General features: G+C 43.5%; 99 protein-coding genes (2 of these 99 cut by a window edge). 48 read left to right on the top strand and 51 right to left on the bottom strand.

What is annotated here, in order from left to right:
- Window positions 1–49, bottom strand: partial view of an alkaline phosphatase PafA gene (gene pafA / locus BMX50_RS07495; protein ID WP_091209744.1) — the 5' end (the start) only. Its footprint begins 1,634 nt before the window's first position; the window shows 49 of its 1,683 coding nt (coding positions 1–49); the start codon lies at window positions 47–49; its stop codon lies off the left edge, out of view.
- A gap of 167 nt (window positions 50–216) precedes the next feature.
- On the opposite strand from pafA, the gene BMX50_RS07500 reads away from it, so the two are divergent.
- Together BMX50_RS07500 and BMX50_RS07505 are read left to right on the top strand one after the other, a co-directional pair.
- Window positions 217–1,752 carry a carboxylesterase/lipase family protein gene (locus BMX50_RS07500; RefSeq protein ID WP_091209746.1) on the top strand — a complete coding sequence of 512 codons (1,536 nt, stop codon included), beginning with the start codon at window positions 217–219 and terminating at the stop codon, window positions 1,750–1,752.
- A gap of 540 nt (window positions 1,753–2,292) precedes the next feature.
- Entirely contained in the window at window positions 2,293–3,366 is a 1,074-nt protein-coding gene (locus BMX50_RS07505; protein WP_208864662.1) for a serine hydrolase domain-containing protein, read from the top strand.
- 3 nt (window positions 3,367–3,369) lie between these two features.
- Here BMX50_RS07505 and BMX50_RS07510 read toward each other — a convergent pair whose 3' ends face one another.
- The 9 genes from BMX50_RS07510 to cphA form a co-directional block, all read right to left on the bottom strand.
- Window positions 3,370–4,839, bottom strand: coding sequence for an ArnT family glycosyltransferase (locus tag BMX50_RS07510; protein ID WP_091209748.1), 1,470 nt, complete (start codon window positions 4,837–4,839; stop codon window positions 3,370–3,372).
- 146 nt (window positions 4,840–4,985) lie between these two features.
- The gene (locus BMX50_RS07515; RefSeq protein WP_091209750.1) at window positions 4,986–6,263 is read right to left on the bottom strand and encodes a hypothetical protein; all 1,278 of its coding nucleotides are present in this window, start codon (window positions 6,261–6,263) and stop codon (window positions 4,986–4,988) included.
- 103 nt (window positions 6,264–6,366) lie between these two features.
- A complete protein-coding gene (gene prfH, locus BMX50_RS07520; RefSeq protein WP_244280891.1) occupies window positions 6,367–6,978 on the bottom strand; it encodes a peptide chain release factor H in 612 nt (203 codons plus the stop codon).
- Window positions 6,978–7,133, bottom strand: coding sequence for an RtcB family protein (locus BMX50_RS34870; protein ID WP_244280893.1), 156 nt, complete (start codon window positions 7,131–7,133; stop codon window positions 6,978–6,980). The genes prfH and BMX50_RS34870 overlap by 1 nt, the downstream gene beginning before the upstream one ends.
- The gene (locus BMX50_RS34875) at window positions 7,127–7,444 is read right to left on the bottom strand and encodes an RtcB family protein (RefSeq protein WP_244280895.1); all 318 of its coding nucleotides are present in this window, start codon (window positions 7,442–7,444) and stop codon (window positions 7,127–7,129) included. The genes BMX50_RS34870 and BMX50_RS34875 overlap by 7 nt, the downstream gene beginning before the upstream one ends.
- The gene (locus BMX50_RS34880) at window positions 7,425–7,895 is read right to left on the bottom strand and encodes an RtcB family protein (RefSeq protein ID WP_244280897.1); all 471 of its coding nucleotides are present in this window, start codon (window positions 7,893–7,895) and stop codon (window positions 7,425–7,427) included. The genes BMX50_RS34875 and BMX50_RS34880 overlap by 20 nt, the downstream gene beginning before the upstream one ends.
- A gap of 13 nt (window positions 7,896–7,908) precedes the next feature.
- Window positions 7,909–8,637, bottom strand: coding sequence for a hypothetical protein (locus BMX50_RS07530; RefSeq protein ID WP_091209754.1), 729 nt, complete (start codon window positions 8,635–8,637; stop codon window positions 7,909–7,911).
- Between the two features lie 552 nt (window positions 8,638–9,189).
- Window positions 9,190–10,815, bottom strand: coding sequence for an NADP-dependent glyceraldehyde-3-phosphate dehydrogenase (locus BMX50_RS07535; RefSeq protein WP_091209757.1), 1,626 nt, complete (start codon window positions 10,813–10,815; stop codon window positions 9,190–9,192).
- Between the two features lie 137 nt (window positions 10,816–10,952).
- Window positions 10,953–13,580 (bottom strand): cyanophycin synthetase, encoded by a 2,628-nt coding sequence (gene cphA / locus BMX50_RS07540; protein WP_091209759.1) that lies wholly within the window; start codon window positions 13,578–13,580, stop codon window positions 10,953–10,955.
- Window positions 13,581–13,751: 171 nt separating this feature from the next.
- On the opposite strand from cphA, the gene BMX50_RS07545 reads away from it, so the two are divergent.
- The 6 genes from BMX50_RS07545 (at window position 13,752) to BMX50_RS07570 (ending at window position 22,460) form a co-directional block, all read left to right on the top strand.
- The gene (locus BMX50_RS07545; RefSeq protein ID WP_091209761.1) at window positions 13,752–14,672 is read left to right on the top strand and encodes a cyanophycinase; all 921 of its coding nucleotides are present in this window, start codon (window positions 13,752–13,754) and stop codon (window positions 14,670–14,672) included.
- A 71-nt stretch (window positions 14,673–14,743) separates the two neighbouring features.
- Window positions 14,744–15,586, top strand: a complete 843-nt coding sequence (locus BMX50_RS07550; RefSeq protein WP_091209763.1) for an isoaspartyl peptidase/L-asparaginase — start codon at window positions 14,744–14,746, stop codon at window positions 15,584–15,586.
- A gap of 181 nt (window positions 15,587–15,767) precedes the next feature.
- Window positions 15,768–16,397 carry a tetratricopeptide repeat protein gene (locus BMX50_RS07555; RefSeq protein ID WP_091209766.1) on the top strand — a complete coding sequence of 210 codons (630 nt, stop codon included), beginning with the start codon at window positions 15,768–15,770 and terminating at the stop codon, window positions 16,395–16,397.
- A 189-nt stretch (window positions 16,398–16,586) separates the two neighbouring features.
- On the top strand, window positions 16,587–18,731 hold the full coding sequence (locus BMX50_RS07560; RefSeq protein ID WP_091210347.1) for a carboxy terminal-processing peptidase: 2,145 nt from the start codon (window positions 16,587–16,589) through the stop codon (window positions 18,729–18,731).
- A 266-nt stretch (window positions 18,732–18,997) separates the two neighbouring features.
- Window positions 18,998–19,927 carry an NAD(P)-dependent oxidoreductase gene (locus BMX50_RS07565; RefSeq protein WP_262494032.1) on the top strand — a complete coding sequence of 310 codons (930 nt, stop codon included), beginning with the start codon at window positions 18,998–19,000 and terminating at the stop codon, window positions 19,925–19,927.
- Between the two features lie 259 nt (window positions 19,928–20,186).
- Complete coding sequence (locus tag BMX50_RS07570; RefSeq protein ID WP_091209770.1) at window positions 20,187–22,460, top strand: Tex family protein; 2,274 nt, start codon at window positions 20,187–20,189, stop codon at window positions 22,458–22,460.
- A gap of 200 nt (window positions 22,461–22,660) precedes the next feature.
- Here the strand turns inward: BMX50_RS07570 and prfA are convergent, their stop codons facing one another.
- On the bottom strand, window positions 22,661–23,734 hold the full coding sequence (prfA, locus tag BMX50_RS07575) for a peptide chain release factor 1 (RefSeq protein WP_091209772.1): 1,074 nt from the start codon (window positions 23,732–23,734) through the stop codon (window positions 22,661–22,663).
- Between the two features lie 291 nt (window positions 23,735–24,025).
- On the opposite strand from prfA, the gene BMX50_RS07580 reads away from it, so the two are divergent.
- Window positions 24,026–24,361, top strand: coding sequence for an SHOCT domain-containing protein (locus tag BMX50_RS07580; protein ID WP_091209774.1), 336 nt, complete (start codon window positions 24,026–24,028; stop codon window positions 24,359–24,361).
- Window positions 24,362–24,364: 3 nt separating this feature from the next.
- On the opposite strand, the gene BMX50_RS07585 is transcribed toward BMX50_RS07580, so the two are convergent.
- Window positions 24,365–25,123 (bottom strand): UDP-2,3-diacylglucosamine diphosphatase, encoded by a 759-nt coding sequence (locus BMX50_RS07585; protein WP_091209776.1) that lies wholly within the window; start codon window positions 25,121–25,123, stop codon window positions 24,365–24,367.
- Between the two features lie 115 nt (window positions 25,124–25,238).
- Here BMX50_RS07585 and BMX50_RS07590 point away from each other — a divergent pair, with 115 nt between their 5' ends.
- Complete coding sequence (locus BMX50_RS07590) at window positions 25,239–25,481, top strand: hypothetical protein (RefSeq protein ID WP_091209778.1); 243 nt, start codon at window positions 25,239–25,241, stop codon at window positions 25,479–25,481.
- Window positions 25,482–25,492: 11 nt separating this feature from the next.
- Complete coding sequence (locus BMX50_RS07595) at window positions 25,493–25,840, top strand: hypothetical protein (protein ID WP_091209780.1); 348 nt, start codon at window positions 25,493–25,495, stop codon at window positions 25,838–25,840.
- Window positions 25,841–25,929: 89 nt separating this feature from the next.
- On the opposite strand, the gene BMX50_RS07600 is transcribed toward BMX50_RS07595, so the two are convergent.
- Window positions 25,930–26,685 carry an outer membrane beta-barrel protein gene (locus tag BMX50_RS07600; protein WP_143065121.1) on the bottom strand — a complete coding sequence of 252 codons (756 nt, stop codon included), beginning with the start codon at window positions 26,683–26,685 and terminating at the stop codon, window positions 25,930–25,932.
- A gap of 341 nt (window positions 26,686–27,026) precedes the next feature.
- Between BMX50_RS07600 and BMX50_RS07610 the strand changes: the two genes are divergently transcribed.
- The 3 genes from BMX50_RS07610 to BMX50_RS07620 all read left to right on the top strand — a co-directional run bounded on the left by BMX50_RS07610 (window position 27,027) and on the right by BMX50_RS07620 (window position 30,541).
- A complete protein-coding gene (locus BMX50_RS07610) occupies window positions 27,027–29,144 on the top strand; it encodes a prolyl oligopeptidase family serine peptidase (protein WP_091209786.1) in 2,118 nt (705 codons plus the stop codon).
- 32 nt (window positions 29,145–29,176) lie between these two features.
- On the top strand, window positions 29,177–29,953 hold the full coding sequence (locus tag BMX50_RS07615) for a GDSL-type esterase/lipase family protein (RefSeq protein WP_091209788.1): 777 nt from the start codon (window positions 29,177–29,179) through the stop codon (window positions 29,951–29,953).
- A 396-nt stretch (window positions 29,954–30,349) separates the two neighbouring features.
- Window positions 30,350–30,541 carry a hypothetical protein gene (locus BMX50_RS07620; RefSeq protein WP_091209790.1) on the top strand — a complete coding sequence of 64 codons (192 nt, stop codon included), beginning with the start codon at window positions 30,350–30,352 and terminating at the stop codon, window positions 30,539–30,541.
- Between the two features lie 16 nt (window positions 30,542–30,557).
- On the opposite strand, the gene BMX50_RS07625 is transcribed toward BMX50_RS07620, so the two are convergent.
- From BMX50_RS07625 to pdhA, 9 genes are all read right to left on the bottom strand, one after another.
- Entirely contained in the window at window positions 30,558–35,924 is a 5,367-nt protein-coding gene (locus BMX50_RS07625) for an Ig-like domain-containing protein (RefSeq protein WP_167667841.1), read from the bottom strand.
- Between the two features lie 272 nt (window positions 35,925–36,196).
- The gene (locus BMX50_RS07630) at window positions 36,197–36,592 is read right to left on the bottom strand and encodes a DUF1398 domain-containing protein (RefSeq protein WP_091209794.1); all 396 of its coding nucleotides are present in this window, start codon (window positions 36,590–36,592) and stop codon (window positions 36,197–36,199) included.
- Between the two features lie 73 nt (window positions 36,593–36,665).
- A complete protein-coding gene (locus tag BMX50_RS07635; protein WP_091209796.1) occupies window positions 36,666–37,436 on the bottom strand; it encodes an AraC family transcriptional regulator in 771 nt (256 codons plus the stop codon).
- Between the two features lie 45 nt (window positions 37,437–37,481).
- Complete coding sequence (trpC, locus tag BMX50_RS07640; RefSeq protein WP_091209798.1) at window positions 37,482–38,264, bottom strand: indole-3-glycerol phosphate synthase TrpC; 783 nt, start codon at window positions 38,262–38,264, stop codon at window positions 37,482–37,484.
- A gap of 185 nt (window positions 38,265–38,449) precedes the next feature.
- Window positions 38,450–39,067 carry an anthranilate synthase component II gene (locus BMX50_RS07645; protein WP_091209800.1) on the bottom strand — a complete coding sequence of 206 codons (618 nt, stop codon included), beginning with the start codon at window positions 39,065–39,067 and terminating at the stop codon, window positions 38,450–38,452.
- Window positions 39,068–39,140: 73 nt separating this feature from the next.
- The gene (locus tag BMX50_RS07650; RefSeq protein ID WP_091209802.1) at window positions 39,141–40,550 is read right to left on the bottom strand and encodes an anthranilate synthase component I family protein; all 1,410 of its coding nucleotides are present in this window, start codon (window positions 40,548–40,550) and stop codon (window positions 39,141–39,143) included.
- Window positions 40,551–40,798: 248 nt separating this feature from the next.
- Window positions 40,799–41,224 carry a cytochrome B gene (locus BMX50_RS07655; RefSeq protein ID WP_091209804.1) on the bottom strand — a complete coding sequence of 142 codons (426 nt, stop codon included), beginning with the start codon at window positions 41,222–41,224 and terminating at the stop codon, window positions 40,799–40,801.
- A 280-nt stretch (window positions 41,225–41,504) separates the two neighbouring features.
- The gene (locus BMX50_RS07660) at window positions 41,505–43,154 is read right to left on the bottom strand and encodes a dihydrolipoamide acetyltransferase family protein (RefSeq protein ID WP_091209806.1); all 1,650 of its coding nucleotides are present in this window, start codon (window positions 43,152–43,154) and stop codon (window positions 41,505–41,507) included.
- Window positions 43,155–43,268: 114 nt separating this feature from the next.
- On the bottom strand, window positions 43,269–44,264 hold the full coding sequence (pdhA, locus tag BMX50_RS07665; protein WP_091209808.1) for a pyruvate dehydrogenase (acetyl-transferring) E1 component subunit alpha: 996 nt from the start codon (window positions 44,262–44,264) through the stop codon (window positions 43,269–43,271).
- 467 nt (window positions 44,265–44,731) lie between these two features.
- Between pdhA and BMX50_RS07670 the strand changes: the two genes are divergently transcribed.
- Window positions 44,732–45,337, top strand: coding sequence for a C40 family peptidase (locus tag BMX50_RS07670; protein WP_091209810.1), 606 nt, complete (start codon window positions 44,732–44,734; stop codon window positions 45,335–45,337).
- Between the two features lie 63 nt (window positions 45,338–45,400).
- Window positions 45,401–46,549 (top strand): CapA family protein, encoded by a 1,149-nt coding sequence (locus BMX50_RS07675; protein WP_091209812.1) that lies wholly within the window; start codon window positions 45,401–45,403, stop codon window positions 46,547–46,549.
- Window positions 46,550–46,841: 292 nt separating this feature from the next.
- On the opposite strand, the gene BMX50_RS07680 is transcribed toward BMX50_RS07675, so the two are convergent.
- Window positions 46,842–47,030, bottom strand: coding sequence for a hypothetical protein (locus tag BMX50_RS07680; protein ID WP_091210348.1), 189 nt, complete (start codon window positions 47,028–47,030; stop codon window positions 46,842–46,844).
- Between the two features lie 94 nt (window positions 47,031–47,124).
- Here BMX50_RS07680 and BMX50_RS07685 point away from each other — a divergent pair, with 94 nt between their 5' ends.
- The 3 genes from BMX50_RS07685 to dinB all read left to right on the top strand — a co-directional run bounded on the left by BMX50_RS07685 (window position 47,125) and on the right by dinB (window position 50,170).
- Complete coding sequence (locus BMX50_RS07685) at window positions 47,125–48,072, top strand: SPFH domain-containing protein (RefSeq protein ID WP_091209814.1); 948 nt, start codon at window positions 47,125–47,127, stop codon at window positions 48,070–48,072.
- A 25-nt stretch (window positions 48,073–48,097) separates the two neighbouring features.
- Window positions 48,098–48,655 carry a DUF922 domain-containing protein gene (locus BMX50_RS07690; RefSeq protein WP_091209816.1) on the top strand — a complete coding sequence of 186 codons (558 nt, stop codon included), beginning with the start codon at window positions 48,098–48,100 and terminating at the stop codon, window positions 48,653–48,655.
- Between the two features lie 396 nt (window positions 48,656–49,051).
- Window positions 49,052–50,170, top strand: coding sequence for a DNA polymerase IV (dinB, locus tag BMX50_RS07695; protein ID WP_091209818.1), 1,119 nt, complete (start codon window positions 49,052–49,054; stop codon window positions 50,168–50,170).
- Window positions 50,171–50,309: 139 nt separating this feature from the next.
- Here dinB and BMX50_RS07700 read toward each other — a convergent pair whose 3' ends face one another.
- Window positions 50,310–52,139: an FAD-dependent oxidoreductase gene (locus tag BMX50_RS07700; protein ID WP_091209820.1), complete on the bottom strand. Its 1,830-nt coding sequence runs from the start codon at window positions 52,137–52,139 to the stop codon at window positions 50,310–50,312.
- Window positions 52,140–52,229: 90 nt separating this feature from the next.
- On the opposite strand from BMX50_RS07700, the gene BMX50_RS07705 reads away from it, so the two are divergent.
- Both BMX50_RS07705 and BMX50_RS07710 read left to right on the top strand, forming a co-directional pair.
- Window positions 52,230–52,769: a YfiT family bacillithiol transferase gene (locus tag BMX50_RS07705; RefSeq protein ID WP_091209822.1), complete on the top strand. Its 540-nt coding sequence runs from the start codon at window positions 52,230–52,232 to the stop codon at window positions 52,767–52,769.
- 205 nt (window positions 52,770–52,974) lie between these two features.
- Window positions 52,975–53,289 carry a low molecular weight protein tyrosine phosphatase family protein gene (locus BMX50_RS07710; RefSeq protein WP_091209828.1) on the top strand — a complete coding sequence of 105 codons (315 nt, stop codon included), beginning with the start codon at window positions 52,975–52,977 and terminating at the stop codon, window positions 53,287–53,289.
- A 20-nt stretch (window positions 53,290–53,309) separates the two neighbouring features.
- Here BMX50_RS07710 and BMX50_RS07715 read toward each other — a convergent pair whose 3' ends face one another.
- Genes BMX50_RS07715 through BMX50_RS07725 form a run of 3 tightly spaced genes read right to left on the bottom strand, consistent with a single transcriptional unit; the run spans window position 53,310 to window position 57,525 of the window.
- Window positions 53,310–54,395 carry an acyl-CoA dehydrogenase family protein gene (locus BMX50_RS07715; protein ID WP_091209830.1) on the bottom strand — a complete coding sequence of 362 codons (1,086 nt, stop codon included), beginning with the start codon at window positions 54,393–54,395 and terminating at the stop codon, window positions 53,310–53,312.
- Between the two features lie 34 nt (window positions 54,396–54,429).
- The gene (gene pnuC / locus BMX50_RS07720; protein WP_091209832.1) at window positions 54,430–55,062 is read right to left on the bottom strand and encodes a nicotinamide riboside transporter PnuC; all 633 of its coding nucleotides are present in this window, start codon (window positions 55,060–55,062) and stop codon (window positions 54,430–54,432) included.
- A gap of 9 nt (window positions 55,063–55,071) precedes the next feature.
- Window positions 55,072–57,525 carry a TonB-dependent receptor gene (locus tag BMX50_RS07725; protein WP_317040870.1) on the bottom strand — a complete coding sequence of 818 codons (2,454 nt, stop codon included), beginning with the start codon at window positions 57,523–57,525 and terminating at the stop codon, window positions 55,072–55,074.
- 615 nt (window positions 57,526–58,140) lie between these two features.
- Here BMX50_RS07725 and aspS point away from each other — a divergent pair.
- From aspS to BMX50_RS07765, 8 genes are all read left to right on the top strand, one after another.
- A complete protein-coding gene (aspS, locus tag BMX50_RS07730) occupies window positions 58,141–59,886 on the top strand; it encodes an aspartate--tRNA ligase (protein WP_091209834.1) in 1,746 nt (581 codons plus the stop codon).
- A 62-nt stretch (window positions 59,887–59,948) separates the two neighbouring features.
- Complete coding sequence (locus BMX50_RS07735) at window positions 59,949–60,413, top strand: FKBP-type peptidyl-prolyl cis-trans isomerase (protein ID WP_167667842.1); 465 nt, start codon at window positions 59,949–59,951, stop codon at window positions 60,411–60,413.
- Between the two features lie 83 nt (window positions 60,414–60,496).
- Window positions 60,497–60,955, top strand: coding sequence for an FKBP-type peptidyl-prolyl cis-trans isomerase (locus tag BMX50_RS07740; RefSeq protein ID WP_091209837.1), 459 nt, complete (start codon window positions 60,497–60,499; stop codon window positions 60,953–60,955).
- Between the two features lie 23 nt (window positions 60,956–60,978).
- Window positions 60,979–61,446, top strand: coding sequence for an FKBP-type peptidyl-prolyl cis-trans isomerase (locus BMX50_RS07745; RefSeq protein WP_091209840.1), 468 nt, complete (start codon window positions 60,979–60,981; stop codon window positions 61,444–61,446).
- 114 nt (window positions 61,447–61,560) lie between these two features.
- Window positions 61,561–62,160 carry a MiaE family protein gene (gene miaE, locus BMX50_RS07750; protein WP_208864663.1) on the top strand — a complete coding sequence of 200 codons (600 nt, stop codon included), beginning with the start codon at window positions 61,561–61,563 and terminating at the stop codon, window positions 62,158–62,160.
- 497 nt (window positions 62,161–62,657) lie between these two features.
- Window positions 62,658–63,842, top strand: coding sequence for a sensor histidine kinase (locus BMX50_RS07755; protein ID WP_091209842.1), 1,185 nt, complete (start codon window positions 62,658–62,660; stop codon window positions 63,840–63,842).
- A 3-nt stretch (window positions 63,843–63,845) separates the two neighbouring features.
- Window positions 63,846–64,547 carry a LytR/AlgR family response regulator transcription factor gene (locus tag BMX50_RS07760; RefSeq protein WP_091209844.1) on the top strand — a complete coding sequence of 234 codons (702 nt, stop codon included), beginning with the start codon at window positions 63,846–63,848 and terminating at the stop codon, window positions 64,545–64,547.
- 226 nt (window positions 64,548–64,773) lie between these two features.
- Complete coding sequence (locus BMX50_RS07765) at window positions 64,774–66,690, top strand: T9SS type B sorting domain-containing protein (RefSeq protein WP_091209846.1); 1,917 nt, start codon at window positions 64,774–64,776, stop codon at window positions 66,688–66,690.
- 105 nt (window positions 66,691–66,795) lie between these two features.
- Here BMX50_RS07765 and BMX50_RS07770 read toward each other — a convergent pair whose 3' ends face one another.
- Window positions 66,796–68,406 carry an FAD-dependent oxidoreductase gene (locus BMX50_RS07770; protein ID WP_091209848.1) on the bottom strand — a complete coding sequence of 537 codons (1,611 nt, stop codon included), beginning with the start codon at window positions 68,404–68,406 and terminating at the stop codon, window positions 66,796–66,798.
- Window positions 68,403–69,119, bottom strand: coding sequence for an SAM-dependent methyltransferase (locus BMX50_RS07775; protein ID WP_091209851.1), 717 nt, complete (start codon window positions 69,117–69,119; stop codon window positions 68,403–68,405). The genes BMX50_RS07770 and BMX50_RS07775 overlap by 4 nt, the downstream gene beginning before the upstream one ends.
- A gap of 54 nt (window positions 69,120–69,173) precedes the next feature.
- Between BMX50_RS07775 and BMX50_RS07780 the strand changes: the two genes are divergently transcribed.
- On the top strand, window positions 69,174–69,890 hold the full coding sequence (locus BMX50_RS07780; protein ID WP_091209853.1) for a hypothetical protein: 717 nt from the start codon (window positions 69,174–69,176) through the stop codon (window positions 69,888–69,890).
- Between the two features lie 24 nt (window positions 69,891–69,914).
- On the opposite strand, the gene BMX50_RS07785 is transcribed toward BMX50_RS07780, so the two are convergent.
- From BMX50_RS07785 to BMX50_RS07815, 7 genes are all read right to left on the bottom strand, one after another.
- Window positions 69,915–70,193, bottom strand: a complete 279-nt coding sequence (locus BMX50_RS07785; protein WP_091209855.1) for an Atu4866 domain-containing protein — start codon at window positions 70,191–70,193, stop codon at window positions 69,915–69,917.
- Window positions 70,154–70,999, bottom strand: a complete 846-nt coding sequence (locus BMX50_RS07790; RefSeq protein ID WP_091209857.1) for an oxidoreductase — start codon at window positions 70,997–70,999, stop codon at window positions 70,154–70,156. Before BMX50_RS07790 ends, BMX50_RS07785 begins: the two co-directional genes overlap by 40 nt.
- Before the next feature lie 100 nt (window positions 71,000–71,099).
- The gene (locus BMX50_RS07795; RefSeq protein ID WP_091209859.1) at window positions 71,100–71,831 is read right to left on the bottom strand and encodes an SDR family oxidoreductase; all 732 of its coding nucleotides are present in this window, start codon (window positions 71,829–71,831) and stop codon (window positions 71,100–71,102) included.
- 44 nt (window positions 71,832–71,875) lie between these two features.
- The gene (locus BMX50_RS07800) at window positions 71,876–72,709 is read right to left on the bottom strand and encodes an oxidoreductase (protein WP_091209861.1); all 834 of its coding nucleotides are present in this window, start codon (window positions 72,707–72,709) and stop codon (window positions 71,876–71,878) included.
- 93 nt (window positions 72,710–72,802) lie between these two features.
- A complete protein-coding gene (locus BMX50_RS07805) occupies window positions 72,803–73,705 on the bottom strand; it encodes a helix-turn-helix domain-containing protein (RefSeq protein WP_091209863.1) in 903 nt (300 codons plus the stop codon).
- A 334-nt stretch (window positions 73,706–74,039) separates the two neighbouring features.
- A complete protein-coding gene (locus BMX50_RS07810; protein ID WP_091209865.1) occupies window positions 74,040–74,543 on the bottom strand; it encodes an anti-sigma factor in 504 nt (167 codons plus the stop codon).
- Window positions 74,540–75,121 (bottom strand): RNA polymerase sigma factor, encoded by a 582-nt coding sequence (locus tag BMX50_RS07815; protein ID WP_091209867.1) that lies wholly within the window; start codon window positions 75,119–75,121, stop codon window positions 74,540–74,542. Before BMX50_RS07815 ends, BMX50_RS07810 begins: the two co-directional genes overlap by 4 nt.
- Before the next feature lie 564 nt (window positions 75,122–75,685).
- On the opposite strand from BMX50_RS07815, the gene BMX50_RS07820 reads away from it, so the two are divergent.
- The 10 genes from BMX50_RS07820 (at window position 75,686) to BMX50_RS07865 (ending at window position 84,024) form a co-directional block, all read left to right on the top strand.
- A complete protein-coding gene (locus tag BMX50_RS07820; protein WP_244280899.1) occupies window positions 75,686–76,606 on the top strand; it encodes a hypothetical protein in 921 nt (306 codons plus the stop codon).
- A gap of 3 nt (window positions 76,607–76,609) precedes the next feature.
- A complete protein-coding gene (locus BMX50_RS07825; protein ID WP_091209871.1) occupies window positions 76,610–77,431 on the top strand; it encodes a TerC family protein in 822 nt (273 codons plus the stop codon).
- 223 nt (window positions 77,432–77,654) lie between these two features.
- Window positions 77,655–78,122 carry a phosphatidylglycerophosphatase A family protein gene (locus BMX50_RS07830; RefSeq protein ID WP_091209873.1) on the top strand — a complete coding sequence of 156 codons (468 nt, stop codon included), beginning with the start codon at window positions 77,655–77,657 and terminating at the stop codon, window positions 78,120–78,122.
- Window positions 78,123–78,635: 513 nt separating this feature from the next.
- On the top strand, window positions 78,636–79,211 hold the full coding sequence (locus tag BMX50_RS07835; RefSeq protein WP_091209875.1) for a TerD family protein: 576 nt from the start codon (window positions 78,636–78,638) through the stop codon (window positions 79,209–79,211).
- Window positions 79,212–79,215: 4 nt separating this feature from the next.
- Window positions 79,216–79,881, top strand: coding sequence for a TerD family protein (locus BMX50_RS07840; RefSeq protein WP_091209877.1), 666 nt, complete (start codon window positions 79,216–79,218; stop codon window positions 79,879–79,881).
- 187 nt (window positions 79,882–80,068) lie between these two features.
- Window positions 80,069–80,764: an HAD family hydrolase gene (locus tag BMX50_RS07845; RefSeq protein WP_091209879.1), complete on the top strand. Its 696-nt coding sequence runs from the start codon at window positions 80,069–80,071 to the stop codon at window positions 80,762–80,764.
- Window positions 80,761–81,606, top strand: coding sequence for a phosphoribosyltransferase family protein (locus tag BMX50_RS07850; RefSeq protein WP_091209881.1), 846 nt, complete (start codon window positions 80,761–80,763; stop codon window positions 81,604–81,606). The genes BMX50_RS07845 and BMX50_RS07850 overlap by 4 nt, the downstream gene beginning before the upstream one ends.
- The gene (locus BMX50_RS07855) at window positions 81,596–82,150 is read left to right on the top strand and encodes a TerD family protein (protein ID WP_090531242.1); all 555 of its coding nucleotides are present in this window, start codon (window positions 81,596–81,598) and stop codon (window positions 82,148–82,150) included. Before BMX50_RS07850 ends, BMX50_RS07855 begins: the two co-directional genes overlap by 11 nt.
- Before the next feature lie 4 nt (window positions 82,151–82,154).
- Window positions 82,155–82,769, top strand: coding sequence for a TerD family protein (locus tag BMX50_RS07860; protein WP_091209883.1), 615 nt, complete (start codon window positions 82,155–82,157; stop codon window positions 82,767–82,769).
- A gap of 88 nt (window positions 82,770–82,857) precedes the next feature.
- Entirely contained in the window at window positions 82,858–84,024 is a 1,167-nt protein-coding gene (locus tag BMX50_RS07865) for a toxic anion resistance protein (protein WP_091209885.1), read from the top strand.
- Between the two features lie 143 nt (window positions 84,025–84,167).
- Here the strand turns inward: BMX50_RS07865 and BMX50_RS07870 are convergent, their stop codons facing one another.
- Window positions 84,168–84,800 (bottom strand): DUF2306 domain-containing protein, encoded by a 633-nt coding sequence (locus BMX50_RS07870; protein ID WP_091209887.1) that lies wholly within the window; start codon window positions 84,798–84,800, stop codon window positions 84,168–84,170.
- A complete protein-coding gene (locus BMX50_RS07875; protein ID WP_091209889.1) occupies window positions 84,797–86,698 on the bottom strand; it encodes a WG repeat-containing protein in 1,902 nt (633 codons plus the stop codon). Before BMX50_RS07875 ends, BMX50_RS07870 begins: the two co-directional genes overlap by 4 nt.
- A 186-nt stretch (window positions 86,699–86,884) precedes the next feature.
- Here BMX50_RS07875 and BMX50_RS07880 point away from each other — a divergent pair, with 186 nt between their 5' ends.
- Together BMX50_RS07880 and BMX50_RS07885 are read left to right on the top strand one after the other, a co-directional pair.
- The gene (locus BMX50_RS07880) at window positions 86,885–87,430 is read left to right on the top strand and encodes a peroxiredoxin (protein WP_091172945.1); all 546 of its coding nucleotides are present in this window, start codon (window positions 86,885–86,887) and stop codon (window positions 87,428–87,430) included.
- 197 nt (window positions 87,431–87,627) lie between these two features.
- Window positions 87,628–88,212 (top strand): carboxymuconolactone decarboxylase family protein, encoded by a 585-nt coding sequence (locus BMX50_RS07885; protein ID WP_091210351.1) that lies wholly within the window; start codon window positions 87,628–87,630, stop codon window positions 88,210–88,212.
- Window positions 88,213–88,467: 255 nt separating this feature from the next.
- Here the strand turns inward: BMX50_RS07885 and BMX50_RS07890 are convergent, their stop codons facing one another.
- The 4 genes from BMX50_RS07890 to BMX50_RS07905 are packed head-to-tail and all read right to left on the bottom strand — an operon-like array spanning window position 88,468 to window position 93,090.
- Window positions 88,468–90,012 (bottom strand): DHA2 family efflux MFS transporter permease subunit, encoded by a 1,545-nt coding sequence (locus BMX50_RS07890; protein WP_091209891.1) that lies wholly within the window; start codon window positions 90,010–90,012, stop codon window positions 88,468–88,470.
- Between the two features lie 4 nt (window positions 90,013–90,016).
- Window positions 90,017–91,072 (bottom strand): HlyD family secretion protein, encoded by a 1,056-nt coding sequence (locus BMX50_RS07895; protein ID WP_091210352.1) that lies wholly within the window; start codon window positions 91,070–91,072, stop codon window positions 90,017–90,019.
- Window positions 91,073–91,094: 22 nt separating this feature from the next.
- Entirely contained in the window at window positions 91,095–92,459 is a 1,365-nt protein-coding gene (locus tag BMX50_RS07900) for a TolC family protein (protein ID WP_091209893.1), read from the bottom strand.
- Entirely contained in the window at window positions 92,443–93,090 is a 648-nt protein-coding gene (locus BMX50_RS07905) for a TetR/AcrR family transcriptional regulator (RefSeq protein ID WP_091209895.1), read from the bottom strand. The genes BMX50_RS07900 and BMX50_RS07905 overlap by 17 nt, the downstream gene beginning before the upstream one ends.
- Before the next feature lie 263 nt (window positions 93,091–93,353).
- Here BMX50_RS07905 and BMX50_RS07910 point away from each other — a divergent pair, with 263 nt between their 5' ends.
- Window positions 93,354–95,807, top strand: coding sequence for a PIG-L family deacetylase (locus tag BMX50_RS07910; protein ID WP_091209897.1), 2,454 nt, complete (start codon window positions 93,354–93,356; stop codon window positions 95,805–95,807).
- A gap of 359 nt (window positions 95,808–96,166) precedes the next feature.
- Window positions 96,167–99,061 carry a DEAD/DEAH box helicase gene (locus BMX50_RS07915; protein ID WP_091209899.1) on the top strand — a complete coding sequence of 965 codons (2,895 nt, stop codon included), beginning with the start codon at window positions 96,167–96,169 and terminating at the stop codon, window positions 99,059–99,061.
- Between the two features lie 303 nt (window positions 99,062–99,364).
- Here the strand turns inward: BMX50_RS07915 and BMX50_RS07920 are convergent, their stop codons facing one another.
- The 5 genes from BMX50_RS07920 to BMX50_RS07940 form a co-directional block, all read right to left on the bottom strand.
- On the bottom strand, window positions 99,365–100,621 hold the full coding sequence (locus BMX50_RS07920) for a pyridoxal phosphate-dependent aminotransferase (RefSeq protein ID WP_091209902.1): 1,257 nt from the start codon (window positions 100,619–100,621) through the stop codon (window positions 99,365–99,367).
- A 171-nt stretch (window positions 100,622–100,792) separates the two neighbouring features.
- Window positions 100,793–101,527: an acyl-CoA desaturase gene (locus tag BMX50_RS07925; RefSeq protein ID WP_091209904.1), complete on the bottom strand. Its 735-nt coding sequence runs from the start codon at window positions 101,525–101,527 to the stop codon at window positions 100,793–100,795.
- 156 nt (window positions 101,528–101,683) lie between these two features.
- A complete protein-coding gene (locus BMX50_RS07930) occupies window positions 101,684–102,697 on the bottom strand; it encodes an LLM class flavin-dependent oxidoreductase (protein ID WP_091209906.1) in 1,014 nt (337 codons plus the stop codon).
- A gap of 154 nt (window positions 102,698–102,851) precedes the next feature.
- Entirely contained in the window at window positions 102,852–103,355 is a 504-nt protein-coding gene (locus tag BMX50_RS07935) for a DUF4440 domain-containing protein (protein ID WP_143065122.1), read from the bottom strand.
- Window positions 103,356–103,461: 106 nt separating this feature from the next.
- A complete protein-coding gene (locus tag BMX50_RS07940; protein WP_091209910.1) occupies window positions 103,462–104,769 on the bottom strand; it encodes an amidohydrolase in 1,308 nt (435 codons plus the stop codon).
- A gap of 114 nt (window positions 104,770–104,883) precedes the next feature.
- Between BMX50_RS07940 and BMX50_RS07945 the strand changes: the two genes are divergently transcribed.
- Complete coding sequence (locus tag BMX50_RS07945) at window positions 104,884–105,291, top strand: DoxX family protein (protein WP_091209913.1); 408 nt, start codon at window positions 104,884–104,886, stop codon at window positions 105,289–105,291.
- A gap of 131 nt (window positions 105,292–105,422) precedes the next feature.
- Window positions 105,423–106,292 carry a hypothetical protein gene (locus tag BMX50_RS07950; RefSeq protein WP_091209916.1) on the top strand — a complete coding sequence of 290 codons (870 nt, stop codon included), beginning with the start codon at window positions 105,423–105,425 and terminating at the stop codon, window positions 106,290–106,292.
- Between the two features lie 85 nt (window positions 106,293–106,377).
- On the opposite strand, the gene BMX50_RS07955 is transcribed toward BMX50_RS07950, so the two are convergent.
- From BMX50_RS07955 to BMX50_RS07970, 4 genes are all read right to left on the bottom strand, one after another.
- Window positions 106,378–107,346: a hypothetical protein gene (locus BMX50_RS07955; RefSeq protein ID WP_091209918.1), complete on the bottom strand. Its 969-nt coding sequence runs from the start codon at window positions 107,344–107,346 to the stop codon at window positions 106,378–106,380.
- Between the two features lie 131 nt (window positions 107,347–107,477).
- Entirely contained in the window at window positions 107,478–108,440 is a 963-nt protein-coding gene (locus BMX50_RS07960; RefSeq protein WP_091209920.1) for a DUF1735 domain-containing protein, read from the bottom strand.
- A gap of 13 nt (window positions 108,441–108,453) precedes the next feature.
- Window positions 108,454–109,980, bottom strand: a complete 1,527-nt coding sequence (locus BMX50_RS07965) for a SusD/RagB family nutrient-binding outer membrane lipoprotein (protein WP_091209922.1) — start codon at window positions 109,978–109,980, stop codon at window positions 108,454–108,456.
- A 12-nt stretch (window positions 109,981–109,992) separates the two neighbouring features.
- Window positions 109,993–113,157 carry a SusC/RagA family TonB-linked outer membrane protein gene (locus tag BMX50_RS07970; protein WP_091209924.1) on the bottom strand — a complete coding sequence of 1,055 codons (3,165 nt, stop codon included), beginning with the start codon at window positions 113,155–113,157 and terminating at the stop codon, window positions 109,993–109,995.
- Between the two features lie 183 nt (window positions 113,158–113,340).
- Between BMX50_RS07970 and BMX50_RS07975 the strand changes: the two genes are divergently transcribed.
- Together BMX50_RS07975 and BMX50_RS07980 are read left to right on the top strand one after the other, a co-directional pair.
- Complete coding sequence (locus BMX50_RS07975; RefSeq protein ID WP_091209926.1) at window positions 113,341–113,673, top strand: PadR family transcriptional regulator; 333 nt, start codon at window positions 113,341–113,343, stop codon at window positions 113,671–113,673.
- A gap of 25 nt (window positions 113,674–113,698) precedes the next feature.
- A protein-coding gene (locus BMX50_RS07980; RefSeq protein WP_091209928.1) for a PspC domain-containing protein crosses the window boundary here: on the top strand, window positions 113,699–115,343 show its 5' portion. The gene runs 38 nt beyond the window's last position; only the first 1,645 of its 1,683 coding nucleotides appear in the window; the start codon lies at window positions 113,699–113,701; its stop codon lies beyond the right edge, outside the window.

A 115,343-nucleotide genomic window follows, 5' to 3' on the forward strand; every position in this document is an offset into this window, starting at 1 on the left:
AAACGGTAGCGAAAGAGAGGGAAATAAGCAGCAGATGTTTAAACTTCATCGCGAAAAAAGATTTTTGATTTCGCCAAATATCAGCAAAGCATTTAAAATGCAATATGATGTTTTTGTTAAATATGGGGATTGTTACAAACGCGTTTATTGTTTAAAACGCGGCCTGTTCAGGAAAACTTTGTAAGTTTAGCAAACCAATCATTAAACCTAAAGTAAATGAAACGCATTCTTCTATTGCCGCTTTTGCTGCTGGCCTGCTCTGTCATCGCTCAAAATAAAAACCTTGATATTGTTGTTACCGATGCAGGGAAAGTATCAGGCTTCACCAACCAGGGTGGCGATGTTCATATTTATAAAGGTATCCCCTTTGCAGCTCCGCCAGTTGGAGATTTGCGCTGGAAAGAACCTCAGCCGGTAAAACCCTGGGACGGCGTAAAAAAATGCACTGAATTTGCAGCCAGCCCAATGCAGGGCAAGCCGGATGCTTTTGGGGTTTACACGCGCGAATTCCTGATCCCCTATGAGCCCATCAGCGAAGATTGCCTTTACCTGAATGTATGGACCGGTGCTAAAACATCGTCAGAAAAGCGACCTGTACTGGTTTACATTTATGGCGGAGGCTTTGTAAGCGGCGGTGCTGGCGTACCCATTTATGATGGAGAGGCCATGGCTAAAAAGGGGATCATATTTGTGGTTATTAACTATCGTGTAGGGATCTTCGGCTTTTTTGCCCACCCGGAATTAACTAAAGAGTCGCCGCATCACGCTTCCGGGAATTATGGTTTGATGGACCAGCTTGCTGCGTTGAAATGGGTAAAACAAAATATCGCTGCTTTTGGTGGTGACCCGGATAAGGTTACAATAGCCGGGCAGTCGGCCGGGTCAATGAGTGTAAATTGTTTGGTGGCGTCGCCATTAGGGAAGAACCTATTTAGTGGCGCAATTGCCGAAAGCGGGGCCAGCTTCATTAGTCCGCGGGGAAATGGTGCTTTGAAGGAAGCGGAGGAGAACGGCGTAAAAACAGCTACGGCGTTAGGCGCAAATTCCCTTGCCGAATTACGGAGCAAACCAGCTGCCGAATTGGTTGGCAAAGGCCAGAGCCGCCCGGTTATTGATGGTTATGTTTTACCCGAAGCCATAGCCGATATTTTTAATGAGCATAAACAAAACGATGTGCCGGTACTTACCGGCTGGAACGAGGACGATGCCTTTATTGGCACACTCAAAACCGCCGAAGATTATAAAAAGGCGATTGGCATTCAATATGGGGCCGACGCTGATGAGTTTTTGAAACTTTATCCCGCGGCATCGGATCAGGAGGCCGCCACATCGCAGATCAGGATCAGCAGGGATCAAACTTTCGGGATCCAGAACTATACCTGGGCCAATGTGCAGAGCGAAAAAGGGAAGTCGAAAATTTATGTTTACCGTTTTACCCGCCGCCTGCCGGCAACTGCCGATTTTGTTAAATACGGCGCTTTTCATACCGGTGAGGTTGCTTACGCCTACGATAACCTCAAATTTCTGAACCGCCCATGGGAGCCTGTTGATCAGCAGCTGGCTAATACCATGAGCACTTATTGGGTTAATTTTACCAAAACCGGCAACCCTAATGGAAAAGGTGTACCAATATGGCCGGCCTATACAACCAACGACAATAAAATAATGATCCTGGGCGAAAAGCCGGGAGCTAAGACTTTACCGGATAAGGCCGCTTTGGATTTTATGGTAAAGCGGGCGAGCGGGAAGTAATATAAGATTAATTTGTTTGAACTTAAGGGTAAACGCGTTTAAATCCATTAGTAACAGGGGCTCCTACGGAGCCAAAACAGACTGTTATTTTGGCTACAAACATGGTACTCCTACGGAGTTCTATTTTAATTGGTTTCTCTCATCCTAAAAAAGTTTAAAGACTTTGAGATAATCCTGTTATGTATTTACCGTGCAAACACAACTCCGTAGGAGTACCATGTTTGTAGCAGTGTTTTAAAATTTCAGATTGGCTCCGTAGGAGCCTCCTGCTTTAAGCATGATTTCCCAAATGTAATCTCCTTTACTATCCATCATGGCATAATTAAAATGGGGTCATGCTGAGCTTGTCGAAGCATGGTGAGTGGGCCCCTGCGCGCGAGTCTTCGACAGGCTCAAACTGACCGCCCCTTTTGTCATTTCAGCTTCGGAGTCCGCCGGATTTAAATACTCCATCTCCATACACTTCCCCGCCTAAAAATTACCGCAATTGTAAGTTAGTTTATTAATTTAATGCCTAATTTGTTGGTTTGCAAATCACAAATGAAAAAACATCTTTTAAACCTATGCCTTTCCTTAATTATAACTACTGCTTACGGTCAGCATAAGGCAGTTGATAAGGTGCTTGATTCCTGTATTAAAAAAAGAAACTTTAACGGGGTCGTTTTAATAGCCCAAAACGGCAAGCCCGATTATTTAAAATATACAGGCTTGGCAAACAGGCATTATAATATTAGCTTCTCCCCCAAAACAAGGTTCCAGATCTTTTCTGTTACAAAAACATTTACGGCGGTGCTCATTATGCAGCTATATGAGCAGGGCAGGATCAACCTTGATTCAACCATATCGGCATACTATCCCGAGTATCAAGGAGAAGCAGCGCATAAGGTAACCATCCGCAATTTGCTTACTTATAGCAGCGGCAGGTATTTAAAAGAAATGGACCCTAAATTTATTCCTGAAGCCTATGATCAGAATTTATGGCCTGTAGATACCTTCATTAACAGGTATTGCTCCGAAAAACTGATTGATACACCAGGAGCGAAATTCAATTACAGCAACGGCGACTTTATTTTGTTGGGCAGGATCATCGAAAAAATTTACAAACAGCCATTTGATGCTGTTTTGAAAGAAAAGATCCTGGCCCCGCTTAACATGGATAATACCAATTACCTGCACCACGAGGATATTGTTCCTAACCTTGATGAAGGTTATTACAACAAAGCAGGCAGTGTTGATTCTTTAATTATGCCTACCTATCACTATATCGATAATCATTTCTCGGCAGGGGCCATGTATTCAACACCGCAGGACCTGCTCACTTTTGATCAGGCCATATTTAACCATACACTATTGAAAAAGGCTACTGTAGATTTGATGCTGACATCCTATCCCAAACTTGGCGATGTTGCATTTGGCTTTTGGGTATACCCGCGAAAAATAGGGAAGTCGAATACCATTTTTGCCGAGCGGCAGGGGGCGGGATATGGAAACGAATCAAACTGGGTGCATTTAATAGATAAAGGGATAACCCTTATCCTGCTGTCGAACACAGAAACAGCCGATTTAAATAAGATGAGGTTAGATGTTCTGGATGCTTATTTAAATTATAAATAGAGCCTATTTATTGATTCTGAAAATTTGATAGTTGTACATGATCCTTTCCAGGTGATAATTACTTTTAACGAGATTGCTTACAAAGGCGCGCAAATCGGTATCAACCAGGTTTTGATATTCGGGAAACATAGGGACCAGGATCATGGCCGGTTTATTTTTTTGTAGATCCTGGTAAAAGCGAGCCTTTGCTATTGGCGTTTGAGTAATATTAAAATAAATGGTAGGTGATAATCTTTCCGAATAAACCTGTACCTGGGTACCAAAGCTGTGCACCAGCACCAAATCTGTACTATTAGTATGTGCTTTGATCCATTTCCCCAATGCTTTACGATCTCCCTCCGGTGGATTTACATATGGGGCTTTGCCGTAAATTATGGGAGGTTCGGTACTACCTAACAAAACTTTCACATTAGCTATAGGCACAGCCATCGACGGAAAGAAAATGATACCAACCGCTAAGGCCACTAAACCAGCAGGTAACTTGTATTTTTCAACAAGATATGTGGCTGCTATTGCATTGATAAGTGACAGGGACGGCAACAGATCTTTTAAATGCACCACATCATAAATCCCTATCATATTAATGGCAGTAAATGCCATCACGCACCATAAAACCGGGAGATCTATTTTCCTTTTAATAAAAACATAAAGCAATACTAATGGGTAGAAAAGCACAAGCGGCGAGTAAATAAACCGGTGGCAAAAGCTGTCAAATTTAAAGGCGGCTGTATGGTCAGTCGCACTGCCTTTGCCAAAGTTATCTAACAATCCGTTTATCAATAACTGATGGAGATCAATGCCCGACAATGCGCAGACTATTATCAAAACTAACAAGCCTGATACCACACCAAGGCAAAATATCAGGATATCAGTAAAGCGTTTCCGGAACAGTGCATGGATCAAAATCGCGACTATAACAAAAGCGGCCGAAAGCCTGAAATCAACAGCAATGCCGGCAAGCAGGCCTCCGATTAAAAGGGCTTGTTTATTTGAGGCATTAATGTACTTGTACACTGCAACTGTCATAAACATTACCTCGTAGGTTTCGGTAAATGCTACATATTGGCCTCCTGTAGCATGCCATAGTAACGACAGACCGTAGAACAATAACAGTAACAAACCCGCTGTGTTGCCTGCCAGCTTTTGGGCTATTTTATAAAGATAATAGATCCCTATAGTTTGGCATAGTGTTGCCAACACCCTCGGAAACCAATAATTTACACCAAAAAGAGTATCCGAAAGGCCAAAAATGGCAAAAATAAAAGGTGATTTATTGTCGGCCCCGCCGGTATAGGGAACAAGTCCATGCCTGAACCAATTACGGCCGATATAATGCCAGATAGATTCATCGAACGATAAAACAAACCCATTGCTGAGCAGGGTAACTATCAACTGTAAGGCAGTAAGAAAAACGAGAATGGTAAGCGGATTGATCTGATACCTGGTTCCTGTGCTTTTTAAAGTGATATGCATTGGATTTAAATTTCAGCACATTGAACCGGTTAGCCAAATTATGAATATACTCCCATAATTACCTTAACAACTGTGATACAGTTACTTTCCAGCTAAACTTACAAAGTTTTTGAAACTCTGTAAATTTAGTTAAAAAGGAAAGTTGTTTAAAAGCGATAATTCACACCGCCCTCAACGGTGGTAACAGATACGCCCAAAATATCAGCAGCCGATTGAATACTTATTGAGGGGCTGTAACCAAAATTGATATCCAGTTTTTTACCGATGATAAACCCGGCCTTTGCAATTGGCGCAAACCAGGTACCACCGCTTGATGGTACTTTTTCTTCTTGAACCGAATTATAACCAGCTACGGTAGCACTTGACACCTGTTTTTTTACATTAGCCCCGCTATACCGCGAAAAATTAATAGCAGCACCGCCACCCGCATAAAATTTCAAATTACTGCCGTTAAAAAAACTGTAGATAAGTTGTGGCCTTAATGACACGCTTGTTTGGGTAAATGAATAAGTATTAACTGTTAATGCGCTATACTCAGAATCATAATTGCTGATCCGGGCTTTGATCATCTCCAACACCAGCTCGGTCCTGAAAACCAAACGACCGGTATTGGGATTAAAGGGCGCATCGATACCAAAAACCAACTCGGGTAGGTACGAGGCTTTTTCCACATCAGTAGTCCCGGCAAATGGATTGCTTGATCGGGTTACCCTGCTGGCATTTAAACCGATACCTGCGTACAGATTATACGTCCGTGTTCCGTTTTTCTTGATGGGGGCTGTGGTATCATCATTATTGATGATATTAATTATCCTGAGCAATTCATCCTCATTGTAATTGAGCACTACAATGCGGTCAATAATTTTAGTGGCATCATCAGCGTGGTATTTATTAGCAAGTGCGATAAGTTGTGCATAATAAATGTTTTTCTTTTTTAATGCTGGCGAATCTTTGTCGAGATAAGGCTGATACTTCAGTTCCTGTGCAGCGGCACCTGTTTTATTATCAGTGACATAGAACCTCGTTTTAAGTGCATCAGTATATGATAGCAACGATACGTTGGTTCCCTTTTTTATGATCTTTAAAAACACCTGATCGGTTTTAGAGCTTGTGTCAATCTCATCTTTAATCGTCTGGATATTTGTTTTGCCCAAACTGATAGCTACCATAGCTGATTGATAAGCTTCAAAACCGGAGATTTCGAAATAGCCGAGATCTGTTGGGTGGTAAGTTTGCGCCTTATCATTAAGCGTCTTTTTAAAGCTGATGTTATTAGGATTGGAATACCACTCTCTATAATTAATAAAACCATTAATGGTTTCGCCGTTATTGGTGATAACATATCCTTGTTTGTAATTGGTTTGGGCAGAGACGAATGATGGAAGCAGAAAAATTGCAAGTACCAGTGTGTAAAATAGCTTCATGAAATAATGTGATCGGTATAAGTTTATCGAAGACCCTAAAATACATTAATTATTATTGATTTTAAGGCATAAACTTCACCACTGTTAAATAGTGTGTTGCGGATTACAGGGGTAATTTTATAACCTTAACCGCATTGCCCCGCTCAAGCGAATGATGCTCCAGCCACTGACTTTGTTGCTGATCTGTCAACTTACCGGCCTGTAGTGCGACTATCCTGGCTTCAAGTCTTGCCAGGCACAGCTTCTTATTTTGTAATTGCGACCGGCTATCCATTACGGTAACCTGTATGCCGGTAGGCTTGTGTACACCGCGCACTGCTGTTTCAACCTTATTTACATTTTGCCCGCCGGGGCCTGATGACCGGATGGTTTCAAATACCACATCAGCAGGATCAAAACGCGTTTGCTCCGGAACATCAAATACCTCAACACCTACAAACCAATTTTTACGCTTATGCGCCGGTCGATAGGGGCTTTGTGCCGTCCACTGTATAGTTCCCTGCCAATCTCTCAACAGGTTTTCCAATTGATCACCGTCTGCCAATAAAGTAGATGACAGGAGTGTACCACTTTCGTCGCCCGATTTATCTTCGGTTACGGAGATCGCTATATTTTGTGCCTTTGCCTGTTTCAGGATCATGTCCTTGACCTTAACAACAACGCGGCAGCACTCTGCAGGACCTTTGCCTGCCGTAATTTGTATGATCTTTTTCATTATTCTTTATCCATTTTTACTATGCGCGGGTAAAACTTACCCTGTACTTCAATTAATTGCTGCTGGGCAGCCATCACGGTTTCGATGTTTTTATAGGCGGATGGGTTTTCTTCCAAACTGCCGCCAATTAGGGTTACCCCGGCATCGGTCAGCATTTTTTCGACAGCAAAGCAAGATATTGTTGAGGTGGCAGATTAAGCTCATTATCCGCGTAAAGTTCTATCAGCCCAAACTCCACAAAATGATTGCCGCTGCCCGATGAGCCCAGTTGCTTTACGGCTTTGCCATGCAGTTTTTTAAGCAGTTGTGTTTGATTAAACACCGGGCTATCCAATACTTCGTGATATTGTGATTTACTTAACCCGCCATCAGCTCCAAAATGAGTGTGATCATTTATAGCCTGTTTTACCTTGTGGCTATAACGTTTCAGGAAACGCTCATCAGCATCAATAATGGATAAAGCCATCCTGCAGCCGATATCCATACCAACGCCGTAAGGGATCACCGCATTTAACGGCAAGTACCCCGCCAATGGGCAGGCCATAACCACTGTGCGCATCAGGCATCAAGGCCCCCTGCAAACTAACCGTAAGTTTTAGGGCAAGCTCCATCTGTTTTATAGCGGATAACTCAATGTGTTCTTCGCCATAAATATTTAATGGTGCATGTTGATCCTTTAACTCGTAAGATGCAGTTACAGGTTCATTTTTATTGTTAATGAATGTTTCGGCTATTTTGCCGGTTATATCATTGTTTAAATAAGCATAGGGTTGTTGCCTGATCTTACTTAACAGATCAATTACCTCAGCTTTGCTGTAATGCTTAAAGTACCTGCCTGTTATATTCACTGCCAGGCTGCGCTGTTTATTATCAGCGTAACCTATTTGTGTTAATTCTTTTGTTTTTAAATTGCCCATAAGGGTATATCCTTTAATAGTCGAGGTATGCTTCTTTCGAAGCGTACTTCGGTTTGTTTTTAAATTCGTTAATGTATTTAGGCTGCTCGAAAAAAATGGACTTCCAATATTTATAGGTATTACCGCGCTTTATCCGGTTGATATACGGCCAAAGATTATCCCGCCTAATGCGGTTATCAATTTCACCAATTTGTTGTTCCAGTAGTTCGTCTCCGAGTTTTACCTGATAAATAAAATGAGGCTTAATAGCCAGCTCAAACCGCCATGGTTCTGTGAACACAAATCGAACTGTCCAATATTTGTATGGCTCGTTCCATATGTCTTTCCGTTCAAACAAGGCCTTCTCTTCGTCGGTGAGCTGCATTTTATTCAGGCGCCAATTATAAGGGCTAAAATCCTGCAGAAATTGAGGCCGGTTCAAATACTCGTAAGTCATTCTCCTCTTTTTCTTTACCTCAAATGTTTCATCGTAATGGTAAACGGCAAAATTTATTTTATTCAGCAATTCTTCGTAAAATGCCGCCTTCGGGGCACGCTTTTCTTTTGCAGTTAGCACAAATACCCGCTTCCAACCCTTTTGATATGGTTTTTCGAGAGGAACCCACGGTAATGCATCTTTTTGTAACAGCAACTTACCCTGAAGTTTATCAAGCCTGATCAGCTTTTTGTCAAACGCTTCTTTGGCCAAGCGCTTTTTTCTCCGTGCCGATTTTAAACGGTACGGCAAATCATGTATGTCCATCGGACTTTACGTGTTTAATTCTTTAAAATCTGTTGTGATTTTTAAAAGTTCATCCCCGGGTTAGGGATATACCCATTTTGAAAAGCGCAAGCCAAACCTTCAACGCGTAAAAAATCCGCAGACAAACAAACCCTATCGCCGGTTAAAACAAACCGATCAAATCGTCTAAATAAAACAAAAGAATTGCTGTCCACCTGTTAAAGGTGATGCACTAATGGGATATGGATGAGATACTCTGTAGCATAGTCCTTAAAATATTAAAGGGTTAACAATTAAGGAATTGCTGCAAAGATGCAAATATTTTTTGATTAAGGAATAAGCGGATAAATAAAAAGCGTCTTTGCGAGGTACGAAGCAATCGCGAACTGTACAGGGCGGACCTGTAAGTCGGGGATTATTAATAATTATAATTTGATTTTATAGGTATTAATGAGCTCCCTCTGGTCGGTTGTCTTCGTACCTCGCAATGACGCGCGTTTGAAGGTTTCTGAATAGCGAAAATCAGACTTACGAAGTTTTAAAAACTTCGTAAGTCTTGCAGTGGTTTTAACTTTACAATATAAACTTCGTGCTCAGGAAATTGGAATCGTTATCATTCACAATTTCGTTGATGATGTTTTTATTGGTTTCGGTCATTTTGGTGGTAACCAATGAGCGGATAGAGAACGATCTCAAAGCATCATGTACCGAAAGTGTCCCTTCAGCACTGTCTTTACGCCCGGTGAAAGGGAACACATCCGGTCCGCGCTGACACTGGCTGTTGATGTTTACGCGGCTCACCAGGTTTACAAAGGGATCTATCAGCGATGAAATTTCTTTGGCATCATTACTGAAAATACTTACCTGCATACCATGCGGCGAGTCAATCTGGTAAGTGATCGGTTCCTCAATATCCTCAAACGGAATTACCGGGATCACCGGGCCAAACTGCTCTTCGCGGTATAGCTTCATATTTTCATTAACAGGGTAAACTATCGCCGGGAAAAAGAACGAAGCAGATGTTTCGCCGCCGTTTTCGTTAATGATTTTGGCACCGTTGGCTAAGGCATCGTTTACAATATCTGTTAAATACGCCGGCTTGTGCGGCTCGGGCAGTGGAGTAAGTTTTACATCCTTTTCCCATGGCAGGCCGAATTTAAGTTTGGCAACGGCTTCGCTCAATAGTTTTAAAAACTCATCGGCAACTGCTTTGTGCACAAATATTACTTTAATGGCAGTACAGCGCTGGCCATTAAATGACAGCGAACCTAAAATACACTCACTTACCGCCTGCTGCAGATCGGCATGCTTGGTTACAATGGCGGCATTCTTGGCATCCAGACTTAAAACAGCCCTTAAACGGTTAATTTTAGGGTGACGCTTTTTAAGGTCGTTTGCCACTTTACTCGAACCGATAAAGGCCAGCACATTCACCTTGCCCGATGCCATCAGTCCCGGGGTTACCACGGCACCGCGGCCATAAATGGTATTTACCACTCCTTTAGGAAACGATTCCTGGAAGGCTTTTAACAGTGGGTAATGCAGCAGTGTACCGTGTTTAGGTGGTTTAAATAAAATAGTATTCCCCATAATCAGTGCGGGGATGAGGGTAGTAAAAGTTTCGTTAAGCGGGTAGTTGAACGGCCCCATGCAAAGTACCACACCCAGTGGTGAACGACGGATCTGGGCTACCAGTCCTTCGGCCATTTCAAAGCGCGATGACTGACGGTCGATATCCTTGAGGGCATCAATAGTGGCATTGATGTACTCAATGGTACGGTCAAATTCTTTAGCCGAATCGGCGTATGATTTACCGATTTCCCACATCAGCAACTTTACCACCAGCGTACGTTGTTCGCTCATTTTGTAAATGAAGCGTTCCATACATTTAATGCGGTCGGCAATGCTCATGGTAGGCCATTCGCCGCGACCGTTGTCATACGCTTCAAGGGCGGCGTCCAAAGCTTCAAAAGCTTCCTTTTCGGTACAAACAGGGTATGTACCTATCAGCTTGCGGGTAAAAGTACCATCCTGTCCCCAAAAACCAACGGGCGAGTAAACCTCGCTTACTTCGCCGTTCCAGGGTTTCATTTCGCCACCGCTCAGGTATTCGCGCTGGTGTACTTCTTCAATCTGAAATTCGGGGGGAATATTATTTTCATCAACAAAAATTGAACTGAGCTGGGTTTTAAAACTCATATTTTTTCAAGGGTTTGATTTGCCCTAAGATAAAAAAAGCCTGCTTTAACAAGCAAGCTTTTATGCGTTAATAAATTGTTTACTGATTTATTGCGAAGCGATGGTCTTTTGTTGAAAATCTATTTGAAAAAGTGTCCTTAAACATTAAACAATCCGTTGCGTTCCTGTTCCTGGTAATCCTGCACCGTTTCAATAGCGTTATCAATTACATCGCTCAAAGCAGTTATAAATGTACCGGGTTGGGCAAGGCTCATGGCGTGCTTAATGGCATCAACCTCTTTAGGCACTACCTCAACCTGTTTGTTAGGATCAACTGATTCAATTCCCTCTCTGAGTAAACCAATGATATTTTCGGCGGTACGGCCACGCAGGTGTTTCTCCTGGCGCAGAATGATATAATCAAACATTTCGGCCGATAGCTTGCCCAGTTCACGGATGTCATCATCCCGCCTGTCGCCGGTACCTGCTATAATACCAATCTTAAGCGGCGAATCGATATGCTTCAAAAACTCTTTGATACCGGTATAACCATCAGGGTTGTGGGCAAAATCTATCATGAACCTAAAATCTTTAAATTCAAAGATATTCATACGGCCAGGCGTTTGAGATGCCGATGGAATGAAGGTTTCGAGCGAAATCTTAATATCCTCTGTTTTAAATCCCCATAAAAATGTAGCCAGTGTAGCGGCCAGTACGTTCTCGATCATAAACGGCACGGTACCACCAAACGTAAGCGGGATCAGGATGGTACGTTGTACGCGGATTTTCCAGTCGCCTTTTAAAATGGTGATAAATCCATTTTCGCAGATAGCGGCGATGCCCCCTTTTTTGCAATGCGACTTGATGATCGGGTTGTTTTCGTTACGACTGAAATAAGCGATGTTACATTCGGCTTTTTTGCCAATGCGTACGCAATATTCATTATCGGCATTTAAAACGCCCCAGCCATCCTTTTTAACCGAATTTAACACTACGCTTTTCACCCTTGAAAGGTCTTCAAGCGAATGAATATCCGACAAGCCAAGGTGATCCTCCTGGATGTTTGTAATAACCCCAATATCGCAAAAGCCAAAACCTAAGCCCGAGCGCAGAATGCCGCCGCGGGCAGTTTCCAGTACTGCGAAATCAACCGTTGGATCTTTCAATATAAACTCAGAGCTAACCGGGCCTGTAGTATCGCCCTTCAGCATCATGTTGTTTTGAACGTAAATGCCGTCAGATGTAGTAAAACCCACCCTATGCCCGTTGTTTTTTACAATGTGCGCTATCAAACGGGTGGTAGTGGTTTTACCGTTGGTACCTGTAATAGCGATGATAGGGATGCGGGCCGATTTTCCGGCCGGGTAAAGCATATCAATTACATGCCCGGCTACGTTGCGCGGCAGGCCTTCGCTTGGTGCAATGTGCATCCTGAAGCCAGGCGCTGCGTTAACCTCAAGGATCACACCACCAGTATCGGTAAGCGGCTCGGTAAGGTTTTGCGCCATAATATCGATACCACAAATATCCAGACCAATGATTTTAGAGATCCGCTCGCAAATAAAGATGTTTTGCGGGTGCACATGGTCGGTAACATCAACAGATGTACCGCCGGTGCTCAGGTTAGCGGTCGACTTAACGTAAACAACCTCATCCTTTTCCGGAACGGTTTCAAGCGTGTAGCCCTTTTTGGCCAGCAGGTCGAGCGTATCACGATCTACCGTTATTTCGGTAAGCACATTTTCATGCCCATAGCCACGGCGTGGGTCGGTGTTTTCCAGATCAATCAACTCCTGGATGTTCAGCCTTCCGTCGCCGGTAACATTAGCCGGTTTACGTAAGGCCGCTGCAACCATTTTATTATCGATAACCAGCACCCTGAAATCAAAGCCAGTAACATATCGCTCCACAATGACACGGCGCGAGATTTTTGCAGCGTGCTCATAGGCTTCAATAGCTTCTTCTTCTGTCTTGATATTGATAGAAATACCGCGACCATGGTTACCATCAAGCGGTTTAAATACCAGCGGGAAACCCACCTTGCGGATAGCATCCGGCACAGCCGATGCCGATGATATGGTTACGCCTTTGGCTACCGGAATAGCCTGTTCCTGCAGCAGGCGTTTGGTTTCTTCCTTATTGCTGGCTATATCAACGGCAATACTGCTGGTTTTTTCGGTCATGGTAGCGCGGAAACGCACCTGGTTTTTACCATAGCCCAATTGCACTAACGATTGATTGTTGAGCCTGATCCATGGGATATCCCTTGCAATAGCTTCTTCTACAATTGATCCGGTACTTGGCCCTAAGCGGGTGTTTTCCCTGATCTCGCGCATTTGTTGAATATCAGCATCCAGGTTGTAATCTTCACCTTTGATGAGTGCTTCTGTAATGCGCACGGCCGATTCGGCGGCGAAAACGCCAACCTTTTCTTCCAGGTAAGCAAATACCACATTGTATACACCTTTTGTTTTGGTTTCGCGGGTACGGCCAAAGCCGGTATCCATACCGGCAAGAGTTTGGATCTCAAGCGCTATATGCTCAATAACGTGGCCCATCCAGGTGCCTGCTATTACCCGCTGAAAAAATCCGCCGGGTACGCCTGGCGAGCAGCGGTGGCTGTATAACGATGGCAGCAGCTTTTCAAGCCGTTCATAAAAACCATCAATTTCGTTAGAGGGGCGGTGCTCCATCTCCTGCAGATCAAGCCGCATTTGTATTAATTTTTTGCGCCTGATGCTCCAAATGTTGGGTCCGCGTAGTACCTGAATATTTTCGATCTTCATGTATGTAGAATGCTATTTTTTGTCAGTCTAATTTCTCCTTAAAACTATAAAACATAACACGGGAATAAAATTTTTGATGTCAAAAAGCCATTATTTATTATTAGTTCCTGTGTTTGTGCAGGTTTTTATCGTAATTTGTATATAGTTGTATTAAGATAATGTGAAATAATCATGATTGTCCCGAAAGGTAAGCTAATAATTATAGGCGGCGCGGTTGATATGGGTAGTAATGTTACCCTCCAGGAGCATATTTTGCAGCCCGATTATATCAAATTTTTTGAACAAGGCATATTAAGGCGCATAATTAACGAATCTGCGAAGCACGAAGGCTCACAAATTGAGGTGATCACCACTGCCTCACAAATTCCGGAGCTTGTTGGTGAGGAGTATATCAAAGCCTTTGGCCAGCTTAACGTTACCAATGTTAACGTACTGCACATCAAGAGCCGTGAAGATGCAGCCAATAAAGTTTATCTCGACAGGATCCGTAAGGCCGATGTGGTGATGTTTAGCGGGGGCGACCAGCTCAGGCTAACAGCCATTTTTGGAGGTACCGAATTTTTGCAGATCCTGAAACAACGTTATCAGAAAGAAAACTTTGTAATAGCAGGGACTTCGGCAGGAGCAGCGGCTGCATCAACACATATGATTTACCGCGGGCAAAGTAACGAAGCCCTGGTTAAAGGCGAGGTGCAGATTACCGCCGGTCTTGGCTTTATCGACTCGGTTATTGTTGATACCCACTTTGTACAGCGCGGCCGTATTGGCAGGTTAATGTATGCAGTGGCAACCAACCCGGGCATTTTAGGGATAGGATTAGGCGAAGATACAGGCCTGCTCATTACCGAGGGGTATATGATGGAAGCGATAGGCTCGGGCCTGATTATTTTGGTTGACGGACGCAACATCGTGTCAACTAATATTTATGATGTAGAGCTTGGTTCGCCAATCTCTATCGAAAACTTAAGGGTGCACGTGATGTCGATATTTGACAAGTACGATTTGGTGCAGCACCGTTTAATCATAAAAAAGAGCATGAAGGTTGAAGAAGGCGTTTTTATAAATGCACCAGGCAGCAAACTTCTACAATAATTTAAACTGCATATAGTTCTTATAAATACCCTGGCCTTATTTATGCAGGTACATCTACTTAATTTATAATTATGAAAATAATTATTCACGGCGGTTTTTTTAGCGAATCGCTTACCAACCAGGAAGTAAAGCTGGCCAAACAGGAAGCCCTGAATGGTATAGTACAGTTAGGATATAACCATCTGCAACATCATACCGCGGCAGAAACTGTAGTATATACTGTACGGTTGCTTGAAGATTGCGAGCTTTTTAATGCCGGTACCGGATCGCAAATTCAGAGCGATGGTAAAATCCGCCTCAGCGCATCGCTCATGGATGGCAAAACCCAGCGCTTTTCGGGCGTTATCAACATTGAAGATGTTAAAAACCCTATCTGCGTAGCCGAAAAACTTCAGGCCTATGATGATCGTGTATTAAGCGGCAAAGGAGCGTGCGATTTTGCTATAGAAAACGGACATAAATACTATAATCCCGAAATACCACAGCGCCGTCATGAGTACGAGCAAAAACTAAGCGACTCCATCAGGCTCGGCACCGTAGGCTGCGTTGCGCTTGATGTACATGGCAACCTGGCTGCTGCTACCAGTACCGGGGGCAAAGGCTTTGAAATTCCTGGCCGTGTTAGTGATTCGGCCACTACTGCGGGTAATTATGCTAATGCATTTGCGGGCGTTTCATGTACCGGCGTAGGTGAAGATATTGTAAGCGGATCGGTAGCTGTTAAAATTGTTACACGCGTAACCGATGGCATGACCCTCATGGCCGCTACCGAAAAAACCCTTGACGAAATGAAGCCCTATGATGGCTTTGCAGGCGTGATAGGCATCACCACCGACGGGCAGATCTATCACTCCGATACCCACCCTTATATGGTTTGGGCACTGCACGATGGCGACATTGAAGTTTTTAACTAAAACCTAAATTTATTTTTTCCGTAGAAAGGTACAAATTCAATATTTGTAAAATAACAGTGGCATTTAAGCGTTTATGTGTTTGCTGCCTTTTATAGGTATTGTTTTCCCGTTAACAAATAATTACATTTGTTAAGCTGATTAATTTAAAATTACACAGTTTAAACCCAGGAAAAAAGATTAGATGAGATATTTCCTACTTATTATTTTATGCTCTGTTGGGTTCAATGCATCAGCGCAATGGTATTACAAACCGTTCAATAAGCGCACCAGGTCTCCGCAGATGGCATATGCGCAAAATCATTCCATTAAAAGGTTGCCGCCCCCTACAGTAGCTAAAGTAAAAATCCCGCCAACTATTATTGAGCATACGCCTTATGTAATGGCAATGATCGAGGAATCGGTGATGAGAACCGCTCAGCATAATATGCGTTTCCATGTATACAATGCTGCAAGCTATAACTTTAGCGACCTGGCGCAGATGTACATGAAGCAAAACCGCCTGGCCGAAGCTAAATGGTTCCTGCTGCAAAGCATTACCATATCGCGCCAGCAAAATGATGACAGGCACACCATAGCCAACCTGCTTGATCTGGCAGCTGTAAAAGCCGATTACGGCGATTATGCACAGGCTAAACAGGATTTAGCCGAAGCCCGCCAGTTAGCTATTTCACGCGGTTTAACATATGACCTGGCTACAGTAGAGAAAAAAACGCGCTATTTACAGGACAACAAATTTAAAACGCCACACAGCGAAACCCGCTTTGCAGAAACTGCCGATGCCGGTACAATTACCAAACCGGTTAATAAATAGTATTTTTTTGTAACAAAAGCGTAAAATGGTGCAGCTCGCATACTATTAGTAAAACATAATCGTATTATTGTTCTTAGTAATTAAGAGACAGCATTTTGACTGTCTCTTTTTTATTTTACATTAGCAAATTAATAATAGGCACAAGTATTGATGTTTTACACCAACCCCGATTTAACTACAGTAAAAGATATGTTTAAGAAAGTATATTTGTTATTGGTGCTGGGCGCAGCCCTCGCCTGTAAAGCATCGCCATCCAAACCTGTTAAAGTAGCAGGTTCAAATGATTTACAGCCCGATGAGCAACAAAGCGTTGTTTGTAAGCAGGTAGCATCATTAATTTCCAACTATAACTATAAAAAAGTTCCGCTGAACGATTCGGTATCAGCTATAATTTTTGATCGTTATATCAAATCGCTTGATGAAAACCACAGCTATTTTTTAGCATCAGATATCAAGGATTTTGAAAAATATAAAACCGTACTTGATGATGATATTAAAGCAGGCAACCTGGCCGATGCTTTTTACATCTTCAACGTTTTTCAAAAAAGGTACATCGAACACGTAAAATATTCAATTGAACAGATCAGCAAAAACTTCGATTTTAACAAAACCGAAACCTTTGTGTATGACCGTGACAAACTGCCCTGGATTGCTACACAGAGCGATATGGATGCCATGTGGACCAAGCGCGTTAAGTACGACCTGCTAAACCTTAAACTGGCCAATGCAGATATGGCTAAAAACAAGGAGACACTTAAAAAACGTTATGAAAACCTGTTGACTCAAACCAACAAGTTATCAAATCAGGACGTTTTCCAATACTTCATGGATGCCTTTACCGAGGCTATCGATCCGCATACTAACTACTTTAATCCATCAAACGCTGCCAATTTCAATATTGAAATGTCGCGCCAGGTTGAAGGGATAGGGGCTTCACTCCAGGTAGAAAACGAGTATGTAACTATCAAAACTATCGTAGCAGGCGGCCCGGCCGATAAAAGCCACCAGATAAGTGTTGATGACCGTATTGTTGCCGTGGCCCAAGGCAAAACCGGCGAATTTCAGAACGTGGTAGGCTGGCGCGTGGATAATGCCATCGCCATCATCCGTGGCACTAAAGGCACTACAGTTAGGCTTGAAATATTGCCTGCGGGTGTAAACGCATCTGCTAAACCAAAAGTGGTTGAAATGGTTCGCGAAAAGATCATCCTGAAAGATCAATCGGCCAAAAAAGAGATCCGCACTTACAACAGCAATGGTAAAACGGTTAGGATAGGGTTGATATCTATCCCGGCATTCTACATTGACTTTAACGATTATAAAGCAGGTAACCCTAACTACAAAAGTACTACCCACGATGTTAAGGCGATCCTTGACTCATTAAAGAAGGAAAATGTGGATGGCCTCGTGATCGACCTGCGTGAAAACGGCGGAGGTTCATTGATGGAAGCCATTGAGCTTACCGGCCTGTTCATTAAAACCGGCCCGGTAGTACAGGTACGTGACACCAAAGACCAGGTTGAAATTGATAAAGACGAAGATCCTGATATTAGCTACAGTGGCCCGATGGCCGTATTGGTTGATCGTTTCAGTGCTTCAGCCTCTGAAATCTTCTCAGGCGCAATACAGGATTACGGTCGCGGGTTGATATTGGGTACTCAAACTTATGGTAAGGGTTCGGTACAAAGCGCCATCGACCTTGACAGGGTGATCGGTTCTTCTCTTCGCGATAAAATTGCGGGCGTAGTTGGCGGCGGTAAAAAAACAACTTCTACCGGTAGCCAAAGCACTTATGGCCAGCTTAACCTTACTATAGCCAAGTTCTATCGCATCAGCGGTAATTCAACTCAGCATAAAGGTGTAACACCTGATATCTCTTTCCCTTCGGTTATTCCGTTGGATAAATACGGTGAAGATACCGAGCCATCAGCAATGCCTTTTGACATCATTGCCAAAACAGATTATACCAAAACAGGCGATTTCACCGGCGTATTGCCACAGCTTAAAAAACTGCATGACCAACGTATGGCCGGCAGCGACAGCTATAAATACCTGCTTGAAGATATCGCCGATTTCAAAAAACACGATGCTGATGACAGCGTATCACTGAAAGAGTCTGACTTGAAAAAACAGCGCGACGATGATGAAGCAAAAGCATTTGAACGCAACAACCTGCGCCGCGTAGCATTAGGTTTACCAGCCCTTAAAAAAGGACAAACCAAACCTAAAAACGAAGACCTTGACTTCGTAAAACGCGAAGCCGGCCAAATCATGACCGACTACATCAGTCTTGATAACAAGTTTACAAGTGTTGGCTCACAGCCAGCTAACTAAGTAGGTTTTAGATAACATTCAGCGCCCGGTATTGAAAGATGCCGGGCGTTTTTATTTCACCTAATTACTCTCTAACCCGTCATTGCGAGGTACGAAGCAATCCCTAACTCTACAGAGCGGTTTTACAAATCGGGGATTGCTTCGCAATGACGCTTTTATATTCAGTTTATATCCCCAACGTAAAAATCACTTATCATTATAAAACCCTGTCGGCTAATACCCTTGCATTTTGTAAATTTGGCCTCTTACAAAAAATAGATACTACGTTGAAGAATAATATCCTTATTGTTGATGATGTGCATGCCATATTTATGGAGCAGGCCGAAGCTAAAGGTTACACCTGCGATTATCGTCCGCTGATTAAGCTTGACGAAGCTATGCAGATTATAAGCAACTATGCCGGTTTGGTGATCCGCTCAAAATTCAGGGTGGATAAAGCCGTGCTTGACGCCGCCACCAACCTGCAGTTTATAGCCCGTGCCGGCGCCGGTATGGATAATATTGATGAAGATTATGCTGCTCAAAAAGGCATAAACCTCATTAATGCTCCCGAAGGTAATTCTGATGCCGTGGGTGAACACGCCATAGGTTTATTGCTATCATTAATGAATAACCTGAACCGTGGCGATGCTGAAATCCGCGACGGCAAATGGCAGCGTGAGGCCAATCGTGGTTATGAGCTAAAAGGCAAAACTGTGGGTATCATTGGCTACGGGCATATGGGTAGCAGTTTTGCACGCAAACTTTCGGGTTTCCAGGTAAACGTTATTGCTTATGATAAATACAAAACGGGTTTCAGCGATAAATATGCCCGCGAAGTAAGCATGGAAGAAATTGTTAAGCACAGCGATGTACTAAGCCTGCATATCCCGCTAACTACCGAAACTAACGGACTGGTTGACGATGAGTACCTGTTCCACTTCAAAAAACCTATATTTTTCCTGAACACATCCCGCGGTAAAACCGCTAAGGTAAGCGCTGTACTTAATGCTATACGCGAAGGCAAAATATTGGGCGCCGGATTAGATGTACTTGAGGTTGAAAAATTCCCTGCCCTCGCCGAGCAGCCGTGGTTTGAAGAATTAAGGCAAAGCGGTAAAGTGTTATTAAGCCCACACGTTGCCGGCTGGACATTTGATTCGTACCGGAAGATCAGCGAAGTGATGGCTGAGAAGTTGGTTGATTTGAAGGTTTGAACCTTGATTTATGGGATTTGAGGATTGCCATGAGTTATGCGTTGTCTGAACTCGAATTTTTTGAATTAAAGAATTAGCAGAACGCTAAGTAAATTCGATAAATTCTTAAAATTCGTTTAATTCGAGTTCAGACAAACATCCTGCTAATCCTCAAATCCCATAAATCAGGGTTCAGACAAAAAATCTTTCAACCCATTGTTAACAATCTTTTTTTGAATTGTAAGCCTATTCCCTCAACTTCGCAGTCCGAATTTTGATTATGAGTATTCATTATAAAATAATAGCTGCAGAGCTTTCTGTAGCCGAAAAACAGGTTACCGCTACGGTAGGCCTGCTTGATGAAGGAGCCACAGTTCCGTTCATTTCCCGTTACCGTAAAGAGCTTACCGGCAGTTTGGATGAGGTACAGGTTGCCGCCATCCGCGATCGCGTACAACAACTGCGCGAGCTGGATAAACGCCGGGAGGCTATCCTGAAATCGCTTACAGACCTGGGAAAGTTAACGCCCGAACTGGAAAAGCAGATCAACGAAGCCGAAACCATGGTTACGTTGGAAGATATCTATCTTCCTTATCGTCCTAAACGCAAAACCCGCGCTACAGCGGCCCGCGAAAAAGGCCTTCAGCCACTTGCCGACGTTTTATTAGAACAAAACAATATCGACCCGGAACTGATCGCCGCCGAATATATCAGCGATGAAAAAGGCGTTGCCAGCGTTGAGGAGGCCCTGGCCGGAGCAAGGGATATCATCGCCGAAACCGTTGCAGAGAATGCAGAAGTACGCACCAAGATCCGTGAGCTTTTTGTAGAGAAAGGCACTTTCGCATCGCGCGTAGTTGAAGGTAAAGAAGAAGCAGGCATTAAATACAAAGACTACTTTGAATGGACAGAGCCGGTTAAGACAGCTCCATCTCACCGCATACTGGCTATGCGCCGCGGTGAAAAAGAGGAGATTCTGTGGCTCGATCTGAAACCAGAAGAAGAAGATGCGTTGGAGATACTGGAAAATTCAGTTATCAAAGCCAACAACCAGGCATCGGGCCAGGTTCGCTTAGCGGTAACCGATGGCTACAAGCGCCTGCTAAAACCATCGATGGAAACGGAAGTACGCCTGCTTACCAAAAAGAAAGCCGACGAGGAAGCTATCCGTGTATTTGCTGAAAATGCCCGTCAATTATTACTTGCTGCACCACTTGGCCAAAAAAGGGTGTTGGCTCTTGACCCGGGCTTCCGTACAGGCTGTAAATTGGTTTGTTTGGATGAGCAGGGCAAACTGCTTGAAAATACTACCGTTTATCCGCATACAGGCGCAGGACAGGCGCGTGAAGCCGAAAAAACGGTACAGCACTTGTTCCAGAAGTATAATATCGAAGCTATCGCTATTGGTAATGGCACCGCAGGCCGCGAAACGGAAGTTTTTGTGCGCAACCTGAATCTATCAGGCGCAACCATTGTAATGGTAAATGAAAGCGGTGCTTCTATCTATTCTGCATCTGAAGTAGCAAGGGAAGAATTTCCTGACTATGACGTTACCGTAAGGGGAGCCGTATCTATCGGCCGCCGTTTAATGGATCCACTGGCCGAATTGGTAAAAATCGACCCAAAATCAATTGGGGTAGGTCAGTACCAGCATGACGTTGATCAGAATAAGCTTCAGACGTCCTTAGATGACACTGTGATCAGCGCAGTGAACGCGGTAGGTGTTGAGCTTAACACAGCCTCAAAACAGATCCTGGCTTATGTATCAGGCCTTGGCCCGCAGCTGGCACAAAACATTGTTGAGTACCGTAACCAAAACGGGGCTTTTAAACGCCGTGAGCAGTTGAAAAAAGTTCCGCGTTTGGGCGATAAGGCATTTGAGCAGGCAGCAGGCTTCCTTCGGATCCACAATGCAGAGAACCCGCTTGATACCAGCGCCGTTCACCCGGAGCGTTATGGTTTACTGGAACAGATGGCGACTGACATGAAATGTACTGTAAAGGATTTGATGGGCAACCCAACCCTGCGCAAAAGCATTCCGCTGCAAAAATATGTTTCCGAAACAGTTGGCTTACCAACTTTGAACGATATCATGGCCGAGCTTGCCAAACCGGGCCGCGACCCGCGTGAGCAATTCGAGGCATTCAGCTTTACCGATGGAATCAATGCCATTGGCGACTTGAAAGTGGGCATGAAACTACCGGGTATTGTCACCAACATCACTGCTTTCGGCGCTTTTGTTGATATCGGTGTTCACCAGGATGGCCTTGTTCACCTGAGCCAGATCACTAACCGTTACATTAAAGACCCTAACGAAGTACTTAAAGTACATCAAAAGGTTGAGGTAACCGTTACCGAGGTTGACGTGAACCGCAAACGCATTGCCCTATCCATGAAAGAAAACGACAAGAGCGAGCCAAACAACCAGCGCCGTAATGACGACCGTCGTCCACAGGGTAATAACAAACCGAACTTTAATAAAAGAGCCGAAAAAGAGCCTGAAACCGATATGGCTTTGAAACTGGCTGCTTTAAAGGGGAAGTTTAAGTTATAATTTAAAGTAGCATAATCTAAAAGACGTCATTGCGAGGTACGAAGCAATCCCAAACTATACAGGGCGGACTTGCAAATCGGGGATTGCTTCGTACCTCGCAATGACGCTTCTTTTTGTTACCTGTAAATTTTTATTCCCCATAAACAAAAAATCCCCAACCTGATGGCTGGGGATTTTTATTTATATCATCTAACAGATACTTATGCTACTGTACCCTCTTTCAGTTTCTCCGCATTCTCGGCAAACTGAAGCGATTCAAGAATCTCCTGTAAATCACCATTAAGAACGCCTGGCAGGTTGTAAATGGTCAAGCCAATACGGTGCTCAGTTAAACGTCCTTGCGGATAGTTATAAGTACGTACCTTGGCCGACCTGTCGCCAGTTGATACCATGGTTTTACGTTTTTTAGATGTTTCTTCCAGGTGCTTCTGTAACTCCATCTCGTACACCCTCGAACGCAATACCTGTAAAGCTTTATCGTAGTTTTTTAATTGTGATTTCTGATCCTGACACTGGGCAACAATGCCTGTAGGAAGGTGAGTTAACCTTACCGCAGAATAGGTAGTATTTACCGACTGACCGCCCGGCCCCGAAGCACAGAACAGATCCTTACGGATATCACTTACCTGCAGGTCAATGTCAAACTCATCAACCTCGGGTAATACTACTACAGATGCTGCTGAGGTATGTACACGGCCTTGTGTTTCGGTATCAGGCACACGTTGTACACGGTGTACGCCCGATTCATATTTAAGCGTTCCGTAAGCGTCTTCGGCGTTTACGTTGAATACAATCTCTTTGTAACCGCCGCTGGTACCTTCGGTATAGTCAACCAGTTCGGTACGCCAGCCGCGTTTTTCGCAGTAACGCATATACATGCGGTAAAGGTCGCCAGCAAAAAGGGCAGCTTCGTCACCACCTGTACCACCACGAATCTCGACGATAGCATTTTTTGAATCCTCAGGATCTTTAGGGATGAGCATCAAACGGATCTCCTCCTCTTTTACTTCCTGCTGGGCAAGCAGTTCGTCGAGTTCCATTTTAGCCATTTCGCGAAACTCCTCGTCCTTTTCGGTGGCCAGGATTTCTTTATTGGTATCGATATTGCTCATAATGTTGCGGTAGATATAATACTCATCAACAATTTTGGCAAGGTCTTTATATTCTTTGTTTAACTGGGCAAAACGCTTCATGTCCTGCATGGCGTCAGGACTGCTCAGCTCACCTTCAACATTTTTCCAGCGCTCGTATATCAGCTCTAATTTATCTAACATATTTTATAAATAATGATGCAGCTAAAACTGTTTGATATTGAACCGGCTTATGAAAGATTTGACGTTTCGGGGCGGCTTACAGGCTTGCTGCAAAAAAGTGCACAAAAGTACGTATTTTTTCTGTAAGAAAGATACCTTGTTTCGCTGTGCGGCTATCGCTAACACAGCTTATTACAATGAGCAAACAATGATGGCGACAACGCAAGAGTTGTATATTACATGTTTCAAGTTTATATTGAAAACTTATTTATATATTAGATTTTAATATACTAAACCTTAAATCTTAAAACTATGGGCGGATTAGGCGCACCTGAAATCATTTTAATTATTGTAGCTTTTGCAAGTCTTGGATCAATGATACTTTTCCCGATCTGGGGGTACAATGCCGGTGCTAAACGAACCATTGGTGCAGTTCCGGGCCTGCTTTTGGGACTATTTCTTAATTTTATCGGGATAATAATTGTTTATTGCACTCCAAAAGTCGCGGATAAAAACCTTTATAATTTCCCACCAAAATCATCAGCAGATGAATTGCAAAAATTTAAGCAACTGTTTGATAATGGCGCGATAACAGAGTCAGAGTATAATGCTCAAAAAAACAGGATCTTAAATCCCAATAACTATTGAAACTTATTCTTCACGCTTCTCAAAATATTCCAGCCTCAATTCCTTACCGTCAAAAACGGCATAAGAAAACTGAGTAATCCACTCGCCAAGATTAACGTAACGGCTTTGCGGGTTTAGCTGAATATCGAGCGGAATATGACGATGGCCAAAAACAAGATAATCGTAAAAGTTGTTTTTTAATTCTTCGCGGCAAAAATTTACCAGCCATTCCTGCTCTCCAGGTTTGGGGTTATCTTTCTTTTCATTGGTATCCCTGCTATGGCGGCTCCACTTATTGGCTATACCTACGCCAAGATTGGGATGGATACGTGCAAACAGCCATTGGCAAAACCCGCTCCTGAAAAATCCTTTTAAAAATTTATAAAAGCTATCTCCCGGACCAAGCCCATCGCCGTGGTGAATGAAGAATTTTTTGCCGCCGCGCTCAATTTTTAATTCATTGGTAATGATGGTTGCACCAAACTCATTTACAAAGTAATCAAACATCCACATATCGTGGTTGCCTTTAAACAGGTAAAGCTTTACCCCTGCATCGGCAAGTTCGGCAAGTTTGCCCAAAAAACGGATATAACCTTTAGGCACTACGGTTTTGTATTCGAACCAAAAGTCAAAAACATCGCCAACCAGGAATATTTCGGCCGCGTCATGCTTAATGCTATCAAGCCAGCGCACTATCTTATCTTCGCGTTGGCGGCTTGAGGCGTAAGTACCTGTACCTAAATGAAAATCAGAAGCAAAATAGAGTTTGTCGCGAACCGGCATATCCGGCAAAAATACGTTTTAACAGCCAAACAGAAAAGATAAAGATTGTTACACAATAGCTACAAAACAACGGCGTACCTTAGTGGTTATTCACAATACATTAAACATTAAAATTATGGCAATCCCCGAAAATCCAAATCTTGATGATGCACAGGAAAATAAAGATCCCGGCAATGAGTATGAACAAAACGAAGGCCAGGATACCGGCAACGAAATAATTGATAACAGCGAACCGGATGTAGCCGGATTGAATGCAGCCAGCCGGGCATCAGAATCATCATTTACCTTAAACTTTGAAGATGGCTATGCTCCTGCACCGGATAAAAAGGACGATGACCAGCAATCACCAAAACACTGATATACTGAACAATGAAAAAATTATTATTGCCGGCGTTGATCATGGTCGTTTTTGCCGGTAAGGTGTCGGCACAGTCAAAAGGCTTTTCCATGGTCGATTTCAGGGCTAATATAGGCAAAACGGGCACCTTATGTGATACCGTTTACTCATACAAAGCGGTAAGCGACACACTTACCCTGTTAAACATGGGCGCGGCCTACCCAAGGCAGAAATATACCATAGCAGTAAAGGGTAGCCAAATAAAGCTTGACCTATCTACCATAAAAGGGAAACATGTATGCGCAACCGGTACATTTGAACTTTTCAAAGGTCAGCCCGAAATTGTGGCCGACAAGCCGGAACAGATCACGGTTAACTGATCAATCCAAATGACTATAAAACAAAAAGAGAGCAGATCAATGATCTGCTCTCTTTTTGTTTTATTATGATAATAATATCAGCTTTTGGCTTAAAACGCCTTGTATAAGCCAAATACAATTTGTCCTTCGGTAATTGGCTGCTTGGTAACTAAACGGCCTACATTAAGCGTACGCCCGGTTGTTGTTACATCATATCCCGGCGATTTAACATAATTGCCTTTAAGCGATAGTCCCCAGCCGGCACCCATATCAAACCTGATTGCTGCGCTACCGCCATACGCAAAAGCGTAGCCTTTAGAACTTTCCTGGGTAATGCTGCCGGTTTGGGCGTCAACACCGGTAACAGATATGGTAAGCAATGGTGAGGTCTGGCTTTTTAAAGCTCCTGCAGATGCCCTTAGGTCAAACGATAAGCTGCGCCATACAAAAGTATATTGCGGGCCTAATAACAGGTTAAAGCTGCGGTAACGTTTGTCAGCGGTTACAGTTCCCTGGTCTGCTTTAAATGAGGTTGTATATCCCTGTGATAATATCAGGTCATCATCATATGAAAAATTGCTTTGATCCTGGTATGAAAAGGTATAGCCGATACCAAAGTTCCTATGCAGGTAATATGCACCGTCAAGCTGGAAAGTAACGCCCCTGTTTGCAAAACCCGATTTATTGTTGCTGTAATCAGCTTTTGCAAAATCTCCCAGCGCATAGGAAATACCCATACTTAAGCCCACATAAGGTTTAAGTTTCACTTTCGTTTCATCGTCTTTATCGTTAGTATCCTGAGCTTTTGTAGTAAATGCCAGCAGCATTAAAAGGCCTGCTGTAAAAAAAGTAAGGGTTTGTTTCATGTTTGTTATTATGTAACTGTATTACCGTAAGTTGCCACTGCATGCTTAGCTGCAAAGCAAACGTGTAAAAAAACGCATTATTATTGATACTTATATGATAACAAGCCTCCTCTTTAGGGCCAAAATCACATCGGTTATCATCTGCAAAAATCAAAGGAGTTAACTTTTAATAACTTGCCCTCATTTTACAGCAGTTTTTTCACGCCGCTAATATAGCCTGCAATGGGCAATTAAACAGCAACCGGGCGCAAAATTAACAACTTTTAACCTTTTGAACCGTTATTGCCTTGCAGCAATGTAGCCTGAATGGCTATCTTTAGTTGCCTGTAATTTAAACTACCATGACAAAAACGTTCTGTTTATTAGCATTAGCTGTTTTATTTTGCAGCTATACACACGCACAAATGACTATAAAAACGCTTCCATATCCCAAAACAAAAAAAATTGATGTTGTTGATACCTATTTTGGCACCCAGGTGCCCGATCCATACCGCTGGCTTGAGAACGATCATGCCGAGGATACCAAAGCCTGGGTACAGGACGAAAATAAGGTAACATTCAACTATCTCGACCAGATCCCTTACCGGGCCGAAATGCACAAACGCCTGGAATTTTTATGGAACTATGAAAAGTACAGCGCTCCCTTTAAGGAAGGCAAATACATATATTTTTATAAAAATGACGGTTTACAAAGTCAGAATGTACTATATCGCCAATTAGGTGATAACGGCACGCCTGATGTTTTCCTTGACCCTAACAAATTCTCGGCGGATGGCACTACCTCCTTACAGGGCATCGAATTTAGTAAAAACGGCGAACTGGCCGCTTATCAGATTTCCGAAGGCGGCTCGGACTGGCGTAAGGTTATCGTTGTTAACACCGAAGATAAAACTGTTGTTGGCGATACTTTAAAAGACGTGAAGTTTAGCGGGCTGGCATGGCACGGTACCGACGGCTTTTACTACAGCAGCTATGACAAGCCAACCCAAGGCAGCCAGCTTTCGGGTATGACACAGTTTCATAAGCTTTATTATCATAAACTTGGCACCCCCCAAAGCACAGATAAACTGGTATTTGGCGGCGATAAAACTCCTCGCCGGTATATAGGTGCTTACCTTACCGAAGATGAGCGTTTTTTGGTGATCACCGCCGCAACCTCAACAACCGGCAACGAGCTTTATATCCAGGATTTAAGCAAACCCGGCAGCCAGATCATCAATGTTGTAAATAACTTTGATAATCAGCACAGCGTTTTAGATAACGTGGGCAGCAAGCTTTATATCTTAACCAATATCTACTCGCCCAATTTTAAAATTGTTACTGTTGATGCTGCCGAACCGGGTATTACCCATTGGAAAAACCTAATCCCCGAAACCAAAAATGTATTAAGCGCCACCACCGGCGGAGGTAAAATTTTTGCCGAATACCTGCAGGACGCCACATCCCTGATACAGCAATACAATATGGATGGCAAACTCGAACGAACTATCCAGCTGCCGTCAATTGGCTCGGCTTCGGGTTTCGGTGCAAAAAAAGAAGAGAAAGTAACCTATTACACTTTTACCAATTACATATATCCGCCTACTATTTTTAAGCTGGATATTGAAAGCGGCGCCTCCACAGTCTATAAAAAATCGGGAGCGAAGTTTGATCCTGAGCAATATGAATCAAAGCAGGTGTTTTATACCTCAAAGGATAAAACAAAGATCCCGATGATTATCACCTATAAAAAAGGGACAGTGTTAAACGGGCAAAATCCAACTTTACTGTATGCCTATGGTGGGTTCGGCGTTAGCTTAACCCCAGCCTTTAGCACATCAAATATTATTTTGCTTGAGCACGGCGGCATTTATGCGGTACCCAACCTGCGCGGCGGGGGCGAGTATGGCGAAACCTGGCACCGGAAGGGCATCAAGTTAAAAAAACAGAATGTATTTGATGATTTTATTGCGGCAGCCGAATATCTTATCAAAAACAAATATACTTCCAAAGATTACCTCGCCGTTTCGGGAGGATCAAACGGAGGCCTGCTTATTGGCGCTATGTTAACCCAACGCCCCGATCTGTTTAAAGTAGCGTTTCCGGCCGTAGGTGTATTAGATATGCTCAGGTATAACAAATTCACCGCCGGCGCCGGCTGGAGCTATGATTACGGCACAGCCGAAGATTCGGAACAAATGTTTAAATATCTTTATAATTACTCGCCATATCATGCCCTTAAACCGGGCGTTTACCCTGCCACCATGGTAACCACTGCCGATCATGACGACCGTGTAGTACCTGCCCATTCATTCAAATTTGCTGCCCGTTTGCAGGAATACCAGCAGGGAGCTGCGCCAACACTTATCCGCATTGAAACCAATGCCGGCCACGGAGCAGGACAAAGCACAGCCCAATTGATAAACGGCCAGGTTGATAAATGGGCATTTATGTTTTGGAATATGGGTATTAAATGGTAATTATCTTTAAATCTTGATACACAATTTTATAAATGAAAAAATATCTGTTAGCGGTTGTACTGTTATTTATTACATCAACTATAAGTTTTGCACAGCATAAGAAACCAGCCCTCAACATCGTATTCATAGGCAATAGTATAACTCAGGGGGTACAGTTGGCCGATGCTGCTACTGAAGCTCCGCCGGCCACCGCTGTAGCTTATCTGCAAAAACAAAAGAACCTGGACACCGTGAGTTTCAGCAACCAGGGACATAGCGGCTACACCACGCTTGATTTTTTGCCCGGCACCGGTACATTTTCCAAAGTTGAAGATGCAGCCAACGCTTTTACCAATAAGGATGCATTGCTGATATTTTCGATAAAACTTGGTACAAATGACAGCGCCATACACGGGCCGCACGGCGCACCTGTATCGCCTGAAGATTATCAAAAAAATTTGAAGACCATAGTTGATAAATTATTGGCAGATTTCCCGAAAGCGGTTATCATTTTCCAGCATCCACTATGGTATAGCCCTAATACCTATAATGGTGCAAAATACTTACAGGAAGGCTTAAACAGGTTACAAAGCTATGTACCGATGATAGATGGGCTTGTAAAATCATATGCTACAACAAACCCCAAACAGGTATTTGTGGGCGATACTAAAGCTTTCGCCTACTTTGAAAAAAATCATTTAACTGATCTCATTCCCGAAAATGGTAAACAGGGCACGTTTTACCTTCATCCCAATAAAAAAGGGGCCGAAGCTTTAGGTAAGTTTTGGGGGATGGCTATTAATAAGGTTGTAAGGCGAAATTTTAAATGAGGATTGCCTATCGCTGGGAATGTTGATTTAAAAACCATGTCATTGCGAGGAGGAACGACGAAGCAATCTCGTGGCTATGCAGATCGGACACGCATTGGCAACGAGATTGCCACGCTACGCTCGCAATGACATAGTTTTTGTTTGTTTTTCTATGCAAATTTCATCTTCTCAACAATTGTCGTTCCCGCTGCGCGCGCGCTCAGGAGGGATTTTTTTTAAATCTCTTGTTAAGGAAATCGCTTAAGTTAACGGCTAAGAATTGCTCAATTCATTTCGTTAACAGTCAATAAAAAGGTGCGGAAAAGGTGGGGAATCGGAACAGGATTGTTTTGTTCATTCCGTTCAGTTTTCTTAATCATTAGCATAAAAATATGCGCTATGCTTAATTTTATGCTAATGAAATATTTACTCCTCTACATACCTTTAATCCTGTTTATCGTATCATACGGTTACAGCCGCAGATATTACCGTTTTATTGATAATGGCCGTGTGTCTGAAATTATCCAGGCAAACCAACGGTCAAAACAGTTCATGAATATGGCTGTATTTTCGTTTGTTGCACTCATGATAATATTAAAACTGCTTTAATAAAGTCGGCTTTCACTTACCGTAAAATCACTACATAGCCCGAAAGCACGATGTTATTCATCTTTGTATTTACTATATAGTAGTAAGTACCGGCTGGCAGTGCTTTGCCCTGGTAAGTGCCATCCCAGGGTTTAGGATATCCTACTGAGTGAAATAAAGCTTGTCCGTAACGATTATAAACGTCAACAGTGCTGCTTTCATACGCTACAAGACCTTTAATTTCCCAGTTATCATTTATCCCATCGCCATTAGGTGTAAAGGTGTTACTTACATTTATTACCGGCGAAACCTTAACGGCAACCTGGCTATAGTTAACACAACCATTTGATTTATCGGTGATTTTCAGTTGATACGTTATATCCTGATCGCCGGTTACTACAGGGTTTTTCACTGTAGTATTATCCAGTCCCGTAGCCGGGCTCCATTCATATGTTACGTTTTCGCTGCCTACCACCGGGTTTAAAGTGATGGTATGATCTTTTAAAACATACCTTGTATCACCGGCAGCATCTGCCTGCACTGTTGGCGGCGGAACAAAATTGATGGTGATATCATCGGTAGGTGTATGACAATCATCGGCCTGGGTTGCCCTAAGTGTTAATGTAACCGAGCCTTTGGCAATATCAATAGGATCGGGCTGAAATGTGGGGTTCTTAATATCATCTGAAGGAATAAATTTACCTAAGCCCGATGCTGAAGTCCACTTCATGGTGGTACCTGAATACACATCGCCACTTAATGCTACCATAGGGTTTTGGTTACAAACATTATCAATGCTTGGCGGCCCGGCATCGGCACCGGGGCTTGGCGCAAAAGTAAATGTAACCTTTTTGACTACCGCAGCACAATCAACACCGGTTGATGTAAGGGTTAAAGTAACCGATCCTGCGGCCCTGTCCGCGGCTGATGGAAAGTATTGTGTTGTGGGATCGTCAAGCTTAGCGAAAGTTCCTCCTGCGGGGGCACTCCAGATCGCTGTCCTGCTTGTACTACCCTCAAGTTGTATAAATGGTACGCTAATACATACGGGACGTGAGGGGCCTGCGTCAACCATTGGGATACTGTTTACCACAACTGGTATGGGGCTTGGTTCGCCCGGGCAGCCGTTTACCACCAAAGATAGATAATAGGTGCCCGCATTGGCGGCTGTAGCGTTTGGAATAGTTGTGTTTGGGCTTTGAGTTTCCGATCGGTAATTATTTGGCCCTGTCCACAAATATGTTACGGTGCCCGCTATGGGCTGGGTTAGCAGCACAATGTCACTGCCCTCACAAACGGGTGTGTTGCTATGTCCGTCTATCTTTAGTGTTTGGGGCCTTACAGTTACTGTATATTTAACAGGAGTACCCGGGCAGCCAAATGCAACAGGTGTTATGGTATAAGGAACCTGAATTGGATTTGTTGTGGTGTTAACCAATGCTTCATTGATAGGGTTTGCCGTTTGATCGGTAGCCGCTGCATTACTGATGCCGGGTACAACCGGCCGGCTCCATAAATAAGTGGCTGTAGATATATTGGATTCCAAAGTAATCCCCAACGGTGTGTTATTACATTTCGGATCCGAAGGTGGTGGACTGGTAATCGACACCCCCGGATTAACTGTCACCTTAAGCGGATACGGAACTCCCGGACAGTCGTTGGTTTTAAAATTAAATACGTAAGTAACCTCAATAGGATCATTGGTGGTATTATAAAGCACCTCTTTTATAGTAGACGCGGCCTGTCCCGTTACAGCCGCATTACTGATACCCGCAACTGCATCCCGGCTCCAGGTAAAACTTGTTGCCTGGGTATTAAACTTAACCTGGTAATTAGTACTTGAGCCATTGCAAACCGGACCGGGAGGGACACTTGTGACAACAGGTGTGGCATTTACAGTTACCGTGTATTGGAACATAGTACCCGGGCAACCATTTAAATAAGGGGTTATGTCGTAAGTTACATTAACGGGCAATCCCTTGGGGTCATTATTGATCAATGTTTCGGTAATTGAGCTTGTGGTTTGACCGGTTACCGCAGCGTTACTGATTCCGGGCACAGCCTTGCGATCCCATGAAAAAGTTGCACCGGGCTGGTCGGCAGTTATTGTATAATTTAATGCGGTGCCGCTACATATCGGATCACTTGTGGAATTGCTTGTTATCTGCGGAGCGGGGGTAACTGTTACCTCAACCTTAGTTCGCTCACTGATACAGTCATTAACTTTAGTCTCTACATAATAAGTCCTGTTGGTGGTTAACTGGGTGGTGGGGAAAGGATTGCCCTGATGTATTGGGGTACCCCCAACCGGTAGATTATACCATGTATAAGTACCAGTTGAGCCACTTGCAGTAAGTATTGCCGATTGCCCTTCACAAACTGTTGCCTTGTTATCAGTACCAACGGTTGGTGCCGCAGGGGGCGCCAATACATGAACTAATACAGGGGTACGTTTGCTGGTAATACCATTAACGGTTGTCTCAACGTAATAAGTAATATCACTTAGTATCGGCGGGGTAATAAATATCGGACCGGCTTTAAGTGCAGTTCCTCCGGTAGCGGTGTTGTACCAATGGTACGATCCGCCGGGCGCAGTAGCAATAAGGGTAGTGGTATTACCCGTACAAACAGATTTACCCTGAGCGGTGGGCGCTGCGGGTATTGGATTTATATCGATAGTAACTTTACTTGAAACAAAACTGCAAGGGCCGGCCGGATCATCAGAAGTTAATGTAAGTACTACATGTGTTTCGCCGGCAGCTGGAGTATAAATGGCATCCTTCTTTGTCGGATCGGAAAATGTACCTGCGCCGCCGGTCCATTTTCCTGATGAGGTTCCACCGCTAATATCCCCGGCCAAATGCACAGGAACGTCTTGGGGCACGGTTTGGTCGGGTCCAGCATATATTGCAACCTTCTTGTAAATAGTTACCGGACTTGTGGCGATACTTTGCGCACAGCCAGCACTTGCGGCTATGGTATTGGTTATGGTATAAGTCCCGGCATGACTGTTGTTCAGGTCTATTTCGCCTGTGCTGGGGTTTTTAAATACCACATTACCTGTTGACTCGCTGAAAATACCGGCGCTGGCCCCTGTACCAAAAACAGGCAGCGGATTTTTCATATCGGTACAAAATGGGGTATTATATGAAAAACGTGCATCGGGCGTTGTTACTATGGATATGCTTTGACTGGCCGCCCCTGCGCATGTGCCGCCGTAAGTAAAAATTACGGTATATTTTCCCAATGCGCTTGCAGCCACATTGATCTCGCCGGTGGTATTGCTTACAAAAACAAGCCCTGCAGGTGATGACGAGAAGACTCCTCCGGCCGGATTATAAATGGTTGGCGTAACATTGCTTCCCGAAGTACAAATAGTACCCGAAGGATACCGGAACTGAGGGTCAATAACAGGAGTTATCGATACCGTGAAGGCGGTACGCGGACTACTACATGATCCATTGCTCGCCCCGGCGTAAAAAATTGTTTGAGCAAATAAAGGATTAGTAGTATAAGTATTGCCCGTATACACCGGCGTACCGCCGGTTGCATCAGTATACCATTGAATGGTTCCGCCCGAAGCTGCAACATTTAAAGTCGCTGATTGGCCCGGGCATACCGTTGCTGTACCATTAACAGCAGGAGCGGCGGGCAGCGGATTTACCTGTACTGTTACTGCAATACGCGCGCTGGTACAGTCATTGATTTTACTTTGTACGTAATATGTTGTATTTGCCGTTAATTCTGGAGTAACATAGGTATCACCGGTTACTAAAAGATTACCGCCGGCAGCCTGATCATACCATTCATAATCATCGGGCGAACCTGTTGCCGTAAGCGTAGCCGATGTACCGGAGCATATCGCAGGAACCGGCTGCACTACGGGATTGGAGACAGGATCAAGCACGGTCACGGTAATTGCAGATCTGTCGCTAATACATGTCCCCACCGTTGTTTGAACATAATAAGTTGTGGTAGCTGTTAAAGCCGGGGTTGTAAAAGTAGCTCCGGAAAACAGGGCAGTGCCGCCGGTAGCTGTGGCAAACCATTGAAAAGTTCCGCCTTGTGTTGATGTTGCAGTTAATGGCGTTGATGACCCATTACAAACTACCGGACCGTCGGGTACAACCGGTGCATCCGGTGCAGGGGTAACAGTAACTGTTACCGGGGTACGGTCACTTGTGCAACTGCCGGTAGCATGTTCAACATAATAAGTTTTATTACTTGTTAAAACCGGGGTCGAAAAAGTATTGCCTGTAGCTACTGCAGTGCCACCGGTTGCTGATGTATACCAATTATAGGTACCAGTGGGCGATGGATCGGCGGTTAAAGTAATGCTTGTACCGTAACAGGTAGCCGGCGACTGCGAAGGCGGTGCTGCCGGTATGGGCGTTACAGATACCGGTACTGGTATACGATCGCTTGTACAATCGCCCACCCGTGTTTGTATATAATACGTTACCGGAGATGTAAGTACAGGGGTAGTATAATCCGGACTTGAAATTAGCGGGGTACCGCCAGATGGTACATCATACCATTCAACTACTCCCGAAGCGTCGGCATGTAAGTTGATAGACGAGCCTGAACAAACGCTGTTATTGGCAGGGGTTACCACCGGAACAGCAGGAGGCGCGTTTATCCTGGCAACTACGGGTATTGCAGCACTGGAACAACCGTTAGTTATGGTAAAAAGATAATAGGTTGTATTGGCAAATAAAGCGGGAGTAGTAAACGTAGCGTCAATACTTAAAGGCGTTCCGGTTCCTGAAGCATCGGCATACCATGCATAACTATTTGCGCCGGATGCCTTTAATGTTGCCGGCGAGCCGTAGCATACGGGATCTGACTGTATACTTGGGCCTCCTGTTACATAAACAATAACCGAGCTTCTGGTGCTGGTACAGCTACCTACAGTTGTTTCTACATAAAAAAGCGTAGCCTGAGTAATTGCAGGTGTTACATACGGATTACCTGTAAACAGGAAATTGCCGTTGGCGTCATACCATTGGTAAGTTCCGCCCGGAGCTGTTGCTGTTAATGTTGCCGATGTATTGGGACAAACATGCGGACTAGCAACAGTAGGCGGATTGGGAGAGGCCACTGCAGTTACCGCAAAATTGGCAGACTTTGGCTGGCAACCCGGGGTTTTATCACTTACTGTTACGGTATACGTTCCGGCTTTATTTACATCAATGGATGAAGTGCTTTCACCGGTACTCCACACATAGGTAAACGGGCCGGTACCACCGCTTATATTTGCGGTTAACGTTACATTTTTTCCCGAACAGATGGTACTTGATGGCGAGGATATTGTTACGTTCAGTGTACAAGTTTGACTATACCCGGCAAATGAAGTGAGGACCAGCAGGAATAGTACAAGTAACGGCTTATTAATGTTCTTCATAAGTCTCTTTATACTCAATAAATGTGGCTGCAAGCGGCTCATTTTAACGACTCCCCTTATTGAGCACAGTTTTAAGATTGGCAGATAATTGTGCTATCTTATACCAACCTGGCAATGATGTGTGCCTTTTTACGTAAAATACTAAAAATATGTTCCAAAAAACATGAACAAAATGAACAATGAACCACGGTGAAAGTATTTTTTCTACTGGTTAAAAAAATGCCCGATTAGGAAATAACCGGGCATTTTAAACTGCTTTTTAATCGTTTATTTTATATAATTTGCGGAATTGGCTCGGCAATCATTTCATTGCCTGCCGAATCGTAGTAGATACAAAGCATTTTTTGTGTGTCAATCACCCACTTTTCAACTCCTGCGGCAGCGGCCTCTTTGCAAAAAGTGAAAAAATCTGTTAAGCCTTGTTGGTGTATCGTAATAGTATGTTGTAATTGTGCCGGTGATGCGTTTTCGGCAATCTGTATCTGCGGGTATTTTGGATCGCTCTTCACTTTATGCCCATTATCGCCGTAGTAGATGACCCTGCCGTTGTCCACCCAAAACTCATATCTCAATAAACCAAGCTGCTTTATTTCGTTGACATATTTGGGAAAATCGGCCCCGGTCTTTACTTTGCCATGCGCTTCCTTCAGTTGTTGTTCTGTAAACATAATCTTGCTTTTTTATACAAGCAAAATTACCGGCGAAGCCAGGCCTGGTATTGTAAAAAATCGTTTATTTATCCTAACCACCCTGCTGTTCATCAATGTATTGCTGAGGCGTAATACCGGTATGGGATTTAAATTCTTTGATCAAATGCGCCTGGTCATAATAGCCAGCGGCGTAAACTGCCTTTTGCCAGCCATCGGTCTTCAACAATTGCAATGTGTTTTGAGCCCTTACAATAAGCGCAAACTTTTTAGGTGATGCCCCCACCACTTTTCTGAAACGTTTTTCGAGCGGACTTTGACTGGTATTAAGGTTGCGGGCCAAATCGGCAATCTGTATCGCCCCTTGATGTTGATAAATCCCTGCGATAGCAGCATTGACCAGCTTATCGTTATCCCGCTCAATCAGATGCCTGATAAGCAATTGCTCAACAATGGCAACGCGGCTGGCATCGTCAACAGCCATTGACAGCAGTTCTTCTGTTTCCCGAACAATATCCCGGTTAAAAAAATGATCTAACGAAAGGCTTTCGTCAAAAAGCTCATTTACCGGTTGCCTTAAAAAGTGCGAGGCACCGGTTTCATTAAAAACAACCAGCACCGTACCCACATTGGCCGTGTTGCTGAATGTACGATAGCCATCCATCAAGCCGGTTATTCCTGCTGTTGCAAGCTTTGTCTCAGTTCCGTTTTTAAAATAGGTTAGCCTGCCTGTATACTGAAAACCCATTACCAGCGAAGTGCCCGGCAACACTTTATAGGTTTGGGCGTCGCTATTTTCGGATACAACAAAGTGCTTAACATAAGGCGCAAGCCTTTGGCATGGCAAATAACTTTGAAATTTCATCCTTACCTATAAATATTACTTAAAGGTAAGGATTTACCTGCAGCGTTATAATAAAGCCACAAAATCGCGCATAGCCTGTCCCGGATCAGGTTGTTTCATGAAAGTTTCGCCAATAAGGAAACCATTAAAACCTTCCAACTTAAGATGGCGGATGGTTTCAGGATCGCTGATCGCGCTTTCTGAGATCTTCATAAACTCTGCCGGGATGTGTTTGGCCAGTTTGTATGAGGTTTCTACAGATACAGTAAAATCGGCCAGGTTGCGGTTATTTACACCTATAGCATCCAGGTTAGGGTTGATGCTGCGCTCAAGTTCTTCAAGATTATGAACCTCAAGCAACACGTTTAGGCCTAAACTTTTGGCAAGTTTGGCCAGGGTGTCAATTTCGGCCGGGGTAAGTATGGCAGCTATGAGCAGGATGATGTCGGCACCTAATGATTTGGCTTCTATCACCTGGTATTCATCTATCATAAAATCTTTGCGCAATACGGGGATGCTGTTTACTGAGCGTGCTTTCACCAGGTCGGCCTTGCGACCCATGAAAAAATTACGGTCGGTTAAAACGGAAAGTGCCGAAGCTCCGGCGGCAGCATAATCGGTAGTAACGGCACTAACCCTTACTTTGTCATTAATAATGCCCTTTGATGGCGACTTACGTTTAAACTCGGCTATAATGCCGGTGCGCGACGGATCAAGCAGAAACTCTTTAAATGAATAAGTATCGCGGTGAAAATGTTCCGACTCTTCAAGTACGGTATACGATGTACGTTTTTTAGCCGAAGCAACTTCTCTTTTTTTATTGGCAACTATTTTATCAAGTATGGTCATTGGATCAAAGTACTAATATTTATGTCATTGCGAGGTACGAAGCAATCTCGTAGCTATGTCTGTACAGCCGACTTGCATATTTGCTTTTCATGCTATGAGATTGCCACGCTATCGCTCGCAATGACATATTATAGATTTATTTCTTTAATAATCAAAGGAAGCAAAGTTATCATTATTCCTTAAAACTAAGCCTTTAGCCAGTTTTGCATCATTTCTTTACCATAATCGGTTAGGATAGACTCAGGATGAAACTGTACTCCCCTTACATCATATTGCTTATGTTTAAGTGCCATGATGGAGTTATCAGCCTCATCAATAGCAGTAACCTGTAATGAATCGGGCAGATCACTTCCGCTTACTACCCATGAGTGGTAACGGCCAACTTTAAAACTTTCGGGTAGTCCAACAAAAAGCTCCTCTTCGCCATCGGTAACTTTTATAGGCGTTGCTATACCATGCATCGGCTGATTGAGGTTGTACAAACTGCCGCCAAACGCTTCGGCAATGGCCTGCTGACCAAGGCACACACCAAATATGCTCTTAGTAGGCGCGTACTTTTCTATCACATCCAGCAACAAACCAGCTTCTGAAGGAATACCCGGCCCCGGCGAAAGGATGATCTTGTCAAAAGCCTCCACATCCTCAATGGCAAACTGATCATTCCTCCAAACTTCGCACTCCAGACCAAGTTCATTAACCAAATGCACCAGGTTATAGGTAAAGGAATCATAATTATCTATAATCAGAATCCCCCCCCGCCCCTTAAAGGGGGTGCTTTCCGGGATATTTGTATTTTCTTTCATTTTATTTTATATATCTTAAAATATTTGCCAAAATTATTATTCACCATTGTTCCCCCCTTCAGGGGGATAGGGGTTACAACTCCTCCGCCAGCTCAAAGGCCCTTCTTAAAGCCGAGATCTTGGTATCAACCTCCCGCAATTCGCTTTCGGGTATCGAACCGGCTACTATACCCGCACCGGCCTGGTAATGCAGCGTATTGTTTTTGCTTAAAAACGAACGGATCATAATGGCATGGTTAAAGTCGCCATTGAAACCGAGGAAGCCTATCGCACCGCTGTAAAAGCTGCGTTTAATATTTTCATTTTCGTCGATAATCTCCATAGCGCGGTATTTTGGTGCGCCGCTAAGGGTACCGGCCGGGTAAGTATCGGCCACAACTTTAAATGCTGATACGCCCGGCTTCAATTTGCCGCTTACATGCGATACCAGGTGGATAAGGTGCGAGTAATACTGAACCTCTTTAAAGGCCTTAACAGTTACATTTTCGCAATGGCGGCTCAGGTCGTTACGGGCCAGGTCAACTAACATCACATGTTCTGCCGATTCTTTGGGGTCATTTTCCAGATTACGGGCAATCTCTGCGTCCTTCTCATCATCGCCGCTGCGTTTAAAGGTACCGGCTATCGGGAAAATATTGGCGACGTTGTTTTTTATGGTGATCTGCGCCTCGGGCGATGAGCCGAAGATCCTGAAATCGCCAAAGTCAAAATAAAACAAATAAGGCGATGGGTTGATAGAACGCAGGGCACGGTAAACGTTAAATTCATCACCCAGGAAGGTGCGCGAAAATGCTCTTGAGGGCACTATCTGGAAAACATCACCACGGTAAATATGCTGCTTCATTTTCTCCACTATAGCAATGAACTCATCACCGGTAAGGTTTGATTTTTCATCGCCATTGCTTTTAAAGCTGTATTCGGGAAAGTTTTTGTTTTTGATGAGATATTCCAGCTTTTCGATACCGCCATTGGTTGGTGCTCCTTCGGGCTGGTTATGGAAGATGTAAAGCTCATTCTTAAAGTGGTCGATAGCGATGATGTATCGGTAGATGTGGTACTGCATTACCGGTATTTTACGGTCTGTATTATCGCTTTGCTTTAGTTTGATGGTTTCATAATGCTCAACGGCCTCGTGGGTAAAATAGCCGAACAATCCGTTGGTGATCATTTTCAGCGGCAGCGAGTCGGTTTCAAAACTACCGATGAAACTGTTGATCTGCTCTATCAGATCGAACGAGCCGGGCTCATGTGTTTCATGGCTGCCATCCGGGTATTGCTTTTTCAGTACGCCGTTGTTCAGTACAATCCCACTCAGCGGCTCGCAGCAAATGTAGCTGGTGCTATTCTCGCGGCTATGATAATCGGAGCTTTCCAGCAGCAGCGAGTTGGGAAATACATCGCGCAGGCGAAGGTAAATGCTAACCGGTGTCGTAGTATCGGCCAGCAGCTTTTTATAAGTAGTAGTAATTTTAAATGTGCTCATGTTTATTTTTCAAATATCTTAAAACAAAAAAACCCGGCGAATTGGGGTCGCCGGGTTTCCTATTTAGGTTCACAATTGATTAGGTTGTCTCTGATCAAAAAGCGCAAGCCGGCTGCCAATTTAATTGGTGCCACCAGCTGTTTTTATGTGTGTTTTTAATCATCGCGGTCACAAATTTATAAAGAAATTTGAATTGTCAAATTTTTTGTGAAATTATTTATTTGCTAAATCCTATTAGCTACGTAGAATTACTGTGGAATAAGCATTATACCCACTGCAATAAGCACAATCCCTATCAAATAAAAGATGGCGATAGCTTTATGCTTAGCTTCGGGCAGTGCTGCTTTTTTTGATTTGCTATGACCGATAGTGATCAGCGCGATGGCAATGATCATCATAACCCAATGCTCAACCGTCCAATAACGGGTGATAGGATTTTTCATGGTTTCTTTGCTGAACTGCACCATCGGGCTAATGAAAAATAAAATGATACCCAGCAAAAATTGGGTATGCACCGAGATCATAGCAAACAGATTCAGTTTGCGGTTCCCCTCGCCATAAGGTCTTTTACCCAGCCAACCCATAAACGCACGCACAAGGGCCAGCAATACCAGTACTATAACAATGTACCTGAAACCGGAATGGAATTCCTTAAAAAAGCTATAAAGTGTCATACATCAAAATTTTGCCGTGAATATACGCATATAGGTCATTGAAGTCATTAGGTCATTGTGTCATTTTTTTGTAGACAGAGAGGGCCCTTAATAAACAATGTCATTGCGAGGAGGAACGACGAAGCAATCTCTTAGCTATGCATATCAAACGCGCATTGGCTACGAGATTGCCAACGCTGCGCTCGCAATGACATGGTGTTAGTAATGAAGCCATAAAAAAAGCGATGAGCCTAAACCCATCGCTTTTCAAAATCCGAAATCGAAAATCCGATATCCGAAATTATATCAACAGCCTTACCGGCTCTTCTAATAATTGTTTTAATGTTTGCAGGAAGGCAGCAGCTGTAGCACCGTCAACCACTCGGTGGTCGGCACTCAGGGTTACCTTCATGATATTGCCAGGTACTACTGCACCATTTTTAACAACCGGAACCGCCTGGATACCGCTTACAGCAAGGATACAAGCGTTAGGTGTGTTAATGATAGCAGTAAACTCATCAACGCCAAACATACCAAGGTTTGAAATGGTGAAAGTTGAACCTTCCATTTCGTTTGGCTGCAGTTTTTTAGCTTTTGCTTTACCGGCAAACTCTTTCACTTCAACCGAAATGTGGCTTAATGATTTACCATCGGCAAATTTGATAACAGGTACCAATAAACCTTCGTCAACAGCAACGGCAACGCCAACGTGAACGTGTTCGTTAGTGCGGATCTTATCACCCAGGAATGAAGAGTTGATAGCCGGGTGTTGCCTTAAGGCTACAGCACAAGCTTTAACAACAAAATCATTAAATGAAATTTTAACCGGGGCAATCTCATTCATACGGGTACGGGCAACAATAGCCTGATCCATATCAATGGTCATGGTTACATAAAAATGCGGAGCAGTGAACAAGCTTTCGCTTAAGCGGCGGCTGATAGCTTTACGCATTTGGGTAACCGGTCTTTCGCTAAATTTCTCTTCGCCGGTAAAGGTTGGCAATACGATTGGTGCTTTTGCAGCAGGTGCAGATGCAGCAGCAGGTGCGCCCTCAGCAGCAGGAGCAGCAGCCGGTTTAGCAGATGGTGTATATTCTTCAATATCCTTTTTGATGATACGGCCACCTTCGGCACTACCTTTTACATCATTAAGGTTGATGCCTTTATCTTTAGCTATTTTACGTGCAAGCGGAGATGCTTTTACACGGCTATCATCAGATGATGCCTGCGCAGCAGGAGCAGCCTCAACAGTCTCGGTTTTAGTTTCAGCAGCAGGTGCAGCTTCAGCGGCAGGGGCCGAACCACCATCCTGTAATAAAGGAGTGATGTCGGTACCTTCTTTACCTACTATAGCGATAATGCCATTTACTTGTGCAGCTTCGCCTTCTTTAACACCTATATATAATAAGGTACCGGCTTCATAGCCCACAACTTCCATGGTAGCCTTATCGGTTGCCACATCAGCCAGTGAATCATCAGCTTTTACTTTATCGCCAACTTTAAAGTTCCATTTTTCGATGGTGCCTTCGGTCATGGTATCACTCAATAACGGCATGCGGATAACCGTAGCCGGAATGCTTGACAAATCAACCTTTGGAGCGGCTGGTGCCGGAGTAGCAGCAGGTGCCTTATCAGCAACAGGAGCAGGTTCTTCGGCCGGTTTAGCAGCAGCGCCGCTGCCAGCCTGGTCAAGTAAAGATTTGTAATCTTCGCCTTCTTTACCTAAAATGGCAATAACAGCATCAACCGGAGCAGCAGCACCTTCCTGTATACCGATATACAGCAATGTACCATCCTGGTACGATTCAAAATCCATGGTAGCTTTATCAGTTTCAATCTCGGCCAATACATCGCCAGATTTAACCTTATCGCCAACTTTTTTATGCCATTTAGCTAATACCCCTTCGGTCATGGTATCGCTCATCTTAGGCATTTTTACTACTTCGGCCATATACTATTTATATGTGTTTAATTTTTAGTAATTTTTTATTGTCCGAAAGTCTGGTGTCCGCAGTCCGAAAGTTTTTGATTAATGACTTTGGGCTTAACACTCCCGACTTAAAACTTAGTCCCTGATGTAAGGATAATCTTCCTGAACATATACATCGGTATACAATTCAGAAGCATCAGGCCATGGCGACTCTTCAGCAAATTGTACTGCTTCATCAACAATAGCTTTGATCTTAACATCCATTTCATCAAACCATGCTTCATCAGCATATTTTTCGGCAAGGATAGTTTGTTTAACGGCTTCAATAGGGTCTTTTGCTTTGTAGCTTTCCAACTCCTCTTTAGTACGATACTTTTGCGGATCGGACATAGAGTGACCTTTATAGCGGTAAGTACGCATTTCAAGGAAAGTTGGGCCTTCACCTGCACGTGCACGCTGAACAGCTTCGTCCATTGCTACGTGAACCGCAGCAGGATCCATGCCATCAACCGGCGACGAAGGGATACCATAAGGCAAACCTAATTTATAAATATCCGTTTGTGCGGTAGTACGCTCAACAGAAGTACCCATAGCGTAACCATTGTTTTCGCAAACAAAAATTACAGGTAACTTCCAAAGCGCTGCCATATTAAAGGTTTCGGTAAGTGCACCCTGACGTACAGCACCATCGCCCATATAAGCAATGTTTACAAACTCAGTACCTTTATATTTTTCGGCAAAAGCAATACCGGCACCAAGTGGTACCTGACCGCCCACAATACCGTGGCCACCATAAAAATTCTTTTCCTTATCAAACATGTGCATAGAACCACCTTTGCCTTTTGAGCATCCGGTAGCTTTACCATACATCTCGGCCATAATGGCTTTTGGAGTTACACCTTTAGCAAGCGCGTGAGCATGGTCGCGATATGCGGTGATCAAGCTGTCTTCAGGTTTAATTACAGACATAGCTCCGGCTAAAACAGCCTCCTGCCCAATATACAGATGGCAAAAGCCTCTGATTTTTTGTTGTCCGTATAACTGTCCTGTTTTTTCTTCGAACCTGCGCATCAATAGCATCTGTTCGTACCACATCAGGTAGGTGTCCTTGTTTATTTCGATTGAACTCATGTATTAAACAACCTTTTTGGAGTAAAGCGCAAATCTAATTATATCCTGCAAAATATCGAAACCTCAAGCAAATTGTTGCAAAATTTTATTTGGTGGCCTTAAAGCGTGCCTGTCACCGCTAAACCAGGGTTTTACAGGTTTGGCACAGCTAATCCGGCTAAAATAAAACTTAAAAAAACACACCTATGGGCAATAAATTATCGTTTTACGAAGTTTTAGATGATGTGTTTTTATCTAAATGCTCAAAAAAGCACTTAAATAATTACAACCAAATTACATTGGTTATCGTACAAGAGCCTGTTTATTAAAAGGATGTGCAATAAAAAGCACTTTTTTATATTTTTTGAAAAATAAGGAGCATTTATTTGCAATTTTAAAAAATATAAATAGTTTTGTAGAGCACGATAGACATAGTGTCTGATTTAATAAACAATTTGTTGCCCTAACTCAACAAACAAACTGATTAAATGAAGAAATTTGCCCTGGCTATTGCCTTACTTTTCAGCGTCGTAGCTTCACAAGCTCAAACAAAAAGTGCCCCGAGCACCAGTGATGACAACAAAGACGACCAGGAAAGTTTAGGTAAAGCATACTTTTCCCAAATTATGGGAGTTGCTTTATCTGCTACCTCAAACATGAAACTCTTTCACTTTGTATATGATTGGATTGGTACCCCTTACCACTTTGGCGGAAGCTCAAGAAGAGGTATCGACTGTTCGGCCTTTACAAAAGAATTATACAGCGAAGTTTTTAACCTTGATATCAAACGTAACTCACGTGATATTTTCAGCATGGTTAACCCTGTTGCTAAAGATGAGTTGAAAGAAGGCGATTTGGTTTTCTTTAAGATCCATAGTCGCAGCATTTCGCACGTAGGCATTTACTTAGGCAATAATAAATTTGCTCACGCCTCATCAAGAGGTGTAGCTATCAGCAGTCTTGACGATGCTTACTACAGCCGTTTCTTTTATAAAGGCGGCAGGCTGTTAGCTTCATTTAAGGACGAATTTAAAGGTTCGGCATCCACGGGTAACAACGATATGGGCGACGACGTAGACGAAAGCAAGAACTAAACGATTTTGAAATAAATAAACTAATTTAGTCCCCTCATCCTCAATGAGGGGATTTTTTTTATAATGAAATTTCATTTATTGCTTACAGCAGCCTGCCTGGCGCTGTTTTTACAGGCGTGTAACCACCCGCCCAGTAAAAAACAAGTGCTGGCCCCTGCTCCCAAACCTAAACCCGACACAGCAACAACAGCCACCGCCGCTGTTCAGCGTGATTCATCCATATCCATAGCCGCCGTTGGCGATATGATGCTCGGAACATCCTATCCCAATAATTACACCCTGCCCCCCGATAGCGCGAAAAACAGTTTTAATGTTATTGCCGGTGAATTGAGAAATGCCGATGTAACTTTCGGAAATCTTGAAGGCAGTCTGCTTGATGGCGGTAGTCCGGCTCATTATAAGTTGCACCAGCGAAGTAAAGCCTATTTGTTCAGGATGCCTACTGCCTATGCCGGCGTTTTTAAAGATGCCGGTTTTAATGTGCTTAGCCTGGCCAATAACCACATCGGTGATTTTGGTGATACCGGGCGCATGAGCACCACACGTGTGCTTGATAGCATAGGGATTAATTATGGTGGATTGCTTAGCCACCCTTCTACGGTATTTGAACGCAATGGCATCAAATATGGCTTTTGCGCCTTTGCCCCCAATGCCAATACTTTACCAATACTTGATCTTAAAAATGCTACCCGCATTATCAGCGAATTGAAACAGCGCTGTGATATCGTCATCGTATCTTTTCATGGCGGCGGCGAAGGCGTGGATTATGAACACGTGCCTTTTGCTATGGAATCCTTTATCAGCGAAAAAAGGGGCGATGTGCACGCCTTTGCCCATAATGCTATTGATGCCGGTGCAGATATCATATTGGGGAACGGCCCGCATGTAAACAGGGCAATGGAGGTTTATAAGAACCGTTTGATCGCTTACAGCCTGGGTAACTTTTGCACTTATAAAAGTGTGAGTGTAGCCGGTGTTTGCGGCCTTGCCCCCTTGCTAAAAGTAAAGCTGAACAAAAAGGGGGAGTTTTTGAATGGCCGCATTATATCCCTGAGGCAGGCCCATGACAAAGGCCTTGAGCTTGATTCGCTTAACCGGGCAGCCATCCGGATCAGGGAACTCACAGAAGCCGACTTTCCCGGTGCCGGCTTACTGATATCCGACGCGGGGGAGATCAGCCTTAATCCCGTTATTCAGAGCGAGAGCCTGTAGAAAAGTGGGGCGAGAATTGAACGCCGCATAGACTCACCCCGACATCACCTTAGCTGTTACTTAATGAAAAAAGCGAGGGCTTGTGCGATTCCCATCTTTAGAGGGGCGGAGGGGTGTGTTTCTGCTTTGATAAGCTTGCAGCAGAAACACACCCCCTGCTGTCGCTCGTGCCTCCGCGCCTCCTCTCAGGAGGTTTTTTTACCCTCTTTGCGGCGCAGCCGGAGAGAGGGTGGTCCAGCGTAGCGCAGACCGGGTGAATAAGCTATGCGATTTGCAAAGCATGCTAACCTATTTAAGCCGCTTCATCTTTAGTATTCCGCACCAGGCTTATACCCGTTGAAAAGAAGATCAGCGAAATAATGCCTATTACTACCATGGTGGTTACTTGCGCACTATGATTAATGATAGCTATACCGGTATAAATGAGGCCAACGATACCAAGCACGCTCAGTATCGTTCCGAAAGTTCGTTTTAAGTTCATGACAGGTGTGCTGTTTTTTATGAGCATTTTTTAAAAAACAAATAACACACCAATAATTAATACTACTTTTATTTTAAACATAATAAACCAAACCATGCCCGAATCATTTGGATCACTGATAACAATCGTCATTTTCGTTGTTATTCTTATTACCATTTTCACTTCGTTTGTGTCTGTAAAACAGGGCACAATAGTAGTAATAACCGTGTTTGGCAAATACCGCCGTATCCTTACACCGGGATTAAATTTCAAGATCCCGTTTATCGAAAACATCTATTCTAAGATCTCTATTCAAAACCGCTCTGTGGAGCTGGAGTTCCAGGCAGTAACTTACGATCAGGCCAATGTTTACTTCAAAGCCATGCTGCTGTACTCGGTACTGGATCAGCAGGAAGAAACCATCAAAAACGTAGCTTTTAAATTTGTTGATGAACGTAACCTGATGCAGGCGCTCATCCGTACAGTTGAAGGCTCGATCCGCGCTTTTGTGGCAACCAAACGCCAGAGCGAGGTACTGATATTACGCCGTGATATCGTTGAACACGTAAAAGAACAGCTGGATGTGATACTGGAAGGTTGGGGTTACCACCTCCAGGATCTGCAATTGAACGATATCACTTTTGATGATGTGATCATGAAATCAATGAGCCAGGTAGTGGCATCCAATAACTTAAAAGCTGCCGCCGAAAATGAAGGGCAGGCTCTGCTCATTACCAAAACCAAAGCTGCCGAAGCAGAAGGTAACGCCATTAAAATTTCTGCACAAGCCGAACGCGAAGCGGCACAATTACGCGGACAGGGTATAGCGTTGTTCCGCGAGGAAGTTGCCCGAGGTATGACCGTTGCCGCCAAAGAAATGGCCGAAGCAAACATGGATACCTCGGTGATATTATTCACCATGTGGACAGAATCCATCAAACACTTCTCCGAAAACTCAAAAGGGAATGTTATTTTCCTTGATGGCTCAACCGATCAGATGCAACATACGTTAAAAGAAATGATGGCCTTAAACCTTTTACATACCGACAACGTCAAAAAGTAAAAGTTTAAAACCGCCATTTTTTTAAATGAAAAGAAATATAGTGAATGGGATAGGCCTTACGGCCATGTGTTTTTTAGGGATGGTCACGTCGGCTTCGGCGCAATCATTTCATCAGCTTACCGCCAATGATTTTTGGGGAACGCCGCGGGCTAATGCCGGCGGCGTTGTAGCTTATACCAATTGCACCATCGATTACCGCTACCAGGCCCGGCGCGAGGGCGGAGGCTACCGGCTTAACTTCAACATCAGGCTTATCCTAAACAATAACAAATCGTGGCTTAACAGAAGTCAGGTTAGTACCCCACAACAAATGGCCGAGATATTAAAGCATGAACAGGGGCACTACACTATAGCCTTTTTAGAGCAGCAGGAATTATTGCGAATAGTGGGCCGCACCCGCTTCAGCAACAATTATAACTACGAGGCCATGGCTATCTTTAACCGCATTGATGCCAAATACAAGCAGCTCAATGCCGATTATGATGAAGATACAGTCCACATGACAGACCGCAAGCAACAGCACAGCTGGGATCTGTATTTTCAACAAAAGCTTAAGTTTTTGCCGGAGGATACGGAGAGTTAGTTTATTAAATCCCCTCTTGAGAGGGGGCGCGAAGGAAAGAGCGGTGGCAGGGGTGTGTTTCTGCAAGCGATAATAAAAGCAGAGACACACCCCTCCGCCCCCTAATCTTGCGCTCGTTTGCAACGAGCGCTTAATATGGTTGGGCGATTGTATCGCCCGTGCGTTATAAACGCAAACCCAGTTACGCACTCGTTAAAAACGAGCGCGAGTTAAGGCGGCGGATTTAGGGTTAACACTGTTTTTAATTCAATTAACTGATTGTAAATAATATAGATAAAAAAAACGATCGGATTTCTGTTAACCCCTGCTGTAGTCTCTATTGTCAAAACCTTACACTGCGCCTACCTCAACACTTTGCAGCAAGCCTGCAACGCGCCTATATTTGCTTTTATCGGCATGACTGAGCAATCACCCAATATTCATCGTAAAATTATCCATATTGATATGGATGCATTTTACGCGTCGGTTGAGCAGCGGGATTTTCCCGAATACAAGGGCAAACCTTTGGTGGTTGGTGGTTTGCCCGAAGGGCGGGGAGGTGTAGTCGCTACTGCCAGTTATGAGGCCAGGAAGTTTGGCATCCGTTCGGCAATGTCATCGAAAAAGGCCTTGCAGCTTTGTCCGCATGCTTTGTTTGTACGGCCCAGGTTTAATGTATACCGGGAGGTATCCCAGCATATCCGGGAAATTTTCAGCCGATATACCGACCTCATAGAACCGCTCTCACTTGATGAAGCTTTCCTTGATGTAACTAACGACAAGCAAGGTATCGGCTCGGCCATTGATATAGCCAAGCTCATTAAACAAGCCATTAAAGATGAATTGCAGCTCACTGCATCGGCGGGGGTATCTATCAATAAATTTGTAGCTAAAATAGCATCTGATATCAACAAACCCGATGGCCTTAAATTTATTGGTCCATCGAGCATCGAAAACTTTATGGAGCAACTGCCTGTCGAAAAGTTTTTTGGCGTGGGCAAGGTGACCGCTCAAAAAATGAAACAAATGGGCCTGCACACCGGTGCCGATTTGAAAAAGCTTGAAGAAAGTGAACTTACCCGGCACTTTGGCAAAGTGGGCAAATTTTACTACCAGATAGTGCGCGGTATAGATAACCGCGAAGTACAACCTCACCGGGAAACCAAATCCCTGGGTGCTGAAGATACTTTTGCTTACGATTTGACTACGCTGGAAGAGATGGAGGCTGAACTTGATAAAATAGCAGTCACCGTACACAATCGCTTGCTTAAATATGAGTTGAAAGGTCGCACCATTACCCTCAAGGTAAAATACCACGATTTTAAACAGATCACCAGAAACCAATCGTTCCAAAGCCCCGTAAACGACTTGGAAACGATCAGCAATACGGCCAAACAACTCATGGCTGCAACGGGTGTTGACGATGTAAAAGTGCGGTTGCTCGGTATTTCGCTTTCGAATTTCGGCGAGATAGCAATTAAACAACGGGATGATAAAGAGCTTGGGCCGGGGGATCAGTTGGAACTGGAGTTATAAGTCATTTCCCCGGGCCGTGTCCCCACGGCCCTTAAATTTATGTCATTGCGAGGAGGAACGACGAAGCAATCGCATACTATACAGGGCGGATTTGCTTCCGTGCGATTGCCGCGCTACGCTCGCAATGACATTTCTATCATTAATTCACCATCCGCCCCGCAATATCTACCGAGCGGGCAAAAGGATTGAAAAACCTGTTGGCTAATATGGCAAATTCCCGGCGGGTTACGGGGCGTTTCAGATCAAAAGGAGATGCAAACTTATATTGCTCTTTCCAAGCCTTCTGCATAGCGATTTCCAGTGTGTGCGGATCAGTTAAAGTGGTTTCGCTGATAAATGACAATAGATTGCCTACGGTGAATACCGGGCCAGGTTTTTCTTTATTGAACCACAAAAAACCGCGGGTATAAATTTCTTCCAGGGTCGGTTTTATTTCGGACGTTGCTACTAATGAATCAGGCTGAAACAACAAACGCGTGACATTGCCCTCTGTTTTATGCACTCCTTTTAATAATCCGGAAGCACCTATTTGCTGCATCGCCCTGAAATATGGGTCGGTTGGTTTAACGTCTGTAAAAGGCATGATCCAGGCTTTAAAATCGAGCAGTTCACCCTGAATGATCCGCACATTTAAGTTTTGGGTAGTAGTTTTAAAAAAAGCGCAGAAAGCTGCGGTTGCCCCGGCACCCTGCCCAATAGCCATTTGTACTGATGGGTACATGGTGCTGGCATTTACCAGGTGCGTTACCGACATGGCTTTTTCCGTTACCAGTAAATTATCCAGGTCTTTAAGCACAATGGCACCCAGCGGCACACCATAGGCAGGGAAAGGTGGATAATTAATTTTCGGAGCGTTTGCATCCGTATAGTGCTGGCCCGGAGAGGCATCGCCAACGGCAATCGCTGTACGGTAAAGCTTTGATTCCCGGTCGTACGGCTTGTATACATCATCCAGCATCATCCTCACCAATCCTTTTGTCGCGCGACCGGCCTCGCGCAGGTAGGGAATATATGGCAGGTGGTCGGGCGTAGTAAAACCGTCGTCCAAACCCAGGTTTTTGTAGCCCAGTTCGGTTTGCAAATAGTATATCAAACCCAAAGTATGCAAACGGGCTTTGGCATAAAAAGCTTCGCGGTTTTCGGGTTTTAAATTATCTGCGGTAACGGGGAACTGGTTTCCGCATTCGGCCCATTTAATCATGTATTTATCGTTGGGCAACCTGCCATCGTTAAGCATCTGCTTAATATTCTTCCCTTTAAGGCAGGCGTACGCCGTTGCATCATATCCTTCGGGCCTGGGAATAGTTTTGTCGGCCAAGGCGCCAAAGTCTTTCAAGATTGCTATCCAGGTAAGGTCTTGTAATTGCGACGATTCATTATCAGGTGCCAGGGCCTCGGCAGTTTGTTTTTTGCTGTCAAAGCCATAAACAAAAGTTTCGCCTGCTTTGGCTGCTACATCGCCGGTTTCGGTAGCGTCGATAACTACTTTGGCTTTTATAGTAGCTGTTTTTCCATCAAGGGAAACGCTTACATCCCAGCCGATGCCATCTTTTTTAATCCCTGTAAATGGTGTGTTTAATTTTACGGTGAGATTTTTTACCGTATCGGTTATTTTTTTGAGGATGGCAGCACCTGTATAGGGCTCAAACCTTAATGTAGCATTGTAAGCCGTATCATACCCGGGTGTTTTGCTATAAAAATCCCGTACCCTGCGCCGGAATTCGCCCCAGATGCCTGATGGTAAATTGCGGTTGCCGTCAATAATGCACATCCCGCCCGATATCATACTGCCGCCCAGCCAGGGACCCTGTTCAATCAGCATGGTTTTTAGTTTACTGCGTGCGCCCTGTATGGCTGCCGCTGTTCCGCTTGCGCCTCCGCCTATTACTAAAATGTCGGTTTTAATGGTTTGTGCGAAGGAGAGCGTACAGTTAAAAACAAAAAGTACGGCCAGTAACTTTTTTATCATCAGTTAAATTAACAATCTACAGAACGCTAAAATAGGTCAAAAGCTTGTGGTAGTATAAAATAATACCTAATTTAAATTTTTTTAACAGTTATGATGACAGACGAACAATTGCGATACCCAATCGGGAGATTTTCTCCACCGGCTTCATACACTACCGAAGATATGCGTGGCTGGATAGAAGATATCGCCACCCTCCCCGGGAAGTTGAGACATGCTATTACCGGTCTTAATTACCAGGAATTGGATACCCCATACCGCCCCGGCGGCTGGACATTACGCCAGGTGATCCACCATTTGGCCGATAGTCATATGAACTCCATCACCCGTTTTAAGCTTGCCCTTACCGAAAATAATCCAACCATAAAGCCATATGAGGAGGCCGATTGGGCACTGCTGCCAGATTACCGCCTGCCGGTTGAGCCGTCATTAAAAATGCTCGAAGGCATCCATCAGCACTTCGTGTCCCTGTTTGAAAGCTTTACCGAAAACGAGTGGGCGCGCACATTTGTACACCCCGCATCGGGCGAAACCATATCGCTGAAAAAAGGCCTTGCTACGTATGCCTGGCATAGTAATCACCATTTGGCGCATGTGACGGAGACGGTAAAGAGGATGGTGAAGGTAAGCTGAAAGCCGAAGGCTTAAAGCAAAAAGCGTTTGAACGATGTGGGCATTTTAATTGTCCTTTAGTAACCCATGTCATTGCGAGGAGCGAAACGGGATGAGCCCGAGGTGCGACGTGGCAATCGCATGCTATACAGGGCGAATATGCTTCCGTGCGATTGCTTCGTCGTTCCTCCTCGCAATGACATATTTTGTGTAACTAAGTTTTTCTATGCCCAACCTCCTTTTCATTTGCAGTAAAAACCAGTGGCGAAGCCCAACGGCCGAGGCTTTATTCAGGAACCATCCTGTGCACAAAGCTTCATCGGCAGGTACAAGTGATAAGGCGCGGATAAGGGTAAATCAAAAAATGATTGATCGTGCCGATGTTATCTTTGTTATGGAACAGAAGCATAAGGAGATACTGAAACAACGCTTCAGCATAAATGGCAAGCAGCTCATTGTGCTTGATATTGAAGATAACTACCAGTTCAATGATCCTGAACTGATAGCTATTTTAAGAAATGAGTTAAGCGAATATCTTTAAGCAGGACAGCAACTCGCTTTTTACCGCTCAAACGTAAGCAACGAGTGCAGACCTGCCGTATGAAGGTCCCGCCATACCTGGTTGATCTCCGTATCGGGGTTAGCTGCCGATAATCCACAATAAGTATAAAGTTTATCCACGCTTTCTCTTGACACTTTGGCCAGTTTACGGCTCATCAAACTCACTTCCTGCAAGCCATTTTCGCCGTCCAGTTCAAAGCTATTCCAGCTGTTATCTACAGTCTCATAAAATGCTGCGCGGGTTTTATTAAGTAGCGTAGTTTGTTCGGCCAGTAATTGTTTGATGTATTCTTTTTGAGGTTCGGTTAAGCGCGGATTCTTCATTCGCTCATCAAAAGCAGGCCCACACAGATCAAGAAAATGAACCGCCAGACCCGAAAGATTGGCCGCCAGTGTTGCTTCGGCCAATTGTAAAAACGGATAACGGTATAAAGGTTCATTCACAACCGTGTATTCGGGGTCTATCTTAAAGCACCGGTTTTTATCGACGTACAAATCTTTTACCTCGTAGGCATCGCTGCCGGTAGCCATCATCCCCACGTATTTCCAGGCTGGAAAAACCCGTACATCTTTCCCGTCGAAAACAAAAGGTAAAACCAGCGGCTCGCCATCATCATTTACAACCGTTTCATCACCGTTTTTAATGATGCAATTTGCGGTGATGTGGGTTGCATGATGCGCCCCGCTGGCATATTTCCAGGTACCGTTAATAATGTAGCCATCGCCGCTGATGGTAGCCGTACCTGTTGATGCACCGCTGCCTGCCAGGCACAATCGAGGATCGGTCATGATCTCTGTTGCCAAAGCGGCATCCAGAAAACCACCAAACCAGCCTGCGCCGCTGCATAGGGTAACAACCCAGCCCAAACTACCATTTGCCCAGGCCAGGCTTTCTTCCAACCGTACCATTTGTGGTAAAGCCAATTGCAAGCCCGAATAAACCTGCGGCACTAAAAATTTAAACCAACCCTGCTCATAAATAAGCGCCAGCTGAACAGGTTGTAATTTACCCTCCTGCTCAGCTGCCGGGGCTGCTTTACGGATGATATCAACCCATTCGGGTTTTAAGTTCTGTGATGGATGCATTGTAAATTCCTGTTTTAAGTAGATAGCCTAACCGCTAATCTCCAACCACTAATCTCTCTTGTTCTACCTGTTTCTTCCACTCAAAATATCCCCATATTGCTATAACGAACAGAAAAATGGTGAGCATGGCAAACATGGGCAGTTTTTTGTAAAACAGCAGCGGCACAGCAAAAAAGTTGGAAATGTTCAGAAAAATCCAATTCTCCATTTTACGGCGGGCCAATAGCCACATGCCTGCCCAGGCGGTTGACGATACCAGTGCATCCCAGCCCGGCACGTTGGATGGGGTGAAATATTTGGCAGGCAGGTTTTTGATCATGTAATAAAACACTACCCAACCAATAACGCTTATCGCCAAACTAATGATCCACTCATTTTTGGTGGAATAGGTGATTTTTACCGGGGGCTCGTTTCGTTTTTTTATCCAGTAAACCCACCCGTAAACACTCATGATTATATAGTACCCGTTCAATACCGATTCGGCATACAGGTGCACGTCCAATAACAGGTATATCGATATGGCTGTGCCTAAGATCCCGGCCGGGTACAACCATATATTATTTACACGGGCCAGTAATACTTCAGTAACACCCAGCGCAACGGCAAGCCATTGCGGCCAGGTGGTTTCCTTTATTTGTTCAATGAATAAGTCTACCCAATGATTCATACTGCATGATTAAAAGCCTAAACTTAGCGAAGCCATAAAGTTTCGCGGTGCCTGCGGGAAGTAATAGTTATAGTTAATTACGTGCCCGCCCTCAATATCCGGATAGGTAGCGCCGTTGTTCTCATATTTCTCGCTAAAGATATTATTAACCTGCAGGCCAACAGTTATGTTTTTAACCGAGCGAACACTGAAGCTGTACCTCAACCTTACATCATTCACAAAAAAGCTGTTTAGCTGGCGGTTGGCAGCATAAGGATTTTCAGCGTTATCAGGAGCAATACCAAAACCTTCGGGATTACGGTTCATGGTATTGTCCAGGTACTGTTTGCCAACATATTTGCTAATGAAGGCAATCTCCCCGCCTTTGATCGGGCTGTAACTGATCACGCTTGAACCCGTAAGCGATGGCGAATAGGCAATATCTGTTTTGGCAAAAGTTTCTTCAACAAGGGCCCCGTTGTCGTAATTTGAGAAAAACTGCTGATAGTTTTTGATCTTATTGGTGCTTAACGTAGCGGTAACGCCCCAGTTTAACTGGCTGGTGATTTTCACTTTTCCGCTAAACTCCAAACCTGCGCGATAGCTGTCCTTTACATTGGTACGTACCGGGCTGCCTACATCATTCAGCGAACCGGTTAATACCAATTGATTTTTATACAACATATAAAAACCGTTTAACTCTCCGCTGAAAACAGACGAGCCAAAACGATAGCCGGCTTCAAAATCTTTCAGGTTCTCGGCCTTCGGGCGGTTTTGCGGAGGCGAGTCAACATAATCATCACGATTAGGTTCGTGGTTGCCTACCGCAAAGGAAGCATACACATTGCTATGCTCGTTAAACTGATAGGTTACGCCTGCTTTAGGATTAAAGAAATTTAACTGCGCGGTTTGCTGGGCATTATTAAGGTTTTTGTCGATACCGTAAAACGAATAATTAATATGGCGGTATTGCATATCGGCATACAGTAAAAATTTGTCTACATGCCATTCGGCCCGACCAAAAATATTAAAGTCCTTCTTTTTGGCATCATCCCGATAGTATTGATAGTTAGGTCCAACACCTATGCTTTCTTCGGCAGAAATAATATTACCGTAATGCGCGCCTTTATATTCATTATAGGCGCCGCCAAGGTTAAAGTTCAATTTGGTAGTGGGCTGATATTTTAAGGCATAAGTAACACCATAAAAATCGTTATTAAGCCATTGCCGACGTACGAGGTTGGTGGTTTTAATGGTATCAGTGCCATAAATAACCGGCGTTAAACCGTAATTGCTTACGTCGTCGTCTTTTTTATATTCCTCGTAATAACCTTCGCCATGAGTATAGTGCAGTGCACCGCTAAATGAAAGTTTATCCGAAAACTTTTTATCGTACAATAACTGATAGTGGTTTTGCAGATAATCGTCAACCTCGTCTTTATAAAACGCATTGTTCCCCATGTATCCCAGCTCATTGTACGTGCGGTTATCGGGGCGGGTATTGTCGCCAATCACATAGTCGGCCACGCCGTTCCAGGCCTGGTAGGTGCGCTCATGGCCCGAGAACACGTTTAATCTTAAAGTACTGTTATCACCATAATAAGCGCCGCTCACAAAAAATGATTTTAACCGGGCCGAAGCACGGGCGATATACCCATCGGACCTGATACGAGACAAACGGCCATCAATGCTAAACCTGCCGCCAAGTAAGCCTGTACCCATACTTACTGTATTTTTTACCGAACCATATGAACCTGCCGAATTATCAAGCTGGGCATAAGCGGTGTCCCGGCGGGTTGCAGTTTGCACGTTAATACTACCACCAAAAGCACCCGCACCATTGGTTGAAGTACCTACACCGCGCTGAATTTGCAGGTTATTGATGGAAGAAGCAAAATCGGGCAGATCGACAAAGAATGCACCCTGGCTTTCAGCATCATTTAATGGGATGCCGTTAACCGTCACGTTAATCCGCGACGCGTCTGAACCCCGGATGCGGATACCTGTATAGCCAATACCTGTACCGGCATCAGAACTAACCACAACTGACGGTGTTTGATTTAACAAATAAGGCAGGTCCTGGCCAAAATTGTTCTTCTCCAGGTCTTTTTTACTCAGGTTGGTAAAGGCAGTCGGCGCGTTTTTACCTGCACGGGTTGCAATTACGGTTACTTCATCAGTAGTAAAAGTTCCCGATCCTAAAGTAAAATTGAGTGCTGTGTTTGCGTTGAGTGTACTGTTTTTTACCAGAGGCTGATAACCGATATAACTGGCTTTAAGCGTATAATTACCTCTCTTGAGGTCGTTGAAACTATATTTACCGGCAGCATCAGTAACCGTGCTAAGCTTGGGGTTTAAAATAGTAACAGTTGCGCCGGGCAGTGCTTCGCCGGATTGATTGGTCACTTTCCCTGTAATGGAAAGCTGGGCAGATGCCATAACAGGCAGCAGCAGGGCCATAACGGCCACAAATAAATTTTTCAAAATGCGTTAAACAAAAAATCTGAGTTAAACCATCTGCAAGCCAGGGAGAAACAGCAGTACACTTAACTTATTTACCTTTATCCCTACGCCGGCATTACCCGGATCAGGTGTGGGGGGAAGTCTTGAGTGGGAAGTCTTAAGCCGAAAGCCGTGATTGACTTTGAACTTAAAACTCAGTACTTATGACTAACCTCCTGGGTATGATCTCAGCCCGTCTTTCAGTTTGGTAAAACAAACAGCAGTTTGTTTTGCAACCAAAGCAAGGCACCCCTTGAGAATTGTATTGCGCAAAGATATGTTTTGATTTTGGATTTCGGATGTGGGATTTCGGATTTTTGAAGGATATCTCCTGTTTACAATAAACTTGCTACCAAAACGAGGCAAAATTTACAAGGCTCGCAAAGACGCTATAGCGAAAACCCGTATTCCTTTTTCTTCTTCTTTTAGTGTCTTTGCGCTAAATAATCCAATTGAAATTTCACCAATCCATCAACAGTAAATAACCTTTTTAGCCCCTTTATTGGCTTTTAAATTAACATGTTACTAAATTCGAAATCGAAAATCCGAAATCCGAAATCAAAACCCTACTTTAGCAAACTTTTATAAAACATTGCTATGCTTAGAACTCATACCTGCGGCGAATTAAATATCAGCCATTTAGGCCAAACCGTTACATTATGCGGTTGGGTACAAAAATCGCGCGATTTGGGCGGTACTACTTTTATCGACGTGCGCGACCGTTATGGTTTAACCCAATTGATATTCAACACAGATACAGATGCTACGCTGCGCGAAAAAAGCCGTGAACTTGGTCGCGAGTTTGTGATCAAAGTTACCGGTAATGTAATTGAGCGTGCCAGCAAAAACACCAAAATCCCTACCGGCGAAATTGAAATTGCTGTTACTGATATTGAAGTGCTTAACGCAGCAAAACTGCCTCCGTTCCTGATTGAGGACGAAACAGACGGCGGTGAGGAATTACGTGCTAAATACCGTTACCTTGATCTTCGTCGTAACCCTATACGCAATAACCTGGTGCTTCGCCACAAAATGGCGCAGGAAGTGCGTAAATATTTAGATAAGCTTGATTTTATCGAAGTTGAAACCCCGGTGCTGATCAAATCGACCCCGGAAGGCGCACGCGATTTTGTGGTGCCAAGCCGCATGAACGCAGGCGAGTTTTACGCCCTGCCGCAATCGCCTCAAACTTTTAAACAGTTACTGATGGTAAGCGGTTTTGACCGTTACTTCCAGATCGTAAAATGTTTCAGGGACGAGGATCTGCGTGCCGACCGTCAGCCGGAGTTTACCCAGATTGACTGCGAGCTTTCGTTTGTGAGCCAGGAAGATATCCTGAATATATTTGAAGGGCTTACCCGCCATCTGTTCAAAACTGTAAAAGGTATTGACCTGGGCGAGGTTCCGCGTATGCTGTATTCGGATGCTATGCGCTTATACGGATCAGACAAACCAGATGTACGTTTTGGGATGCAGTTTGTTGAGCTGAATGATATTGTTAAAGGCAAAGGTTTCAGCATTTTTGATAATGCCGAACTGGTTGTGGGCATCAATGCCAAAGGCTGTGCAAACTATACCCGCAAACAGGTTGATGAACTGACCGAATGGTTAAAACGCCCTCAAATTGGTGTAACCGGTATGATCTATTGCCGCTACAACGAAGACGGCACCCTGAAATCATCGGTTGATAAATTTTACAACGAGGACGAGCTAACCAACTGGGCAGCTGCATTTGGCGCTGAAAAAGGCGACTTAATGCTGATCCTGGCTGGTGGTGCCGATAAGGTACGTAAACAACTGAACGAATTACGTTTGGAAATGGGCTCCCGTTTAGGCCTGCGCGATAAAAACACTTTTGCACCACTGTGGGTGGTTGACTTCCCGCTGTTGGAGTGGGATGAAGAAAGCGGCCGTTACCATGCCATGCACCACCCGTTCACCTCACCAAAACCAGAGGATATTGCTTTGTTAGATACCGAGCCGGGCGCAGTACGTGCAAATGCTTATGATTTGGTAATCAATGGCACCGAAATAGGCGGTGGTTCTATCAGGATCCATGACCGTGGCCTGCAGTCATTGATGTTCAAGCATCTTGGTTTCTCGCCGGAAGAGGCACAAAAGCAATTCGGCTTCCTGATGGATGCTTTTGAATATGGTGCACCTCCTCATGGCGGTATAGCATTTGGTTTCGACCGTTTGGCGTCGATATTCGCAGGATTAGATTCTATCCGCGATGTGATCGCCTTCCCTAAAAACAATTCGGGCCGCGATGTGATGATCGATTCACCATCAACCATTGCCGAGGCACAAATGACCGAGCTAAAAATCAAAACAACGGTTTAATTAACCCAAACATACACTGAGCCCCCTTTACAGCAAAGGGGGCTTTTATTTGGATGTCCATCATGAAAAAATATCTTTTACTGCTAAGTGCAATTATCATTACGCTGATAATGTCATGTGATAACTCTGTGAAATTGAACCAGGCTAAACAGGCACGTATAGACGATTCCCTGATCCGTATTTATCTGAAAGCCAATCCGCAGATCAAGGCCCAAAAAGACCCATCGGGAATTTATTATCAGATCTTATCTGAAGGTAAAGGTGATCATCCAAAAGACAACTCCCTGGTTACTGTAAATTATACCGCGGCATTATTGAATGATATGGTTGTAGACAAAGGGAATGGCTATTCGAGTCCGCTTGATCACCTGATTAAAGGCTGGCAAATAGGCATTCCGTTGGTGAAAGAGGGAGGCTCCATATTACTCATTGTACCCTCGGGCCTCGCTTACGGTGCTAATGGGCCAGGCCGTATTCCCGAAAACTCGGTACTGGTGTTCTCCGTGGATTTAACAGAATTTAACTAATTCTGCCAAAATAAGTTCAATTGCCGTAGCGTTCTGTTGCTTTTTGCCCAACAAATTAATTTAACAACAGAACTACTAACGACATGAAGAAATTCTTATTATTCGTATTCGCTCCGCTGGTGCTCCTCGCCTCATGCTCAAAAGACAAATTTGACTCTGCAAAACAGGCCGCTACAGATGACGCCGCAATTAAAGCTTACATCGGTACCGATACGGCATTTCATGCTACTGCCGATGGCTCTGGCGTTTATTACAAAATTGTAACGCAGGGCACAGGAACAAAGCCGTCGGCCTCATCAACGGTTAAAGTAACTTATACGGGCATGTTATTAAACGGCACCAAATTCGCCTCAAACAGCACAGTAACCCAAAGCCTTAGCGGGTTTATTGCCGGCTGGCAATCGGGCCTGCTTTATTTGCAAACAGGCGGCCGCATCATTTTGGTTATTCCTTCAAGGGATGGCTATGGCAACACTGCCCAGGATAATATTCCTAAAAATTCGGTTTTGGTATTTACGATTGATCTGCTTAGTTTTAGCTGATTTACCAATCGCTAAAACCCAAAATGAGAAAAACCCTGTTGCTGCTATTGTTTGCGCCGCTATTGATCCTGTCTGCATGTTTTAAAGATAAGTCGCCCGATCCGCAGCAAAATGTCCTGAACGAGGATGGCAATATCAAAATTTATCTGGCAGCACACCCCGAAATCAGCGCTACAAAAGATACTTCAGGGCTTTATTACCAGGTTATCGCGCCAGGGACTGGTACTCATGCCGGCCCCAATGCAACAGTAACCATCGACTATTCGGGACAGTTGCTGAGCGGTGTAAGTATAAACGGACAAACCGATTACAGCAATAAGCTCAATGTTTTGTTAACCGGATGGCAGATAGCGATCCCAATGATTGCCGCAGGCGGAGAGATCCTGCTTATTGCACCTTCCCGGTTAGCTTACGGTGTTTATGGTACCAGCCAGATCCCGCCTAACTCGATAGTGATCTTCGATATCAAACTAAAAAAAATAGATCAGTAACAAAATAAACATAAAGGCCGTCCATAAAGATGGCCTTTATGTTTTAACCCATCATAAGGACAACCTTTTGCCTTTAACCTTTATCCTTTCGCCTTCAAAAACTATCTTTGCGCTGTGAGCGAGAAAACCATTTTAAAACTGCAGTTGCCTACCGATCCGCTTTGGGTTAAAAACGTGGTAGAGAGCAATATCGAAGAGATTTTGACCGACCATGCCTTTTGCGAACAAAAGGCCGCCAGTAATGCTATAACCCTTATTGTTCAAAATCCCAACCTGAGCGAACTGGTGCAGGAAATGGCCCTGTTGGTACAGGAGGAAATGGACCATTTTAAACGTGTACATGATATTATACTGGAGCGTGGTTATATTCTTGGCCGTGAGCGCAAGGATAATTATGTGAACGAACTCCGGAAATTTATCATCATTGGCGGTGGCCGCGAAGCCCAGCTGATTGACAGGCTACTGTTTTCGGCCATGATAGAGGCACGGAGCTGTGAGCGCTTCAAGGTACTATCTGAAAATATCAATGACGATCAGCTGGCTACTTTTTACCACGAACTGATGATCAGCGAAGCCACCCATTATTCCATGTTCATTCGCCTGGCAAAAAAATATGCCGAGGAAATTGATGTTGAGGCCCGCTGGAAACAGTTCCTGGAATATGAAGCCCAGGTAATTCAAAATTACGGTAAGGGTGAAACTATTCATGGGTAAGTCGTAGCTATTAAGAAGGGGGTTAAGAACAAATAAAAATAAGCTGTCATTGCGAGGCACGAAGCAATCGCGGACTATACAGGGCGGACATGCATTAGCTACGAGATTAACGTCCCCTCTGGGTCTCTCGTAGATACAAGTTTACCCACAAAATTGCTTTGTCGTTTAATCAGCCAAGCCTTTTGTTTTGCCCCTCTGGGGCAAAGGGTATTTCTATACTTTTTATGCTACAAACCTTTTGCACCTCTGGTGCATCTGTCCTTAAGCATCTCAATTAATACCTGATTATGTAGTAAAACCTTGCCGGCCCCAGCGGGGCCACGTGTTTATAGCATTAAAAGAGGGCTTTTTTGACTCCTTAGGTGCCTCCTATTGAAATTTCAGGTTGGTGAATTTTGTGGGTTAACTTGTATCTACGAGATACCCTGAGGGGACATGACTTTCCAACTTTCGGACTTTTACTTAAAACTTTCTAACATAATGCGTTATTTTACATCATGTCGCGTTTCAAAGTATTTTCGGTTGTTATACATATTGCCGGCTGGCTGCTGTTCATGGCTTTCCCGCTGGTTTTTTTAAATAGCCGGTCACTATACAATACTTCTGTTACTTCTTTTCTGGAAAAGCCGGCCTACTGGATATTTTGCCTCACTTATATAGTCCTTTTTTACAGTAACGCTTACCTGTTCATTCCGCAGTTCTTTTTAAAAAAGAAGTATTTAATTTACAGCATTATATGCGTTGTTTTATTGGGATGTGTTTACATGCTCCAACCGTTCGACAGACTTTTGCGAAGCACTGAAGGCTGGAGAATGCGTAACGGGATGGTGATTCCGCCCCCTCCGTCTTTTGATGGCCGCCGTTTTGGTCATCATAGGTTTGGTACTCTTTCTCCTGATACGCAGGGAGCGTTTGAACGGCCACCGTATTTCCATCCCGATTCCTTAGGGCAAAAAAACCGTTTCGGACATCCACGCAGATTCAGGAAACCGTTTGATAGTACCAGTCTGTTCATTTTCCTTATGATTATGGCGCTGAGCATGGCAATCAAAACCGTTCAGCAGTGGCAGCTTACCGAACAACGTGCAGCCCGGGCCGAGGCCGATAAAACCAATGCCGAGCTCTCATTCCTGAAAGCACAGATCAATCCGCACTTCCTGTTCAACACGTTAAATAATATTTATACGCTTGCTGCTATCAAAGATGATAATGCGGCAGATAGTATCATGAAGCTCTCGAACATTATGCGCTATGTTACCGACGATGTTGCCGAAGACTTTGTACCACTGCAAAGCGAAATTGATTGTATCAGCGATTATATTGAACTGCAACGCCTTCGCATAGGCAAAAATACCGCAGTTAATTTTGAGGTTAACGGGAATATTGGCATAAGAAAAATAGCTCCTCTGGTGATGATGACCTTCATCGAAAATGTTTTTAAATATGGAGTGAGCAAACATGAACCATCGGCTATAGATATCATGATCAATATCCATGAGCTTGATATTTCCTTTTATTGCAAAAACCGGATCTTTGGTTTACAGAAAAGCGATTACCAGCGCACAGGCATCGGCATAAAAAACACCAGGCAACGGCTGGAACATTTATATCCCGGCAAGCATTTGTTAAGCATAAGCAGTCTCAATAATGAGTATATTGTTCAACTTACTTTACAAGCTTAAATTATGGTGCTTAAATGTATAGCTATTGACGATGAACCGCTTGCCTTAAGGCTCATAAGTGATTATGTATCGCGTTTCCCTGCGTTACAAATGGTTAATACGTTTGAAGATGCCATTACCGGAGCCGAATTTTTAAAGACAACCCCCGTCGATCTGCTTTTTGTTGATATTAACATGCCCGATATTACCGGAATCGATCTTGTACGTTCTCTCCAGGTAAAGCCCATGGTAATATTTACCACAGCCTATAAAAACTTTGCATACGAAGGTTTTGAACTGGAGGCACTTGATTATATCTTAAAACCGATAGACATCAAGCGCTTTACCAAGGCTGTTGAAAAAGCTGTGGATTATTATAAATACAAAACCAAACCCACTGCCGAAGAGGCCGACGAAAGCCTGTACGTGTACTCCGAATATCGTATGGTTAAGATAGACCTGGGTACTATCGAATACATTGAAAGTATGGAGGATTATATCAAGATCCATATCACTAACGATAAAACAATCCTCACGCTAATGCCGATGAAAAAGGTATTGGAAAAACTGCCTTCTGCCAAATTCCAGCGCATACACCGCAGCTATATTGTACCTGTTAACAAGATCCGGTCTATCCAGAACCGTAAGGTTCAGCTTACCGACGTAGAATTGCCAGTAAGTGAAACTTATAATGATTTTGCCCGCAACTGGGCTAAATTGAAATAGAAGGCTCCCCGGGTGGTTAAACCAATCACTTCCATTACGTTCGCCTATACAAAACTGCTATTCATCGATACATAATTGATGAAGACCCGCTATGCCCCCATATTTATATCGTAAACCAATTATAACCCCATAAATGGTTTATATAATACCCCTTTTCATAATAGTTGCGATAGTAGCGTCTGTATGTTAGTAGTACATGCAGGCGCTTTTTTAAAACAGTATTCCGTTGGAAGCAAAAAAGTTACTCCCCCTAATCAGCTTTTTTCTCATTGTATTAGCCCGTAAAACAAATGCACAAAGCCTTGGCGACCCGGTGGTCAGCATTACTTTCGGCTCGGGAACATCCACGCACTCTGGCGCCTTGCCTGCCGACTCTGGGTCGACGAGCTATCCTTACAGCAGTGCCGATTTTCCGAGTGATGGTTATTATACCATTGAAAATACTACTGCTGGTGCGGGCAATGTTTGGTGGTCGGCAACAGACCATACAGGTAATACAGGAGGCTACATGATGGTAGTAAATGCCAGTAGATCCTTAACCGATTATTTTTATAAACGTACTATTACGGGTTTGTGCTCCAATACAACCTACCAGTTTTCGGCCTGGGTAGTGAACTTGTTAAGGAGCAATGATATCAGCCCGCCCAATATCACTTTCGCTATCGAAAAAACGGATGGCACAACCATTCAAAGTTTTAATACCGGTACTATTGCCCGTACCAGCGGCAGCTATAAATGGGTACAGGAATCATTTAATTTTACATTACCTGCGGGTGTTGGCGATGTGGTAATCAAGATGATCAACAACAGCGCGGGTGGTGCTCCTGCAAACGACCTTGCAATTGATGATATTGTTTTCAGGCCTTACGGCCCGGTTATAGCGGCAAGCTTCAGCAGTTCAAGCTCGACATTAACAGCCTCGGCTTGTTCGGATGTTCCGCAAACATATACGCTTAATACCACTATCCCCAGTGGCTACACGGTTTTATGGCAATACAAAAACGGCAGTGGTGCATGGACAGATCTTACCGGGGCGGGCAGCACCGGCTCAAGTTACCAGATTACCTCACCAACGGTGGCCGGCACTTATTATTACCGGGCCGTAACAGCACAGGCAGGTAACATCAATTCGGCACTTTGCCGGTCGGCATCAAATGTACTTACACTTACTGTTGGCGCACCTCCTTCATCAACGGCAACAGCCAATACGCCTGTTTGCGCCGGCACAACGTTAACGCTAAGTGCATCAACCGGGGTAAGTTATCAATGGACGGGCCCAAATGGTTTTACATCAGCCATTCAAAACCCAACCATCAGCAATGTAACTGCAGCGGCAGCAGGTACATATTCGGTTACGATTAAATCATCCTCCAACTGCGAGGTAGTAGTACCTTTGCAGGTTGTAGTAAATGCCCAGCCTGTTGCGGCAGTTGACGCCGTTGAACCCATTTGCGAGGGCAATTCAGTAACATTAAATGCCAGCGGAGGCTCAACCTATTCATGGTCGCCTACAACGGGCCTCTCAGATGCTAATATTGCCAATCCAGTTGCCAGTCCAACAGACACTACGCTTTATACCGTTACAGTAAGCAACGGCACCTGCACCTCAACGGCTAACGTACAAGTGAATGTGCTTAAAAAACCTGTTGCCAGCGCAGGGCCAGACAAGCATATTACCCAGGGGCAGTCAACTACGCTTAATGGCAGCACTAAAGGCACAAACGTAAGCTATTACTGGACCCCAACCGATTATCTGAGCAGCAGCCTTGAACTTAAACCAACCGCCTCACCAATGGAAGATATCACCTATACCCTGCATGTGGTATCAAACTCGGGCTGCGGTGACGAAGCTACCGACGAGGTGTTTGTGCGTGTTTATAAAAAAGTAGTTATCCCCAACACCTTTACGCCCAATGGCGACGGTGTTAACGACACCTGGGCTATTGAAGCACTTGATACTTACCCAACTTCAACCACCCAGGTATTTAACAGATATGGCGCGCTGGTATTTAAAAGCACCGGCTACCCCCAGGCCTGGGACGGCAAATATGGCGGCCGGGTTATTCCATCGGGTACGTATTATTATGTGATTGATTTGAAGAATGGAAATGTGATGAGTGGCTGGGTGATGGTGGCGAGGTGAGTTTTTAAGTCTTAAGTTCGAAGTCAGAAGTTTTAAGCCAGAAATGCCGAGTTTTCAAATTTTATGTTGACCTGGAACTGTGAACTTAAGATTTGCGACTTGAGACTAAAGACTTGAGACTTCCGATTTAAATCCCACCACATTCAGCAGATAATTATCCATCATATCAATATCCACCACATCATTCAAAAAGCCGATGTGCATATCCGGGCGGATGATGAGCGCTTTCTTTTGATTTTCTTTAATTTCGAAAGCATCAAAAATGTGTTGGTTTTTGGCCGATGGGGGCAAGTAAAAGAAGTTAAGATTGGCCCCATAGTTTTGAGTAATCCATTTGGCTACGGTGAACAGGTCAAGTTCCTTGAGTTTGCCTAAACAAATGAGTGTAAAGCCCGGTTTGCTGCACCATTCGTGCAGGTCAGTTTCCAGTTGCCGCTTTTCGTCGAAAACTTTGAGGTAGGGCAGCCTGTCGCCAGCTTTGATTAAGGTGGCGTGGCTCAGGTTAAGATTTATCGGGCTATGGCGATAGGCTATACCGGTTTGTGATACCCGTTTAAAAAAAGCTTCGCGCAAATTGGGTTTACGCCACACCCATTTTAAAGCAATGGGCAGCAAATACTTCTTTAGTAAATTAATGAACCAGTTACGCGACAGGATCATTTTAAAGATCCGGTCGGTAGTGTTGAGCAGGTCTTTGGCTACAGGCATCCGTTCCTGGGCGTAGCTACCCAACACCGATGCTTTAAGCCGATCATTAACCACACCTGCCAGCTTCCAGGCCAGGTTATAGGCATCTTGTAAACCGGTGTTCATGCCCTGCCCGCCAACCGGCGAGTGAATATGCGCGGCGTCGCCAATCAGAAAGCAACGTTGCTCCCTGAATTTATCGGCCATGCGATGGTGCAGGCGATAGGTGGTGAACCAGTTGGTATGTTCAACAATGATCTGCTGCTTGGTAACATCCCGCAAGTGCGGTAATACCTCTTCAATTTGCAGTTCGTCTTTTTTATCAAATTCATCGGGCAGGTTACCTACAACGCGGTAGCTCCGTTCATCGGGCATAGGGAAAAAACCAGCAAAACCTTTTTTTGACAGGAACAGGTTAACCTTGTCCCCGAAATCGGCATCTATTTTAATATCTGCCAAATAAAACTGGTGCTGGTAAGTATCGCCATTAAAAGGAATATTCAGTTGCTTGCGTACAGTGCTATGTGCGCCATCTGCACCAATCAGCCAATCGCAGGTGATGGTTTGTTTATCCTCGCCGCTTTGCAGTTGCAGGGTTACCTTATCGGCATCCTGGCTTAGTGACAGTAGCGAAGTATTCCAGTATACGGGGCAGCAATTCAGCGTAATAAAATCAAGCAATAACCGCTCGTTTTTACTTTGCGGGTACATCTGGATAAAGGGGAAAGCCGTTTGCGTTTCGCCAACATTTGCCAGCGAAAGGCTGGCTACTTCGGTGCCCTCCTGGTTAAATTGTACACCACCTCCGCGTTTGCCATCGTTGAGCACTTTATCGATGACTCCCATTTGCCTATAGATTTCCATAGACCGGGCCTGCACCGCCAATGCCTTTGAGTGTGAGGTTGGCCCCTGCTTGCTATCAATAATTACCGGCTGCACGCCATATCGTAAAAGCTGAGCTGCCATCATCAAACCCGATGGTCCGGCACCTACTATTACAACGGGGCTATGCTGCTGGCTTATGGTCATTTATTGCCGTGATAGAGTAAAAATATGGTAGGACGTTTATGCAGATCGGGCACCTTCTTTTGCCACTCGGCAATAGTTTTGGTTTGCACAAGTTCTGTAGCGGCAGTAAGGTCGCAAGCAATACAAAGCTTGGTTTTAGGGTTGCCTGTTTTCAGAATCTCCTCAAGCATTGGGTTATTGCGGAAGGGTGTTTCGATGAACATTTGGGTTTGATCGAGCTTTACAGCCGTATTTTCCAGTTCCTTGATCTTTTTAGCGCGAAGTGCTTTATCAATAGGCAGGTAGCCATGAAACGCAAAGCTTTGGCCGCTAAAGCCAGATGCCATCAGCGCCAGCAAAATAGAGCTTGGACCAACTAAAGGCACAACCTTAATACCCATGCGATGGGCCTTATCAACAATTTCGGCACCGGGATCAGCAACGCCGGGACAGCCGGCTTCGCTCATCAAGCCTACATCATTACCGGCCTGCAGGCCCTTAAAAAAATCGGCCTTGCCCATATCGCGGTTGTGTTTACCGTAGTCGTGGATCACCAGTTCGCTTTGCGGAGTTTTTAAACCGGCTTCTTTTAAAAAACGGCGTGCAGTTTTTTCATTTTCCACAATGTACTCTTTGATACTGTTGATAGTATCAACCAGGTAGGGCGTAAATGATTTTGCGGCCGCGTCATCGGCCAGCGGTACGGGAATTAAATAAAGGGTTCCATAGGGCATATTGCAAAGTTGGTGTTTTTTGTTTAATTTAAGCTATCAAAAGGAGGCTGAAAAATGAGACAATTAGGTGTAAACTGGTTTATAGAAGGCCATATTGACTTTGAATACAAAAAATATATCCTGCTAAGCTACCTGCAGGAAATTAACAGCCACTTTGACAACAGCCGGTTATACCCCAACCTGGCCGACCTTATTTTTCACTATAACAACCTCATCGATTTTAAAAAGAATAAAACGCTGCTGCAGCAAGCTTTCCCGCAACGTTTAACCCAGGCTGATATCGAAGCAGTAAAGCTTACCTATCAAAAAATCATTACAGATGATCAAAGGATGCTGGAGATAGAGCAGATCATTACCTATGCCCTCGGCAAAATGGACCCGGCTATAAAAACCGGCAGGGATATTTACGATTTTGTTGAAAGCCACGTTAATATTGATCCGGTTGGCATTATCCCTTTAATGCCTTATCATGGCTATTTTTCTTTACGAAACGGAAAAGAAAGTACCAACCGGATCTATGAATATCAGATCACTATTTTTGAGGACAAGAACGATAAATATCGCGGTATCAACGTGGCTTTTGTTGATACTTATGAGCAAAGCATTAGTAATACGCCCGAAAGTATAAAGCTGAACCTTATTAACCGTAATAAGTTTTTACCCAACCCTGCAGTTTACTATGTACACAGTGATATCACCTTCCCGCTTGAGCAAACGCTGTTGCCCGTAGCAAAAAGGAGTTTGGTTAAGTTTATCTCAAATGCGGCATAGTTACGCATGTTGTTCAATGTTTGCTTACGCCGATTCTTTATACAATACCATTCCAGCGTGATAGTATACACCATCTCTGAAATCGCCTTCGGCGGTAAAGCCGGTATCGTCAAGATATTCAACGTGATTGCCTAATACACTGTAGTAGCCTGTGTAGGCATTTTGTTTATCGCCGCGGGCTTCGGTATAACGGCCGTTGGGCAAAAATTCGTGACGGATCAACCCATCGCGGGTAACCCATACACCTATATAATAGTGTGCGTTTATTGTTGTATTGCTGTTGAAAGTGTTAAATCTTTCCATGCTTCTAATTCGTTTTGAACGAAGGCAAGCTTTTTCTCAACCAGGCCGTAAGCATCTTCGCCTAAAAATAAATTTAGCGGCGGGTTATCTTCTTTAGTTATGCTGATCATAGCCGCGGCTGCTTTTTCAGGATCGCCGGCTTGTTGCTTGTCCATGTCGTTTTGGTGAAAATTTACTGTATCGCGTACGTTTTGATAGTCGGCTATCTGGTTTTGAGGTACCGCTAAGGAACCGGCCGACAGGAAATTAGTCCTGAAATAACCCGGTTGTACGATGGTAACCTTTATACCAAACGGCGCAACTTCGGCCGATAAGGTTTCGGAGAAACCGTTAACGGCAAACTTGGTAGCGCAATAAATGCCGCCACCTGCAAATGCACCGGTAAAGCCTCCTATCGATGATACATTTAAAATATGCCCCGATTTCTGGGCGCGCAGATAAGGCAGCGCCTTTCGGATCACATTCAACGATCCAAATACGTTGATCTCAAAGTTATCACGGGCCTCACGGTCAGTCAGTTCTTCGATGCCGCCTAATAAGCCATAACCGGCATTATTAACAACAACATCAATTTTTCCGAAGGTTTTCACTGCAAGCTCAATGGCTTCCTGTACGCTGTCTTCGTTGGTTAAGTTAACGGCAAGCGGCAAAAACTGCCCGTTATGCGCATCAACCGCTTTATTCAGATCGCTTAAATTGCGCGATGTAGCGGCTACCTTGTAGCCCTCGCTTAATAGTTTTTTTACCAGGGCAAGTCCCAGGCCTTTTGAGGCGCCTGTTACAAACCACACTTTGTTGTTTTCCATAGTTTTATTTTGATAGATTTTGATTTTATTGATTTGTTACTGCTTTACCGGTAATATTTGATTTTCGCTTATTTTGATGGAAAAGATCGCCGGATTAACCTTATCGGGTTTGGCCGAGCGGGCGTACCACAACTTCGTTAACGGTAATATTGTCCGGCTGACTTATCGCGTAGATCACTGCGTTGGCAATAGCCTCTTCATCAAGCTTGGGCATATTGGTCAGATTACCATACAAGCCCTTGATTTTAGGGCTGGTAATATCATGCCCTAACTCCGACTTTGTAGCGCCGGGGTAAATAGTGGTTACTTTAATGGTTTGGGCAACCTCCTCGCGCAGGGTTTCCATAATGGCCTTAACAGCGAATTTGGTACCGCTGTACACCCCGATGCCTGGCGATGTTTTTAACCCGCCTACTGATGAGGTTGAAAGAATATGACCTTCACCACGCTCAATCATGTGGGGCAGTACGGCATTAATACCATACAATACACCTTTAATGTTAATGTCGATCATTTTGTCCCACTCGTCAACATGTCCTTCTTCAAAAAAAGAAATGGGCATGATGCCGGCATTATTCCACATTACATCAATATGGCCAAATTTGGTTATAGCCTGTTGTATAAGATTGCCCAGATCTGCACGTTTGGCAACATCGGTTACTACATACATGGCATTCCCGCCAATTTCTTCAACCAGGGCTTTCAGCTGATCTTCGCGACGGGCGGCCAAAACTACTTTTGCGCCAAGCTGAGCCAGTTTTCGGGCAGCCGATGCGCCGATGCCACTGCTGGCACCGGTTATCACAATCACTTTATCTTCGATACTTTGCATTTTATTGTTTTTATATAGGTAGATATAGGGTAACAGAATAAAATTTAGAAATCGGTTGAGCAGGTTACATCCTGCCACTGCCTGATTTCATTGTGTAAAGTGTCAAGCTTAGCCAAGGCTCGATTGTATGCATCGCCACCTAATAACAGGTACAATGGCGAGTTTTCTTCGTAAGCTGTGTTGATAATGGCAGTTGCAGCCTTTTCCGGGTCGCCGGCTTGCTTGCCATCCATTTTAAGGTATTTGTTGTGGATAGCGCGAACCTCGGTGTAATCATCTATTTTATTTTCGGTGATTGAAAGCGAGCCGGCAGTAAGGAAGCTGGTGCGGAAAGCACCCGGCGCAACCACTGTAACTTTAATGCCTAATTCTTTAACGTCGGCGGCAAGCACTTCAGAAATGCCGATCACTGCATATTTTGATCCGGCGTAAATTGCCCACCCGGCGTTGCCGGTAATACCCGCGATAGATGAAATGTTGATGATATGCCCCGAGCGTTGTTTACGCAGGTAAGGCATCACCGCACGGATTACGTTCAATGTACCAAATACGTTTACATCAAATGCCACGCGGGTTTCGGCATCGCTAAGCTCTTCAATAGCGCCGCCTATCCCATAACCGGCATTATTGATCACTACATCGATACGGCCAAAAACTTCATGAGTGTGCTGTAAAGCCAGCGATACGCTGCTTTCATTTGCCAGATCGACCTGTAGAGGTAAAAAGTTATTGCTTGTTGTATTAACCGCTGCGGTTAACTCCTGTAAATTTCTGGAAGTAGCGGCAACAAGCTGTCCTGCATCCAATAGTTGTTTTACCAGGCTAAGGCCAAAGCCTTTCGAAGCCCCGGTAATAAACCATACTTTGTTGTTGTCCATAAAAAGTGTTTGCTTTGTTTGTTTGAGATAAAACAAAGTTACAGCTACAACAAAGGGTGCGCATTACATTAATCAAACCAAAGGTTACAAAATTCAAACATTACGGAACGAACTTGGTGTTTGCCGGGTTTGTTTTTTGAAAAAGTTATTGAAATGAGTAGGCTCTTCAAAGCCCAGGCAGTAGCCAATTTCAGAAATATTCCAGTCGGTATGCCTTAATAATGATTTGGCTTCGCTCAGCAGCCTGTCGGCAATATGATCGGTAGTGGTTTTGCCGGTAGTTTCGCGGATGGCCCTGTTGAGGTGATTTACATGTACCGAAAGCCGCTGCGCAAAATCATTGGCAGAGCGCAGTGAAAACCGTTGCGACGGTGTTTCAATAGGAAACTGACGCTCCAGCAACTCGGTAAATACTGATGTTATCCGCGATTTAGCGTCAACGTGCTTGTAAACATTTTCAGACGGCTCCGTTTTAAGCGCATAATAAATTAGTTCGGTAACATAGTTGCGCAGCAAGTCATATTTAAAAGCATATTCGGTATTGATCTCGGTCAGCATTTTCTGAAAAAGAGCCGTTACATAGGCATCCTGCTCATCATTTAAGGCATACACAGGCTTGGCATTAAGACCAAACACCGGGAACTCACTTAAGCCGGTACGGAACTTTTCCAGGAAAAACTCTTCAGTAAATATGCAGAAGAAACCGGTGCGGTCATCAGACATATGTTCAAATGTATAAGGCACCATAGCGCTGAAAAACATCAGCGTTGTGCCCGAAAGCTTAATGCTTTTATCGGCATAGTGAATGATATTGTCGCCGCGCATCATACTAATCTTATAAAAGGTACGGCGGCTGTAGGTTACCTGCTTTGCATTAGGGCCAATACAATCCTCAATCCTGAATACATTAAAGTGCCCGATGTTTTGCTGCAGGTTATTGGGTAACCAGTTAACCTTCTTTTGATAAAAATCCTCAAGTGTTTCTGCTTTCGACATAAATCAAAGTTACAAAAATCAAACCGGGGTGTCAAGTATAGGCATTTCAGCGAAGTAAATGCAATAGGTTTGCTGTAAAAAATAAAAGCCTCCCAACCTTGCGTCGGGAGACTTTCAACCTAAACCTTATCACAATTAAACCGGTAAGTTTACCAGTTCGCTCTTGTTATTACAATCACTGTGCCAAAACCCGAAACTTTTTAAATTTTTTGTTAATGTATCCTTGTTGATACATTAACAATAGGTTAAAAGGGAATTTACTTTACAAAAAGTGTGTAGATAAGTGTCAAAAAGACACTGTGACATTATTTGGCATTACAGAAAAGTGAACACTTTATGCCTCTTTTGCAGCTTTTTTTCTACGCAAGTAACTATCGGTTAAAAATAGCGCCAAAATTACATCAAACACGAAAAAACTTTTCATTAAAGTACTATTGAAGATACTGCTTGCAGAAGGCAATTTTAAACTCGCCGGTAGCTTAACATCCAATCCGCTGAACAAATTGCCCGAAATTTTAACATTTGAGAGGATAACTATTAGCAGGGCCAAAATGCTCAGCACGAAAAAAGCCGCAATGCTTAATATTATCTTTTTATTGATTGTTGACTTTAATGGAACCAATTGCTCGGCCCTGATGGCCTCCATTACATTATAACTAAAAGCCATGGATGGCTCATCAAGCTCCATACTGGCAAATTCCTGGTTTAGCACAAGCAACTCGGTATACTTTTGTTTGTATACCTCATCTGTTTCAATAAGCCGCGCAATGGCTTCCTGCTCTGCCGGAGTGCAGGTACCATCAATATAGTTCCAAAGTTTTTCTTCGATGGTGTTCATATCAGTTCTTTGACCTCGTGTTTTAAATTGCGCTCCAGCTTTTCTTTCAAACGCTGGCGTGCCCTAAATAGTTTAACCTTAACGGTATTTGTTTCAATACCCATTGTTTGGGCAATTTCTTCTAACGATTGCTCGCCCTTATAAAACATGGTAATAATGGTAGCATCATCGGGCAATAACTGCTCAATAGCCTGGTTCAGGTAGTACGACCGCGATTTATTTTCTACATTATTGGTATCATATGCCGATTCGTGGCTTTCAACCTGCACAAATGTACCCTCATCATCAATCGAATCGGTATCTACCCGTTTCTTTCTTAAAAATGTCATAGCCGTAGTATAAACTATACTATAAAGCCATGTACTAAATTTCGACTGCCCCTGGAAAGATGCCAGTGAGCGGTATGCTTTTACAAAACAATCCTGTGCAATCTCCTCAGCATCTTCCCGACCTTTGGCAAAACGCATGGCCAGCGTAAAAACAAAACGTTGATGCCGCTTAACCAAATCGGCATACGCAAATTGGTTACCCGCCAGGGTTTGCTCAATAAGTTCGATATCTGAAAGCTTGCTTTGCATTATATAACCACTGTGACTACGCTTTGGCGTATGGGGTTACACCTATATGTAAATATAATTTATTTTGGTGGGAATGGTGTCGTGGTATGGCATTGCTTTTATGGCTCAAAGGCACAAGTCATCCATGCCTATACCAGCCACACAAGACTTGCGTCAGATGAGGGGCTTGTAACGAAAAACCCGGGTCCGAGTCAACGCCATTGTCTGAACTCGAATTAAACGAATTTTAAGAATTTCTTTAGCATTCTGTTAATTCTTTAATTCAAAAAATTCGAGTTCAGACAAACCACTAATCTCTACCATAGCGTTGCCTGCGGCCAGGCTTTACACTCATACGCCTGCAGGCATTACACTCATTGGCTGGTATCCGCTTCAATCCCTAACGCAAATTTGGGTTCATTTAAAGTTTTGTTGTCCAAACTCAAACTCCCAAATACACACCCTTTATTCGTAACATACGCTCAAACATTCAATCCTATAATTTTGTATTTTTACATTTAATATAAGGGGCACTGCACGTTGATGGATGATAACAGGTTAAATATTTTAAATGGGTCTAACAGGATGCTCAGCAAGCTTCAGCTGCTGTCAGTGTTTTTTGAAGATGAGCTCATTTACAAACTCTACCTGCGTACCCAGGTTATCCATAAACTTTTTGAAACCAATCCCGAGATCGACATCAACAAGCTGGAGCTTTTCCACGTACAATTTACCACCAGTCTGGTCGACCTGCTCCGGAAGATCAAAAAGAACAACGAGAACAATGTAAGCCTCGTGCTTGATGAGATCCAGCTTACCAAAGAGATGATTGATCAAATGGATGACAATGCACTCACCGAGCAGGATTTTAAAATTGACAGGCAAAGGCAGGCGCTGAAAGTGAACCTCTCCTTGCGGAAACTTTACCAGGTACTTTCCGATAATTCAAACGATTACCCTTTCTCTAAAAATATCAACGCTTTTAGTCTGCGGTATGGGTCCGACTTCTTTTATAATATAACGCCAGAGCTTTATAACGAACTGGTTCAGTATAATTATAACGACACCTATCATAATACCAATGCTATTATTCAGCGTAAACTGATGGGGATATTGTTAAAACGTGAGTTTCGTACCGAATTTTACTGCGGTTTAAAAGCCGGCAACCTCATACTGGAAGTATATAAATTTATGGATGAGGACAGGTACTTTTTATTTTCGCCTGCCAATAATTTATTCCTATTTTGCGACGTAACAAAGCTTTCGGGCGTAGAGAATAATAGTAATCTATCTAAAAAAGAAAAACTGGCGCATGAGCTGCAGGATAAAATTGACAAACAGCAAAGCGATGTGGTAACCATGAAATCATACATGCCACCCGAAATAAAATCCCTGTTAGCCGAAAACTACAAGAAAATAGCCGACATCAACTTTTTACAAAGCCTGAGCGATGTTGATGTGCAGGCCAATATTTTAAAAGCAATGCTTAATACCGATATCATATAATTTATGGAGTTTTTACACTACGTGCTTGGCCCCGACCTGAAGGCCGGCGTCCTGATCATTTTAAACCTGATTGTTATTGAGAGCCTGCTCTCTGTTGATAATGCCGCCGTACTGGCAACCATGGTGCTCGACCTGCCTCCGCACCAGCGTAAAAAAGCATTACGTTACGGTATCATCGGTGCCTACGTTTTACGCGGCGTTTGTTTGTTCTTAGCTGCATGGCTGGTATCTGTTTGGTGGTTAAAACCACTTGGCGGCTTGTACCTCATTTATTTATGCTTCAACTATTTTAAAGGTAAACTATCAGCAGGCGACGGTGATGGGGAAGAGGAATCTGTTGATAAAAACAAAAACTGGCTTTACCGCTCAACAGTAGGTTTGATAGGTAATTTATGGGCAACTATCGCCTTAGTTGAGCTGATGGACCTTGCCTTCTCTATCGATAACGTTTTTGCCGCGGTGGCTTTTACCGATCATAAAATGCTGATCTACATCGGCGTGTTCATCGGCATCCTGGCTATGCGTTTTGTAGCACAGGCTTTTGTGAAGTTAATGGAAAAATTCACCTTCCTGGAAACTGTAGCATTTATAGTGATCGGCGTGCTGGGGATTAAACTGTCCTCATCATTATACGTTCACTTTTTCCCGGAAGCCGGATTTTCAAAACTGATGGAGGGCGAAAGCGCTGATATTTTCACGTCAGTATTTACTGTGGCTATATTTATTATCCCGGTACTTACATCGCTACTGTTCAACTTCCCTAAAAGACATACTATTGAGCCCGAAGTTGCCGAAGCAGCAGAGGATGTATTGGATAAGCAGTAGTAAATCAGTTGGCAGTTTTGAGTTGGCAGCAGGCAGTAAAAAACGCAGGCCATGTGCGATTCCACTCTTGAGAGGGGCGGAGGGGGGCGTTTAACCAAGCGAAAACAACGCTGGAGAAACACACCCCTGCCATCACTCATTTCCATCGCGCCCCCTCTCAAGAGGGGAATAGGAACTTCGCTCTTTCAGATCAGTTGAAAATTGACTTAACGATATAAATTAAATGTTCTTAAATAAAACAATAGCATCCATCTTCGGCATCGGTTTTTTAAAAGGCGGGGGTACTTATGCGGCCATTGTTACCTGCGGCTTTATCTGGCTGCTGTGGCAAAGTCCTGCTTTGCAAAACCCGTGGTATCTGCTGGCTATTACCATATTTATTACTGCACTTGGTGTATTTGTAGGTAATAAAGTTGAACCTGATTGGGGCGAAGACAGTTCGCGCGTGGTCATTGACGAAGTTGCCGGGATGCTGATAGCCATGCTCTTTATTCCCGCTAATTTGTATTTCCTTTTAGCCGGGTTAATATTGTTCCGCTTTTTTGATATTGTGAAACCACTTGGTGTTCGCAAAATGGAAGACCTGGGCGGCGGTTTGGGTGTGATGATGGATGATGTACTGGCCGGTGTTTATTCCAATATCCTGCTTTGGGTAGGGTATTTTGTTTGGATGAAGTTTGGTGCACATTAATTAATAGAGCTTGCCGAGGCGGGCACGCATTTTAGCGCAAGTCTTGAGTAGGGGAAATGAGGAGTGGATGACTTGTGCTTTTGTATCGTCCTAAAAAAAGTTTACAGACATTTCGCATAGGCACAAGTGAGCATGCCCACATCCATCCACACAACACTTGCGCCATAGAGGTTAATTAATGCTTTTCCCTCTTTTAACTTCCCACTCCGTCGTCCCGAACTTGTTTCGGGATCCCACATACAGGGCAAACCATGCATGGCTGCTTAGCAAATGGGGTGCTGAAACAAGTACAGTGTGACCGTTATTATAGATAAAAATCCCCGCCCTCCCTGTAACAACCTCCCCCTGTCACCGTCTTATTTTTGTGTAGACAATTTTTACAATATCACCTCGATAAAACATCTACCTTAGATTAAATGTTTAATTGCCGGTTTGTCACCGGCCAGTACCTGCAATGCCGCGCAAAACCCAATAGGCAATACAGGTTTCACCTAAAAAATAACACATACTAAAATGGCTATTAACTTACAAAAAGGGCAGAAAATAGATATCGGCCTTTCAAAAATGACAGTTGGTTTGGGCTGGAACCCAAACGAAGGTACAGGTTATGATTTCGATCTTGACGTATCGGCCATCATGATCGATGCCAGCAGGCTGGTACCGCAGGATGAGTTTTTTGTGTTCTATAATAATGTCGATTCGCCCGAACAATCGGTTCACCATACCGGCGATGACCCTACAGGTGGTAACAGCGATGGCGGTGATGACGAGTCAATCACCGTTGATTTAACCAAAGTTGACAATCGGATCCAGGAGATCCTGTTTGTGGTTACCATTCACGAGGCACAGGCCCGCCGTCAAAATTTTGGTCAGGTGCGCGACTCATACATTCGCATATTAGATAACCAGACAGGTGCCGAAGTTTGTAAATACGAACTTGGCGAAGATTTTTCTATCGAAACAGCTATCGAATTTGGCAGGTTGTACAAGCGTGGTGGTGCATGGAAGTTTGAAGCATCGGGCGTAGGTTATAAAGAAGACCTGGCCTTCTTTTTAAGTAAATATTTTAAAGGGCAAATAATCAAATAAGGCAATGGCTATAAATTTGGTAAAGGGTCAAACAATTGACCTGCGTAAAAATGATAAAGGCGAAAGCTTCGACCTCTCGTCAGTAACTATTGGTTTAGGCTGGGATGTACGTAAAAGCAACGGCGGCTTTTTAGGCAAGCTGTTTGGCGGCGGCGAAGAGGCTGAATATGACCTTGATGCGATAGCATTTTTATTAGACAAGAACGGTAAAGTAGCCAATCGTGGTTATGCCAAGCAAACCGCCAATGGCCGCACCATTAATATGTTTGAGGGCGATGTGATCTACTTTAATTCTATGCGTCATCCGTCTGGTCACATTTGGTTAACCGGCGATAACCGTACCGGTGCGGGAGAAGGCGACGATGAGCAGATCATTGTTAAGCTTGATTCGCTTGATCCTAAGTATGACCGCATCCTGTTCCTGGTAGCCATTTACCAGGGGCGTAAAAACAACCAGCACTTTGGTATGGTGGAGAATGCTTTTATCCGTGCAGTAGATAGTCATGGTAAAGAAATAGCGAAATTCAGTTTATCCGGCGATTCAACTTATAACGGCATGTGCTCGATGACCTTTGCCGAAGTATACCGTAAGGACGGCACCTGGAAGTTCCGCGCCATCGGTGATCCGCATTCAACTGATAGCCTTTCTGAGTTGCTGAGGAACTATTAAGAGCAAAGAAACAAGACGTCAAGAAGCAAGAGCCAGGAATTGAAGAATCCCGACTTAGGATTCTTCGCCATGTCATTGCGAGGAACGAAGCAATCGCACGGAAGCAAAGCCGCTCTGTATAGCAAGCGATTGCCACGCTATCGCTCGCAGTGACATGGTGGTTAGTTATAATTCTACCTAAAAAACAATGTACCAGCACTATTCATTTGATCTTTGGCTTACGCTGATCAAATCAAACCCGTACTTTAAGATAGAACGTACCAAGATCTTTCACGGGGATTTTAATCTGGCGGGTAAAAGTATCGATGATGTGGCAAGGGCTTTCCGCCAGGTTGACCTGATGTGCAATGCAGTAAACGAGCGTACCGGGAAAAATATCGATGCAGATGAAATGTACCTCATGGTGATCAGCACGATCAATGATAATCAGTATCCGCTTGCCGATGTCAATATTGAAAAGTTATATGCTGATATGGAAAAGCTGCTGTTCTATTACCTGCCGGTGGTTTACTCGCCTGTAACAATTGAGGTGCTGCAGCATCTAAAACAAAAAGGCGATTGCTCATTGAGTATTTTAAGTAATACAGGTTTTATAAAGGGAGAAACGCTCCGCAAGGTGATGGTTAAGTTAGGGCTGGCAGACTTTTTTAACTTCCAGATCTATTCGGATGAGGAAGGGATGTCAAAACCCAACCGAGAGTTGTTCAACCTTATGGTGCAAAAAGCTAAAGATTGTAACAAACCGAAGCAGATAGGCCTCACAGAAATTATACATATAGGCGACAACCCGGCAGCAGATATAACAGGGGCTAATGACGCAGGTCTCAATAGCTTGCTCATCAATTCAAACAACTTATCCATTTTAACCTTATTAAGTTCATGAAAGCTACCTACTCGTTACATCACATCAACAGCGCAACTCATTTTGGTTTCGATGCCGATGATTACAGTCGTTTTAAGTTTGGCGATGGTGAAGTATCCAGCTATTTTGGCACCGACCTGGCCGATGGTTTTATCGCAAAGCATTTAAGCAAACAGCCGATAAAGCAACAGATAGTAGTGATCTCGAGCCCGTACTCGTTTATCCCTACGGCTACCTTCGCCATGAAAAATCATTTTGTTTGCAAGCTTAACCGCTGGCTGGCTAATCACGGTTACCCGGTGGTGCAGGAAACAAAGGTTCATCGCACCATAACTTATAAAGAAGATTATGGGGAGCTGGATGCCGAGCAAAGGATCAATTTAATTGGTAACGATTCATTTCATATTGATAAGGATTTCCTCACCGGTAAAACGCTCTTGTTTTTGGATGATATCAAAATAACCGGCAGCCACGAGCGCATGATCATGAAAATGGTAGATGAATATGGCTTACAGAACGATATTTACATGCTGTACTTTGCCGAACTGGTGAACAAAAACATCCACCCCAATATTGAGAATTACCTCAATTACCATCACGTCAAAAACATCTATCATTTAGATGATATCATTAAAGGCAATGATTTTTGCATCAATACCCGCATAGTAAAATATATTTTAAATTACGATCACGAAAGTTTTTGCATTTTTATACAGGATCAAGGCAGCAATTTCATAAACTTGTTGTACGATATGGCTTTAGGAAATGGTTATCATACCATTGAAGCCTATGCGCCTAACTTAAACTTTATTAAACAAAACCTATTAATAAACAATAATAAACTAATTCAGCATGGCAATTAACTTGCAAAAAGGCCAAAGGGAAACCATTGGTGCCCCTAAATTTACTATAGGCCTTGGTTGGGATACAAACAGCTCATCAACAGGCTCGGCTTTTGATTTGGATGCCTCGGTGTTCATCATGGGCGATAACAAAAAAATACTGGCCGACGAATTTTTCGTTTTCTATAATAATTCAAAATCTCCGGATGGTGCGGTTGAGCATACCGGCGATAACCTGACCGGTGCCGGCGACGGCGACGATGAGCAAATCATTGTCGACCTGTCAAAGATCGACCCGCGTGCTACCGAAATTTGCATTGTAGTAACCATTCACGAGGCCGAAAGCCGCCGCCAGAACTTTGGCCAGGTGCGCAACTCTTTCGTTCGCATTTTTGACTCGGCTACCAATGTCGATATTTTGAAATATGAGCTGGAAGAAGATTTTTCGATAGAAACCGCCGTTGAGTTTGGCCGGATCTACAAAAAAGACAATAACTGGAAATTTGAAGCTGTTGGTGCCGGCATGAAGGGTGGCCTGCAGGATTATTTAAACAAATACAACTAAAAATATGGCTATCAATCTTCAAAAGGGGCAAAGGATCAGCCTTGAAAAAAGTAACGGCAGCAAACTACAGAATGTATGTGTTGGAATAAACTGGGGCGCCATTGAAAAGAAAGGCCTGTTTGGTTTTGGTACCACAAAAGAGGCTGTTGACCTTGACGCCAGCTGCATTTTGTATAATGACAGCAAACAACTAATCGATGTGATCTATTTCGGTAACCTGCGGTCAAAAGATCACTCCGTAAGGCACAGTGGTGACGACCTTACCGGTGACATGGCCGGTAACGATGGCCTGGACAATGAAGTAATCACTGTTGACTTTGGTACGCTGAGCCCGGCCGTTAGCTATGTAGCTTTTGTTTTGAACAGTTTCCGCGGCCAGGATTTTGGTACTATCCCATTTGCGTCTATCCGCATTTATGAAGGTACGCCAACCCGTGTTAACGAGATCTTCGCTACCTATGACATTGCGCACAGCAAAGATTTTGCTGGCCACGTATCCATGGTTATGGGCGTATTTTACAAAAAGAACGGCGAGTGGAAATTTAACGCCATTGGCGAGCCAACCCGCGACCGCAAGCTGGAAGAAACAGTGAAAACTGTAACTGCAACCTATTTATAGAAGTTAAAAGTCATTGGTCTTAAGTATTAAGCCTGATGGCTTTTAACATGAACTAATTAAGTACTACTAAATCATTAACAATAAGATTATGGAAAGTGCACCAAACAATGATGAACTAAATCTGAATATACCACCGCTGATCACTCCAACCAACCTGGATATTCCAGCGGCAGCTTCACAGGCCAGCAATGTGCCGATGAAGGTAGATAAGCAGGGGAATGTAAACCTTGATGCTATACCAAGCCAGGATCTGCAAAAGTATGGTGACATGGGCAAGGATATCAATCCGGCCGATGTTAACTCGATATTAAACTACGGTGTTGAGGTACAAAACTCAATGGAGAAATACAGCAACAACTTTCTTACTTCGGTACGTACCTATAACTCGGGCGAAGTAGGCGGACTGATTAACGAGTTGCTTACCGAGCTTAACTATATTGACGTTGACGAGCTGAACCAAAACGCGTTCACCTCATTCATATCACATATCCCCTTCATGAAAAAGCTGGTTGTTGATACCAAAAAGCTTTTCCAGAAATACGATACAGTGGTTAACAATATTGATAAGATCACCAATAAGATCAAGGCTGGTCGCGTTAACTCTCTGAAGGATAACAGCTCGCTGCAAACCATGTTTGACAGCAACGTTACCTACATTAAGCAAATGGAAGACCTCATCATTGCCGGACAGCTCAAATACAATGAACTTAACGAAAAGCTGGCTGTGATGGACGGTAACCCAACAGGTTACCAGGATTATGAAATTGCCGATCTGCGCGATTTTGTAAACCGTTTGGATAAACGCCTTGCCGACCTGAAAGTAGTTCGTTTTATCATGCTGCAATCACTGGCCCAGATCCGTGTGGTGCAGAACAATAATACCACCATTGCCGAAAAAGCACAGTCTATCGTATCAACCACTATCCCGGTTTGGAAAAACCAGCTTACCATAGCTGTAGCGCTCAACCGTCAAAAGGAGAACGTGGAAATGCAGAAAAAAATCTCGGATACTACCAATACCATTTTACAAAAGAATGCCGAGATGCTGAAACAAAACAGCATTGACGTAGCCCGTGAAAATGAAAAAACGGTAGTGTCATTAGATACCCTGAAAAAGACTACCTCATCGCTCATTGAAACCCTTACCGAGGTTAAACGCATTCACGACGAAGGCACAGCCAACCGCCGTACCCTGAATACCGAGCTCCAAAACCTGGAAACAGAGTTGAAGAAAACGGTAACGAGTGTGAGTTAAATGGCCGCAAGGCAATAAATAACCGTCATTGCGAGGTACGAAGCAATCCCAAACTATACAGGGCGAACCTATAAAGTCGCTCTGCTAATCGGGGATTGCTTCGTACCTCGCAATGACGTTTTTATAAGAAACAAAATCTTCTCTCACCCAACCACAACCTGCCTCTTCCCATACCTGTTTATAACCTCGGCCAAAATCAAATTAGGCACCCAGCTAAAAAAGGCAATGATGAGGTAGTTATTATGAAAATTTACGCCGTTACCCAGTACGGTGAACAGCCAGATATAAAACCGTAAGGTAACCGCACCAAAGGCAAGGGCATAACTGCGGTTCATCATTTTAATGTGATCATCTATCCGGCCGTTTTTTACCAATAGGAATGCTGCTAATGTAAAAACTACCCAAAGCGTATTTTGCAGCAGGAACGATATAAACACACCCGTACCGCGGTTTATAAAAAGTGTCATCACGTAGGCACCCGGCGCGGCAAAAAACAAAACGCCGAACACATACAGCTTTCCTAATGCCCGGTGAAGCGCTTTGTTATTGTAAACCTTTTTTGAAAACTGAAAGAATCCGGCAAGCAGGATAACGCTGCTGCCTATAATATGGCAATAAAAAGCGGGCAGATACCACCCGGTTTTAACAGCCGCTTCCTTAATATGCAAAAAGTAGGAATCATGATTAAAATCCCAGTACTGAGCAAATGTACCGGCACACAATATCAACACCCAGAAAAAGGCAAAATATCTTAATATGCGACCGGTAATGCTCATTTAGCAGCAAGTACTTTGGGCGCTATCACCGGCAATCCCTTTAGTTTCTGGTCTATCCACTGGATGTTATATTTATCAATCTCAGTTAGCGAGTCCTGAACGCTGGCATTTTCCGGTTTGTACTGATCATAAAACTGCTGCGTGAAAACATCCGTCCAGCGCTTGTCTTTAAACTTGTAGTTATAGTCGGCGTAGATCTCGTTTTTCATATACCTTAATGTTTCGGATGAAATTGGCCCTCCACCTGAAGTTTTATATTTCTCGTCAACAACTTTACCGTAAACGTAACATCCATTGATAAAATGGTCGTCCATTTTTTGGTATTTTGTAAAAGCAAAAACTCTTTTAGTTTTTATCGCCTCTTTTACCTTGCCATTTCCAAGTTTAAGAAAATGAAATACAGGCAGCTCATCAATAAATGTATGATTATAGAGTTCGATATTAGCAGTGGTTGTAACTTTTACCTCCAGCAGCGAATCGCTGATTGCATTAATATTATACTCGTTGCAGCTTCCGCTTATTTCGTTGCCGCCTTCTTCGGTGTTAATATCAGTGTTGATTTCATAGCTATAAATCTTGTTGCTTTTGTCATCTATCAAGATTATGTTGTTGGTATCATAGAATTCGGCGCGGCCACCAATAAAGTAATCGCGAATAGAATAATAAGCAGTTTGCAACCAGCTATTATTTTCGGCAGATACTTTTACCGGCAACGCTTTCGCTTTTACCATATATTGCGAGCTTGTTGCTACAAAGTCAACATGCTTACGCAGTGGGTTTTTAAATTCATGCACTTTTCGAATCAACCCGAGATCAACAAGATATGAAGGAGGAAGATAAATACTGCCGTGCTGCTCGCGCGAGTTAAACTCGGTAATATCACCGGCCGGGCTCTTGGTTAATGTAAATGAGTTTGGTTGCTTAAGTTTTGAAAACAGCTCGCTGATTTTAATTTCGGCTTTTTCGGATACAGAATAATCGTTTTTTAACCAAAAGTATTCATCGCCTTTTCTTAATGCGGCAAGGTTTTCGGTATCATTAACCGGAAATATCTGGTCATATTCAACGGGAATTACAACTTTGCCACTAAGGTCATAAAAACCCCGCTTACGATCTTTTTCAACTTCAATAAGATCAGGGAACGTGCCGCTGATGTTATGAATAAGGTCATATTCAGCAGGGATTACTTCTTTATAATCGGGGCCGATTAATCCCATTTTATATGTTTTGGCAGTATCCTTCATTAAGTTATAATAATCCCACTTCCCCTTTACTACATAAAAATATGTCTGTTTCTTTAAATGGGTAAACCATATTACGCTATCATATTTAGCGAATAAGTTGCCTGCATCTAAGAATGCTTTCAGTGTTTCGGGGCTGTAAATCTCTTTATCTGTATATTTTTTCGCCCACGCGGTATTACGGTAAGCTATATAATCATTCATAAAATTACGGGCATCTGCCTGGTAGATGCTGAGTTTGTTTTGCTCGTTTTTTTGAATGGTAAAAGTTATGCCGGAATGCCTTGTATCCAGATGCTGCTCGCTAAAGGTAACAGGAACAACAGCTGTGGCGAGTTGAGGATTGATCTGCGTAATTTCGGCCTGCTCTACATTCAGCTCTATGTTAAAAGATACATCTTCTTCGTCGCTTTTTTGCTGTTTGTTGATTAGGGTTGTTATTAATTTATTTATAGGTTCAGATGTTTGCTTATCGGCAAAATAACTCATCAATGAATCGCGATTGCCTTTTATAACCTGAGCTTTGAATGCTTTTAAAAAGTTGCTTATTTCATTGCTGCTGGTTGACAATCTGGGTTTTCCTTTGAATAAAAAGTATCCGCCAACGGCTAAAATAACTACAGCCACAGCAATAACGAGGATAGGTTTGGTTTTCATACTACCAAGGTAACGTATTTTTTGAAATAGCAAAAGCAGGTTAAATCCCTTAAAAACAGACCAATAAATATTAATTATATCGCATTAAAATTATATAGTTAAAATCTATACAACATCAATTATTAGTATTCGGGCAGCGGCTTTTAATTTCTATATTTGCATAAACATTAAAAGAAATATCAAAATATGTTAACCATAGGACAAAAATTCCCCGAATTTTCTAAAACAGCAGTAGTAAGCCTTGAAAAAGGTAAAGAGTTTGAAACCCTTACTTCTGAGTATTTAACCAACGATGATAACGTTTGGACTGTAATGTTCTGGTGGCCAAAAGACTTCACTTTTGTTTGCCCTACTGAAATTGCTGAATTCAACAAAAACTTTGGCGAATTCCGCGACCGTGAAACCCGTTTGATCGGTGCTTCTACCGACTCTGAGTTTGTTCACGCTGCATGGAGAAGAGATCACGACGATCTGCGTGATTTGAAATTCCCTATGCTTGCTGATACTTCAAAATCATTGGCTGAAGACCTGGGTATTTTAGAGCCAACTGAAAAAATTGCTTACCGTGCTACTTTCATCGTTGACCCACAAGGTATCATCCGTTGGGTATCAGTTAACGACCTGAGCGTTGGCCGTAACGTGAAAGAAGTATTACGTGTACTTGATGGTTTACAAACTGACGAGCTTTGTCCTTGCAACTGGGAAAAAGGTCAGGAAACTTTAACTGTATAATCATATAACAGATAATTGTCCCCGTACTGGATTTCGGTGCGGGGATTTTTTACACCCTTTTTTAAGTGTTTTATATGTAGAGACGCATAATTGCGTCTCTCGTAGGACAAGCCGCCTGCAATATTCGCCTCCGTAATTTGCATGCGGGAGACGCAATTATGCGTCTCTACAGGAAAATAAAAAATAACCCAAAAAAAATGAACGAAAGTACCGAAGTGATCCAGGAGATACTTGAAAGTATCGGATTAGATAAAAGCTACCGCACCGCGAGCCTTACCCTTTTAGAAACAGGCGAATCACGCTACCTGCGTGATCTGAAGCTGAACTTTACCAGTACCCTTACCTCGGCACATCTAACCAACAAAGAATGCGCCCTGTTGGGTTTAGCTACTGCGGCTAACAACAATAACATACCGCTTATCAATTACTTCACCAAATACGCTAAAGAAAACGAGGCTACCGATGCCGAAATTGGCGAAGCTGTTGGCTGTGCATCATTACTGGCATCAAATAATATATTTTACCGTTTCAGGCATTTTACCCAAAAGGAAAAATACACCCAGATCCCTGCCCGTATCCGCATGCAGCTCATGATGAAACCTGTTACCGGTAAAGAGTTTTTTGAACTGGCCAGTTTAGCTGTATCAGCAATTAACGGCTGCGAGATGTGCGTGAATGCACACGAGGATTCGCTTATAAAATTAGGCACTACCGAAGAGCGTATTTTTGATGCCGTACGTATAGCATCGTTAATTACAGCTACCGGTAAAATTATATTTTAACAAGCATAACTTATTTTAGCAATGAAAAAGGCATGAAACTATAAAATTTCATGCCTTTTTCATAAATAGTATTTTATTGCCCAATAAAATTTGCGTTTTTTAATTAAAATCCAGTAAATTTATACCTTAAGATTAAACAAACCCTGTTCGCAATATTTAAATATGTTGTTTATGCAGGGCGAGTAACTTAAATTTTAATTGTTAATTTTTTTTGGGGAAAGCCGTTCCGGTAATAGTGGAACGGCTTTTATCATTTTAGTGCGAATCGGCAACAGCTTTGAGCTTTTTAAATGGCTGCAAATAAAGCAGCGGTATCGAAAACAACATCACCAACCCCGAAATCCAGTAAGCATCGTCATAAGTTAGCAACAGCGTTTGCCTTGTAACCATACCTTCTATAGCCTGGTAAGCCATGTGGGTAGCATCAATCATCGATTTACCTTTGGCCATAAACCCTTGCGTAAGCATATGCAAGCGATCATTGAAAGGATTATTGTACGGGTTGATGTTCACCAGCAGGTTGTTACGGTGTACGCCCTGGCGTATGTGGATTAGTGTGGTTAGTGTTGCTATCCCAAACGAACCGCCCAACTGACGCATCATGTTGTTCAAGCCCGACCCCTGACCTAATTCAGGGCCTTTCAAATCGGCCATAGCCAACGTAGTAAGCGGTACGAATAATAAAGCCATACCTACACCACGGATCAATAAAGGCACTAACACGTCTTTTTCGCCCGTAGCCAGCGTTGAATTACTGAGCATGTGTGTAAATACATAAAACAGGAACATGCCCGCTGTGGCCATAAATTGGGCCGGAATACCCTTATTAAGCATCTTACCTATAAATGGCATCATCACAATGGTACACAAACCACCCGGGAACAATAGCTCACCTGTTTGCTGGGCGTTAAAGCCAAGCAGGTTTTGACAAAACACAGGGAACACGAACACCGAGCCGTACAAACCAAACCCAAGTATAAACGACGTGAACATCCCCACGGCAAAACTTCGATGCCGCAAAATGCTGAAGTTTACTATCGGGTGCTCTGTACTCATTTCGCGCCAAATGAACAATATGGTTCCTAATACGGCCGATATAGTTAATACCAGGATGTACGGTTTAGCAAACCAGTCTTCGCTTTCGCCTTTTTCCAATACAGTTTGTAAACTGCCTACCGCAACAGCCAGCAGGATAATACCCCACCAGTCAACCGGTTTGCCTTTGGCATCCTTGGGCGTTTCCCGCACGAAGGTGTAAGTACAAAATGCGGCTAACGCACCCACAGGTATATTTACGTAAAAGATCCATGGCCATGAGTAGTTTTCAACAATCCAGCCACCAATAGTAGGGCCTACTGTTGGGCCTACAACCGCTCCCAAACCAAATAAAGCGGTTGCTGTGCCTATCTGCTCACGGGGCCAGGTTTCAAGCAATATAGCCTGGGCAGTTGAAATCAAACCACCACCGGCAATACCCTGAATAATCCTGAACAATACCAGCTCATCCATGCTGTGCGCGTTACCACATAAAAATGATACGATGGTAAACACAATGATAGATGCCATGAAATAATTTTTACGCCCAAAACGGCCGCCCAGCCAACCCGACATGGGCAATATGATCACGTTTGCTACCGCATACCCGGTAACTACCCAGGCCACATCCTCAAGGGTTGCGCCAAGGTTACCCTGTATGTGAGGCAACGCTACGTTAACGATAGTGGTATCAATCAGCTCCAGTAACGAAGCTGTGATCACCGTGATGGTGATGATCCACTTTTTAAAGCCAGTTTCAGCCATAATATTATTCTTTAATTACTGATACGTTTACGCTCATACCCGGGCGTAATTTTGCAAGCTCTTCTTTAGTGCCGTTAATTTTAATTTTCACAGGCACGCGTTGCACAACTTTCACGAAATTACCGGTAGCATTATCCGGAGGAAGCAATGAAAATTTAGCACCTGTAGCAGGCGAAAAATTATAAACCTGGCCTTCCAGTTTCATGTCAGGATATGCGTCAACTTCAATCTCTACTTTTAAACCGTTTTTGATGTTGGTAAGCTGAGTTTCTTTATAGTTGGCTGTAATGTAAAGGCTGTTGTCATTAACAATTGAGAACAAAGTTTGACCAGCCTGAACCAGCTGACCTAACTGCACATTCTTTTTAGATGCCAAACCACTTGCTGGTGATTTTACCAGGGTATAGCTCAACTGCAGTTTAGCGTAATCAATATCAACCTGCCTTTGTGATACACCAGTGTGGGTAACAGCTAACTGGCTGCGGGTAGTTCCAATTTGCTCAACAGCGGCTTTGTACTGATCCTGTGATGCTTTGTAATTTGCTTTAGCAACATCAAGGTCGGCTTTAGCCTGGTCAAATTGTTGCTGGGTTACTGATCCGTCTTTTACCAGGTTGGCATAACGGTCGTAATCTTTTTGCACTTTTTCTAAGTGAGCAGCATTTGATGCAACCTGAGCTTTAGCCCCTGCAGAATTTGCTTCGTTAGCGAAGATCTGTGATTGATTTACATTGATACCAGCGCTGGCGCCAACCTGTGCAGCCTGAGCCTGCTCTAATTTTACTTTATAGTCGCGGTCATCAATTTTAACCAGCGGCTGACCAACATTTACGTGGGTGTTTTCTTCAAAATAAATTGAATCAACATATCCGCCAACGCGGGCAACTACAGGGCTGATATCGCCGTCTATCTGCGCATCATCTGTATCGACGTGTTTGCTGAAATAGATGTATTCTTTTATACCGAAAATTACGCCGCCAATAAGTACAATGCCTAATATGATGGGGATAACTTTATTTTTCTTTTTCGGTTGTTCCGGTGTTTCTTGTTCCTTTGCCATTTTATTTAAAGGTTTGGTATTATTATTTGTTGATTTTTCCTGTTGATTTTTGTAGAGTATAGTAAGCAAGACCAGCATCGGCTTTAGCCAATTCTAAGTTGATCTGTGCCTGGTAAAGCAAGGTTTCTGCATCGGCCCTGTCTGTTGCTGATGCTATATTGCTTTTGTATTTTGATTCGAGGATCTTGTTATTTTCACCGGCCTGATCAATCGCTGTTTGTAAAAGTTTGATCTTCTCCAATGCCTGGGTATAGCTCTGGTAGCTTTGGTTAACCTCGTCTTTTACACGGTCGGTAGTGATACTTTTGTTGATATCAACCTGCTGGCTCTGTATCTGGGCTTCTTTTACTTTATTCTTGTTTGTCCACAATGAGCTGAAGTTCCATGACAGTGTTAAGCCAGCCGATAGTGGGGTGATGAAGTTACCGCTTTTAGGGATTGGGTTGGCGTTAACATCAACGTAGTAACCTGCAACTGACGCGCCTAAAGTTGGCAATTCATTAGCTTTAATGCTTTTGATATTGGTTTCGGCAACGCGGCTGCGTAACGCGAATTGCTTAAACTCAGGACGTGCAGCCATTGCAGTATCAAGGTAAGCGGTTAGCGGAGCTACCTGCCTGTCGGCTTCAACAATCTGATCAATATTTAACTGTGTACCTTCAGGTAAACCTAACAACACGTTAAGGTTATAGTTAATGATACGACGGTTAGTTTCCAGGTCTACACCGTTAACTTCAATGTTTGAGCGTTGTAATTGAAAGCGCAACACATCGTTTTTGGTAACCAGGCCCTGTTCAAAAAAACGTTGAGCCTGTTTAATTTGGCCATCAACAGTAGTTAAGTTTTGTGTTACTACTTTTTTGCTTTGCAACACTTTGTACAGGTTGTAATATGAGCTGATGATGTCGTAAACGATCTGGTCTTTATCATTTTCAATATCCAAACGGGCAACCTGTGTAAGCAGGTCAGTTGACTGGCGGGCATATTTCAATTTACCGCCGGCAAATATGGTTTGGTTTAAAGTAAGGATCCCTAAGTAAGCATCAGCGCGGTTAGGCAGGTTAAAGCTCGATTCGCCTAATGCAAGCCTGTTGGCCGGAATTTCGGCGTGGTTATAACCGTAGCTTACTTTACCTGTTGGCAGGGCTTCATCTTTAGCCTGATTATATTCTGAAACAGCCTGCTCAACTTTTGAATTTGAAAGTTTAAGCGTTTTACTGTTTTCGAGGCCAAGTTTAATAGCCTCATCAAGTGTGATTGTCCTGTCTTGTGCGCTGGCAGCAAAAGGCAGGCTTAAAACTATGAGGGCGATACTACCGCGTAAAACGGGCCGTAACACCTGCTTTAATAGCTTAAGGTGGTTGGTTTTGTTATTTTGAGTTGTCATGTTCTTTAACTAAATAAGCTTTTAAAAGTCTTTTCATGTATGTTTTAACCCGTGGTTTCAGTTCATTTTCCATAAACTTTTCATCACGAATATCATGTCCCAGTATTAATGATGATAGCTGCGGCATGTTAACTATATAATTTTTTGTACCAAAAAGGGTAGCTATTACCATTGGAATATCGGCATCTGCATGGAACAATCCGGTGTTTACACCCTCTTCCATAATCCTTTTTACCTCATATACATTTACCATCAATATTTCGATGATCTTATCGGTAAGGTCGCCACGTTTGTTCATGGATACTTCCCTGTTTATGAGTTTTTGAAAGCAGTTATTAGCGATGATGCGTTCAACATAATTGTCAATGCATTTATCCAGTTTATCCCAGGCGTTCATGCTGCCATCACTGCCAATATTTTGCAGCAGCGTACGGAACGAATTGATCTTGCGTTCAAAAACTGCCAGGAAAAGCCCTTCTTTTGATCCAAAATAGTAATTGAGCATAGCCATGTTTACACCGGCTTCGCCAGATATGGTACGGGTGGAGGCACCGTCATAACCAAGGTCTGCGAACACCTTTTCGGCTACGTCAAGGATATGTTCCTTTTTATCTATTTTATCTTTTTCCATTGTTTTAACGGCACAAAATTAATCAAACGATTGATTAAGCGTATCGGATTGAAGCAGAAAAAGTTAATCGGTTGATTAAGATTACCATCGAATGACAGATTTGTTTTACATGGGTTAAGAAAATTGTAAAAATTAAAAGTTGTTGTTGAAACATTTAATATGAATCGTTAAAAATCTTAACAGATTGATGGCCACAGTAATCGTTTTGTTATATTGTTGATACAGGAAATACAGAATATCTATCTTTCAATATATTTGTTGTTATGAAGCGTATCTACCTCATTGCAGTATCCCTGTTTACAGCCGTTTTTTCACAAGCCCAAACCAATCCGCCTACCGATCTTGGCACCATTCAGCAAAACCTTAAAAAGCTTGATGTGCTTGGCAGCGTATTGTATGTTGCGGCACATCCCGACGATGAAAACACCCGGTTGCTGGCCTACCTGGCACAGGAAAAGCATTATCGTACCGGCTACCTGTCGCTCACCCGCGGTGATGGCGGGCAAAATTTGATAGGCAATGAGCAGAGCGAGCTGCTTGGTTTGATCCGCACGCAGGAACTGCTGGCAGCCCGCAGAGTTGATGGAGCCGAACAGTTTTTTACCCGTGCTAATGATTTCGGGTTTTCAAAAGGGCCGGAAGAAACCCTGAAAATCTGGGACAAGGAAAAAGTATTGGGCGATGTAGTGTGGGTGATCCGTAAATTCAGGCCAGATGTAATCATTTGCCGTTTCCCAACAACCGGCGAAGGCGGCCATGGCCACCATACCTCATCGGCCATATTAGCTCAGGAAGCTTTTACTGCAGCAGCTGATCCAAGTCGCTATCCCGAACAATTAAAATATGTAAAGCCATGGCAGGCCAAACGCCTCCTGTGGAACACCTTCAGTTTTGGCAGTGTTAATACTACCGCTGCCGATCAGTTTAAAATTGATGTAGGAGTTTATAACCCTATCCTGGGCAAAAGCTATGGCGAAATAGCTGCCGAAAGCCGCAGTAACCACAAAACCCAGGGCTTTGGCTCGGCCAAACAACGCGGCGAATCATACGAGTTTTTTAAAACCATTTTGGGCGATGCCCCTCAAAACGATTTGATGGATGGCGTTAACACCACCTGGAAACGGGTTAAAGATGGCGATGCTATCTCAGCCCTGATCAGTGTGATCAGCCGGAATTTTATCAGCGAAGCTCCCGAAAAATCGTTGCCGGCATTGGTGCAATTACTCATGAAAGTGGAGAAAGTGCCCGACATCTACTGGCGCGAACAGAAAACCAAAGAACTAAACAACCTGATCGCGGCATGTGCCGGCCTTTGGTTTGAGGCCTATGCAACAGAACCTACCTATGCTTTGGGCGATAAAATGAACCTGCGGGCACAAGTGATCAACCGTTTTAATTATCGTGTTAAGATAAACAGCATTGATGCCAACGATAGCTCTTTGGCACTGCAAAGCAAGGAGATCCCATTTAATCAATTACAAACTTTTGAAACCACCGCCGCTGCATCTATGTTAACGCAGCCTTACTGGCTGGCGGCACCACACCCGGTAGGTGTTTATACATTGCCGGACAATACACTTGCCGGCAACCCCGAAAATCCTGATCTGCCAAAAGTTACTTTCCAGTTTATTGTTGAGGGTAAACCGATCAATATCGACCGCCGAATTATCTACAAGTATGTAGACCCGGTTAGGGGCGAAGTTTATCAGCCCATTGAAATAACCCCGCCTGTAACAGCAAACATTGATAACCAGGATTACATTTTCAGCACGCAACAGGCACAAACGGTACTGATAAATCTGAAAAGTTTTACCAAGGCAAGCGGCACCATCAGCCTTAAACCTATTGCCGGCTGGAAAATAAGCCCCGAAAAGATAGATTTTACCGATAAGGATAAAAACGACGAATGGTCGGTAGCTTTTACTGTTACTCCAACCGATAACAAAACAAAAGTATCTGAACTGGAAGCAGTAGTTAACGCCAATGGAAAGCCATTTTCACTCAGCCTTCGCCGTATCAGGTACGATCACGTGCCGGCTATTACCTTATTTCCGCCTGCACAAACAAAGCTTGTTTACCTCGATCTTAAACATAACGGCAGAAAAATAGGCTACATTGCCGGTGCCGGCGACCAAATGCCCGAGGCTTTACGTCAGGTGGGCTATGATGTACATTTGCTAAGCGAAAACGAGGTGATGAACGGCGATCTTTCAGGTTATGATGCCATAGTAACCGGGGTACGGGCCTATAATGTGAACGAGCGCCTTGCTTACCAACAGGCAAAGCTGATGGCCTATGTAAAAAATGGCGGTGACCTGGTAGTTCAGTACAATAACAACAATGGCATTGTGGTAAAACAAATAGGTCCGTATCCGTTTACCGTAGTGAACAGGAGGGTTACTGATGAAAATGCCGAAGTAACTGTTTTGGATCCGCAAAACCCCGTATTAAATTATCCTAACAAAATAACCAATGATGATTTTAACGGCTGGATTCAGGAGCGCGGACTGTATTTTGTAAGCAATATCGATCCGCAGTACAAGCCCATTCTGCAAATGCATGATAAAGGCGAGGAGCCCCTTAACGGATCATTAATTGTGGGCGATTATGGCAAAGGCCGGTTTATATATACTTCCCTCGCCTTTTTCAGGGAATTGCCAGCCGGCGTACCGGGAGCTTACAGGTTGTTTATTAACTTATTGAGCAAGCCGAAGTAAAAGACAAACAGGGACCTGCCTGGCAAAGCCATCAAGATCCTCTACGAGCGACCCTGATGGAACATTAAACGAATCGTCATTGCGAGGAACGAAGCAATCCTCAAGACGCAGAGCGGCTATGCAAATCCTCTCTGTAAAGCCGGGGATTGCTTCGTTCCTCGCAATGACGGTTTATTCTTTACCTTTTCCCGTTTATTCTCCCCAACCACCCGGCAAAAAACACTTAATGTTATCAAAACCGTGTCAATTTCAACGCGTTAACATTTTTTTAATATAAAACTCTTTCAATTACAGTAAATTCTATTTACGTTTGAATTTTTTCTTGATGTAGCTTCAAATAATTTTTTACCCTGAAGCACATGTTACGCGTCGACAGTTCCAAACCATGCCAAATTATTTATGCCATTGCCAGGCATGACTACCTGTCGTATGTTATTGAGCCTCACATTGTTCAACTTAACCCTAACGGTGAATTTTCATTAACCCACCAGCGTTTATTTTCCAATACAGCCAAAGAATTTTGCGAGTTTCTGGACGATACCGATATCCGGCTCATCAAACTGCTGGAGGAAATGGAGCAGGGCAACGTGATCAAAAGGTATTATAAAAAACCAATCCGCCCATTTGAGTTTTTCTCCAAGATCTTCAACGAACAGATGTTTGATATGATCCGCCCTAAACTGGAGAAACGTATTGCCGAAGCATTATCATTGCTTTGCGGCAAGCAGGTATACCAAATGAGCAAAGAAGGGTACCCCGGCGAGCGCAAACTTCAACTGGCTACCGAGGCCGCATCGGTATTATTTCACTTCAGGCGCAATGAGGAAGAGATCAGGTATTTCCCTACCATCAAATACCAGGGCATGCGCATTGAGTTCATGTTTAAAAATGCTGAGATCATTTGCAACCACCCGGCCTGGATGCTGCTTGACGACACCCTTTATTATTTTGACAAGGAGATTGAGGGTAAAAAACTGCAACCGTTCCTGAACAAGCGTTTCATTGCTATTCCTAAATCGTCGGAGCAATCATACTTTGAAAAATTTGTTGCCCCGCTCATCGAAAAGCATAATGTTTATGCCGAAGGCTTTACCATCAATACCGAAAAGTATGATGCCCGCCCGGTACTTAAACCTATTTATATTGAAGGTGGCACTTCGCAGTTACAGCTTTCTTTTAAATATGCCGGTTATGTATTTCCTTATGGCGATGGCAGGCACATCTCTGTAAGGATGGAGAAAACAGGTGATGATTACCTCTTCCATCGCATAAAACGCTCAACTACCTGGGAAAAAGGCAAAATGCACCAGTTAGAACAAATGGGCCTTAAGGTGGCTTCATCACTATTTCAAAACCTTGAGGTTGCTGGTCGCGACGATGATGCCGACCATTCATTCTCGGTTTTTGAATGGCTTAACCAGCATCACGACCAGCTTATTGAGCAGGACTTTGAACTGGAGCAGCCGGAAGGGCAAAAGCGCTACGTTTTTGGCAGCAGCAAAATTGAGCTTGTAGTAACCGAAAATAACGACTGGTTTGATATCAACGCCATGGTTAGCTTCGGGCCGTACCGCATCCCTTTTATTCAGCTTAAAAATCATATTCTCAATCACAAAAAGGAGTTTACCCTGCCATCAGGCGAAATTGCGGTAATCCCCGAACAGTGGTTTTCACAATACGGTAACCTGCTGCATTTTACCGAGGGCAGCAACGACCTTAAACTGCGACGCCATCATATAGGCCTGGTTACCGATTTGGCCGAAGGCGAAATGGCCAGCGTTACCATGACCCGCAAACTGCAAAAGCTTACCAATTTTGACGAGCTGGAGGATGCGCCGATGCCTGTTAATTTTGAAGGCCATTTGAGGCCGTACCAAAAAGCAGGCTACAACTGGTTTCATTTTTTAAAGCAATATCATTTTGGCGGCTGTCTTGCCGATGATATGGGCCTGGGTAAAACCATCCAGACTTTATCATTGCTGCAAAAACACAAGGAAGATGTCGAAAACGCAGGCGGCAAAGCCACTTCGCTGGTGATCATGCCAACCTCGCTGATATATAACTGGCTTAATGAGGCACGCAAATTTGCGCCGCAATTAAGGCTGATGGTGCATACAGGTACCATGCGTTACCGCAGCGCCGATGTATTTGCCAATTACGATGTAGTGATCACCACGTATGGCATCAGCCGCATTGATATTGAGATGTTTAAAGATTTCTTTTTTGATTACGTGATCCTGGATGAAAGCCAGAATATCAAAAATCCGTCGTCAAAATCGTATCAGGCCGTTAAGCAACTTAAATCGCGCTTTAAGCTGATATTGAGCGGCACCCCGGTAGAAAACTCGGTTAACGACCTTTGGACACAGATGTCGTTCATTAACCCAGGCCTGCTGGGCGCGCAGCAGTTTTTCCAAAACGAGTTTGTAACGCCGATAGAAAAGAAAAAAGACGAAGACAAGGCACGCAAACTACAAGCCCTTATTAAGCCTTTTGTTTTGCGCCGTACCAAGGAGCAGGTAGCGACAGAACTTCCGCCTAAAACGGAAAACCTTTTCTACTCGCAGATGACCGAAGAGCAGTCATCTGTTTATGAAGAGATCAAATCTGAATACCGCAACGAACTGTTGAAAAGCCTTGAAGACGGCACTTTTGCTAAAACACAGATCCAGGTTTTACAGGGCCTCATCAAGCTAAGGCAAATTGCCAATCACCCTATCATGATTGATAAAGATTACGAAGGCGATAGCGGCAAGTTTGAGGATGTGGTTCATACGTTGAATAACGTGCTCGACGGCGGTCATAAGGTGCTGATATTTTCACAGTTTGTAAAACAGCTAAGTATTTACCGCGATCATTTTGATCGGGTGGGTATTCCGTACGTTTATCTTGACGGAGCTACCCAAAACCGGGGCGATGTGGTGAAACAGTTTCAGGAAGATGAAAAAACACGTGTATTCCTCATCTCGATAAAAGCCGGCGGTGTAGGCCTCAACCTTACTGAAGCCGACTATGTATTTATCCTCGACCCATGGTGGAACCCCGCCGTTGAACAACAGGCCATTGACCGTACGCACCGCATTGGCCAAACCAAAAACGTGTTCATCTATAAATTCATCACCAAAGATTCGGTTGAAGAAAAGATCCTGGCCCTGCAGCAACGCAAGCTCAGCCTGTCGCGTGCATTGATCACTACCGAAGAGAGCTTTATTAAATCGCTTACAGCCGAGGATATTAAGGAGATATTGGGGTAAGTCCCTCCCAAGCCCCATAAAGGGAGAGGGTTAAAAAAGGAAAAGCGGTGGGTTACACTCATCGCCGTTTCTTATTTTATCATGTCATTGCGAGGCACGAAGCAATCGCACGGAAGCATAGCCGCTCTGTATAGTATGCGGTTGCCACGCTACGTTCGCAATGACATTTTTTTAATTTTATTATCAACTTGCGCTCGTTTGCAACGAGTGCTTAATGTGGTTTCGCGTTTAAAACGCGAGTCGGGCGATACAATCGCCAAGCCATGTTAAGCGCTCGTTGCAAACGAGCGCAAGAAGTGGTTGCTATTTCAGCTTATTCAGTGCCGCTTTCACCCTCGGTATCAACGCTTCAATTTCATTAAGCGGGGTTGCACCTACCGACGCACGGAACCAGTTCACATCATCGCCGGTACCGAAGGCCGAAAACGGAACAAAAGCAGCTCCGGCTTCCTTAATCAAATAGAAGTTAATATCTGCCGAATCTTTCAGCACTTGGCCATCGGGAGTGGTTTTGCCGCTGTAATCTATCTTCAGGGTAAGGTAAATGGCCCCCATTGGCTCAATCGAATCTACATTTAAACCGCTGGCTTTCATCTCCTGGAAACCTTCATGCAGGGCAGTAAGGCTTGCCTGGATCTTTCCCTTTAAGTCATCAAGATAACTGTTTACATCAGCCTCATCAGTTAAAAATTTGGCCATAGCCATCTGTTCAGGCTTTGGCGACCAGGCACCCATGTGGCCTACAATGGCTTTCATGTTCTCGATAACCAATTCAGGGCCGAACCCCCAGCCTACACGTACCCCGGTTGCGGCAAAGCATTTTGAACCTCCATCAACAAAAATGGTGTAATCTTTTAATTCAGGGCGAAGCGTTACCGGATCGTAATGCTTATGCTCGCCAAAAGTTAATTGTGAGTAGATTTGATCGTATAATAAATACAATGGTTTCTCACCCGCTGCACGGCTCTTGTTTTCGGCAATCACAAGGTCGCAGATCTCTTCCAGATCTTTTTTACTGAACATAGTACCAGTGGGGTTCAAAGGCGAACACAGCGCCAGTAAAGCCGCTCCTTTTAAATGCGGGCGGATATCCTCTGCCGTAGGCATAAAGTTGTTTTCGGGAGCGGTTGGAATGATCACCGCATCCGCATTCAGCAAATCGCTATAATGGTTATTGTTCCATGATGGTGCAGGGAAAACCACTTTCTCGCCAGGGTTAACTACCGCTAAAAATATTGAATAGATCAATGGTCGCGAACCGCCCGATATCAGGATCTGGTTGGGTGCATACTCAAGACCTAAGCTTCTTTTCAGGAATCCGCTTACGCTTTGGCGCAAATCAAGCATACCATCGGCAGCAGGATAGTTGGTTTGATTATGATTATAAGCATCAATGATCTTATCCTTTAAAGGAGCAGGGATAGGATAAATATTAGAGTCAAAATCGCCGATGGTAAGGTTGGCGATATTCTGGCCTTGTCGTTTTAATTCGTTGATCTCGCCCGCAATCTTGATGATCTCCGAGCCATGTAAATTTTGAGCTAATAAGGAAACACTCATGGATTTATGTATTTATGAGCGGCAAAGATACGGGAAAAGGTTAAATGAGGTGAAAGGTTAAAGGCGAAAGGTAAAAGGTTTGTTTAAGGTATTATATAAAGGAAAAGGTCAAAAGCAAAAAAGAAAACCTTTTGCCTTTGACCTTTCGCCTTTAACCTAATCGCTGCGCGATTAAAGATAGGCTTTACGCAGTTTAATTATTCGCATCCAGTGCATGAGCTTCATGATGGGATAAACAGGGTCTATCTCAAACCATTTAGCTCCAAAGTTAGCTTTATTAGGGTGTTTGTGATGATTGTTTTGAAACAGTTCGCCAAGCATCAGGAAATCAAATGGTGTGGTGTTTTTTGATTTATCGCCGTTATCAAAATTTTGATATCCGTATTTATGGCCGCACCAGTTAACAATAGCACCGTGAATAGGGCCCATTAAAAAATGGATCGGGATCAGCAGGTACATCCACGGCTGAGTAGCAAATTCAACGTAAAACAAAATATATAAGATACCGAATGATATACGGGAAACTATTGATGACCCTATAAAATCAACAAAACGCCATTCAGGAATATTGCCCTTAAAACGTTCTTCAGGTTCTTTCAATTTTTTCACATGCAGCCTGTAGCTTTTAGCAGTGTATATCATCATCTGGAAAACATCCTTAAAAAAGTGAGGAGAGTGCGGATCTTTTTCGGTATCGCTGTAAGCATGATGTTCACGGTGCATAATAGCGTATGCCCTTGGGTTCAAAAATGATGATCCCTGGCAAATGTAAGTAAGCAGGTAAAATGTTCCTTCGTAAAATTTATTAGTAGTGAACATTTTGTGAGATGCGTACCTGTGCAGGAAGAACGTTTGAAAAAATAGCGACAGAAACCAGTGCGCTATGAAGAATATGATAATAACCATTGAATTGTAGAAAATAGACTTATTTATAATCTTTCCAAAGATACAATTTAAAGCCTTATAAAGTTTTTAATATGTGAATAATGATAGTGGCAGCCATAAAAAATGCCGTTCCTGATATAGAAACGGCATTTAATTAAAAAAGTTATTTTACCGGGATTATAATAGTTCAAACTGTTGGGCCAACAATCGGTACGATTCCAGTCGGTCTTCAAAATTTTCGGTGATAGTAACAGCCATAATTTCATCCACTTCATAATCATTGGCAAGCCAGCTTAATTTGAGCTTTAGCTCGGTAGGTGAGCCGGCAATTACGCGGTAACGGTTATAGCGAATGCGCTCCTGGTCGGCCGGTGTATATTCCGCATCCTTCACATCATCATAGCTTAGCGGAACTATTGGCCCGCCTTTTTCAAACTGCAAAAAGCGATGGTCCATAACGGCTTGATGCTGCCTTACTTTTTCCTCATCTTCCGAACAGAAGATAAACACCGCTACATTGGCCTCCGGCTGTTGCAGATCATCAGATGGCTGAAAGCGCTCCTTATACATCTTAACACTTTCGGGACCGCCATTCGGATTAATAAAATGCGCGAATGAAAAACCCATGCCAAAATGTGCCGCGAACAAGCCGCTTTGTCCGCTCGAACTTAGTAACCACATATTAGGAACGGTTTTAACCTGTGGTATGGCCCTGATACGCGCCTGGATAGTTCCCGGCTCGTAGGTATCATGAAAGTAGTTTTGCAGATCGGCGAGTTGCTCAACAAAGTCCTGCTCCCTGAACTGGTTTGACGGGTTAAGCGCGGCTGCGGTAATCCTATCGGTACCCGGCGCACGGCCCATACCCAAATCGATCCGGCCGGGGAACAGCGCTTCCAGCATCCGGAAGTTTTCGGCAACTTTAAGCGTGCTATGGTTGGGCATCATGATACCGCCCGAACCCATGCGCATGTTTTTGGTTTCGCCCGCCAGGTGGGCCAGCAACACCTCTGGCGTTGACCCTGCTATGATACCCATATTATGATGTTCCGAAATCCAAAATCGGGTGTAGCCAAGGGTATCGGTATATTTTGCCAGTTGTATGGTTTCCTGTATGGCCTGCTCGGCAGTAGCGCCTTTTCTTATCGGCGACTGGTCGAGCACGCTCAGTTTTATTTTATTTGTGCTCATATATATTGTGAACACAAAAATAAGCATAGGGTTGCAGGCGGGCTTTGCATCCCGGCTTTTATGGCATTGGGATTACTATTTTGAAAGCTTAAAGCGGAAAGCAAAAAGCGGAAAGCTAAGAGAATAGCCCTAAAGGTGCGGCATTTGTGCGCGTTTACAAGCCATTACGTGGTACCCAGGCCTGGCTTTTAATGAGCCACTTACCGCTCACTATCCTCAATACAAATGAAAATGCACCCTGTTCTTCAAAATGCTCGCCGTTTACAAGGCCGGTATATTCAACAGGGGCTACGAGGTAAACTATCTCTTCTGTTTGCTGAAAAGTTTTGATACGCTGCAGGTCGACCTTAAAATCGCTGATCTTAAAATCCTTAACCGCTTTTTGTACCGAGTTGATCCATTGCACACCGGCCAGTTGCCCATTCCATGAAAAGGGAGGCTGTTCATCGGCCACAACGGCATTGGGTGCATACAGTTCGGAAACTGCCTCTATATTAAAAGTGCCCGAAGCTTTTATTACTGTTTCTATAACCTGGCGCACCTCGGGCTTTAATTTGGCTACGGTATCGGCAGGCAACGCTCTTTTTGCTGAAGCTGCACTGGCCAAACCGCTCATAAACATGCACAGGCATAAAAGGGGTAATAAATGCTTTTTCATGATCTTAACAATTTTGCACTTTATGCTTAAGGCCGTTCAATATACGAATAAGCTTGTGTAAAAATACTTTTTGATTGTTATTGTTTAGGAAGATCAAACGCCGGGCCTATTTTGTTTTGGCATTCATGTAGTCGATCGTGAGATTGCATAAGGCTTTCACACCCAAAGTAAAACCGCTTTCATCGATATAAAAATCGGGCGTATGGTGCGATGGCGCCTTCAGCGGATCGCTACCTTTTGGCATGCCGCCCAAAAATACAAACAAGCCCGGCACCTTTTCCTGGTAAAAACTAAAGTCTTCTGCACCGGTTACCGGCGGGCGCAATAACACATTGGCAGCCCCGGCAGTTTGCTGCAGGCTCGGCAACATTTTTTGGGTAAGCTCCGGATCGTTATAAGTTACCGGATAATGGTTGCTATAAGGAATTTTTACTGTAGCGGTGGCACCCTGGGCTTCGGCAGTTTTAGTGGCTATTTCTGTTAGCCTGGTAATCAACATTTTTTCATCGGCAGGGGTAAAGGAGCGAAGGGTGCCCAGCATTTCAACCGATTCGGGGATGATGTTTGAACGGTTTCCTCCTTTTATGGCGCCAATGGTAACTACCGCCGGGTTTTCGGTTACATTGATATTGCGGCTTACTATGGTTTGCAGGTTATTGATGATCTGCGCCGACGTTACTATCGGGTCAACGCTCGACCATGGATAGGCCCCATGCGCCGATCTCCCTTTTACAATGATCTGCATGTCATTAACCCCGGCCATTGTACCGCCCGGTCTGTAAGTAATTTTACCAACCTCCGTTTGTGAATTGATATGCAAGCCAAAAACTACGTCGACTTTTGGGTTCTCCAACACACCCTCTTTTACCATTTCCTCAGCGCCGCCTTTTTGCCCGGGTTCAACGCCTTCTTCGGCAGGCTGAAAAATGAATTTTACAGTTCCGTGCAAATCCGACTTCATTGAAGATAGTACCTGGGCAACAGCCATCAGTATAGCCATGTGCGAGTCATGCCCACAGGCGTGCATTACGCCAACTTCCTGTCCGTTGTAAGTAGTTTTTACTTTTGATGCAAAGGGTACAGGTGTGCGCTCAATAACCGGAAGACCGTCCATATCTGCCCGTAAAGCAACCACCGGCCCCGGATGTCCTCCTTTCAATATTCCCACCACGCCGGTTGTGGCAACTCCCGTTGTTACCTCAATACCTAATGATTGCAAATGCTTTGCAATAATGGCCGAAGTGCGTACCTCATGGTTACCCAGCTCCGGGTGCTCATGAAAATCACGCCTCCACGTAACTACCTGTTGCTGCAAAGCATCGGCTTTGGTATTTACCTGTGAGTGCATAGCGTTTTTTTGCGCCATGGCCGACAGCGCGAACATACATAGTGATAAAATAAGGCTTGTTCTCATACGGGTTGTTTAGTGACTTAAGATAAGCACAATACTTTAAATACAACCGCCTGGTTTACCCTCTGCCAAACATTTTTATTACCTTAAGCCCCTCACATCAACAAATATCTCCAAATGGCGCTTTTAAGCAATTTAGGCAATTACAAAAACCTCGGGTTACTCATCATTCGTATCGGCCTTGGTATTATGTTTATTTACCACGGTTACCCTAAATTAATGGGCGGCACCGAAAGCTGGAAACATCTTGGTGCATCGATGAAATACGTTGGGATCCATTTTTGGCCGATGGTTTGGGGATTACTGGCTGCTGCTACCGAATGTTTTGGCGGCTTCCTGCTTATTATAGGCTTGGCATTCAGGCCGGTTTGTATCCTATTGCTTATCAACCTTATTGTAGCAGCGTTAATGCACCTTGGTACCGGAGGCGGGCTGGGCGATGCTGCTCATGCCATTGAAGATGCCATTATGTTTGCTGGTTTAATATTTATTGGTCCAGGGAAATATAGCGTGGATAAAAAATAATTACATTATTTTAACACTAAAGCAATCACTTTTAATACTATCAATTAAAATATTATTAAATACCGTTAAAACACCTATTGGCACGAAATATATTGATAGATATATTTATAAAAAATATATCACAAATCAATATGAAAAAACAATTATTATGGGGTATGCTGCTGTTAGTGGCAGGTTTTAGTTCATGCCAGAAGGATTCGTTTAAACCTGTTAATGACGAAAGCGGCAAAGGGAAAAGTACAAAAGTAAATGTAGTGCAGCCAACTTACACTTATGCCGACTTAGCGCTACAGCCAAGGCAACCCGGTGAAAACTTTGATACCTATAAGGGTATATGGTCAGGGCAGGAGGTTAAAGTTATAGGAACCCCCGTCTGGAACCAAGCCGCATATCCTACTTTATTGAATGGTATCCCTGCCACAGGAGCATCATACGATGTTTACAGTAACGGAAATCTAATTACTGCCTCTACTGGTGTAGGCCAGGACTTCTTTGCCTTAACTGTTGGCGTTATAAGTGGCCTTGAGTGGGGAACAAAATTCCGAGAAGACTTAAAAAAATATGAGACAGCTGTAGCCGCATATGATCCCAGTACATCCCCTCCTCCTGTTCCATCACCAGGTACGTTTTTACCTAATACTTTATATAAAGATGCCACATCGTATACCGTTACCGGCAAGTTAATCAGAGTAACTACAGGGTCACATTGGGCATTAGCTACAGTTGATTACCCAACTCCAGCCCCTTCAAATCAAGTTATTACTAATGATATATCCTTCATTAAAGATGATATACAATATTCGCTTAAAACTTCTGGGAACACAATAATCGGCGTTAGTTTAATAAATGGTACGACACCACCATATACCCAGATTCCAGCCAAAGGTGCAAGTGGAACATGTATCGCCGTAGATCAAGAAAATTATAATATTAATGTTACTATCATTTTAACTAACGGCACTGTTGTTAACTACCAGGGTGCTGCATGGGGAGGTGTTTAATATTAGCAAACTAATTTGCTGGTAATGTTCGTAAAAAAAGCCGGCTCAATTTGAACCGGCTTTCTTCATAAATATCAGTTTGATATTACTTATTCAGGTTATCACCTAATTGTTTCAAATAATTCTCGTCAATATCATCAGATCCAGCAGCCGCCATAAACTTGTTCAATTTATCGGAATCAGCGGCAAATGCTTCTTTAAGGGATTTCTTTTTCAGTTGTAGTTTAACGGGTTGCCCGCCGTCTTTAACGACATAATAAAAATTCTGGTCGATATATTCATCATAATTATTACCTGTTGAAGCAATACCGTTTGTCGAAAAGTCAGCTTTATGGAATTTGGTAGCTACGTCCTTATATATTTTATATTTGGGGCCATCGACAATAACTTCGACATAGCGTTGCGGCGTAATAGCGGGTACCTTTACAAAGGCATGATTATTAACCTGTTTATCAAACAAAACGAATGATTTAAAGCTGTTGCCGTCAATCTGAAGTACTGTATTATTATCCTTGTTCACCATTAAATTACCGCTGATTTTATCGTAGTTGAACAGATAATGGGTGTTTTGAACAATAGAATCAGCAGCACTGATCACATAACCGTGTACCCAACTATCGTATAAATAACGGCTGCCCTGAGTAGCATCCTGGTGATTGGTTACTGATATATTGCCAGCCTGTGTATTTAAGGCACCAGCATGTGTACTAAAGGTATCGAAGTTATTGGTTACTTTAGTATTAAGCTTACCACCTGCTATAGCCTCATTTTTACCCTGTAAAACTATATTGTAGCTTTTTTGCTGATCGGTGGTAAAAGTATATTCTTTATGGCCACCTGCAAGTACAAGGATCTTTGAACTTGGCTGGACTTCAAGATTAAATACTCCGGTTGAGTCTGAATAAGTTGCAACTTTATGATCAACATCAACTAAAAATGCGAAAGGTACATGCTCCCCCTGCTGATCGCTGACAATACCTCTAATATTCTGACTTTGGGCAAATAAATTAACGCTGGCTATTACAGCTAAGATAGTTACTATAGGCTTTTTCATGAATTTATGATAAGTAGACTTCTAATATACGTTATTATAATACATACAACAAGTATTTATTATAATGTTACACATTTTAAATACAAAAAAAAGGCCACCCTATTCGGGTGGCCTTGATAATAAATATCCGTTTATGGCCTTGCTTTGCTATAAGTAAGGGTATCTGTTAAACCTCTGTGGTTAATATCTGCTCCATTCCAAAGCATCGAAATATAGAACGTTTTGGTTGCAGGGTCATACCGAGTGTCATAACCAGGCTCGCCGACTAAGGTAGCATTTGAATCGGTAAATGAAACCTTGTTAGTTGTTGGGTTAATCACAATGTTTAAACCATCAATGCCACCAATACCTGTTTTATTGTCTGCCCATAAAGGCGCATAAGATACAGAGTTTGCGCCGGTAGTTGCTAAGGAAACAGTAGCACCGGGTCCGCGGTGACCGCCCAATTGTGTATCGGCGTCGCGGTGAACAATACCTTTTACAGTATAAATACCATCGTATTTATTTTTTGCCTGAATGTTAAGGAATAAAGTTTTATAATTACTTATCTGTTGTCCGCTTGCATCTACAATTGAGATCGGTAATACGTAGGCTTTTTCCAGATCGAAGTTCTGTGTAATTACACTTACATTAATTGTAGCAGTACGCTGGTTTGCTGGTACTGTGGCAATAAGCGAAGATATGGAGTAAAAAGCAGTTGGCATCAAATCGTAAACCACAGGATAATCAGGAGCCGCAGTAGCACCTGTAGTATCATTAGCGGCAGCAGTACTATCTGACTTGTATTGCGCAATGTTTTTATTATTAAGCGCTGTTAATGCAGCCTCATCGACCTTCAAAGTCACCTTTAAAGATGTGCTCAATGGAACAGGTGAAGCCACGTTAATAACCACCGGAATAGTTTGGGCTGCTGCTTGAATTGGCAATGCAACAGGCGCAGTTTTATTAAGCCCTTTGTAAGCCGCCAACGGCAATTCTACCAAGGTACCTGCTTTACTGAAATCAGTAAAAGTCTTTTCACTCTTTAAGCAAGAGCTTAAGAATACCGTCAATGCTGCCAGTATTGTATATAGATATATATATGTCCTTTTCATGATCCTTTTTATATTAATTACTTGTTACTTGTTGTGCCCAGAATATATTTGAAGTAAACTGGTTAATGGAACCTTGCGCCTGAACATTGCTCGCATTTTGCGCATACTCAGATGCCGGGTACAAAATTCTTCTTGGAATATTTTTCACAGTTACGCCTGTGTAAATAGAAACCGGAACCTTAGGAAAACCAGTTCTCCTATATTCATTATAAGCTTCAAGGTTACCGTATCCGTTTAACGATGCCCATTTCTGAGTTATGATTGCCTGAAGTTTTTGAGCAGGCGTTGTTGGGTTACCATTTGCATCTAAAACAGGGTAAGCAATACCGGTCTGGGACAGGTATTTAGCAGCTTTAGCATCAGCATCAGCTGTTTTAAGCACGTATTCAAATGAAGCCGTAACACCTGAATTATATAAAGCAGCTGCGTCGCCGGTTATAACTCCACGAAGTGCCGCTTCTGATTGCAAAAAGTATGACTCAGCCGCCGACATAACGACTGCATCCATCGAAGGATTTTTTAATAAGCCAAAAGTATTTGATGCTGAGGCATTATATAAATCAGCCCTGCCTATTGCGCTTGCGGTGATCGGCACAAGAGTTCCAAAGTCATTACCTACAAGGTTGCCATTTATAGGGGTGTAAAACCCGGCACCACGGTCATCAGCATTACTGCTATAAAAATCAGTACCAAAAGCGTTTGCGGTAATATTTGCTGCATTGTTTGAACCAGCCTGGTTTTCACCGTAACGCTCCCAAAATGGGTTCTGCTTACCGTCAACATTTAGATAGCCTGGGTTAACGTTTGCCATTGTTGTTAAAAATCCTTCGCTAAGGTTATTTGCCATTAATGTTTTAGCGGCCGCAGCATCAATAACATTAGGTACCTGCCTTAAAACCAAACGCAATTTTAAGCTATTGGCAAATTTCCTCCATTTGGTCATATCACCGCCAAACATCACATCGGCGCTGCCTGGATTAACTACAACATCTGTTGATGCCCCTTTGATTGCAGCTATTGCGTCATCAAGTTTAGTGATCAGTTTGGCGTAAATATCCTTGCCATTTTCATATTTAGGGGTAAGGTTTTTAGCTCCCTGAAAAGCTTCGGAATATGGAACATTATTGTAATTGTCTACCAACGCCTGGAAGTTATAAGCCTCCATAATTTGTGCAATAGCAGCAAAATAAACCTGAGATTTATCCGTACCTGATTGCTTAATGATATAATCATAGTTGGCAAGGTTCAGATAAAAAGGCGCAAACACCTGGTAATCACCAGTTGTAAACTGATAAGTTAATAAGGAATTGCCCGGAGCATAACCTGCAGCCGGCGACCAGTAACCCATCAAATAACCTTCAAGTGTAAAACCTGTATTAATGTTACGGGCAGTTGTTGTTAAAGCACCGGTAAGCACAACTGACGCCGGGCCGGTTGTTGGCTGGTTCGGGTTGTTCGTCTGATCCAGAAAGTCCTTTTTACAGCTGCTAAACGCAGAGGCAATCAGGAATAATGAATATGCTATATATTTTCTTTTCATGATTATACGATATTAAAATTTAACGGTAAGTGACGCACCATATAACCTTGTTGGCGGCGTTTGATTTTCGTTAGTTGTACCTACAGCATTTGAATTATCTATACTGTATTCAGGATCTGTCCATGGGTTACTCTTAGGCCTAAACAGCAACAGGTTACGACCAACCAGGCCAAATTGCAGGCCTTTGATAACTTTTTGGTTTTTGATAAAACGGTAAAGGTCAAAGTTTAATGCAACCTCCCTCAGTTTCCAGAATGCAGCGCTGTTTACATATGTACTTGTTGCATTGTAGTATGCAGAGCTTGTCCAGAAGCCTGTATTTCCGTCAGGAATTGAAATACTTGTGTTTGGCACATAGGTATTAGCACCTGTTTGGATCACCGAGTTTGGATAGATAAAGCGCTGACGACCTGCTGAAGCTGATACTGCTGAGGTACCGGTGAAGTTTAACGCTTGACCTACGATGTTATTAATAAAGTAACCACCCCTGTATTCAGCAACAGCTGATAACGTAACAAATTTATATTTGAATGAGGTAGTAATACCTAATATCGCTTTAGGGGCCGCATTACCCAAAGGTACAACGTTTGCGGTTAAAGTAGGTAAACCAGTGCTTGCATTAACTACTACACGGCCTTGCGGATCACGTACTAAATCTGTTCCTTTAATATAAGGGAATGGTTTGCCAACAATAGCATAGCTGTTACTTGCAGTGCCGTTGTTATACAAAAGCTGAAATTCGTTGGTACCGTCCTGAAGTGACAATACTTTGTTTTGGAGTAAGCTTAAGTTAGCACCAAGATCCCATGAAAAATCGCCTGCTTTAACAACCGGCGAACCTTTTAATTCAAACTCCCAGCCGTAGTTTTCAACTTCACCCAGGTTTTGTACAGAGGTTGAGTAACCAGAAGCCGGCGATATTGCTACAGGGAAAGTTTGGTTTTTAGTGTGCGTGTTGTAATAGGTACCGGCAAAGTATACGCGGTTATCAAGGAAGCCTAACTCCAAACCAACCTCTTTCTCATATGAAAGTTCTGGTTTAAGATTAGGGTTATTAAGCTGTGAGCTTAATGATAATGCAGGAGTGCTGCCGAAAGGTGCACCTGCTGTAGAGGCAAATACGTTTTGTAATGAGTATGGGTTGATATCAACCTGACCTACTTTACTGTAGCTACCCCTTACTTTAGCATATGATAAAGTCTTTTTGTTTTTCAACGCCGGGATAGCGTCAGTTAATACAACTGTTAATTTTGCTGAAGGGTAGAAGAACGAACGGTTAGCTTGCGATAATAATGAGCTCTTATCGTTACGACCAGTCACCTCTAAAAACGCCCAGTCTTTGTAAGCAATGTTCAAGTCGCCAAAGTAACCGATAAGGTTTTGCCTGAATTGAGCAGTTCCAGCCAAAGGCTCACCTGTTCTGTAAGCAAGGTTATAAAAGTTATTGATCAACAGGTTATTTGAACCATTGGTTACAACATTAATGTATTTGGTATAAACGGTATTACCTAATAACAAGTTACCGGTGAAATCACCAATTTTATGTTTAAAGGTCAGGAACAAGTCGCCTTGTAAACGTGAATAACCAGTACCACCATCGCCAAAATAGCTTGCGTCAGCAACGCTACCTGGTTTAAATTTAACCTGAGATGCGATATTTGATGTACCGAATGGATCAGAAACTGCATATGGTGAGAAATCAGTCTCGGCAACTGTAGCCTTATATTGCTGCCATCCGTATGACATAGACACTTTGTAAGTTGCATCAAACCATTTTACCGGCGCAATTTTAAACGATGCGTTACCAACTAACGCGTCTTTTGTAGTTTTTTGGCGAGAGTAAACTGTTTGCCAGTAAGGGTTTGGATAGTAAGCATTGTAAAAACCGTTCACATCGCTGAATTTATCAGTGAGGTTTTGGTATTTCCTTAAGTCTACATCAGCTTGCTGGTTCAACACGTTCCAGTATACGCCCCTGCCCTGGAAGAAATCCGGACCAGATACGTTAGTTGTTGTTTTGGTATAGCCAATAGAGTAGTCGGTTGTGAAAATGCCATATTTTTTCATAGCAGCAACCCTTAAACCAGTTCTTCTGTTACGGTCATTAGGAACAATGCCTTTAGTATACACATCCTGTGCAGACATATAGAAGCTGCTGTTTGCATCACCTGATTGGTAAGAAAGGTCATTTTGCTCAGTTAAACCAGTATCAAAGAACGCTAAGCGCGGGTCTTTACCGGTTGAAGCATATTTTACGCTTTGAACGCTTCCATCTGCTACCGGAACGCCTAACTGTACAGTTGAACCGTCAAATTTAGGACCGAATGACTGGTTTTCGTAAGGCACGTAACCGTAAAAGCCAGTGTTAGGATCAATAACCTCACCTGCACCACCACCAAATTCTCTTTGTAATTTAGGGAAGTAAGAGAAGTTTTCAATTTGAGTTGAATTTGTATAAGTAATAGTAGGAGCACCTGAACCACGTTTAGTAGTGATCAAGAGTACACCGTTTGAACCTTCAGAACCGTAGATAGCAGCAGCACCTGCACCTTTCAGTACAGTAACGTTGTCGATATCATTAGGGTTGATTTGGTTAATGAAGTTACTTGATACCGGTGTACCATCAACAACAACCAGCGCCTGGTTGTTACCGTTGATACTTCTGTTACCACGCAACACGATACGAACATCAGGATTAACACCGTTATTCACAGTGTTGATCTGTAAACCAGCTACTTTACCGGTTAAGCCGTTAGCGATGTTGGTTACTTTTGATTCGGTTAACAATTTGCTGTCAACAGTTGTTGAAGCATAACCAACCGCACGCGCCTGCTTTTGAACGCCATAAGCGGCCTGTACAACAACCTCGCCCAATTGCTTGGCAGCGCTAACCATAACAACATTAAAATTGATCCGCTGGGCAGAAGCAATTTCCTGTGTTTCGTAGCTGATGAACGAGAAAACGAGTGTTGAATTTTCCGGGATGCTTAGAGAGAATTTACCGGCTGCGTTGGTTTGGGTACCGATTGTTGTACCCTTTACTTTTACTGTTACCCCGGGGATGGGAAGGCCGTCATCTTTGGCCGTAACTGTACCAGTAACTGTACGATTTTGCGCGAATACTTGCGTCATAGACAACACAAGTAAGCACAAACTTACGAGTAGAAGTTTTTTCATTTCGTTAATAATAAGATCAGTTAATAGTTAATTAATCATAAAAGTAATGTTACGTTATCAAAAAGTCAAGTAATTTCTTTGAAAACGTCATTTTTTTTTCAAAAACCAAAGTTTTAGCTTAAACAATAATAATTATAGTACTATGTATTGCATAATACAATCTAAAACATATATCTTTGTATTATGATCGTCGAAAATACCCAAACCCAAATGAGGAAAGGCATACTGGAGTATTGCATTCTCTCCATCATAGCTAAGGGCGAAACATATGCATCAGACATAATTGCTGAACTTAAGAAAGCCCAACTGCTTGTAGTTGAGGGTACTCTGTATCCTCTTTTAACCCGTTTAAAAAATAATGGCCTGCTCACCTACAACTGGGTCGAGTCAATTTCCGGGCCGCCACGAAAGTACTATGTACTCTCGGACGAAGGCCGCGCGGTACTTGAACAATTAGATAAAACTTGGCAAGAACTGGTATTTGCTGTTCAAACAGCTATCGGGGAAAGAAAATAGAAAAACCTACAAACTCACCATAATCATGAACAAAACAATTATCATAAATATAAACGGCATGGTTTTTCATATTGAAGAAGATGCCTACGAAGTGCTGAAGAACTATATGACGGATGTAAAGCGTCATTTTTCTACTTCGGCCGATAGCCTGGAGATCACTACCGACATTGAAAACCGCATTGCCGAAATGTTTAACGAGATCCTTGCCCGTGATGCCAAACAAGTTATTGTAGAAGCAGATGTTAAGGAAGTTACTGAACAAATGGGCAGCGTGCAGGATTTTGAAACTGCCGAAACCGACGCCAAATCTGCAGGTGGCAATCCGTTTGAGTACAACACCGAACGCCGCAGGCTTTTCCGCGATCCGGATGATCACCTCGTTAGCGGTGTATGCGCCGGTATTGCCAATTATTTTGACATCAACCCAGCCTGGGTAAGATTGGCCTTCGTTATCTCAACGTTTTTTGCCGCCATGGGCCTTATTATATATGTAATACTATGGATGGCAGTACCTAAAGCCATTACCCGTGCCGACCGCATGGCGATGAAGGGTGAAAAGCAGGACTTGAAGGGCTTTAAAAAGAACTTTGAAGAGGAGTTAAGCACCGTGCGTGAAAACCTTCAAAACTTTAAGCATGAAGCCAAACCTTTCATTTACCAGGTTCGCGATCTGATCAGCGATATCTTTGAACATCTTGGAGCCTTTTTAAGAGGTACCGGCAGCTTACTTGGTAAACTGGTGGCCGCGGCTATTTTATTGGCCTGCCTTGGCATGACTATAGCGCTCATCGTTTCGCTTATCGCTTTATTTGCAGCAGGCAATATGGGCATCTATAACCTGTTTCCGTTCAACATAACCAATCATCAGGCCAACGGCATTTTTATGGCAAGCGGTTTCCTGGTATTATCTATACCATTATTGGCCATTATTTTATCAACGATAGGCTTCCTGTTTAAAAAAGCTTCATTTAACCGTTCAATTGGCACTACCTTATTGTGTATCTGGCTGGCATCACTGGGTGCGGTTTCATACTATGGCGTAAAAACAGCGGCCAGCTTTCGCGAGGGTGGTAAGTTTACGCAAACTGTTAAACTTAAGCCAACTGCAAACAATACCTATTACCTGCAGCTGAATGATACCAAATATTTAAGCAACGAGGATAGCACCCGCCTTAAAATAAACGAACGCTTTAAAGGCATGATCATTTTAGATGATGATTTTAATGGCGATGATATGCCAAACCGCAACGTTAATATCGATATTGAAAAAAGTGATGTGCCGCAACCTGTGCTCATCGAAACCTTTAGCGCCCGCGGCAGCAATCTTGAGGACGCTTTGATCAACGCCCGCAGTGCTTCTTATCGCTTTGAGCAAAAAGATTCGGTATTAAATTTCGATCGTCACCTCGAAATGCCTAAAGGCTTTTTATGGCGAGGTCAGGAATTACACCTTACGCTTAAGGTTCCGCTCAACGCTAAAATTATCATCGACCAAAAACTCGACCGCAACATCAACTTCAATATCTATGATTGCAAAAGCGATGGCGACGGCATCACCACAGCTACCTATATCATGACTGCAAACGGGCTGGAATGCAAAGTTGATCCGATAAAAGCCGCTAAGTTCAAGGCCGATAGCTTAAAAGCACTTAAACAGCAGGACACAACAC

Source organism: Mucilaginibacter gossypiicola (assembly GCF_900110105.1).
In the GTDB taxonomy this organism is placed as follows: domain Bacteria; phylum Bacteroidota; class Bacteroidia; order Sphingobacteriales; family Sphingobacteriaceae; genus Mucilaginibacter; species Mucilaginibacter gossypiicola.

Coding starts and splice junctions, on each gene's coding strand:
- BMX50_RS07500 (WP_091209746.1), top strand. CDS start 217: ATGAAACGCATTCTTCTATTGCCGCTTTTGCTGCTGGCCTGCTCTGTC.
- BMX50_RS07505 (WP_208864662.1), top strand. CDS start 2,293: ATGAAAAAACATCTTTTAAACCTATGCCTTTCCTTAATTATAACTACT.
- BMX50_RS07510 (WP_091209748.1), bottom strand. CDS start 4,839: ATGCATATCACTTTAAAAAGCACAGGAACCAGGTATCAGATCAATCCG.
- BMX50_RS07515 (WP_091209750.1), bottom strand. CDS start 6,263: ATGAAGCTATTTTACACACTGGTACTTGCAATTTTTCTGCTTCCATCA.
- prfH (WP_244280891.1), bottom strand. CDS start 6,978: ATGAAAAAGATCATACAAATTACGGCAGGCAAAGGTCCTGCAGAGTGC.
- BMX50_RS34870 (WP_244280893.1), bottom strand. CDS start 7,133: ATGCTGACCGATGCCGGGGTAACCCTAATTGGCGGCAGTTTGGAAGAA.
- BMX50_RS34875 (WP_244280895.1), bottom strand. CDS start 7,444: ATGGCTTTATCCATTATTGATGCTGATGAGCGTTTCCTGAAACGTTAT.
- BMX50_RS34880 (WP_244280897.1), bottom strand. CDS start 7,895: ATGGGCAATTTAAAAACAAAAGAATTAACACAAATAGGTTACGCTGAT.
- BMX50_RS07530 (WP_091209754.1), bottom strand. CDS start 8,637: ATGGACATACATGATTTGCCGTACCGTTTAAAATCGGCACGGAGAAAA.
- BMX50_RS07535 (WP_091209757.1), bottom strand. CDS start 10,815: ATGAGTTTTAAAACCCAGCTCAGTTCAATTTTTGTTGATGAAAATAAT.
- cphA (WP_091209759.1), bottom strand. CDS start 13,580: ATGAAGATCGAAAATATTCAGGTACTACGCGGACCCAACATTTGGAGC.
- BMX50_RS07545 (WP_091209761.1), top strand. CDS start 13,752: ATGATTGTCCCGAAAGGTAAGCTAATAATTATAGGCGGCGCGGTTGAT.
- BMX50_RS07550 (WP_091209763.1), top strand. CDS start 14,744: ATGAAAATAATTATTCACGGCGGTTTTTTTAGCGAATCGCTTACCAAC.
- BMX50_RS07555 (WP_091209766.1), top strand. CDS start 15,768: ATGAGATATTTCCTACTTATTATTTTATGCTCTGTTGGGTTCAATGCA.
- BMX50_RS07560 (WP_091210347.1), top strand. CDS start 16,587: ATGTTTAAGAAAGTATATTTGTTATTGGTGCTGGGCGCAGCCCTCGCC.
- BMX50_RS07570 (WP_091209770.1), top strand. CDS start 20,187: ATGAGTATTCATTATAAAATAATAGCTGCAGAGCTTTCTGTAGCCGAA.
- prfA (WP_091209772.1), bottom strand. CDS start 23,734: ATGTTAGATAAATTAGAGCTGATATACGAGCGCTGGAAAAATGTTGAA.
- BMX50_RS07580 (WP_091209774.1), top strand. CDS start 24,026: ATGGGCGGATTAGGCGCACCTGAAATCATTTTAATTATTGTAGCTTTT.
- BMX50_RS07585 (WP_091209776.1), bottom strand. CDS start 25,123: ATGCCGGTTCGCGACAAACTCTATTTTGCTTCTGATTTTCATTTAGGT.
- BMX50_RS07590 (WP_091209778.1), top strand. CDS start 25,239: ATGGCAATCCCCGAAAATCCAAATCTTGATGATGCACAGGAAAATAAA.
- BMX50_RS07595 (WP_091209780.1), top strand. CDS start 25,493: ATGAAAAAATTATTATTGCCGGCGTTGATCATGGTCGTTTTTGCCGGT.
- BMX50_RS07600 (WP_143065121.1), bottom strand. CDS start 26,685: ATGAAACAAACCCTTACTTTTTTTACAGCAGGCCTTTTAATGCTGCTG.
- BMX50_RS07610 (WP_091209786.1), top strand. CDS start 27,027: ATGACAAAAACGTTCTGTTTATTAGCATTAGCTGTTTTATTTTGCAGC.
- BMX50_RS07615 (WP_091209788.1), top strand. CDS start 29,177: ATGAAAAAATATCTGTTAGCGGTTGTACTGTTATTTATTACATCAACT.
- BMX50_RS07620 (WP_091209790.1), top strand. CDS start 30,350: ATGAAATATTTACTCCTCTACATACCTTTAATCCTGTTTATCGTATCA.
- BMX50_RS07625 (WP_167667841.1), bottom strand. CDS start 35,924: ATGAAGAACATTAATAAGCCGTTACTTGTACTATTCCTGCTGGTCCTC.
- BMX50_RS07630 (WP_091209794.1), bottom strand. CDS start 36,592: ATGTTTACAGAACAACAACTGAAGGAAGCGCATGGCAAAGTAAAGACC.
- BMX50_RS07635 (WP_091209796.1), bottom strand. CDS start 37,436: ATGAAATTTCAAAGTTATTTGCCATGCCAAAGGCTTGCGCCTTATGTT.
- trpC (WP_091209798.1), bottom strand. CDS start 38,264: ATGACCATACTTGATAAAATAGTTGCCAATAAAAAAAGAGAAGTTGCT.
- BMX50_RS07645 (WP_091209800.1), bottom strand. CDS start 39,067: ATGAAAGAAAATACAAATATCCCGGAAAGCACCCCCTTTAAGGGGCGG.
- BMX50_RS07650 (WP_091209802.1), bottom strand. CDS start 40,550: ATGAGCACATTTAAAATTACTACTACTTATAAAAAGCTGCTGGCCGAT.
- BMX50_RS07655 (WP_091209804.1), bottom strand. CDS start 41,224: ATGACACTTTATAGCTTTTTTAAGGAATTCCATTCCGGTTTCAGGTAC.
- BMX50_RS07660 (WP_091209806.1), bottom strand. CDS start 43,154: ATGGCCGAAGTAGTAAAAATGCCTAAGATGAGCGATACCATGACCGAA.
- pdhA (WP_091209808.1), bottom strand. CDS start 44,264: ATGAGTTCAATCGAAATAAACAAGGACACCTACCTGATGTGGTACGAA.
- BMX50_RS07670 (WP_091209810.1), top strand. CDS start 44,732: ATGAAGAAATTTGCCCTGGCTATTGCCTTACTTTTCAGCGTCGTAGCT.
- BMX50_RS07675 (WP_091209812.1), top strand. CDS start 45,401: ATGAAATTTCATTTATTGCTTACAGCAGCCTGCCTGGCGCTGTTTTTA.
- BMX50_RS07680 (WP_091210348.1), bottom strand. CDS start 47,030: ATGAACTTAAAACGAACTTTCGGAACGATACTGAGCGTGCTTGGTATC.
- BMX50_RS07685 (WP_091209814.1), top strand. CDS start 47,125: ATGCCCGAATCATTTGGATCACTGATAACAATCGTCATTTTCGTTGTT.
- BMX50_RS07690 (WP_091209816.1), top strand. CDS start 48,098: ATGAAAAGAAATATAGTGAATGGGATAGGCCTTACGGCCATGTGTTTT.
- dinB (WP_091209818.1), top strand. CDS start 49,052: ATGACTGAGCAATCACCCAATATTCATCGTAAAATTATCCATATTGAT.
- BMX50_RS07700 (WP_091209820.1), bottom strand. CDS start 52,139: ATGATAAAAAAGTTACTGGCCGTACTTTTTGTTTTTAACTGTACGCTC.
- BMX50_RS07705 (WP_091209822.1), top strand. CDS start 52,230: ATGATGACAGACGAACAATTGCGATACCCAATCGGGAGATTTTCTCCA.
- BMX50_RS07710 (WP_091209828.1), top strand. CDS start 52,975: ATGCCCAACCTCCTTTTCATTTGCAGTAAAAACCAGTGGCGAAGCCCA.
- BMX50_RS07715 (WP_091209830.1), bottom strand. CDS start 54,395: ATGCATCCATCACAGAACTTAAAACCCGAATGGGTTGATATCATCCGT.
- pnuC (WP_091209832.1), bottom strand. CDS start 55,062: ATGAATCATTGGGTAGACTTATTCATTGAACAAATAAAGGAAACCACC.
- aspS (WP_091209834.1), top strand. CDS start 58,141: ATGCTTAGAACTCATACCTGCGGCGAATTAAATATCAGCCATTTAGGC.
- BMX50_RS07735 (WP_167667842.1), top strand. CDS start 59,949: ATGAAAAAATATCTTTTACTGCTAAGTGCAATTATCATTACGCTGATA.
- BMX50_RS07740 (WP_091209837.1), top strand. CDS start 60,497: ATGAAGAAATTCTTATTATTCGTATTCGCTCCGCTGGTGCTCCTCGCC.
- BMX50_RS07745 (WP_091209840.1), top strand. CDS start 60,979: ATGAGAAAAACCCTGTTGCTGCTATTGTTTGCGCCGCTATTGATCCTG.
- BMX50_RS07755 (WP_091209842.1), top strand. CDS start 62,658: ATGTCGCGTTTCAAAGTATTTTCGGTTGTTATACATATTGCCGGCTGG.
- BMX50_RS07760 (WP_091209844.1), top strand. CDS start 63,846: ATGGTGCTTAAATGTATAGCTATTGACGATGAACCGCTTGCCTTAAGG.
- BMX50_RS07770 (WP_091209848.1), bottom strand. CDS start 68,406: ATGACCATAAGCCAGCAGCATAGCCCCGTTGTAATAGTAGGTGCCGGA.
- BMX50_RS07775 (WP_091209851.1), bottom strand. CDS start 69,119: ATGCCCTATGGAACCCTTTATTTAATTCCCGTACCGCTGGCCGATGAC.
- BMX50_RS07780 (WP_091209853.1), top strand. CDS start 69,174: ATGAGACAATTAGGTGTAAACTGGTTTATAGAAGGCCATATTGACTTT.
- BMX50_RS07785 (WP_091209855.1), bottom strand. CDS start 70,193: ATGGAAAGATTTAACACTTTCAACAGCAATACAACAATAAACGCACAC.
- BMX50_RS07790 (WP_091209857.1), bottom strand. CDS start 70,999: ATGGAAAACAACAAAGTGTGGTTTGTAACAGGCGCCTCAAAAGGCCTG.
- BMX50_RS07795 (WP_091209859.1), bottom strand. CDS start 71,831: ATGCAAAGTATCGAAGATAAAGTGATTGTGATAACCGGTGCCAGCAGT.
- BMX50_RS07800 (WP_091209861.1), bottom strand. CDS start 72,709: ATGGACAACAACAAAGTATGGTTTATTACCGGGGCTTCGAAAGGCTTT.
- BMX50_RS07805 (WP_091209863.1), bottom strand. CDS start 73,705: ATGTCGAAAGCAGAAACACTTGAGGATTTTTATCAAAAGAAGGTTAAC.
- BMX50_RS07810 (WP_091209865.1), bottom strand. CDS start 74,543: ATGAACACCATCGAAGAAAAACTTTGGAACTATATTGATGGTACCTGC.
- BMX50_RS07815 (WP_091209867.1), bottom strand. CDS start 75,121: ATGCAAAGCAAGCTTTCAGATATCGAACTTATTGAGCAAACCCTGGCG.
- BMX50_RS07820 (WP_244280899.1), top strand. CDS start 75,686: ATGCTCAGCAAGCTTCAGCTGCTGTCAGTGTTTTTTGAAGATGAGCTC.
- BMX50_RS07825 (WP_091209871.1), top strand. CDS start 76,610: ATGGAGTTTTTACACTACGTGCTTGGCCCCGACCTGAAGGCCGGCGTC.
- BMX50_RS07830 (WP_091209873.1), top strand. CDS start 77,655: ATGTTCTTAAATAAAACAATAGCATCCATCTTCGGCATCGGTTTTTTA.
- BMX50_RS07835 (WP_091209875.1), top strand. CDS start 78,636: ATGGCTATTAACTTACAAAAAGGGCAGAAAATAGATATCGGCCTTTCA.
- BMX50_RS07840 (WP_091209877.1), top strand. CDS start 79,216: ATGGCTATAAATTTGGTAAAGGGTCAAACAATTGACCTGCGTAAAAAT.
- BMX50_RS07845 (WP_091209879.1), top strand. CDS start 80,069: ATGTACCAGCACTATTCATTTGATCTTTGGCTTACGCTGATCAAATCA.
- BMX50_RS07850 (WP_091209881.1), top strand. CDS start 80,761: ATGAAAGCTACCTACTCGTTACATCACATCAACAGCGCAACTCATTTT.
- BMX50_RS07855 (WP_090531242.1), top strand. CDS start 81,596: ATGGCAATTAACTTGCAAAAAGGCCAAAGGGAAACCATTGGTGCCCCT.
- BMX50_RS07860 (WP_091209883.1), top strand. CDS start 82,155: ATGGCTATCAATCTTCAAAAGGGGCAAAGGATCAGCCTTGAAAAAAGT.
- BMX50_RS07865 (WP_091209885.1), top strand. CDS start 82,858: ATGGAAAGTGCACCAAACAATGATGAACTAAATCTGAATATACCACCG.
- BMX50_RS07870 (WP_091209887.1), bottom strand. CDS start 84,800: ATGAGCATTACCGGTCGCATATTAAGATATTTTGCCTTTTTCTGGGTG.
- BMX50_RS07875 (WP_091209889.1), bottom strand. CDS start 86,698: ATGAAAACCAAACCTATCCTCGTTATTGCTGTGGCTGTAGTTATTTTA.
- BMX50_RS07880 (WP_091172945.1), top strand. CDS start 86,885: ATGTTAACCATAGGACAAAAATTCCCCGAATTTTCTAAAACAGCAGTA.
- BMX50_RS07885 (WP_091210351.1), top strand. CDS start 87,628: ATGAACGAAAGTACCGAAGTGATCCAGGAGATACTTGAAAGTATCGGA.
- BMX50_RS07890 (WP_091209891.1), bottom strand. CDS start 90,012: ATGGCTGAAACTGGCTTTAAAAAGTGGATCATCACCATCACGGTGATC.
- BMX50_RS07895 (WP_091210352.1), bottom strand. CDS start 91,072: ATGGCAAAGGAACAAGAAACACCGGAACAACCGAAAAAGAAAAATAAA.
- BMX50_RS07900 (WP_091209893.1), bottom strand. CDS start 92,459: ATGACAACTCAAAATAACAAAACCAACCACCTTAAGCTATTAAAGCAG.
- BMX50_RS07905 (WP_091209895.1), bottom strand. CDS start 93,090: ATGGAAAAAGATAAAATAGATAAAAAGGAACATATCCTTGACGTAGCC.
- BMX50_RS07910 (WP_091209897.1), top strand. CDS start 93,354: ATGAAGCGTATCTACCTCATTGCAGTATCCCTGTTTACAGCCGTTTTT.
- BMX50_RS07915 (WP_091209899.1), top strand. CDS start 96,167: ATGTTACGCGTCGACAGTTCCAAACCATGCCAAATTATTTATGCCATT.
- BMX50_RS07920 (WP_091209902.1), bottom strand. CDS start 100,621: ATGAGTGTTTCCTTATTAGCTCAAAATTTACATGGCTCGGAGATCATC.
- BMX50_RS07925 (WP_091209904.1), bottom strand. CDS start 101,527: ATGGTTATTATCATATTCTTCATAGCGCACTGGTTTCTGTCGCTATTT.
- BMX50_RS07930 (WP_091209906.1), bottom strand. CDS start 102,697: ATGAGCACAAATAAAATAAAACTGAGCGTGCTCGACCAGTCGCCGATA.
- BMX50_RS07935 (WP_143065122.1), bottom strand. CDS start 103,355: ATGAAAAAGCATTTATTACCCCTTTTATGCCTGTGCATGTTTATGAGC.
- BMX50_RS07940 (WP_091209910.1), bottom strand. CDS start 104,769: ATGAGAACAAGCCTTATTTTATCACTATGTATGTTCGCGCTGTCGGCC.
- BMX50_RS07945 (WP_091209913.1), top strand. CDS start 104,884: ATGGCGCTTTTAAGCAATTTAGGCAATTACAAAAACCTCGGGTTACTC.
- BMX50_RS07950 (WP_091209916.1), top strand. CDS start 105,423: ATGAAAAAACAATTATTATGGGGTATGCTGCTGTTAGTGGCAGGTTTT.
- BMX50_RS07955 (WP_091209918.1), bottom strand. CDS start 107,346: ATGAAAAAGCCTATAGTAACTATCTTAGCTGTAATAGCCAGCGTTAAT.
- BMX50_RS07960 (WP_091209920.1), bottom strand. CDS start 108,440: ATGAAAAGGACATATATATATCTATATACAATACTGGCAGCATTGACG.
- BMX50_RS07965 (WP_091209922.1), bottom strand. CDS start 109,980: ATGAAAAGAAAATATATAGCATATTCATTATTCCTGATTGCCTCTGCG.
- BMX50_RS07970 (WP_091209924.1), bottom strand. CDS start 113,157: ATGAAAAAACTTCTACTCGTAAGTTTGTGCTTACTTGTGTTGTCTATG.
- BMX50_RS07975 (WP_091209926.1), top strand. CDS start 113,341: ATGATCGTCGAAAATACCCAAACCCAAATGAGGAAAGGCATACTGGAG.